Below are 111,599 nucleotides of genomic sequence, written 5' to 3'. Positions count from 1 at the left end.
TGCGCTCGGAAGTCGACGACGAGTCCGTAGCAGGTGTAGACCTCGCTGGGACCGCTGAACCAGCCGCCCTCATCCTCCTCTCCGGGGATCGGACCGGACGCGAGGAAGAGCGAGAAGCGGGCCTCGCCGTCCGTGACGTCCTCGTCGTAGAGCACCACTCCGCCGTCCTCGAGCACCGAGGGATCGACCGACTCGGCCTCTCCGTCCCAGCGGGGGACGTCGATTCCCGAGAGATAGGCGGACGGGTCCTCGAGAGGCGGTGGATAAGCCTCCGGATTCAGGCCGTGGAGTATGCCGATCGTCTCGTCGAGCGACCGGTAGACACTCGTGCTGAGAGGATCCTCGACCGCGGCCATCTGCCGCCACAGCCTGCCGTCGATCCCGCTGTCGTGGCCGTGGTACTCCGTCGCGCACGCCGAGAGCGACGTGATCGACGCCATCACCGCCGCTGCTCTCCACGTTCTGCTGATCGACACCCGGCTCATCCTGCCCGACGCTCCTCGTCAGCGGGCGCGGAGGACCCGCGGGGTCCGGAGGAGGGCGACCGCCGAGAGGCCGAGGGCCAGGAGCTGAGCCAGAGCGACGGGCGCCGAGAGGAGGAGGGCCACGGCCGGGGCGGGCACGTTCCCTCCGCCGAGGGTGACCACGGCCGAGACAGCGAGGTAGCAGGCGTGGAGGACCGCGCAGGCGAGGGAGACGCGCCACCACGTCGTCCAGCGGACGAGGAGCGGCGGCAGCGCGATGAGTGCCCAGAGCGCGAGCCTCGGCAGGCCGAGGGCGGTGCCGTTCAGGAGGAGGTCGAGGAGCGCGATCGCGGCGAACGGGCCGGTGAGGACCGCCGCGCCCAGCTGCAGGAGCTTCGAGGGCAGCAGAAGGCTGGGGCGCATCGGACGGCCTGTGCGGGCGTCGTGCTGATCGAGTGCGGCGCGGGCGATCTCGACGGGATCGCCGAAGGAGCGCGCGAGCTCCGACTCGTCGCCCGCGGCGTGCTCCGAGGCGTCCTCGAGCAGCTCGCGTCGCGACCGCCGCGGGAGGACCGCCAGTTCGCGGCGCAGCCGGGCGGTGTAGCCGCGGCCGGTCGTTTCCGTGGTGTGCGTCGTCATCAGTGCGTCTCCAGGAGGTCGTCGACGGTGGATCGGAACGGCACCCAGGCCGCCCGGAACTCCTCGAGCCGGGCGCGGCCTGCGGGAGCGAGGGTGTAGTAGCGCCGCTGTCGTCCGAGGCTCGGGTCGGTGAGCTCCGTCGAGACGAGTCCGCTGTCGCGCAGGCGTGAGAGCAGGGGGTAGAGCGTGCCCTCGCCGGCGAGCAGGCCCTTCTCGCTCAGGGTGAGCGCGAGGTCGCGTCCGTACTTCGGCTCGCCCGAGATCGCGGCCAGGACGCAGAACTCGACGACCCCCTTCCGGAGGTTCGTGAGGATCTTCTCCGCGTCCGTCGCCATGCGGACCACTATGCCTTGCGTTGCAAGGCCTGGCAATACCTAGTGTGCGGGAAGCGCGTCCTGCGGGGCGAGACGACCGCAGGGCGATCACAGGCGCCGCCCTGCGGTCCGGGGTACTTTCCTCCGTGTGAACGACAGCGACGAGAAGTCCGGGAGAGGCTGGCGCATCGATCTCGGCGAGCCGCCGGAGAGCGTGTCCGGTGATGTCGTCGACGCTCTCGATCGGGTGTCCGCGGAATTCGCGGCGTTCCGGAGCGGGACTTCCGGCGAGGGCGGAGAAAGGGCCGCGGCACTCCGCGGAGCCGCCCGACTCGGGGCCGGAGAGCACCGGCTCGCCGTCGCCTCGGGGCTGACGCGGGAAGGCGTCCGCGCCTTTCTCGCGGGGGGATGACAAGCCGTCGGAGAGGCGGTTCCCCCGTGCCTCGACAAGCCGGCGCCGAAGGAAGAGAAAGGCCTCGAGAAGGCGCGGCATCCGGAGAGATCGGAGACGACGAATGGACGACGAGGAGTGGGCTCGGTACCTTCTCGCGATGGAGCGCCGAGCACCGACGAACCAGGACGGCGCGACCGCGGAACGCCGGGACGCGATGCTGGCGGCCGTCCTGCGGGAGCTCGACGCGGTCGATCCGTACGGACTCGAGCCGGGTCGCGAGGACGGCGCTCCCCGCGAGGAGTACGCGTCTGAGGCGGCCCCGATCGCGAGCATCCTTCTGCGCCGAGGACGGATCACCGGCGAGGAGCTCGACGCCGTCTGGCGGTTCTGGTTCGGCGAGCCGCTGAGCGCCCTGCTCGGCGACGGCTTCGCCCCGCTCCTGGCGCGGCTCGACCGGCTCGCTCCTCCCTCGGCGGAGGAGTGACGGGCGTCGACTCCCGGCGGCGGACCGGCCGCGATCCCGGCGTCCCGTATCGCTCCGCCCAGCTCCGCCTAGCTCCGCCTAGCTCCGCCTAGCTCCGCTCGCGGAAGAAGCGGATGAGCTCGCGCAGCGCCGGGAGCGTCGCGCTCTCGGCCTCGGTGTCGTCGAGGTCGTCGAAGGAGGTGCGCAGCCCGGCGGCCTCGGCGTCGGCGGCGGACTCGAACGCCATCGACCACTCCGGGAAGAGCCGCTCCCGGATCGGCTCCTCGAGGAGGGTGCGCAGCTGCGCGTGGCGCTCGTCGGCGGCGATGACGGCCATCCGCTCGCGCAGGACCTCGTCCGGCCCCTCGAGCACCTGGAGGAACCGGCCGTCGCGGTGCAGGAGCATGCCGGTCAGGCCGAGACGCTCGTTGTTCGCGCGACACTGGGCGAGCAGCGCGGGGAGGTCGGCGTCCGTGAAGCCGGCGGAGGTGCGGCTGGAGTAGACGAGGGAGAGCATGGCGTCCGTTCCTGGTGGGGGAGGCGGGCGCCTCCGCTCCCAGTGGACCACCGACAGCGCCTCCCGCACGGCCACTTCCGCCGGCGGCGGCGGGCTGCTAGAGCTAGCCGACCGTGATCGGAGCGGCGGACGGACGGGTGCCCTGCCGCATCCAGACGAAGAAGCCGACCAGGGTGAACGCGCCGTAGAAGACGTACATCAGCCCCGACGCGTAGTAGCCGGCCGAGAACAGCAGCGGCACGCCGACCAGGTCGACGGCCACCCAGATGAGCCAGAACTCGGTCCAGCCCTTCGCCATGCCGTAGGTGGCGAGGACGGAGCCGACGAAGATCCACGCGTCGCTCCAGACCGGCTCGTAGGAGCCGAGCGCGCGGAACACGGGCGTCAGCACCGCGGTGCCGCCGACCATCCCGAGCACCAGCAGGCCGCGGGTGCGCCACGACGCCCAGCGCGGCTCGATCAAGGTGGTCGAGTCGTCGGGGCGGTGGGTCCACCGGTACCAGCCGTAGACGCTGACCAGGATGAACATCACCTGCCGCCCGGCCTGGCCGAGCAGGTTGACGGGGTTCGGAGTGCCGAACAGGGCGCCCATGAAGACCGTGAACAGCAGCACGTTGCCGATGAGGCCGACGGGCCAGGCCCAGACCTTCCGCCGCATCCCGCCGAGGGCGCTGAGGAGCCCGAAGACGTTGCCGATGACCTCCCGCCAGAGGACGGTCTGCTCGCCGATGACGATCTGCGCGTCGAACAGCCAGTGCACGAGGTCCACGAGGCCTTCTTCCTGAGTCGGGATGCCGGGTGGTGCAACCCTGCCCCATCCCGGGCCATTCCCGTCGCGGGCGGATGCGGGCGCCGCGCTCGGACCACGCTGGATCGCGCTCCGGGCGGGGATCGCGACCGGCGCCCGCTGTGCCGCCGCGACCGTAGGCTGGCGGGATGACGTCCCGGGTGCGACTCCTGCTGGCCTCGTCGCACCCCGGGCCGACCGTGACGGTCACCGTGCTGGCGACCGTGATCGCGGCGGCGTCCGGGCATCCGCTCGGGCAGGTCGTGCTGGTGGCGCTCGCCGTGCTGCTCGGGCAGCTCTCGATCGGGCTCGCGAACGACTGGATCGACGCCGATCGCGACCGCGCGGTGGGGCGCACCGACAAGCCGGTCGCGCAGGGGCTGATCGGCGTGGGCGCCGTCCGCGCCGCCGCTCTGGGGACGGCCGCGGCCGCCGTGGTGCTCTCGCTGCTGCTCGGACCGGTCGCCGCGGTCGCGCACCTGGTGCTGGTCGCCGCGGGCTGGGCCTACGACGCGGGGCTCAAGCGCACGGTCTGGTCGGTCGCTCCGTTCGTGGTCGCCTTCGGGCTGCTGCCGGTGGTGGCGGTGGCGGCGGGCGACGGCCGGCTCCCCGCCTGGTGGGCGATCGCGACCGGCGCCGTGTTCGGCATCGCGATCCACTGCACGAACGTGCTCCCCGACCTGGTCGACGACGAGGCCACCGGGGTCCGCGGCTTCCCGCACCGCCTCGGCCTGCGGCTCTCCGGAGTCGTCGCCTTCGGGTCGCTGGTGGTCGCCGCGCTGCTCGTGCTCGTCGGACAGCTCGTCGGCGACCAGCCGGTGCGCGGGACAGGCGTGGTGCTCGCGGTGATCGGGACCCTCGCGGTGGTCGTGCTCGCCGCGGCGGGCATCCGCCTGGTGCTGACCGGCCCGCCCACGCGCACCCTGTTCCGGCTGGTGATCGCGGCCTCGCTCGTGCTGGTGGTCGAGCTCGGGCTGGCGGGCGCGCGGCTGGTCGGCTGACCGGCCGCCCTCAGGACCAGCGCATCGCGTAGACGCGGGCGAGCAGGTCCGAGGTCGGCAGGGCGAGGGCGGTGCGGAGGAACGTCTCGCGCCCGCGGTGCGCGAGCGAGCCGAGCGGGCGTCCGAGCGCCATGTTCGCCTCCGCCTGCCGCGCCGCGCGCCGGGCCGCGGTGGTGCGCCGCCGGGCGAAGCCGGGCCAGGGGCCGGCCTCGCCGCGGCGCACGGCACCGGCCAGGAGCGGGGCGAGCTCGGCGGCGTCGAGCCAGCCGAGGTTCATGCCCTGCCCGCCGATCGGACTGATCTCGTGCGCGGCGTCGCCGATGAGCACGACGCGGCCGACGCCCATCCGCTCGGCCTCGCGGCGCCGCACCTGGAAGCCGCTGAGCATCGTGCAGGTCTCCGGGTCGGCGTCGGCGCCCGTCCGGTCGCGGACAGCGGCGGCCAGGGCGCGCGCGGCCTCCTGGTCGGGGGCCTCCTCGGGCCGCCAGGCGGGGGCGCCGAGGGAGCGGTCCGGGCCGCTCAGGGCGACGTACCGGCGCCGACCGCCCGGCAGCGGGAAGGACTCCACCACTCCGGCCGGACCGACGTCGACCAGCGCGGTGCCGGTGAGACCGCCGGGCTCGGGGTCGGCGAAGTCGCCCATCACGTAGCGGTCCGGGTAGTCGCGGCCGGTGGTGCGGATCCCGAGCAGGTCGCGGACGGTGCTGCGGGCGCCGTCGGCTCCCACGACGAAGGCGGCGCGGACGGAGACCGGCTCGCCGCCCGGTCCGGTGCCGGTCGCCTCGACGGTCGAGCCCCGACGGAGCAGGCCGGTCAGCGCGACCCCGGGGCGCAGCGCGTCCGGGGCCGCCGCCTCGAGGCGCTCGCGGAGGATCGCCTCGGTGCGGTGCTGGTCGAGGGTGACGACGTAGGGGTGCGTCGCGGAGGCGCGCGCGAACGAGAGCGTGCCGAGGGTGCGGCCCCGGCTGCGCGCGACGCCCTCGCGGACCCGGGTGGCCTCGGCCAGCACGGGAGCATCGGCGCCGACCGCGGCGAACGCGTCGAGCGACGGCGGATGGATGCCGATCGCCCGCGAGCCCCGCGGCACCGAGGAGCGCCGCTCCCACACCTGCACGTCCACTCCGGCCCGCGCCAGGAGCGCGCCGAGCAGGAGTCCGACCGGACCGCCGCCGACCACGAGCACGTCCGTCTCCGCTGTCACGGGTCGAGCCTAGGGAGCGGCGGCGCGGCGGGCGAGGGGGTGCGCTCGACCGCCGCGCGTGCTCAGGGTGCGAGCGGAGGTGTCAGAGCGCGTCGACGGCGGCGAGGATCTCCTCGGTCTCCGTGCGCGTCGTGTAGTCGACGTGCACGTCCGCCGTGCGGACGATCCGGTCGGCGTCGACGACCAGGACGGTCGGGTACGGGACGGCCGGGGTGTCGTCGGCGTTGCTGTCCTTCACGGCGAAGCCGAGCGCGGTGTGCGCCTCCTGCGCGTCGCCGCTGGGGGCGGTGACGATGCCGAGAGCGCTCGCGAGCGTGTTGCCGGGGTCGGAGACGACGGTGAAGCCCAGGTCGCCGCCCGCGACCGCCGCGCGCGACCCGTCGGGAGTCTGCGGGCTGATCGCGACGAGGGCGACTCCGCGCGACGCGAGCTCGGGGGCGAGGGTCTCGTTGTAGTGCTTGAGCGTGATGTTGCAGTACGGGCACCAGGCTCCGCGGTAGAAGACGAGGACGGCCGGGCCCGCGCCGAGGACGTCCGCGAGGTCGACGGTGTCGCCGTCGACGGTCACGACGGAGGCGGCGGGAAGCGCGTCGCCGGCGGTGACGGCTCCGCTCGGGGCGCCGGCGGCGACGAGGTCGTCGCGCTCGCCGGAGAAGACGGCGGCGAGCTCGGGGCCGACCGTCTCGTCGAAGCCGACGGTGAACTCGTCGAGCTGGGTGCGGACGGAGGTGCTGGTCATCGGAAGTCCTTCGGTCGTGACGGTCGTGGTCCCCCGTCCGGGAGCCTAGGCATGCGGGGGACCGGGCGCCGGGCGCCCGTCACGCGGCGTCACACGACGGCCGACGCGTGTCGGCCGGCGTGCGTGGGGACGGGCCCCGCCGCTCCGTCACTCCGGGGCGACGACCAGCTCGCCGCCGGCGGAGCGCGAGACGCACGGCATGATCCAGCGGTCCTGCTCCTCGGGGGTCAGCACCAGGTCGCGGTGCTCCGCCGTCCCGCCGACGAGGCGCAGGCGGCAGGTGCCGCACGTGCCCGACTCGCAGGAGGAGTCGACGTCGATCCCGGAGGAGCGGAGCGCGGTGAGGAGCGAGCGGTCGGCCGGGACCTCCACAACGGCTCCGGTCGGCTCCCAGACGGCGGCGAAGGGGACGGCTCGGTCGCCGACGGCGTCGACGCCCGCGAAGTCCTCGACGTGGATCCGGCTCGGGCGCCAGTGCATCGTGAGGGCGAGGACCTCGTCGATCAGCGCGGACGGACCGCAGCAGTAGATCCGGGTGTCGTCGTCGGGCTCGGCGACGAGCGGCCAGAGGTCGAGCCGGCCGTGGATCGCACTGTGGTGCACGAGGGAGCCGTCGGCGGAGAACTCGTCGAGCCACGCGGTGTCCTCGGGGGTGCGGCTGAGGTAGACGACCTGCACGGCCGATCCCTGCGCCCGGAGCTCGGCGGCCATGGCGCGGATCGGGGTGACACCGATCCCGCCGGCGATCAGGAGGTAGCGGGCGGCGGGCCGGAGGACGAAGGTGTTCGCGGGCGGCGCGGAGGAGAGGACGTCGCCGACGCGGACGTCGTCGTGGAGGCTCCGCGATCCGCCCCGACCCCCGGGCTCCCGGCGCACCGCGATCGCGTAGTGCGACGGCTCCGAGGATCCCGGCTCGACGAGGCTGTAGCTGCGGCGCTCGCCGGAGGGGGTCGTGAGCGTGAGGTGCGCGCCGGCCGAGTAGCCGGGCAGCGGGGCGCCGTCCTCGCTCCGCAGCACGAAGCGGGTGACGGCCGGGGTGAGCGCCTCGCGCTCGGCCACCACGAGCCGCAGCTCAGCCACGGAGCACCAGCTCGTCGCCCACGCCGAGCGTGCCGCCGTCGAGGACCTCCGCGTAGACGCCGAGGAGCTCGTGGCCGTAGGTCTCGTGCAGCAGCCGGGGGACCGGCAGATCGCGCCGCCCGGTGCCCGGCTCGACCTCGGTCGCAGCGCACCGCTCGGTGGCCTTCGTGATCCGCAGCCGCAGCCCGCCCGCGGTGAGCTCGCGGCCGAGCAGCTCGAGCTCGCTCCACGCCGGCAGCCCCTCGAGGTGGATGTTCCCGCGGAACCGCAGCGGATCGACGCTCCGGCCGGTGCGCTCGGCGAGGTCGCGGACGCTCGCCAGGTTGATCAGCGAGACGTACTCCATCTCGACATCGGAGTTGTGGGCCGTGTCGGTGTAGCGGCGCCCCGCGTCCTGGGCGATCACGGGCTCGACGCCGGGCGGCAGGTCGAGCACACGGGCGGCGAAGGAGCGCAGTGCGGCCCGTCCGTCCTCCGCGCCCAGGTCGGCGGAGAGGACCCGGTGGCCGCGGACGTCGACGGTGAGCACTCCGCTGCCGGGGTCGAGGTGCGTGGTCAGGCCGGCGAGGCGCGCCTCGGCGACGAGCACGAAGTACTCGCGCTTGGAGATGCCGTGCCGCATGCCGGGCCGGTAGGCGCCGCCGGGGCGGGCGAGGGCGATCGTGCGGTCGAAGGGGACGCCGCGGCCGGCGGTGAGCTCGACGCGGGGGAGCGGCTGCGGGGTCAGGCCCTTCACCGGGTAGACGAAGAGGCCGTCCACGCGTGTCGTCATGCCCCCATCCTGGCGCATCGCCGGGGAGCCGCCAGGGCCGTCGCGGCGCAGGGGAGCGCGAGGAGCGGACGCGGCGCCGTGCGGATCCTGCGAGGCCGCGGGGCGGATGCGCTCCGGCAGGCCTCGTCTAGTACTGGAGCGAGAGGCCGACCAGGGGCGGGACGACGAGCGCGCCCAGCTCGACGATCGCGACGCTCGCGCCGACGCCGAGCGCGACGGCCGAGAGCAGCCGGGCGCGGTCCTTCCGCGCGACGCCGATGACGCCGACGATCGCGGTCGCCGTCGCGAGCACGAGCATCGTGACCCCGAGGGCGGCGAAGAGCGCCCCGATCTGCGTGGTGTCGAAGCCGCCCTGGAACGCGAGGACCGGGATGGCCGTGGTGAGCGCGGTCCGCCCGATCTGCGCGAGGACGAGGACGATCGCGAGGACGAGGCCGACGATGCCGACGACGTCGCGGGGCCGGGGCTGGGGGGCGGGGACGGAGGCGGTCACGCCGTCGAGCCTAGGGGCGGGCGCGGCGGCGGGGCGAACGGGCGGGGGCGTTCCGGCGGGGACGGACGGAGCGGGCTCGCACCGCGGACCGCCTCGGACGAGCTCCGCGATCCGCAGCACCCGGTCGACCGACGTCCGGGCGGACGGGTCGTGTGCTGGGACCCGCGCGGACCTCCGCGGTCGGCGGGACGTCGTGTCCTGTTCGCCTGCCGCCCCTTGCCCGCGCGCCGCTCCGCGCGCACCCTGGAGTCATGACCGCCTGGAGCCCTCTCGAGATCGTCGGCGCCGTGGTGCTCGCCCTCGCGCTGATCGGGCTCGCCGCCGCGGCCGTGGCGGTCGGAGCGGGCGACGAGATCGCGTTCATCGGCGTGCTGGTCGCCTTCGCAGTCGCGGTCACCGGGCTCGGCCTCCACATCGCCGGCCGCGAGGCGCGGTACCGCCGCGACAACCGGTGACTCCGTCGCGCTACCGCCGCGACGACGGCTGAGGAGGCGCGCTCCCGCCGCGGCGGCCGCTCAGCGGGACGCGCCCCGCCGCGACGGCCGCTGATCGGGGGGCGCCCCGCCGCGACGGCACTCGGCCGGTCAGTGCCCGAGCTCCACCAGCAGCACGCCGGCGATGATCAGGCCGATCCCGCCGAGCATCGTCCAGGTCAGCGGGTCCTGGAACAGCCAGCGGCCGAGCACCGCGGTCAGCGCGACTCCGACCGCCGCCCAGATCCCGTAGGCCACCCCGATCGGCATGCCCTGCGCGAGCGCCCCGGCCAGCAGCGAGAACGCGACGACGTAGCCGACTCCGACCACGACGTACCAGCGCTTCCGGCCGTCCGTCGCGGGTTTGAGGCTCATCGTCGCGGCGACCTCGGTGAGGATCGCGCCCGAGAGCAGCAGCCAGGCCATCAGCGCACCGCCCGGCGCGCGGCCTGCGCTCGCTGGGAGCCGATCTCGACCATCAGCACGCCCGCGATGATCAGCACCAGCCCGATCGTCATCACGCCCGTCAGCGGCTGCCCGAAGAGCACGGTCGCGAGGACCGCCGTCAGCGCGACTCCGCACGCGCCCCACACGCCGTAGGCGACTCCGATCGGCATGCCGGCCTTGAGCACCCGGCTGAGGAGGACGAACGCCGCCAGGTAGCCCGCCACCACGAGGGCGTACCAGCCCGGCGACTCGATGGCGGCCTGGAGGGCGAGCGACGCCGTCACCTCGGTGAGGATCGCGCCGGCGAGGAGCACCCAGCTCATCGCGTGCCGTCGGATCGGGTCATCCGGCCAGCGTAGGGCGGGCGCGGAGGCGTGCGCCCGCAGAACCAGAGCGCAGTGCCCGGAGACGGGGTGGGGATGATCGTTCTCCGGGCAGTGGCGCGCTCACCGCGCGAAGTGCTCGCGCACCTCCGCCTGCCAGCGCTCGCGGTCCTCCTCCGTGATGAACGCCGCGTCGAAGGAGTTGAGCGCCAGCTGCTCGAGCTGCGCGTCGTCCATCCCCAGCTCCTCGACCAGGGCGCGGTAGTTCTCGTCCACGTAGCCGCCGAAGTAGGGCGGGTCGTCGCTCGAGACCGTCACGACGACTCCCTCGCGGAGCATCGCGGGCAGCGGGTGGTCGGCCATCGTGTCCACCGCGCGCAGGGCCACGTTCGACAGCGGGCACACCGTCACCGCGATGCGGCGCTCCCGGAGCATCGCGACCACCTCCGGGTCCTCCATCGCGCGGATCCCGTGGTCGATCCGCTCGACCTTCAGCAGCTCGACGGTGGCCGCGACCGTCTCGGGCCCGCCCTCCTCGCCGGCGTGCGCGACCAGGCGCAGTCCCTCCGCCGCGGCGCGCGCGTAGACGTCGACGAACAGCTCCGGGCCGAAGCCCACCTCGTTCGAGTCGAGCCCGACGCCGATGACGTGCTCGCGCCAGGGGAGGATCGCCGTCAGCATCTCGTCGGCCGCGTCGGCGCCCAGGTCGCGGAGGAAGCACATGATCAGGTCCGTCGAGATCCCGTGGGTCTCCTCGCTCCGACCGAGCGCACGGGTGATCCCGCTCATCACGGTGTCGAGCGCGACGCCGTTGCCGAGGTGCGTCTGCGGGTCGAAGAAGATCTCGGCGCGGCGGACGTTCGCCTTCTGCGCCCGGTCGAGGTAGCCGGTCGCGAGCTCGAAGAAGTCCCGCTCCGTCTTCAGCACGGTGAGGTTCGAGTAGTGCAGCTCCAGGAACGACGCGAGGTCGGTGAAGGAGTACCGCGCGCGGAGGGCGTCGAGATCCTCGGTGGGCAGGGCGACTCCGTTGCGGCGCGCCATCTCGACGATGTGCTCGGGCTCGATCGTGCCCTCGAGGTGGATGTGCAGCTCGGCGCTGGGCGGGGCGGGGAAGGCGGGGCGGGGCATGCGGATCCTCCAGGGAGCGGCCGGGGCGGCGGGGTCGCTCCCGACCGTAGGCCTCCGCTGTTTCGCGCGCGTTTCCGGCGGGAGGCGCGCGATCCGGATCCGGAGCGGCCCCGCCCCCGGGTGCTAGAGCTCGCCCTGCTGCGAGGTGCCGGCCGGGATCGGGACGAGCCGCGTCACGACGGGCGGGTGGGCGACGAGCCCGCGGATCGCCGCGTTGAGGCGGACGACCGGCTCGCCGGCGCCGTGCGCGTCGAGCAGGTCGCCGCTCGTCCACTTCTCCAGCATCACGATGGTGCCGTCGGGCGAGTCGTGGATCGCGTAGAGCTCGCAGCCCTCCTCCTCGTGCACCTCCGCGATGGCGGTGGAGAGGGCGGCGACGAGCGCGTCGCGCTGCCCCTCGGCGGGAGCGAAGATCGCGGTGACGACGACGGGATCGGACATGGCGTGCCTTTCGGAGGGGGAGAGGATCAGCGCCGCGGGGGTGCGGCGCAGCTGGAGCGGATGACGAGGTCGGCCTGCACCTCGATGTGCTGCGGCGCCTCGGGGAGGCGGCCCTGCATGCGGGCGAGGACGAGCTCGACGCTGTGACGGGCGAGCATGTCGATCGGCTGGCGGACGACGCTGAGCGGCGGGGTGACCAGCTCGCTCCACGGGTTGTCGTCGAACACGACGACCGAGAGGGCCTCCGGGATTCGGATCCCGAGCTGGAAGAGCCGGTGCACGGCGCTGCGCACCTGCGCGGTGTTGGCGACGACGAGCGCGGTCGGCGGCTCCGGCAGCGCGAGGAGGGCGGCGACCGCCTCGCCGCCGACGTCGCCGCGGAAGGGCACGTCGCGCACCAGCGTGGAGTCCAGCGGCAGGTCGGCCGCGGTGAGGGAGGCGCGGTACCCGGCGACGCGGGCCTGGCCGGTGGAGGTGTGCGCGGGTCCGGAGAGGATCGCGATCCGGGTGTGGCCGAGCGCGATCAGGTGGTCGGTGGCCCGGGCGGCGGAGGCGGAGTTGCCGATGCTGACGACGTCGACGTCGTCGAGCCCGGGCGTGGTGCGGTCGACGAAGACCACGTCGACCCCGGCGCGGCGCAGGCGCGACCACTTCTCGAGGTTGTCGCCGGAGGGGGTGGCGATCACGCCCCCGACGGAGCGGTCGAGCAGGCTCGTGAGCGACTCGCCCTCGACGTGGGAGTCCTCCTGCGTGGTGACCAGGAGCACCTGGGCCCCGCGGGCGCGCGCCTCCCACACCACCTTGTCGGCGAGGCGGGCGAAGAACGGGTTGGTGAGGTCGGGCAGGACCAGGCCGATCGCGAGGGCCTGACCCTGGCTGAGCTCGCGGGCGGCGGCGCGGGGGCGGAAGCCGAGCTCGTCGATCGCCTCGACCACACGGCGCCGGGTGTCCACCGCGACCGGGCCGGTGCCGTCGTTGAGCACGCGGGAGACGACCGAGACCGAGACGCCCGCGGTGCGGGCGACGTCGCGGATCGTCGGAGCTTTCTGCACGGGTCCTCCCGGGGGCCGGCGGGGTCCTCGTCGAACGCCGCGATGCGAACTGCTGTTGACACAGCCTAACGGGCGCTGGTACAAAACTGGTACCGGTTCCACCCCGACCGGTCAGCAGAATTCCTCCGAAGAAGACTGCGCACGACGACGACGTCCACCGCCCTCACCGGCGGCTCTCCGCGTCCGTGCGCCACCGGACCAGAGAGGTCAACGTGAACCTGTACAAACTCCTCGGCGATCGCGAACGCGAGGGCCGCCCCATCCGCGTCGGGCTGATCGGCGCCGGCCGCTACGGCACCATGTACCTCTCGCAGGCGCGCAACATCCCCGGCGTCCACGTGGTCGCCATCGCCGACGTGAACGTGGCCCGGGCCCGCGGCGCCTTCGAGCTGGTCGACTGGCCCGCCGAGGCGATGGCCGCCGACATCCCCGAGGCGCTCGCCAACCGCACCACCACCATCGTCGACAACGCGGCCGTCCTCTTCGAGCACGACATCGACGTCATCGTCGAGGCGACCGGCAACCCCATCGTCGGCGTGCACCACGCCCTCCGCGCGATCGAGACCGGCAAGCACATCATCATGGTCACCGTCGAGGCCGACGCCCTCGCCGGACCGGCGCTCGCCAAGCGGGCGGAGAAGGCGGGCATCGTCTACTCGATGGCCTACGGCGACCAGCCGGCCCTCATCATGGAGCTCGTCGACTGGGCCCGCACCAGCGGCTTCGACGTCGTCTGCGCCGGCAAGGGCGCCAAGTACCTCGAGCACTACCACCAGATGAACCCCGACAACGTCTGGGAGAACTGGGAGTTCAGCAAGGAGCTCACCGACTCCGGCCAGCTCAACCCCTACATGCACACCTCGTTCCGCGACGGCACGAAGGCCGCCATCGAGATGGCCGCCGTCGCCAACGCGGCCGGGCTCGTCCCCTCCGACGCCGGCCTCACTTTCACCCCGGGCGACGTCGAGGAGATCGCCACGATCAGCCGCCCCCGCTCGATCGGCGGAGCGCTCGACCACGAGGGCACCGTCGACGTGATGTCGAGCGTCACCCGCGACGGCGCGCTCATCCCGCACAACACCCAGGAGGGCGTCTACGTCGTCGTCAAGGCGACCAACCCCTACGTGTCGACCTGCTTCGACGAGTACCCGTGGCACCCGGACCCGACCAAGCAGTACGCGGCGCTCTACCGCCCGTACCACTACGTCGGCCTCGAGCTGAACATGTCGATCGCCAACGCCGCCCTGCGCGGCATCTCGACCGGCCACCCCGAGGGCTTCTACGGCGACGTGGTCGCGACGGCCAAGAAGGACCTCAAGGCCGGCGAGTTCCTCGACGGCGAGGGCGGCTTCACCGTCTACGGCAAGCTCGTCTCCGCGAAGCACTCGGTCGCCACCGGCGCCCTCCCCGTCGCGCTCGCCCACCACGTCGAGCTGCGCAACGACATCGCGCAGGGCGCGACGGTCGGCTGGGACGACGTCATCATCGACGAGTCCCTCGCCGAGGCGCTCGAGCTGCGCCGCGAGACCGAGGCGCTGCTCGCCTCCTGATCCGACCCCGGGCCGGGCGGCCCCCTCCGCCCGGCCCGGACCACCCCCCCGATTCCCCTCGATCCCCCTACCTTCCAATGACGAAAGGCCCCCTCCCCATGTCGTTCCCCACCCGCGCCGCCGGCGTCGCCCTCGCCGGCCTCGCCTCCCTGACGCTCCTCGCCGGATGCTCGGCCTCGCCCGACGGAGACGGCGGCGGATCCGCCGGCGGCTCCGGCTCCGGCGCCGACATCGTGTCGCTCGTCGACGCCTCCGCGCAGACCCCCGCCGACGAGGTCGCCTCCTCGCTCGGCACCCCCACCGTGCCGGACGGCGCGAAGCTCTGCTACATCACCCGCACCCTCTCCAACGAGTTCTGGGGCTACGAGCGCGACGGCTTCGAGAACCGCGCGAAGGAGCTCGGCGTCGACTACCAGACCTTCGACGTCACCGACGAGTCCTCGATCACCGAGCAGCTCGACAAGGCCAAGAGCGCCATGAACCAGGGCTGCTCCGCCATCCTCGCCTCGCCGATCTCGGCCACCGGCCTCGACTCGATCTTCGAGTCGGCGCTCGCCGACGGCATCCCCGCGATCGTCCTCAACGACGCCAAGAGCGGCGTCGCCGGCACCGTCTACGTCGGACCCGACGCGACCACCATCGGCGCGACCGCCGCCGACTACATCGCCGACAAGCTGCCCGACGGCGGCAAGGTCGCGATGATCGAGGGCGACCCGGGCTCCTCCAACGCGATCAACCGCGGGGACGGCTTCACCGCCGCCCTCGCGAAGCACGAGAACCTCGAGCTCGTCGCCTCCCAGACCGCCTCGTGGGACCAGACCAAGGCGCAGGAGATCGCGACCACGATGCTGACCGCGAACCCCGACATCGCGGCCTTCTACTCGCAGAACGACGGCATGGCGCTCGGCGTCCAGGCCGCGATCGACGCGAAGGGCCTCACCGGCGAGGTGATCCTGGTCGGCACCGACGGCATCCCGCAGGCCAAGAAGCAGATCCTGGCCGGCGACTACACCGCCACCGTCAGCGAGCTGCCCACCACCGAGGGCGCGACCGGCGTCGACGCCGCGCTGTACCTGCTCGCCGGGAAGAAGGTCCCTGCGTGGATCGACGTCCCCGCGTTCATCATCGACAGCACCAACGTCGCGCAGTACGAGACCGGGATGCCGTAACCCGTCACCTCCTCCCTCCCCACGACCTCCTCGACAAGGAAGTAGACGGAACATGGCCGAGCATCTGCTCGAGGTCCGCGGCATCGCGAAATCGTTCCCGGGCGTCCGCGCCCTGGACGGCGTGAGCTTCACGCTCGACCGCGGCGAGATCCGCACCCTCGCCGGCGAGAACGGCGCGGGCAAGAGCACCCTGCTGAACATCCTCGGCGGGGCCCTGCGCCCGGACCGCGGCTCGATCACGATCGACGGCGTCCGGCGGATGGAGTACACCTCCCGCCAGGCGCTCGCCGAGGGGGTCCGCATCGCGCACCAGGAGCCGGCCATCGTGCCCCAGCTCACGGTGATGCAGAACCTGCTCCTCGGGCGGACGCGCAAGCAGCGCGCGTCCGCCCAGGACGACATCGACCGGGCCCTCAAGGACGTCCACCTGATGGGCTTCCCGATGGAGGCGAGGACCCCGGTCGGCCGGCTCAGCCCGGCGCAGCGGCACGCGCTCACCATCGCCCGGGCGTTCGCGTTCGGCGCGAAGATCGTCGCGCTCGACGAGCCGACGACGAGCATGCTCGAGCACAACGTCGAGGGGGTCCTCACCCGGGTCCGCGAGATCGCCCACGGGCGGGGCGTCGGCGTCATCTACGTCTCGCACAAGATGCCGGAGGTGATGAGCGTGTCGGACACGGTCGTCGTGCTCCGCGACGGCCGGCCCGCCTACGACGCTCCGATCGGCGAGACCTCGTCCGAGGACATCGTGCGGCGGATGGTCGGCCGGGAGCTGCTCTCGTTCGAGCGGCGCCACCCGGTCGCCCCGGACGCCGAGGTGCACTTCGAGGCCACGGGCGTCGTCCACCCGAGCGGAGTCGGACCGGAGTCGATCAGCGTCCGCCGCGGCGAGGTCGTCGGCATCGCCGGCCTCGTCGGCTCCGGCCGCACCGAGTTCCTCCGCGCGCTCATCCGCGCCGACGACGGCACCGAGGGGACCGTCCGCCTGGGCGGCCGTCCGCTGCGCATCCGCTCGCCGCGCGACAGCCGCGACGCCGGCATCGCGTTCATCCCCGAGGACCGCAAGCACCAGGGCCTCGTCCTCCAGACCCCGGCCTACGCGAACGTCGCCCTCACCTCCGACCGGCAGCTGAACGGCTTCGGCCCCTTCATCAGCACGAAGCGGCAGATCGAGACGGCGGAGGAGATGGGCCGGCGCATGTCGCTGCGTCCCGCCGACGTCCGCCTCAACGCCCGCCAGTTCTCGGGCGGCAACCAGCAGAAGATCGTGATCGCGAAGTGGATCTGGCTCGGGGCGAGCGTCTTCCTCTTCGACGAGCCGACCAAGGGCGTCGACGTCGGCGGCAAGGTCGAGATCTACGAGCTCATCGATCAGCTGGCCTCCGAGGGGCACGCCGTGATCGTCGTCTCGAGCGACCTGCCCGAGATCATCTCCATCAGCGACCGGGTCCTCGTGATGAGGTCCGGGCGCTTCGTCTCCGAGCACGTCGGCGACGACATCACCGAGCACAGCATCGTGGCCAACGCCATGGGCGTGGCGAAAGGAACCTCATGACCTCCCCCGAGACCGGGAGCGTCGCCACCCCGCGCCGGCGCTCCTTCAACCTGCAGGCCTTCGGCATCTACATCGCCGCCGTCGTCCTCTTCGTCATCCTGGGCGTGCTGAACCCCAACTTCCTCACCATCGGCAACCTCCGCGACGTCGCGGTGTCGGCCAGCGTGAACGCCATCATCGGCATCGGCCTGACCTTCGTCATCATCACCGGCGGCATCGACCTGGCCGTGGGCGCCATGGCCAGCTTCGTCGGGATCGTCAGCGCCTCGCTGATGGTCAACGGCGGCGTGCCCCCGCTGCTCGGTCTCGCGGCCGGCATCGTCCTCGGCCTGATCTGCGGAGGGATCAACGGCCTGCTGGTCACCAAGCTGAACCTGCCGCCCTTCATCGCCACGCTCGGCACGATGAGCGTGTTCCAGGGAGGCGCCTACGTCGCCACCAACGGCAAGCCGGTCTACGACGTGCCGAAGGAGTTCATCCTCCTGCTCAACAGCTACATCGGAGGCGTGCCCGTCGTGGTCGTCATCGTGGCGGTCGTCGGAGTCGCGGCCTGGCTGCTCCTGCGCAAGACCGTGTTCGGCCAGAACGTGATCGCGGTCGGCGGCAGCGAGGAGACCGCCTGGCTCTCGGGGGTCCGGGTCCACCGCGTCAAGATCGCCGTCTACTGCATCTCCGGCGGGCTCTCGGCCCTGGCCGGCCTGGTCATCGTCGCCCGCATCAACGCCGCGCAGCCGGACGCGGGCAGCCCGTACCAGCTCACCGCGATCGCCGCGGCGGTCATCGGAGGAGCGAACCTGATGGGCGGCGAGGGCCGCATCGCGGGCACCCTGGTCGGCGCGCTCATCCTGGGCGCGCTCACCAACGGCCTGGTGCTTCTGAACGTGCCGAGCTTCTACGAGCAGATCGTCACCGGCCTCGTCGTCCTGATCGCCGTCACGCTCGACCAGGGCAGCAAGGGCTGGCCGATGTTCTCGAGAGGCCGCAGGAAGAAGCAGGAGGACGTCGCCGCTCCTCCGACCGAGTCGACGCCGTCGGTGAACGCGTGACGGCGCTGACCGCCCTCGACGGCGCGCGGGTCCTCGTGACGGGCGGCTGGGGCCTCATCGGGCGGCCCACCGTCGCGGCGCTCCTGGCGGAGGGAGCGGTCGTCACCGTCCTCGACCGCAGCGACGCGGGGGCGGACCCGGCCGTCCGGACCGTCGTCGGCGACGTGACCGACGAGGCCGTCCTCGCCGAGGCGCTGGCCGGCCAGCACGCGGTCGTCCACCTCGGCGGCTACGCCGGACTCGGAATGGCCGACGCGGTCGAGACCTACCGCGTGAACGCCGTGGGCACCTTCGCGGTGCTCGCGGCGTCCGCGGCGGCCGGAGTCGCCAAGGTCGTCTACGCCTCCAGCATCAACGCGAACGGCTACCCCCTCGGGGCCGAGCAGGCGCTCCCGCCCGTGTTCCCCTACTCCGAGGACGCGGCGCCCCGGATCTCGGACGAGTACTCGCTCTCGAAGCTCGCGAGCGAGGACGCGGCCCGGATGGCGCACGCGACCTGGGGCCTCGAGCTCACCGGCCTCCGCTTCCCGCTGGTGCGCGACATCACCCTCGACGGCGGGCGGCGGTTCGGCGAGCACCTGCGCACCGCGATCGCCGCCGACCCGCGCCGCCAGGCGGCGGAGGGCTTCAGCTACCTCGACGCGGCCGATGCCGCCCGCTCGGTGCTCGCGGCGCTGCTGCACGACACGCCTCCCGCTCCCGGGATCCTCGTCGCCGCTCCGCTCACCTACCTCCGCGGCGACACCGCGGCCGCCCTCGACGCGATCGCCCCCGGCATACCGCGTGGCGAGCTCCCGGGCCGCTCCGTCGGGCTCGACCTCACCCGCTCCCGCGAGCTGCTCGGCTTCGAGGCCGCGGTGCTGCTCGACGACGTGGCGCCGGACCAGCTCGCCGAGGTCGCCCCGTGACGCTCTCGCTGCTCGGCCTCGGACCGATGGGCGCCCCGATGGCGCGGAACCTCGTCGACGACGGCGGCCTCGTGGTCTGGAACCGCACCCGCGCGAAGGCCGGCCCCTTCGCCGCGCTCGGGGCCCGCGTGGCGGCGACTCCGCGCGAGGCGGCGGCCGACATCACCCTGACGGTGCTGCCGGACCTCGCGCAGGTCGAGTCGCTGCTGGACGGAGAGGACGGCCTGCTCGCCGGCTGGCGCGAGCAGGGCATCGCGGATCCGGTGCTCGTCGTGCACGGGACCGTCTCGCCCTCGGCGGTGGCCGCGCTCGCCGCCCGTCTCGCCGAGGAGCACGGCGTCCGCGTCGTCGACGCCCCGCTCAGCGGCGGCACGGTCGGCGCCCGGGACGCGACCCTCAGCATCATGGTGGGCGGAGAGGAGGAGGCGGTCGCCCGCGTCCTCCCCGTGCTCGCGCGGCTCGGCCGCACGGTCCGCCACCTCGGCCCGAGCGGCGCCGGAGCGACCGCCAAGCTCTGCAACCAGATCGTGGTCGCCGGGACGGTCGCCGTCGTCTCCGAAGCCCTGCTGCTCGCCCGCACCGCCGGACTCGACCCGGAGGTGATGGTGGAACTGCTGCAGGGCGGCCTCGCCCGCACGACCGTGCTCGAGCAGAAGCGCGCCAAGTGGCTGGAGGACGACTTCGCCGAGGGCGGCAGCGCCCGTAACCAGCTGAAGGACCTCCGCTACGTCCGCGACGCTGCGGACGCCGAGGGCGTCGTCCTGCCCGCGATCACCGCCGTGACCGGCCTGTTCGAGAGGATGGTCGCCGACGGCGACGGCGATCTGGACCACACCGGCGTCGTCCGCACGATCGCGCGCCTCGGCGCTCCGACCCCGGGGAGGCACGCATGAGCGGATTCGTCGTCATCGACGCCCACCACCACCTGACGGATCTCCGCCGCTCCTACCCGTGGCTGGAGGGGCCGGCCGAGCCCTTCCGCTACCACGGCGACGACCGGCCGATCCGCCGCTCCTACAGCGTCGACGACTACCTCGCCGACGCCCGGGACGTGACCCTCGTCGCCTCCGTGCACGTCGAGAACGGCGCGGCCGACGCGCTCGCCGAGACGGCCTGGATCGACGCCCTCTCCCGCGAGCGCCCGGTGCCGACGGTGCACGTCGCGCATGTGTCGCTCCTGGACGCCGACGCGCCCCGGCAGCTGGAGGAGCACGCCGGGTACTCCGTGACGCGCGGCGTCCGCGACATCCTGAACTGGCACCCGGATCCGGTCTTCACGCACCGCGATCGGCCGGGGATCTCGGCCGATCCGGTCTGGCGCGCGCACTTCGCGCGGCTCGAGCCGCTGGGCCTGTCGTTCGACCTGCAGGTGTTCCCCTCGCAGCTGCAGGAGGCGGCAGAGCTCGCCGGCGCCTTTCCCGGCACCGCGATCGTGCTCGACCACCTCGGCATGCCGATCGGCCGCGACTCCGACTCGGTGGACGAGTGGCGCAGGGGGCTGCGCGCCGTCGCGGAGCGCGAGAACACGGTCGTGAAGATCTCGGCGATGGGCACGAACGACCACTCCTGGACCCGCGCGTCGATCGCGCCGTTCGTGCACGAGACGCTCGAGGCGTTCGGGCCGGCGCGGACGATGCTCGGCAGCAACTTCCCGGTCGACAGCCTCTACTCGAGCTTCTCCGAGCTGTACACCGCGTTCGACGAGCTCACCGCGGCACTCTCCCCGGCGGAGCGCCGCGACGTCTTCGCGGCGACCGCCGACCGCTTCTACCGGATCGGAGCGCCGCTGCCCGCGGTCTGAGGAGGCCGCGGCTGCCGCGGCACCTCCGGCCGCCGCAGCAGCCGCAGGCCGGTCGCGAGCTGCCAGGCCGTGACGGCGTAGACGGAGGCGCGCTCCCAGACGCCGTCGGGCAGCAGGTCGACGCCGGGCACGCGGGTGTCGACCTGCAGCATCAGCAGCGCGAGCAGGCCGGCCGCACCGAGCACGATCCCGACCGTCCCGAGCGCCCACGGAGCGCGGCCGCGCCGGGCCGCGGCACCGGCGACGATCGAGGCCGCGTTGCCGCCGACGATCGCCATCGCGGCGCCGACCACGTGCAGGCCGCCGATCCCGTTCTGCGCACTGGCGCTGCTCCCGTGCACGAGGCCCACCACGGCGATGCCCACGGCGTAGACCACGGCGAGGGGGAGGAACAGCCCCCGCGATCCGCCCCGCGCCGCCCGCACGGTCGTGACGGCGGCGGCGAGGTAGAGCGCCCCCTGCAGGAGGAATCCGGCGTTCATCACCGCGTGCAGCGGCGAGTCGATCGCGCGCCCCTGGAACACGCCCACCTCGGGCACGCCGAGATCGCTGATGTAGTTCCGTGCGTAGCTGTAGCCCGGGAACGCGGACGCGGCGACCGCCTCCGCTCCCACGTAGGCGAGCGCGCTCACCACCCACAGCACTCCGGCCCCACGAGTTCCCATGCGCCCATCATCCCCGGGCCCGGCCGCGCCGGTCGTCGGCGCCGGACGGCTCCCCGGCTAGGCTCGCCGGATGCTGCAGGTGCGGGGTGAGTCCGGGCAGGCCGTGCTCCTCCTGCCGGGCGGGGGCGAGGCCGTCGACGGGTTCTTCCCCGGGCTGGTCGAGGGCCTGATCGTCGATCCGGGCTGCCGGGTGGTCCTCTACGACAGACCGGGCACAGCGGGGTCGGAGGTCGCCGGTGGACTGACCGACGCCGCAGACGCCGTCCACGCCGTGCTGGCCGGCCTCGGGACAGGTCCGGTCGTCGTGATCGGCCAGAGCCTCGGCGGTGCCGTCGCGATGCTGCTCGCTCGCGATCATCCCGAGGACGTCGCGGGACTGGTGCTCCTCGACCCGACGCCCGTCAACGACACGGCACTGGCGCGTCAGGTGGAGCGGACGGCCCGGGCGACGGCGACGCTCGCGAGACTGCCGGGGCTCGGCCGAGCGCTGTCCGCGCTGCTGCGCACGAGCGCCGCCCGGTCGGCGAGGCGCCACGCGATGAGCCCGGCCGCGCGCGCGGCCGCTCTCGCGATGGCGGACGTCGACCTGCCGGGGCTCGCCTCCGCCGCCGCCGGTCTGGAGCAGGTGGCGCGTGGCTTCGACGAGTCTCAGCTGCCCGCCGTCCCCGCGGCTGTGGTGACTGCGGACCGCCGGCCCGGGTCCTCCCTGCATCGCGCGCATCGGCGCGTGGCCGCCGCACTGGACGCGCCGCTGCTGTCCTGGCCGGGAGCCGTGCACGAGGTGCATCTGAGCCACGAGCGCGAGGTGCTCGAGGTCGCCCGCGCGATCGTGCGGGCCGTCGCCTCCGACTAGGTCCGGAGCCGCTGCGCCGCCGCTCCGGTCACAGGCTGAACCCGCCGTCGGTCGTGAGCACCTGCCCGACGACCCAGCTGCCCGCCGACGTGGCCAGCCACGCGATCAGCTCCGCGGGGTCCGCCGGCGTGCCGACCCGGCCGAAGGGCGTGCTCGCGACGTACTCCTCGAGGTCCTCGAGTGACCGGTCGGTGGTCTCCGGGTCCAGGTATCCCGTGTTCACCGGACCGGGATCGATCGTGTTGAGCACGATCCCGAGCTCCAGCAGCTCGGCGGCGACCGTGGCGGTGACGCCGGCGAGTGCGGCCTTGCTCGCGGCGTAGGCGACCTCTCCGCGCATCGCGCCGTGGATCTGGCCGGACGTCATCCAGAACACGTGCCCCTGCGCCCGGGCGTAGGGTCCGGCCCCGACGACCCGGTCGCCGGGCCGGCGGGGTCCGTCGGTGCGCGGTGCCCGGAGCCGCGCGAACTCCGCGGTGAGCAGGAGGGTGGAGCGGGTGTTGACGTCCCAGAACGCGGTGAGCCGCTCGGGCGTCATGTCGAGGATGCTGCCGTCATCGCCGCTCTTCGCGTGGTTGCAGACGAGGACGTCCAGGCTCCCGGTGAGGTCGGCTGCGGTGGCGATCAGACCGGGGATCGTGGAGGGATCGGCCAGGTCCGCGGCGACGTCGACGAACCGCGCGCCCTCCGCGAGGTGCGCGCGGAGCTCGGACCGGACCGCATCGAGGTCGTCGCCTCCCCAGGGGAGGTCGAGATCGTGAGGGCGGTGGTGGTGGACGACGAGGTGCGCGCCGAGGGAGGCGAGCTTCGCGGCGACGGCGAATCCGATGCCGCGCCGCCGCGAGACACCGGTGACGAGAGCGGTCCTGCCCTGCAGGGGGAGGAGTGCGGACACGGGGAGCCTTTCGATCGCGCCCGAGCGGGCCGGAGGGTGCGGGCCGGAGGGAGCGGGCCGGAGCGACGGGGATCGGGAAGGCCTCAGCCGCACTGCACGATCCCCACCGTATCGAGCCGCCGGTGGCTTCCGTCCGGTGATCCGGGATGAAGCCCCTCAGACCTGCTGGAAGACCCGCAGGCCCCGTCCCCGGGAGAAGCCGAGGCGCGAGTAGCTGTCCGCCAGCCGCTCGTCGGCGGCGACCGCCACGACGACTCCTCCCGCGGGGACCGTGGCCAGCAGCTCCCTCGTCGCGAGCAGCGCCGACAGGCGGGTCCCGGGTCGCTGCGAGAGCGCCATCACCGTCCACCGCCGCCCGGGGGGCGTCTCCGCGCCGACGGCCGCGGTGAGGGGGGTCCCGACCAGCAGGGCCCCCGCCCCCACGGCTCCGCCGAGGAGCGCCGCGAGGACCAGGACCGCGCCGAGCAGCCCCGAGAGCGCGACCCACACGGCCGCCACCATGGCCAGCAGGACGACCGGGACGGTGACGGCGATGCTCACCAGGGCGTCGGCGACCGGCCGGTAGCGCCCGAACACGACCAGTCCGTTCCGGTCGGCCGTCTCGTGGGCGGCGCGGTGGATCACGGAGGGCGTGAGCGAGAGCAGCGCCGTCGGGAAGGCCAGGACGGCGAGGACGCGGTGCCGCGTGAAGGCGCGCACCATCAGCCACGACACGGCGGGCAGACGTCCCCATCCGACCGGTGCCGACGCCGCTGCCATCGATCCAGTCTGCGCGATCGGGGAGGCGCGCGGCCACCTCGTCGGTCACCGCCGACGCGACAGGGGGACGGGGCGGGGAGCGTGGATCGGTGCGCGTCGAAGGGTCCGCTGCTCGGCACCGCTCCTGCGGGGCCGAGTGACGCGGTCGCGACGATCACCGCACGGTCGCGATGACGACCGCGGTGATCGACAGGAGGGCGCGGCAGTGGTTCCATCGCGTCCACGAACACTGGTAGCGGTCCCACTCCCCGGCTCCGCCGCGATCGAGGCCGCGGTTGAGCGGCACGTTGCGCAGCACGGTGAGGGCCGTGCCGGAGAGGGACGCTCCGGCGATCAGCACGTCGACCGCTGAGCCGCGCACGAGACCCGAGACGCCGAGGGCGGCCACGGCGACGGCCGTCCCGCCGAAGAGCACGAGGAACGGACCGCGCTCCGCTCGCCTGTTGATCCGGGCCATCGTCGCCGCGGCGTCCGGAGCGCTCGCCTGCCGCAGCGCCGGCATCACCATGACCGAGAACGCCGTGTAGACCCCGGCCAGCAGCCCGGTCCCGACGACGGCGATCGTGGCGATCATCGCCGGGCCGCCGTCGCCGCGATCCTCCGGGCGCGGTCGCGGACCAGCGCTCGGCCGGTGCCCGCGCCGTCGTCATCGGCACCCGTGCAGCGGGATGCGGGGCGGACGGTGTGCTCGCGTGGCTCGAGGCGGGCGAGGATGCGGGAGCCGGTGCGCTCGGCGCCGCCGGAGTGGAGAAAGGTCATGCCTCGATTCCACCGGTCGCTCGCCGGACGGTGAATGGGCGGGGCTCGGCTCCTCCTTCGTCAGCGTCTAGCGTGGGGCCGTGGATCCGCTCGAGCACTTCCTCTCCGGACCGCGGGCGTCGCGGGCCTTCGCTCTGCTCGTGGACATGGACGGGGCATGGGCCCTGGACGTCCGCGACGGCGCACCGCTCACCGTCGTCGCCGTGCTCGCCGGGTCGGTGCTCCTCGACGGGACCCCGCTCGGTGCGGGCGATGCGGCGCTGGTGCGCGGCCCGGAGCCGTACACCGTGTCCGATCCGGCGGGGAGCCCGCCGACGATCCGGATCGATCCCGGGCACCGGTGCGTCAGCCTCGACGGACGCGACCTCTCCGACGAGCTGCGCAACGGCGTCCGCCACTGGGGCACCGCCTCCGGCGGCGGGACGGGTCTGCTCGTGGCGTCCTACGACCGTTCCGACGAGGTGGGCGGTCTCGTGCTGCGCTCGCTCCCGCGTGTGGCGATCGTGCCGGGACACGGGACCGTCGATCCCGTCGTCGGCCTCCTCGCCGGCGAGCTGGCCCGGGAGGGCACCGCGGGCCGGGTCGTGATCGACCGGCTCCTCGACGTGCTCACGGTCTCGACGGTGCGGCGCTGGGCCGAGCTCGCTGCTCACCGGGGGGAGACGTGGCTCACCTGCGACGACGCGGTCGTGCTCGCAGCGCTCAACCGCCTCCACTCGCGGCCCGCCGAGGCGTGGACGGTCGAGTCCCTCGCGCGGAGCGTGAACGTCTCCCGGGCCACGCTCGCCGAGCGGTTCCGGGCGGGCGTCGGCCGGCCGCCGATGGAGTACCTCGCCCGCTGGCGTCTCACCGTCGCCGCGGATCTCCTCCTCGATCCCGGCAGGACCGTCGCGTCCGTCGCCCGGGAGGTCGGCTACGAGAACGCCTTCGCCTTCAGCACCGCCTTCAAGCGGCAGGCAGGCGCGACGCCCAGCGAGTTCCGCCGGCAGCGGGCGCCGGTCCTCTGAGGAGGCGGCGCGCGGGTCGAGGCTTCAATCCGCTGACGCCTCCTCGTCGAGCTCCTCGGCGAGCTCGTCCGCGGTCAGCCGGTCCCCGGGAACGGGCGTGCGGAAGGCCGGCGCGTCCTCGTCCTCGTCCACCGCGGGCTCCGCCTCGGCGGGAGCGGTGTCGGGCTCGAGGAGGACGTCGTCGTCGTCGACGGTGTCTCGGGCGCGATCGGCGTCGCGCGGCTCGTGTGCGGGCAGGAACGGTTCGGCCATGGACATGCTCGGAGCATGCCACCGTCGAGTAGCGAGCGGGTGAACGGATGTCCGGAGCCGCCGCTGACCGTTCCGCTCGGCGGGTCGGGCTCCGCCCGGTGCGACTCGCCGCGGGCTCGGAGGCCGGCGCGGACTACTCCTCGTCCGCCCGGTAGACCTTCCGGAACGCGTCCTTGCGGGCGATCCTCCCGCCGCGGAACTCGTAGATGTCGCAGCCCCGCGTGACCTGGGGTCGGCCGTCGGGGCCGGTCCCGGTGAAGGACCAGATGGCCGCGCCGCGCGTCCCGGCGATGAGGGGAGCCCCCTCCTCGTGCCGCTCCTGTCCGGTGTCGAAGGCGAGCATGAGCGCGAATCCCTCGCGGACCTGCTCCTTGCCCGTCCAGGTGCGGCCGGGCTCGGGGCCGACGGACGCGCCGTAGACGCAGTCGTCGGTCATGTGGCTCATCAGCGCTTCGAGGTCGTGGCGGGTCCAGGCGTCGCTGAACGCGGCCAGCACCTCGGGCGTCATCTCGCTCGTGCTGGTCTCGGTCGAAGAGGAGTCGTCCATGAGCGGGCCTCGGTCCTTCTGATCGGTGGACCGTCGTCGGTCGCTCTGCGACCGTGGCAGGTGAGCGGCCGCAGTGGCAACGCCCTCTAGCGGTCATGTCCGGAAGCGGACGGCCGGCGGATCAGTGGTCCGTCGACCCGCCGACCAGCGGGTGAGCGCGAGGGTCGAGGGCGGTGCACTGCGGGCGGCGAGAGCGGCCGCCGAGGCGACCCGCTTCACCGGGCACTGCCGAGTCCCGATGCTGAGCCCCTTCGTGAAGGCCGTGCCGAAGTCGGACGCGGGCCGGCCCTCCTCCGCCTCCTCGGTCGCGGCTCTCGGGTCGCCGGCGGCGGCCGGATGCTAGGCGCTCGCCGCCTCCTCCGCCACCTCCTCCCCGCCGACCGGCGCCGGCGCGCAGGATGAGGAGCACCGGTCGCGGCGGGCACCGACCCCGCACCCGACCGGCACCGAGACCGCCACGAGCCCGCAGCGGCGGGAGGACAGCGAGAGCACCATGGGATTCTGGGGACCGACCGACGAGACCCGCGGCACGCGCCCGGTCGACGAGCCGCTCGGCGAGCTGGAGCTCGTGCACGCCTTCACCAGCGGGCCGATGCCCACCGGCGTCAGCGTCTCGCACACCGGGCGGATCTTCGTGAACTTCCCCAAGTGGGGGGACGAGGTCCCGGCCACGGTCGTGGAGCTGGTCGACGGAGCGGCGGTGCCCTACCCGGACGAGGCCTGGAACACGCCGGCGGGAGTCGACGACGCCGGCGCCCTCGTCTCGGTGCAGAGCATCGTCGTCGATCCGGCCGACCGGCTCTGGATCCTCGACACCGGCAGCCCGATGTTCGAGCCGACGAAGAAGGGCGGCCCCAAGCTCGTCCGCGTCGACCTGGCGACCGACACCGTCGAGCAGGTGATCGTCCTCGAGCCGGACGTCGCCCTGCCGACCACCTACCTCAACGACGTGCGCTTCGATCTGCGGCGCGGCATCGCCTACATCACCGACTCGGCCGACTCCGGCCCGAACGGGATCATCGTCGTCGACCTCGAGGCGGGGACCGCCTGGCGCCGCCTGCACGACCACCCGAGCACGAAGGCGCTCACTCCTCCGGAGCTCGTGCCGATGGCCGAGGGCCGCGTGCTGATGAAGCGCCCGGCCGACGGCGACCCGCAGCCGGTGACGATGGGCGCCGACGGCATCGCGATCTCGGCCGACGGCGAGCGCCTCTGGTACTGCCCGCTCGCCTCCCGTCGCTGGTTCAGCGTGGCGACGTCGGCCCTGGTCGACCGGTCGGTGCCGGACGAGGACGTCGCGGCGACCGTCGTCGACGAGGGCGACAAGGGCGGGGGAGCGGACGGCCTCGAGACGGATGCGCTGGGCCGCTTCTACGCCACGAGCTACGAGAACAACGCGATCGTCCGCCGTCGCACCGACGGCACGATGGAGACGATCGTGCACGACGAGCGGCTGCTCTGGCCCGACACCATGTCGATCGCGACGGACGAGCACCTGTACGTCACCGCGAACCAGCTGCACCGCCAGGCCGACTACCAGGGCGGCACGGATCTGCGGACGTACCCGTACTCGCTGTTCCGGGTGCGGATCGGCGCGGGGCCGGTTCTCCTGCGCTGAAGGCCCCCGCCCGGTCTCCTGCGCCGAGATCGGCAGCGCGGATCAGCGCCAGTGGGCGAGCTCCGTGCGGAGGGTCGCGCGGGCGCGGGCGAGCAGCCCGCGGACGGTCGAGGTCGAGAGGCCCAGCTCGTGCGCGATCGCGTCGTAGCTGCACTGCTCCAGCTGGCGCAGCTCCCAGCAGCGGCGCTGGGCCGGGGGCATCGCGGCGAGCACCCGGTTGGCGTCGGCGGCGAGGGACCCGCAGTGCGCGGCGTGCTCCGGGTCGTCGGCGGCGGAGGCGGGGAACTCGTCGTCCAGCTCGGCTCGCAGCCGCGAGACGCTGGAGCGGAGCCGGTCGACGCTGCGGCGACGGGCGGTCGTGACGAGCCAGCCGGCGATGGTCTCGCCGTCGATCACGCTGTCCACGTGGGTCCACGCCGCGAGGAACGTCTCCTGCACCACGTCGTCGACGTCGGCGCTGCTGCGGAGGGTGCGGGCGGCCGTCGCGCGGAGCAGCCCGGTGTAGCGGCGGACGATGGTGGCGAACGCGCGGTCGTCGCCCTCCGCGGCGCGGATGACGAGCATCCGGTCCGAGTCGGGTTCGAGCAGTGCAAGCGGCGGCGCGGCGAGGGTCGAGGGGCGGGCCCTCGGGAGGCGTGCGGGGGTGGTGGCGGTGAGCATGCGGACTCCGGTCGACTTGATGTGTACGCATGATTCGGAGGCGCGCTCCCGCCCGGTTTCCCGGGGCGGGACCCCAGTGGGAGGGGCAGGTCTGTCCGGTTTCCGGGGACGTCAGCGCCGCCGCGACCACCAGCGGCGGGACCGCTCCGGCTCGGCGGCCGCCCGGGCCTCGGCCGCGGCGGCGCGATCGGCGCGCCGCTGCGACCAGGCGGCGACCTCCTCGTCGACGTCCCGGAGCGGTGTGACGACGGGCGGCCCGCCCAGCAGCTGGCGGCGTGCCTCGATCACCCGCGTGTTGAAGTCGGCGAGCTCGGCACGCACCTCCTCCTCGCGGTGCAGGCGGTCGAGGCGCTCGTCGAGCGCGCGGTCCTCGGCGCGGAGGAGGAAGGCGGCCGGGCCGATACCGGTGAGGTTCTCGCGCTCGATCTTGCGGCGGATCCACCAGTCCGGATCGTGGGCCGCGCCCAGGTCCGGGAGCGGCTTCCCCGATCCCGGCAGGTCGTCGAAGTCGCCGCGGCGGATCGCGAGCTGGATCGCCGTCTCGACGAACGCGGCCCGCTCGAGCGGATCCTCGGGCAGGGCGGGCTGCTCCGCCTCGTCCTCGCCCGCGGCGCCGGCTCGGTACCGGGCGGCGCGCTCCCTCGCATCCGACATCCCTCCACGCTAGATCGGGCTCCTCGCCCCGGGCAACCACCCCTCCCGCCGTCTCCGTGGTCGGCGGGGCGCCGCGGGTCGACATCGCCGGACCGGCGTGCGTAGTATCGATACTCGATAACATTGACGATCGATAAGGAGCACGCCATGACGAGTGTCATCCCCAGCGGACCGGTCCGGGAGCGTCCGCGCGTGTTCCGGGTGGCGAGAGCGGTCCTGCTCATCGTCGCGGTCTTCTCCGTGCTCACCGCACTCCTGCAGACCTGGACCGTCACCACTGGGCGCACCCTGCTGGTCTTCGGGGGAGCGGACGGCCGCCTCCCGCTCCGGAGCCTCCCGCAGCTGCTGCAGGCCGAGCCGCGCGAGGGCACCGCGCCCACGCTCGCCGACGCCGCCCTCTCCCTCCGCCTGCTCGGTGCGCTGCCGAGCCTCCTCCAGGCGGTCACGATCGTCCTCGCCACGGTCTTCCTCCTGCGGGTCCTCCGCGGCATCGCGGCCGGACGCCCGTTCGACCCCTTCGTCCTCGCGAACTGGCGCCGTCTGAGCCTCGCCCTGCTGATCGGAGGAGTGGCGCAGGGCCTCGCCGACACCGCGGCCGGCCTGTACCTCAGCTCCGGCATCGGCCTGCTCTTCGCCGCCGGCCGGGTGACCGACGAGCAGCGCGACGCCTTCCTCGGCGGCGACTACCAGGCCATCGGGACGAACCTGCCGCAGTGGCCCGTCCCCGTCCTGCTCGCCGGAGTGGTGGCCCTCGCCCTGACAGCGGCGTTTCGCGCCGGCGCGAAGCTCGAACGGGACGTCGACGGCGTTGTCTGAGCCCGCCGACGAAGAGAGGCACCGGATCGACTGCCACCTCGGAGCAGTGCTGGCCGAGCGCGGCGTGACCCTCACCGCCCTCTCGGCCCGCACCGGCATCACCATGGCGAACCTCTCCATCCTCAAGAACAACCGCGCCCGCGCGATCCGCTTCACGACGCTGACGCTCATCTGCGACGCACTCGACTGCACCCCGCAGGAGCTGTTCTCGATCCGGGCCGTCGACGAGCGGGGGTAGCGGCGGCGGATCGGCCAGGGGATCTCTGCGGGGCCGATGGTAGGGACGCCGTCCGATCCGACCGTCGATCGAGCAGGCCTCAGTCGCGCTCCACGTCCGCCCCTCCAGGGATCGGCCGGAGCTCCCCGGAGCTCGCTCTCGTCCCGACCCATGGATGAGCCTCACCAGCGCGGTTGGCGGCCTCGGCCATCGACCGTCCACAGGGGAGCGAGCTCGTCAGCGGGACCGTCGAATGCGCCTCCGGTGGATGCCGGCGGCTGCTCGCGGTCGTCCCTCCCGACGCGAATCACTCCCGAGCAGTTGTCGAGCGAGCTCGAAAGGACCCCGCAGACACGCATCGCGGGAACCCTCCGGGACCCTCGCTCCATCACGGTGACTTCCACTGTCGAAGGGCCCCTCCTGAAGATCCGGGCCGACTACTGGTCTCAGGAGTACATCCCCTAGGGACGTGTGCGAAGCGTCCTCGTGCGTGCTTCCGCGAAGCGGTCCCGTCGCGCTGAGCGGCGGTCAGCGGTCGAGGACTCGACGAATGACGAAGGCGAAGGCCGTCGTCCCCGAGCAGAGTGGGACCCTCGACTTCTCGGAGGTAGGAAATGCCCGAAACCCACTCCGTGCCGTCGACCGCTAGCACGGTCCGCTCCGGTTACCTCGACCCGACCGCGCCGCCGGTCGCATCCATCGACTCCGGCGATCGGGTGTCCTTCCCCGCGACCTGGACGCACTGGGGCAACGAAGCAGTCTTCGGGATGACGTTCGCCGAACGGGAGCCGCTTCGCCACAAGTACCCGCAGGGCCCTTACTCGATGCTCGGACCTGTCGAGGTCACCGGTGCCGCCCCTGGCGATGTCATCGAGTGCACCATCGAGACGCTGCGCACACTCGACTGGGGGTGGAACAGCTTCCCTCTCGGAGTCGGCGCGCTGCCTCACGACTTCTCTGAGCCGTACCTGCACTACTTCCGATTCGACGACGACCGCCGGCGCGCGGAATTCGTCCCCGGTGTGGAGTTCGACCTCGATCCGTTCATCGGGGTCATCGGCACCGAGCCGGCGGGCGAGGAACCCACCAGCGCCATCCTCTCGGGCCCCTACGGCGGCAACCTCGTCGTCAACGCGCTGACAGCCGGCAGCTCGGTCTTCCTCCCGGTCTTCACTCCCGGTGGTCGGGTCTGGTTCGGCGACATCCACGCCGTTCAGGGCGACGGAGTCGTCGATCAGACAGCCATCGAGACGGCCGCCGAGGAACTCGTCATCCGCTACGACCTCCACAGGGCAGTGCCGCTGGCCGGACCACTGGTCGAGACGGCGACGGAGTGGATCGGCTTCGGGTTCAGCGACAACCTCGACGATGCCCTGGTGGAATGCCTCCGCGGTCTCATCACCTGGCTGCACGCGGCATCGGGCCTCAGCGAGAGCGAGGCCTACGCGCTGTGCAGCCTCGCCGTGAGCTTCCGGGTGGCGCAGTACGCCGACCAGACCGGCTCGGCCTACTCCTCCGTCCCCGCGAAGGCTGTCCAGGGCCGAGTCCCGAAGCGGGTCTTCTCGCCCGACAGAGTCGCGCAGATCAGCGGATGGCTGCGCCCCGGCGGGCCCTCAGCGTGACCGACCTGTCCGACGACGACCGGCGGCAGCTCGCTGCGGTCGTCCGCCGAGCCGATGAGCTCGCGACGGCTCGCGACGTCGACGGCTACCTGGCGCTGACCACCGAGGACATGGTCCTCGACGGAGGCCAGGGAGAGGCGTCCGGCCACGACGCGGTCCGGGCGGCCGTCACGAGGATCTGGGCGGCCGAACCGTCCGGGACTCTGCACCTGACCAGCGACATCACGGTGACGCCGGGCACCGTCGAGGGCGCGTCCGCGCACTCGACCCTCTCTCTCGCCCGCGGCACTCCGGCGCACCCGGAGGTGTGGGCGGTGGCCTCGATCACGCAACTGCTGCGCCCCACCAGCCAGGGATGGCTGATCGCCCGGCGCACGGTCGGCGAGGGACCCGCCGGCGCTGGCCAGTAGGGTCAGCGCCTTCTCCTCCAGGACCCGTCGCGACCCGCCGTGTCACGGACCGCGACGGTCTGGTCGACGCCGCGTCGTCGGGCGGCCCTTGCATCACCGAGAAGAGGCTGCCGAAGGGATCCAGCGACCGGCAGAGCCGCTCCCCGAGGAGGTCCTGTCTGCTGCGGGAGTGCCGACGGCTCGGTCCTCCGTCGACTCCCGCCCCACCGGGTCGAACCCGCTCGCCGTCGTCACTGAGACCCTGCTCGAGCTGGTCGGCGTGCTCGTGCGCGCCGCGCTGCGGCCGCGTCCCGCCGCTCAGTCCAGCGGGTAGCCCGGCAGCCCGTCGATGCTGACCGCGTTGCGCGTGGCTCGGTACTCGGCCATGCCGTCGGGGCCCTTCTTCTCGGCCTGGAGGAGGAGCAGGTCGCGCTCGCCGACCGGCTCCATCACCGGCACGCCCCAGCCGCACGCGTCGCTGATGCGGGTGAGCTCGACGGTGACGACCGCGCGGGTGCTCGGGTGCTCGGGGTGCTGCTCCGCGACCTCGGCGAACGCCTCCGAACCGGGCAGGTGCACGGAGCCGGTGCCGTGCAGGCGGACGATGCGCGGACGCGATCCGAACGACGCGAACATCAAGCACACGCGCCCGTTCTCGCGCAGGTGCGCGATCGTCTCGACTCCGCTGCCCGTGTAGTCGACCCAGCCGACCCGCCGCGGGCCGAGGATCGAGAACGAGTCGTGGCCGCGCGGCGACATGTTGACGTGCCCGTCCGCGGCGAGGGGCGCGGTGGCGACGAACCACATCGGCTGCTCGTGGATCCAGGAGGAGAGGCTCTCGTCGATCTCGTCGTAGACGTGCGCCACGGGATCAGGCCCCGGCCGCGCGGCGGACCAGCTCGGTGACGGCGGCGCGCGTCTCGGCGTCGGCAGAGACGAGCGCGTAGGCGGTCGGCCAGATCGTGCCGTCGTCGAGCTGCGCGCCGTCCTGGAAGCCGAGGGTCGAGTAGCGCGTGCCGAACTTCGCGCCGGGCTGGAAGAAGACGATCGCCTTGCCGTCGGAGCGCGCGTAGGCGGGGAAGCCGTACCAGGTCTTCGGGAGGAGGTCGGGAGCGGTCTCGCCGACGACGTCGTGCAGCATCTGGGCGATCGGCCGCTCCTCGTCGGTCATCGCGGCGATCGCGGCCTCCGCGTCCCTGCGGTCGGCGTCGGCCTTGTCGGCGCTCTTCTGCCGCTTCGCCTCCGCCCGCAGCTCGGCCGCGCGCTGCTTCATCGCCGCGCGCTCGTCCTTCGAGAAACCGTCTTCGGAGGCCATGTCCGCCCGTCCCGTCCGTCTGCGGCTCCCGGTCCGGGAGCGTCCCCGCACATGGTGACAGCGCCGCACTCGTCGCACAACGGCGGGACCGGGCGCGACCGCGCCCCCCCCCCCCGGAAGCCCAGCCTCCGCGGTTAGCGTGGGCGGATGCGCCTCCTCCTGATCCGCCACGGCCAGACCCCCTCCAACGTCGCCGGGCTCCTCGACACCCGCATCCCCGGACCCGGGCTCACCGACCTCGGCCGCACCCAGGCCGCTGCGCTGCCCGGTCGGCTCGCCGGCGAGGGGATCGGCGCGCTGCTCGTCTCGACGATGGTCCGCACCCACGAGACGGCCGCCCCTCTCGCCGCGGCGCTCGGGCTCGAGCCGATCGAGCGCGACGGCATCCGCGAGGTCGCGGCCGCGGGGCTCGAGATGCGCGGCGACGACGCGGCGGTCGAGGAGTACATGGGCACGGTCTTCCGCTGGGCCGGCGGCGAGACGTCGATCCGGCTGGCGGGCGGCGAGACGGGCGACGAGTTCGCGGCGCGCTACGACGCGGTGGTGGCGGAGGCGGAGGCGCTCGGGCACGAGGTCGTCGCGCTGGTCAGCCACGGCGCGGCCATCCGCTGCTGGGCGGGTCTGCGCTCCCTCGACCTCGATGCGCGCTTCATCGCCGACCACCTGCTCGACAACACCGGCGTCGTCGTCCTCGAGGGCTCGGGCGACGCGTGGACGCTCGTGTCCTGGCAGGGCGAGCCCGTCAGTGGAGTCGGCGCGGCGGCCCCCTCGGGCCCGGCGGGCGAGACCACCGTCTGAGCTGCGGGGCCTCCTCGCCGGTCGAGCAGCGGCGGATGGAGACCGGCCGGAACGAGCGCCGCCGGCCGCGCCATCACGGTAACGATCGCGCAACACTCCGGAAACCACCTCCGACCAGCACATTCGCTCGCGCCGATCGGTTCATCACCACCCCTGGACCCGCCCCCGCAATTGTCCGACGTTTGCCCCTCGGCGGCTCCGCGGCTACCGTGGTCGGCGGTCCTCACGGGCCCCGATGAACCGGTCCGCGCTCGCACGGCGTCCCCCAGGACGCGCCGCGATCGTACGGTCAACGGGAGTGGAGGCGGCCCCGAGGCCGCCTCGGACGCTCTCGCCTCCACCCCCTGCCGCGCTGAGCGGCGGGACGCACGCGGAGGCTCGACGCACGGCTGTCCCACGCTCCCGACCCGGCACCACGAGATGAGCGCAGGGCGTCGTCCCTGCGCGCCGACGGAGTGTACGTGCACCAGAACCAGCAGACCATCAGCGAGCCCCGGAGCGAGGCGGGCGCCGATCCCGCGACCCCCGCTCTCGAGGCCCGCCACCTCTTCAAGGTGTTCGGCCGGAAGCCCGACGAGGTCGTCCGCCGACTGGGCGAGGGCACCGACCGCGGCGAGCTCGCCGGACTCGGCACGGCCGCGGTGATCGACGCGTCCTTCACCGTGCGCCGCGGCGAGATCTTCGTCGTGATGGGCCTCTCCGGCTCCGGGAAGTCCACCCTCATCCGCATGCTGAACGGGCTCCAGGAGCCCTCCGCGGGCGAGGTCCTGATCGAGGGCTCCACCATCACCGGCGTCTCCGAGGCGGAGCTGCGCCGCGTGCGCCGCTCGTCGGTGTCGATGGTGTTCCAGCACTTCGCGCTCCTCCCGCACCGCACCGTGCTCGACAACGTCGCGTACCCGCTCGAGATCCAGGGCGTCCCCGCGGCCGAGCGCCGCGAGCGGGCCCTGCTCGCGGTCGAGCGCGCCGGTCTCGCCGGCTGGCACGAGAAGATGCCCGACGAGCTCTCCGGCGGCATGCGCCAGCGCGTCGGCCTCGCCCGGGCGCTCGCCGCCGACACCGACATCGTGCTGATGGACGAGGCGTTCTCGGCACTCGACCCGCTGATCCGCCGCGAGATGCAGGAGCAGCTGATCGAGCTGCAGCACGAGCTCGGCAAGACCATCGTCTTCATCACGCACGACCTCAACGAGGCCATGTTCCTCGGCGACCGCATCGCGGTGATGCGCGACGGCCGCATCGTCCAGATCGGCACCCCGGAGGAGATCCTCACCGACCCGGCGAACGACTACGTCGCCCAGTTCGTGCAGGACGTCGACCGCGCCCGCGTGCTCACCGCCTCCGCCGTGATGGAGCCCGCCCGCTCCGTGGTCACCCTGGCGGCCGGTCCCCGCGCCGCGCTCCGGAGCATGCGCGACCTGCAGACCTCGGCCGCGTTCGTGGTCGGCGGCGGACGCCGCCTGCTGGGCACGGTCCGCGACCGCGACGTGATCGAGCAGGTGCGCCGGAGCACCGGCGACCTCTCGGCGGTCCTCACCTCCGACGTCGTCACCGTCGGTCCGGACACCGCCCTCAGCGAGGTCATCGAGCCCGCCGTCGAGTCGGCGCTGCCGGTCGCCGTGGTCGACGCCGACGGGCGTCTGCTCGGAGCGATCCCGCGGGTGACCCTGCTCGCGGCGCTCGGCAACGTGCCCGCCCGCACCGGCGAGCACCCGGTGATCGAGCCGCCCGCCACCGTCTCGACCGAGGTCGTCACCGCGACCCTGCACGCGACCGGAGGCCCCGTCGAGGACGCCGTCCTCGCGGCGGACGGAGGTGCATGATGACCGATCTCGGCTTCCGCCTCCCGCTCGGCGCCCTCGCCGAGGGTGCCGTCGACGTCCTCACGCAGACCTTCCAGCCGGTCTTCGACCTGCTGCGCACCGTCTTCGGCGCCCTCTACTCCGGCGTCGACCTCGTCCTCGCGACACCGCCCTTCTGGGTGATCATCGCCTTCCTCGCCGTACTGGCCTACGCCGTCCGCGGCTGGGTCTTCGCGGCCGGCACCGCCGTGGGGCTCCTGCTGATCGTGGGGGTCGACCAGTGGGAGAACGCGATCGACTCCCTCGCGCTGGTGCTCGTCGCCTCCGTGATCGCCATCGCGCTGAGCGTGCCGCTGGGCGTGCTCGCCGCGCGCAACCGCACGGCCTCCGCGGTCATCCGGCCCGTGCTCGACCTGATGCAGACGATGCCGGCCTTCGTCTACCTGATCCCCGCGCTGATCCTGTTCCGGGTCGGAGTGGTGCCGGGCATCGTCGCGACCATCGTGTTCGCCATGGCGCCGGGCGTCCGGCTCACCGAGCTGGGCATCCGCGGCGTCGACCCGGAGCTCGTCGAGGCGGGGGAGTCGTTCGGCTCCTCGAAGTGGCGGATCCTCCGCCAGATCCAGCTGCCGCTCGCGCTGCCCTCGATCCTGGCGGGCCTCAACCAGGTCATCATGCTCTCGCTCTCGATGGTCGTCATCGCGGGCATGGTCGGCGCCGGAGGGTTGGGCGGCGACGTCGTCGCGAGCCTCAACCGGATCGATGTCGCGCTCGGCTTCGAGGCGGGCATCTCCGTCGTGATGCTCGCGGTCGTCCTCGACCGGATGACCGGCGCGCTGGGCTCGCCCTCGCCGGCGAGGGTCGCCCGGGCGAAGAACCGCCGCGCCGTCGTGGCGACCCGCTCGGCCGTCGGCGTCGTCTCGATCGGCCTGGTCGCGTCCCTCGGGGCCGCGACCCTCGCCGCTCCCGCCACCGCCGCCTCCGTCGACAACGGCGACCGCACCGACGTGACCGTCGCCGTGTTCCAGGGCTGGGACGAGGGGATCGCCGTCTCCGCTCTGTGGGAGGCGGTGCTCGAGGAGCAGGGCTACGACGTGACCCTGCAGAACGCCGACGTCGCCCCCGGCTTCCAGGGCCTCTCGACCGGCGACTACGACCTCGCCCTCGACACCTGGCTGCCGCTCACCCACGCCCGGTACGTCGAGCAGTACGGCGACTCGATCGTCGACCTGGGCGCGTGGAACGATGAGGCGAAGCTGGCCATCGCGGTCAACGAGGACGCCCCGATCGACTCCCTCGAGGAGCTCGCCGCCGATCCGGGCGTCGTCGGGAACCGCCTGATCGGCATCGAGCCCGGCTCCGGTCTCAACAAGACGACGACCGAGGACGTCATCCCCGGCTACGGCCTGGAGGGAATGGACTACCTCACCTCGTCGACGCCGGCCATGCTCCAGGAGCTCTCGAGCGCGACCGCCGCGGGCGAGAACATCGCCGTCACGCTCTGGCGCCCGCACTGGGCCTACGACGCCTTCCCGGTCAAGGACCTCGAGGACCCGAAGGGCCTGCTCGGGCAGGCGGAGGGGATCCACTCCTTCGGCTCGGCCGCGTTCGACGCGGACTACCCGACGATGAGCCGCTGGATCCGCGACTTCCGGATGGACTCCAAGACGCTCTACTCGCTCGAGAACGCGCTGTTCAACGACGGAGCCGACGACCGCTCCGCCGCCCTCGCCGCGTGGATGGACGAGAACCGGGAGTACGTCGACACGCTGATCACCTGATCCGCCGCCACGACGAAGGCCGAGAGGCCGGGCGGCCCCGGACCAGGGCTGTCCCGGCCTCTCGGCCTTCGTCGCGCAGGGGTCAGGCGGCGCTGACCCGGCGTCCCGCGGTGGCGCGGACGAGGAGGGTGACCACCAGCACCACGGCGGCGGCGACCAGCGCGGCGATCCCGGCGGGGACCGAGACGAGCTCGCCGGCGAAGCGGCCGACGGCGACCCAGGAGAGTCCCCAGACGAGCGAGAGCATCGGGGCGATGCGGCCGCGGCCGGTGACCGCGATCAGGAGTCCGACGAGCGCGGCGACGGCGAGGACGACGACCGCCCAGACCGCGGCGCCCGGACCGTCCGCGCTGCCGACTCCCGCGCCGACGAGCCCGGCGGTGACGTTCGCGGCCGTGGCCACGCACACCCAGCCGAGGTAGAGCCCGAAGGTGCCGTCCGTCACGATCGCGTCGACCACTCCGGCCGACCGTGTGGTCCGCAGGATCACGAAGATGCGCGCGAGCACGGCGAGCAGCAGGGCGATCACGACGACGCTGAGCGTCAGGAAGCCGGCCTGGACGACCAGGATCCACGCGGCGTTCAGGAGGAGGCTGGCGGCGGCCCAGTAGCCCAGCCGGCGGTGGCGGGTGCGGGCGGTCTGCGAGGGCAGGAACTGCCAGATCGCGTAGGCGATGAGGCCGGTGTAGATGACGCTCCAGATCGCGAAGGCGGGGCCGTCGGGAGCGATGGGGGTCGAGGACGCGGTCAGGGCGCCGCCGGCCGCGTTCTGGATCTGGGTGCCGCCCGCGGCGCCTGAGCCGATGAAGGAGCTGATCAGGGCGAGCACCGCGCTCACGGCGACGACGACCTGGCGGATCCGGTCGGCGCGGTCGGGGGTTCGTGTGGCGGTCATGTCGCTCCTCCATTAGTCAGCTGGCTGAGTAATGAGAGTAGCGCGATTCCGCTCCCCGTCCACTGGGGCTTGCGGAGCGGCCCCGGCCCGGGATGAGGGCCGAGGCCGGATTCTCAGGCGCGGGCGGCCGCGTACTGCTCGCGGATGACGGGGCGGTGGTCCGGCGCGGGCTCGGCCACCGAGGTGACGGTCCACGTCGGACGCGATCCTGTCAGCGCCCAGGCGGCCTGCACGGCGGCACCGTCGGCCACGTACTCGCCGGGCGTCGGCACCTGCACGGGCACGTCGAACACCTGCGATGCAGCGAGCTGCACGGCGCGGTTCTGCGCGGCTCCGCCGATGAGGAGGATGCGCCGCGCCTCCACTCCCTGCGCGCGAACGGCGTCGAGCCCGTCGGCCAGTCCGCAGAGCATGCCCTCGATCGCCGCGCGGGCGAGGTTCGGTCGCGTGGTCGAGGCGATGGTCATCCCGTGCAGGCTCGCGGTCGCGTCCGGCAGGTTCGGCGTGCGCTCGCCCTCGAAGTAGGGGACCAGCACGAGGCCGTCGGCACCCGGCTCCGCCTCGAGCGCCAGTGCGGCGAACTCGTCGAAGTCGCTGCCGAGCAGGGTCGCGGTCGAGGCCAGCACGCGCGCGGCGTTGAGCGTCGCGACCAGAGGCAGGAAGCGCCCGCTCGCATCGGCGAAGCCGGCGACGGTCCCGGAGGCGTCGCGCACCGGGTCGTCCGTGACGGCGAAGACGGTGCCGCTCGTGCCGATGCTGACGACCACGTCGCCGGGGCCGGCGCCGAGGCCGAGCGCGGCGCCCGCGTTGTCGCCCGCGCCGGGGCCGACGACGAGTCCGCTCTCGGTGCGGCCCGCCTCCTCCGAGGGGCCGAGCACGCGGGGGAGCAGCGGGCGGTGGCCGAGGGCGCGCTCGAGCAGGTCGAGGTCGTAGCCGTCCGCTCCCCAGTACGAGGTGCCGGACGCGTCGGACCGGTCGGTCGTGAGCGCGTCGAGCTGCGGACCACGGGCGGAGTCGGGGCCGTAGCCGAGCAGGCGCCAGGTCAGCCAGTCGTGGGGGAGCGCGACGGCGGCGACACGGGCGGCGTTCTCGGGCTCGGCGTCGCGCAGCCAGCGGAGCTTGGTGGCGGTGAAGGAGGCGACCGGCACCGATCCGGTCCGCTCCGCCCAGGCCCCGGCTCCGAGCTCCTCGATGAGCGCAGCGGCGGCGGGCGCGCTGCGGGTGTCGTTCCAGAGCAGAGCGGGGCGGATGACGGCGCCGCTCTCGTCGAGGACGACCATGCCGTGCTGCTGGCCGCCGACCGAGATCGCGGCGACGTCGTCGAGCCCGCCGGCGTCGGCGAGGGCGAGCTGCAGCGCCTCCCACCAGGCGGCCGGATCGACCTCGGTGCCGTCCGGGTGGCTCGCCCGGCCGGTGCGCACCACGGCGCCGGTGTCGAGGTCGCGGACGACCACCTTGCAGCTCTGGGTCGACGAGTCGATCCCTGCGACGAGCGTCATCGCTGTCCTCTTTCGTTGGGGGTACGGGTTCGGGCGTCCGGTGCGGAACCGGGCCGGATGCAGGAGAACGGACGAGATCCCGTGCGGTGCAGGGGATCTCGTCCGTCTCAGGTCGTCCCGCGGCGGACCGCGGGCTCAGGGGGTGCGGGTCAGCCGCGGGCGCCGAGCAGGTGCTCGGTCGCCAGCTGCTGCAGGCGCACGAAGCCGAAGCCCTTGCCGCCGAGGTAGGCGCCGGCGTCGAACGACTCGTACGAGGCGGTGTCCGCGAGCAGGTCGTCGTACGACTCGCCCTCGTTCAGCGTCGGGGTGGAGAGCTCGGCGACCTTCGCGGCGGCCAGCGCCTCCTGCACCTCGGGGTCGGCGCGGAAGGCCGCGGCGCGCTCCTTGAGCAGCAGGTAGGTGCGCATGTTCGCGGCGGCCGAGTCCCAGACTCCGGTCTCGTCCTCGGTGCGCGAGGGCTTGTAGTCGAAGTGGCGCGGGCCGTCGTAGGCCGGGACGCCGCCGGGGCCGCCGTTCTCGAGGAGGTCGACGAGCGAGAACGCGTTGTGCAGGTCGCCGTGGCCGAAGACCAGGTCCTGGTCGTACTTGATGCCGCGCTGGCCGTTGAGGTCGATGTGGAAGAGCTTGCCGTGGTACAGCGCCTGGGCGATGCCGGCGGTGAAGTTCAGGCCCGCCATCTGCTCGTGGCCGACCTCGGGGTTCACGCCGACGAGCTCGGGGCGCTCGAGGGAGTCGATGAACGCGATCGCGTGGCCGAGCGTCGGCAGCAGGATGTCGCCGCGGGGCTCGTTCGGCTTGGGCTCGATGGCGAAGCGGATGTCGTAGCCCTTGTCGGTGACGTAGTCGCCGAGCAGGTTGACGGCCTCGCGGTAGCGCTCGAGCGCCGCGCGGATGTCCTTGGCGGAGTCGTACTCGGCGCCTTCGCGGCCGCCCCACATGACGAAGGTCTTCGCGCCCAGCTCGGCGGCGAGGTCGATGTTGCGGAGGACCTTGCGCAGCGCGAAGCGGCGGACGTCGCGGTCGTTCGAGGTGAAGCCGCCGTCCTTGAAGACCGGGGCGCTGAAGAGGTTGGTGGTGACCATCGGCACGATGAGGCCGGTGGACTCCAGCGCGCCCTTGAGGCGGTCGATCTGGGTCTGGCGCTCGGCGTCGGTGGAGCCGAAGGCGAACAGGTCGTCGTCGTGGAAGGTGAGGCCGTAGGCGCCGAGCTCGTCGAGCTTCTCGACCGCGTGGACGACGTCGAGCGGCTCGCGGGTCGGGCCGCCGAACGGGTCCGTCCCGTTGTAGCCGATGGTCCAGAGGCCGAACGAGAACTTGTCGGCGCGGGTGGGGGTCAGGGACATGGGATCCGAATCCTTTCCGGCGACGTCGCCGAATTGTTGTTGAGCCCAACATATCCCCTGAGGGTCGGGAGGCGCAACGAGCGGAAGGCCCGGCGCGTCGCCCTCCGGCCGATCGCGGGTGCCGCCCGTTCGTGCCGCGGAACCGCTCGCGGAGCGGGCCGGCGCCCGGGGAGGTCGTCGCGAGGATCGCTTGCGCAAGCGCTTCGACTGTGCGTACAGTCGCTCCAGCACGACCGGTCGAAGCGCTTCGAAGCTCGACCGCGACCGACGACGACGTCCGGCAGGAGGAGCCATGGCGACCATCCACGACGTGGCCCGCGCTGCCGGAGTCTCGATCAGCACCGTCTCCTACGCCCTCTCCGGCAAGCGCTCGATCGCCGCCTCCACCCGGCAGCGCGTCGACGACGCGGTGCGCCAGCTCGGCTACCGGCCCCACGCGGGAGCCCGGATGCTCGCCGGGGCGCGGACCCACATCCTCGCCCTCTCCGCCCCGATGCGCGGCGAGCTGCACCTGCCGACCCACATGCGCTTCGTCACCGAGGTGCTCGAGCGCGCCCGGGAGTCGGACTACGACGTCCTGCTGCTCGTCACCGACGAGGCCTCCAGCGGCATCGGGCGCGTCTCCTCCTCCTCGCTCGTCGACGGCATCGTCCTGATGGGCGTCGACGACGACGACGACCGCGCCGAGCTGATCCGCGCGGCGGGGGTCCCCGCCACCTTCATCGGCGTGCCCGCCGACTCCCACGATCTCGCCTGCGTCGACCTCGACTTCGCCGAGGCCGCCCGCCAGAGCGTCCGCCGGCTCGCCGAGCTGGGCCACCGCTCGCTCGGCCTGCTCGAGCACCCGCAGTCCTACACCGACCGCAACGCCGGCTTCGTCCGCCGCTTCGACGAGGCGTTCCGCGCCGAGGCTGCGGCGCTCGGAGTCGAGATCGCGGTCGAGCGCCCGCACATCGGCCGCCCGAGCGCACAGGCCGCGATCGACGCGATCCTCGCCGCACCCGTCCCGCCCACCGCGCTCGTGCTGCACTGCAACGAGCCCGTGGCGGAGGCGGCGATCGAGCGCGTCCTCGAGCGCGGCCTCTCCGTCCCCGACGACCTGTCGATCCTGGCGGCCTGCGCCAGCTATGACGGCGGCGCCCTCCCGGTCCCCACCAGCAGTCTTCCCCTCCCGTTCGACGCGATGTGCCGAGCGGCCGTCGCGCGGACCCTCCAGCAGATCGACTCCGGCCGCACCGTCGGCGTCGAGCTGCTCCCGCCCTCCTACGTCGACCGCGGATCCCTCGCGGTCGCTCCGACCGGCGCTCCGGTGCCGGCGGTCCCGTCCGGCACTCCCGCGCCGGCCTCCCTCTAGTCCTCCACCCTCTTCCCGCCCGCTCCGGCTCTGCGCACTGTCGAAACGCTTCGACACCACGCCCCCGCGAGAGAGCGCTCCCTGCACCACCTCCGCAGCACCACCGCACCGTTCGAAGGAGAACCACCGCAATGTCGCTCCGATCCCGCTCCGCCTTCCACCGCCCGACCGCCGGTCTCAGCCGGCGCAACCTCCTCGCCGGCGGAGTCGGCCTCAGCGCGATGTTCGCGCTGGCCGCCTGCTCCGGTGGCGGCTCCGACGCCGGCTCCGACGCGCTCTCGACCACGGTCGACGGCGCCGGCCGCACCCTCACGCTCTGGGACTTCGAGACGCCCGACAGCGACCGCGGCATCGCCTGGCTCGCCGCCCGCGACATCTTCACCCAGGAGACGGGGGCCGAGATCGCGTACGAGTTCAAGGCCTTCGAGCAGCTGCGCACCGGCGCCAGCCAGATCTTCAACTCCAACTCGGCGCCCGACGTCGTCGAGTACAACAAGGGCAACGCGACCAGCGGACTCCTCTCGAGCCAGGGCCTGCTCACCAACCTCGACGAGGCGGTCGAGTTCTACGGCTGGGACTCGCTGATCCCCGGCGCGCTGCAGACCACCGCGAAGTACGACGAGAACGGGATCATGGGCTCCGGCTCCTGGTACGGCATCCCCAACTACGGCGAGTTCACCTTCGTCTACTACAACAAGGACGCCTTCGCCGCGAACGGCCTCGAGGTCCCCACCACCTACGAGGAGTTCACGGCCGTCCTCGACGCCTTCGTGGCCAAGGGGATCACCCCGCTGGCCGAGGCCGGCGCCGAGTACCCGCTGCAGCAGCTCTTCTACCAGCTCGCGCTGCTGAAGGCCGACCGCTCCTGGATCACCGACTACCAGACCTACACGGGCGAGGTCGACTTCGAGGACGCGGCCTGGAGCTACGCGGCCGACCAGCTGAAGACCTACGTCGACAAGGGCTACTTCTCGGCCGACGCCTCCGGGCTGAAGGCGGAGGACGCGGGCACGGCGTTCATCTCGGGCGAGTACCCGATCTTCTTCTCGGGCTCCTGGTGGTTCGGCCGCTTCAAGACCGAGATCACCGGATTCGAGTGGGACACGTTCCTCTTCCCGGGCGCCGAGTTCACGATGGGCTCCGCCGGCAACCACTGGGTGATCCCGGAGACGGCGAAGAACAAGGACCTCGCCTACAAGTGGATCGACATCACGATGCGACCCGAGATCCAGAACCTCATCGGCAACAACGGAGGCATCCCGCTGGTCGTCGACGAGAGCGCCATCACCGACGAGAAGAGCAAGGCGCTGCTCTCGCAGTGGAAGACGGTCGTCGACGGCGACCAGCTCTCCTTCTACCCCGACTGGCCCACCGCGACCTTCTACGACGACCTGGTCGCCGCCACGCAGGAGCTCATCAACGGCTCCTCCGACGAGTCCGCCATGCTCTCCGACCTCCAGGCCAAGTACGACGACGGAGTCGCCGACATCAAGTGACTCGGAAGCGTCACGTGATGTCGGCCGAGGCGGCCGACCCCGCGCCTGCAGGCGCGGAACGGCAGCGGAAGACCTGAGGACGTGACGGCGACCCCTCGAGGGGGTCGCACGAACACCGCCGAGCCTCCACCCCACCGCGGTATGCCGCTCCGGTCCGCGACACGCCGTCGCCTCCGTACCGGAGCGGCATCCCGCGGCAGCACCCAACTACCCCGTCCGACCTAGGAGTACCCATGACGACGACAGCACCTCGTCGCGCGGAGAGCGCGCCGCCTCCCACGACGCCGCCCCGCGAGAAGCGCTCCGGCGGCTACTGGCTCTACCTGATCCCCGGGTTCGTGCTCTTCACGTTCATCGTGCTGATCCCGCTGATCTGGAACGTCTACATCAGCTTCACGTCCTGGCGCGGCATCAAGCCGCCGATCTTCATCGGCCTCGACAACTGGATCGAGCTGATGGGCGACGACCAGTTCTGGACCTCGTTCCTCAACTCGGTCTACATGATCATCGCGATGGTAATCGTCCCCACGATCCTCGGGCTCCTGCTCGCGGCGATCCTCTTCGATCTCGTCGGCAAGAAGTTCGGCGGGCGCCTGGCGAGCTTCCTCCGCGCCACCTACTACCTCCCGCAGATCCTGCCGACCGTCATCGCCGCGATCGTCATCGGCTGGATCCTCCGCCCCGACAACGGCGCGCTGAACTCGATCCTCGAGGCCGTCGGGCTCGGCTCCCTCTCGCACGACTGGCTCGGCAAGCCGGACACCGCGATGCTCTCGATCATGGTCGTGATGATCTGGGTGCAGCTGGGCTACCCGGTCGTCATCTTCATGGCGGCGCTGCAGCGCGTGGACCCCGAGCTCTACGAGGCGGCGGAGCTCGACGGGGCGAACTGGTTCCAGCGCTTCCGCTGGATCACGGTCTCGATCATCCGGCCCGAGATCTTCGTGGTCACCCTCACCTGCACCATCGCCGCGCTGAAGGTCTTCGGCCCGATCTACGCCCTGACCCGCGGCGGCCCCGGCGACTCCACGATCGTCCCCTCCTACTACTCGTACACCGAGTTCTTCCAGAAGCAGCAGGTGGGCTACGGCGCCACCATCGCGACCGCGCTCACGATCGTCATCGTGATCCTCGCCGTGCTGTTCATCCGCGCCCAGGAGCGCGTCGAGCGCAGCGAAGGAGCCCGCTGATGTCGGCCATCGAGACCCTGCCCCTCACCCAGGCCGGCACGGAGGACGCGGACCTCTCGTCCTCCCGTCCCGCCAAGCCCGCGAAGGGCACGACGAAGCGCACCCTCGGCGACTGGGTGATCCTCGCCGTCGCCGTGGTGATCGGGCTCGTGATCATCAGCCCGGTGCTGCTGATCCTGCTCAACTCCTTCAAGACCCCCGCGGAGTACTCGGCGAACGGCCCGCTCGCCTTCCCGACCGGCCTCTCCTTCGACGGCCTCTCGACCTTCTGGAGCCGCGTCGACTTCCCCGAGAAGCTCGGCAACTCGATCCTCATCTCGGGGTCGGTCGCGATCCTCGCCGTCGCCCTCTCGGTGCTGAACGCCTACGCGATCGGCATCGGCCGGGTCCGCGGCCGGAGCTGGATCATCGTCCTGTTCCTGCTGGCGAACATGCTCCCGCAGGAGGCCCTGCTCTACCCGCTGTACTACATGTTCAAAGCGGTCGGGATCTACGACACCCAGCTGTCGGTCATCGTCATCTTCACCGTCATCCAGTCGGCGTTCGGCACCTATCTGCTCTCGAGCGTCTACGGCACCTTCCCGAAGGAGATCCTCGAGGCCGCGGCTCTCGACGGCGCCTCGAAGTGGCAGGTCCTCACCCGGGTGATCGTCCCGATCTCGCGGCCCACCCTCTCGGTGCTGATGATCTTCTTCTTCATCTGGACCTGGAACGAGTTCCTCATCCCGCTGGTCTTCCTGGTGAGCGACGCGACGCAGACCGTCCCGATCGCGATCTCGAGCCTCCAGGGCGACAAGATCATGGACGTCACCACGACCAGCGCGAGCGCCCTCCTGGGCCTTCTCCCGACGCTGATCTTCTTCCTGATCTTCCAGCGCACCCTCACCCGCGGCATCACCGCCGGCGCGGTCAAGTAGCCCTCTCTCCCTCCGTCGGCGCCTCCCTCGCGGGATCCGCCGGCGCGCCATCGAAAGGCACCCCATGAAGTTCACCGACGGGTTCTGGCAGACGCGGGCCGGATTCACGCCCCTGTTCGCGCAGGAGGCGTACGACATCCGCACCGACGGCACCTCGCTCGAGGTGATCGCCCCGACCCGGGTCATCCAGGGCCGCGGCGACGTCCTCAACCGGCCGGCGCTCACGGTCACGGTGTCCTCGCCGGCCGAGGGGGTCGCGCGGGTGCGGATCGAGCACTGGCGCGGGACGGCGGTGCGGCCCGGCTTCGAGCTGGCCGGGGGCGACGTCGGAGCGGCGGAGGTGACGGAGTCCGGCGGCGTGCTGCGCACCGGCGACCTCGAGGTCCGGATCAGGCAGGGCGCTCCGTGGTCGCTGGAGTTCTGGGACACCTCGACCGGCACGCGCCTCACCGGCTCCGGGCACAAGGCGCAGGGCTACCTGACCGGACCGGACGGAGCCGCCTACCTGCACGAGCAGCTCGACCTCGGCGTCGGAGAGCTGGTCTACGGGCTCGGCGAGCGCTTCGGCCCCTTCGTGAAGAACGGCCAGACGGTGGACGTGTGGAACGCCGACGGCGGCACCTCCTCCGAGCAGGCCTACAAGAACGTCCCGTTCTACCTCTCCAGCCGCGGCTACGGCGTGCTCGTGAACGATCCCGGCCTCGTCTCGTTCGAGATCGGCTCCGAGGCGGTCGAGCGCGTGCAGTTCTCGGTCGGCGGCGAGGCGCTGGAGTACCTGGTGATCCAGGGCCCGACGAAGAAGGACGTGCTGCGGCGCTACACCGGCCTCGCGGGCCGCCCCTCCGTCGTGCCCGCCTGGAGCTACGGGCTCTGGCTGACGACCAGCTTCACCACGAGCTACGACGAGGAGACGGTGAACTCCTTCATCGACGGCTTCGCGGAGCGGGAGCTGCCGCTGTCGGCGTTCCACTTCGACTGCTTCTGGATGCGCGAGTTCCAGTGGACCGACCTCGAGTGGGACCCGCGCACCTTCCCGGACCCGGAGGGGATCCTCGCCCGCCTGCACGAGCGCGGGCTGCACACCTGCGTCTGGATCAATCCGTACATCGCGCAGGCGTCGCCGCTGTTCGCCGAGGGGCGCGAGAAGGGGTACCTGCTCAGAACGGCGTCCGGCGACGTCTGGCAGTGGGACATGTGGGTCGCCGGCATGGCGCTGATCGACTTCACGAATCCGGAGGCGACCTCCTGGTTCCAGGAGAAGCTCCGCGTCCTCGTGCGCCAGGGCGTCGACTCCTTCAAGACCGATTTCGGCGAGCGGATCCCGTCGGAGGGCGTCGTCTGGGCCGACGGGACCGACCCCGAGGCCATGCACAACTGGTACACCCAGCTCTACAACCGCGCGGTGCACGAGGTGCTCGAGCAGGAGCTCGGCGAGGGCCGCGCGGTCCTCTTCGCCCGCAGCGCCACGGTCGGCGGGCAGTCGCTGCCGGTGCACTGGGGCGGGGACAACACCTCCTCCTACGTGTCGATGGCCGAGACCCTGCGCGGAGGCCTCTCGCTCGCCCTGGGCGGGTTCGGCTTCTGGGCGCACGACATCGGCGGGTTCGAGGGCACGCCCGATCCCGGAGTGTTCAAGCGCTGGCTCGCGTTCGGCCTGCTCTCCTCGCACTCGCGGCTGCACGGATCCTCCTCGGTGCGCGTGCCGTGGGCGTTCGACGAGGAGGCCGTGGAGGTCACCCGGCTCTTCACCCGGCTGAAGCTCTCGCTGATGCCCTACCTCTTCGCGGCGGGGGCGGAGGCGGCGAGCACCGGCGTCCCGATCATGCGCCCGATGGCGCTCGAGTTCGAGGACGACCGCAGCGCCGCCCACCTCGACACGCAGTACCTGCTCGGGCACGACCTGCTCGTCGCTCCGGTGTTCACCGAGGACGGCACGGTCGAGTTCTACCTCCCGCGCGGGACGTGGACGAGCTGGTGGACGGGCGAGCGGATCGTCTCGACGGGGGAGTGGTGCCGTGAGGTCCACGGCTTCGACTCGCTGCCGCTGTACGTGCGCGAGGGGGCGGTGATCCCGGTGGGGGCCCGCCAGGACTCGGCCGAGTACGACTACCTCGACGGGCTCGAGCTGAGGGTGTTCCCGGGGCCGGACGGAGCGACGCCGGTCCGGGTCGTCGCGCACGACACGGGGGAGGAGACGGTCTTCACCGTGACGCGCTCCGGCGGCGACGTCTCGGTCGACGGCCCGGCCGGCACCTGGACCTGGGTCGAGGCCTGAGCGGCGCCCTCCTGCTGATCGAGCAGCGGGCGCAGCCCTCCCCTCGAGACCCCGGCCCCGCCCCCGGCTAGGCTGACCCCCGCAAGCAGAGGAGACCGCGGATGCCCGACCACGCGACGCGCGGCAACAACCTCGACCGCGTCAGGCGGCACAACCTCTCGGCGATCCTCCGCCTCGTGCACCGCGGCGGCCCCCGCTCCCGCTCGCAGCTGACCCGCCTGACCGGCCTCAACCGCTCCACGATCGCGGCGCTGGTCGGCGAGCTGGTGGAGCTCGGCATCGTGCGCGAGCGCGAGCCCGCCACGCCGAACCAGGTCGGCCGGCCGAGCCCCGTCGTCGAGGCCGATCCCGGAGTCGTCGCGCTCGCCGTGAACCCCGAGATCGACGCCGTCACGGTCGCCGTGGTCGGGGTCGACGCCGTCGTCCGCCGCCGCATCCGCCGCTCCGCCTCCGTCCCCACCGCCGAGGCCGCGGCCCGTCTGGCGGCCGAGGCGGTCGCCGAGCTGCTCGCCGAGCTGCCCGAGGAGACGCGGACCGTCGGCATCGGCGTCGCCGTGCCCGGCCTCGTCCGCGACGCCGACGGCCTCGTCCGGGTCGGCCCGCACCTCGGCTGGGACGACGAGCCCTTCTCCCGCATGCTCGCGGACGCGACCGGCCTACCCGTCCTCTCGGCGAACGACGCCAACCTCGGTGCGCTCGCCGAGAGCGTCCTCGGCGCCGGCCGCGACGTCTCGCACCTCGTCTACCTCAACGGCGGCGCGAGCGGAGTGGGCGCCGGCGTCATCGTCGGCGGCGCGCCTCTGCACGGCATCGACGGCTACGCGGGGGAGATCGGCCACACCCTCGTCAACAGCGCGGGCATCGACTGCCACTGCGGTGCCGTCGGCTGCCTCGAGACCGAGGTCGGCCGCGCCGAGCTGCTCACCGTGCTCGGCCTCGACGAGAGCGAGCGGCTGGAGGAGGCGCTCGCCGCCTCCGAGGACCCGGCCGTCCGCGCCGAGGTCGAGCGCCAGCTCGGGCACCTCGCGGTCGCCCTGCGCAACGTGATCAACGTGTTCAACCCGCAGCTCGTGGTGCTGGGCGGCTTCCTCGGGGCGCTGATCGGAGTCGCGCCGGGGTTCCTGGAGGAGCGCCTGGGCCGCGGCGGCCCCTTCCGGGTCGCGCTCGACTCCGTGCGCATCGTGCGGACCGAGCTCGGCGCCGATCTGCTCATGCTGGGCGCCGCCGAGCTCGCCTTCGAGCGCCTGCTCGCCGACCCGCTCGGCACTCCGCTCCACCCGGTCTGACCCGACGGCGGGCCGAGGGGTGGCGCCGCTGTCCGACGCATGATCGAATTGATTCGACCGAGCGGCGTGGAGCCGACGAGGTCCGCTCCCGCGCCGAGGACGACACCGGCCGCACCCCTCCCTCCCACCCCGCTGCGCCCTGCGCAGGAAGGCACTCCGTGTCCACTCCCGCCTCGACTCCGACCGCCTCCCTCCCGGTGCACCGTCACCCGGGCGACGCCCTGACGGCCCGCCAGCGCCTCGTCTACGTGATCGTCCTCGGCTCGCTGACCGCCCTCGGGCCGTTCACGATCGACCTCTACCTGCCGGCGTTCCCCGCGCTGCAGAGCGAGCTGAACGTGTCGGAGGCGGCGGTCCAGCTGACCCTCACCGGCACGACCCTCGGCTTCGCGCTCGGCCAGCTGGTCGTGGGCCCCTGGAGCGACGCGGTCGGCCGGCGCCTGCCGATCCTCCTGGCCACCTCGCTGCACGTCCTGGCCTGCGTCGGCGCGGCGCTCGCCCCCGAGATCGTCACGCTCGGCGTCTTCCGCTTCCTGATGGGAGCCGGTGCGGCGGCGGGCGGCGTGGTCGCGATGGCGATGGTCCGCGACCTCTTCGGCGGACGCCCGCTGGTGCGGATGCTGTCCCGGCTCGCCCTGGTGTCGGGCCTCGCGCCCGTGCTCGCGCCGGTCATCGGCTCGCAGCTGCTGCTGATCATGGACTGGCGCGGGATCTTCGTCTTCCTCGCCGCCTACGGCGTGCTGGTCGTCGCGGCCGTCGGCCTGCTCGTCGTCGAGACCCGGCCCCGCGCCGCCCGACACGAGCGCGAGCACCGCTCGCTCGTGCAGCGCTACCGGGCCGTCCTCAGCGACCGCGTGTTCCTCGGAGTGGCGGTGATCGGGGGCATGACCTTCGCCGGCCTGTTCACCTACCTCTCCAGCTCCTCGTTCCTGTTCCAGGGCCTCTACGGATTCGACGCGCAGCAGTACGGGCTGCTCTTCGCCGTGAACTCGCTCGGCGTCGTCCTCGGCGTGCAGGCGTCCTCCTACCTCAGCCGGAGGATCGGGCCGCAGTGGATCCTCGCGATCACGACGCTGACGCTGTTCACCTCCGCCGGCCTGATCGCCCTCTTCGACGTGCTCGGGCTGGGGCTCTGGGGCACGCTCGTCCCGCTGTGGTTCTTCATCGCGTCCTGCGGCTTCAGCTTCCCGTGCGTGCAGGTCCTCGGCCTGGTCAACCACGGCCGGGAGGCGGGGACGGCCGCGTCGCTGCTCGGAGCGGTGAACTTCGGCACCGCCGGACTGCTGTCGCCGATCTCGGGGGTCTTCGGCGCCGGCTCGGCCGTGCCGATGGCCGTGGTGATGATGGCGACGGCGACCGTGTCGATCCTGGCGCTCTGGCTGATCGTCCGGCCGAGGAGCGTCCCGGCGCTGCAGGACTGAGCGCTCGGCTCCGGGTCCCGGCGGTCCGGCACGCCCCGCTCCTGCGGCTCCTCCCGGGCGCTCCGGCCCTCGCTGGATCCGCTCCCGAGCGCCGCTGCTACAGTCCCCTCCCATGTCCTCCCGCGACTCCTCCGCCCTGCTCGCCGAGCTCTCCGACCCCGACCGCGACGTCCGCCTCCGCGCGGCGATGACCCTGGGCGAGCTCGCCGAGCCCGCCACCGCCGAGCCCCTCGCCGCGCACCTGTGGGAGGAGCCGGACTTCTTCGTCCGCGACGTGCTCACCTGGTCGCTCGGCCGCCTCGGCTCCGCCGCCGTCCCCGTCGCGCGCGAGGCGCTCGGCCGCGAGCCCCGGGTGCGCACGCAGGCGCTGCACGTGCTCAGCAAGATCCTCGACCCGGCGACGCTCGACGACATCGCCCCGCTGGCCGCCGACTCCGAGCCCGCCGTCGCCGCGAAGGCCCGCTTCGCGCTGGGCCGCCTCGGCGACGAGCGCGCGCTGCCGGTCCTGCTGGGCCTGCTCGGCGACGACGACGCGGAGGCGCAGAACGTGCTCACCGACGTCCTCGCCTCCTTCGGCGCCGCGGCCGTCCCCGGTCTGGAGCAGGCCCTCCGCGAGGGGTCCGCGCCGGTCCGGCGTCACGCCGCTGCCGCACTCGGCTACCTGGGCGACGACGCGCGTCCTGCCGTCGACGCGCTGGACGGGGCCGCAGGCAGCGACGACTCCGCGCTCGCGGTCTCGGCCGTGATGGCGCTCGGCTCGATCACCGGTCCCGACGCGGCCGCCGCCCTCGAACGGGCCTCCGCCTCGGACGACTCCCGCGTGAGCGCCGTCGCCGCGCGGCTCCTCGCCCGCTCCTCCGAGCCGACCCGGCTCGACGCCCTCCGCGCCGCCCGCCTGGCCCGCGCGGCCGGCTGAGCCGCGCCGCGAGACCCCCGCGGGGGAAGGCCGGGGATCCGCAAGGCCGCTCGAACCCTGACATGAACCCCGCCGCGCGGACGCCGGTCTTCCGAACGGTCGGCCGAGCCGCCCCGCAACCCCCAGCGGGGGAACGCCGGGTGACGGCATCATGTCCGGATGGATCACCGCGACGACCGCCTGTCGACCGAGCCCGGAATCGCGCGCCCCGACGCCGTCCAGCGTGCGCGGATGCGCGAGCAGGTGCCGTCCGACGACGTCGCCGCCCGGCTGCTGACGAAGGAGGCGGCCCACCGGGTCTCCCGCCGCTGGCCGCTGATCTCCGCGTCGCTCGCGATCCTGCTCACGGTGCTCCTCGCCGTGCTGATCGCCTTCCGCCCCACCTCGGCCTTCCGCTTCGACGTGGAGTGGATGGACGAGATCGTCGAGCACCGCTCGCCGGTCTGGGACATCCCGGCCCTCGTCATGAACACGGTCGGAGCGGGGCTCGTCGGCACGACGCTCATCCCGCTCGGCATCGTCGCCGTGCTGCTGGTGTTCCGCAGGCGGTGGGCCGCGCTCTACTACGCGATCGCCGCGCTGGTCAGCGTGGGCGCCACCCAGCTCGTCAAGGAGCTGGTGGGACGCGCCCGCCCGGCCGACATGCTCGTCACCAGCGACTACGGCTCCTTCCCGTCCGGCCATACCGCCAACGCGGCGACGACGGCGATGGTGCTGGCCCTGGTGTTCCCGCTGCTGTGGGTCTGGATCGCGGGCTTCCTCTACACCGTGGCGATGATGGCGAGCCGCACCTACCTCGGCGCCCACTGGCTGAGCGACACCGTCGGCGGCCTGCTGCTCGGGATCGGCGTGGCGCTCGTGGTCTGGGCCCCGCTCGCCGGCCGCCTGCGCACCGAGGCCGAGCTCCCGCACCCGCCGATCTGGATCCGCCGCACCACCTGACCGGCGCAGTTCTCTCCGCGCGAGGGCTTCGAGGCCCCGAGGATCGGCGCCCGAGGAGCGCGGAGGCTCGCCTATCAGCCGAAGGCGGCGAGGGAGTCGAGCTCGTTGAAGGTGTAGACGTGCAGGCCCGCGAGGCGGTCGCCCGCCGCCGCTTCCAGGCGCGCGACGAACGCGGACGGGTCGAAGCGGCGTCCGCGGAGGAGCCCGCCGGCCACCGAGGTGCTCCGCTTCAGGAAGCCGAGCGAGGAGCCCACTCCGATCCGCGCGCCCAGCGTCAGCAGCCGCGAGCGCTCGACCGGCCCCGGCACGCCCGCCCACAGATCGGACGTGATCCCCGTCTCGCGGAGCCGATCGGCGTAGCGGACCACCGCGTCCACGTCGAAGCACATCTGCGTGACGATCGAGCGGATGAACGGAGCGCGCTCGCGCAGGTGCCGCTCGATGCTCTCGTCGGAGAGGTGCGGGTGGCCCTCGGGATAGCCTGCGATGTCCAGGGCCAGCCCGGGTGAGATCTCGCGGGCGTCGCGGATGAGCTCGAGGCTCGTGGAGTAGGTGCCGGCCGCCGAGGACGCGTCGCCCGAGATCACGAACGCCTCGTCGATCCCCGCCTCGCCCATCCGCCCGAGGACCCGCTCGAGTGCGGCGCGGCCCTCGACGTTCCGCGCCGCCAGGTGGGGCACCACGCGGAACCCGCGCCCGGCCAGCGCGACCGCGCAGTCCACGGTCCGCTCGGTCCCGTGCTTCGGCAGGCTCGTCACGGTCAGCGTCACCGCGGAGGGGTCCGGGAACGCCCGCGCGGCGCGCTCGCCGATGTCGTCGGCCGGGATGATCTCGAAGCGCGCGCGGGTCATCGGCCCAGCCTGCCACGCGGAGCCGGAGCGGTGCGGGTGGTGGCCGCAGCCGCACGAGTGTCGGAGGGGCGCCCTAGCCTGGAGCCGATCGCCGCCCGGTGGTCGCGGAAGGAGTCGCGTGTACCTGGAGTCCGGCCGCGTGGTCACGAGCCCCACCGACCTGTCCAATTGGGCGGCCTGCGAGTGGGCGGTCCTCCGCCGGTTCGACGCCCTGCTCGGCCGCGCCCCGCGCCTCGAGGCCGAGAGGGACGGGATGCTCGAGCGCACCGCGGTGCTCGGCGACGAGCACGAGCACCGCTTCCTCGCCGAGCTGAAGCGCACGCACGAGGTGCTCGAGTTCGAGCGCCCCGAGCCCGCCGGCTACCCCGCGGCGGCCGAGGCGGCCGTCGAGGCGATGCGCGCCGGGGTCGACGTGCTCTACCAGGCCACCTTCTTCGACGGCGAGTTCCTGGGCTTCTCGGACTTCCTCCTCCGCACCGCCGACGGCGCCTACGAGGTCTACGACACCAAGCTCGCCCGGCACGCGAAGATCCCGGCGCTGCTGCAGCTCGCCGCCTACGCCGAGCAGATGCAGGCGCGCGGCATCCGCGTGGGGGAGCAGGTGCACCTCGTGCTCGGCGACGGCTCCGTCACCAGCCACGAGCTGGCCGTCGTCGCCCCGGTCCAGCGGGTGCAGCGCGCCCGGCTCCGCGCCGTGCTCGACGAGCGCCTCGCCGCCGACGAGCCGCTGGAGTGGGGCGATCCGCGCTACCCCTCCTGCGGACGCTGCTCGGTCTGCGCGCCCGAGGTCCAGGCGCACCGCGATCCGATCCTCGTCGCCGGGATGCGGCTCGACCAGCGGGCGAAGCTCACGGCGGCCGGCGTCCTCACCCTCGACGCGCTCGCCGAGCACGACGGCCCCGTCCCCGGGCTGGGCGTGGGCACGCTCGAGGGCCTGCGCGCCCAGGCGCGGCTGCAGCTGCGGTCGGAGTCCTCGCCGGTGCCGGCCGTCGAGGTGATCGACGCCTCCGTGCTCGCCGGGCTGCCCGCGCCCGATCCGGGCGACCTCTTCTTCGACTTCGAGGGCGACCCGCTCTACACCGAGGACAACCGCGAGTGGGGCCTCGACTACCTCTTCGGCATGGTCGACGACCAGGAGCGCTTCACCGCGCTCTGGGCGCACGACCTCGCGGCCGAGCGCCGGGCGCTCCTCGACTTCCTCGCGCTCCTGCGGGCGCGCCGGGCCGAGCACCCCCGGATGCACGTCTACCACTACGCCTCCTACGAGCGCAGCCACCTGCTCTCGCTCGCGCTCCGCCACGGGGTCGGCGAGGAGGAGGTCGACGCGCTCCTGCGCGACGGCGTCCTGGTCGACCTGTACCCGGTGGTGCGGCGGGCGCTCCGCGTGGGCTCGCGCAGCTACTCGCTCAAGAAGCTGGAGCCGCTCTACATGGGCGAGGAGGAGCGGGACGCGTCCGGCGTCACGAACGCCACCGACAGCATCGAGATGTACGTGGAGGCGCGCGCCGCACAGAGGGCCGATCCTGTCGAGGGGCAGCGCGGGCTCGACCTCGTCGCCGAGTACAACGCCTACGACTGCCGCTCCACGCTCCGCCTGCGCGACTGGCTCCTGGAGCTCGCTCCGCCGCGCGAGGAGCTGCCGCCGCTGCTCGAGGTCGAGATCCCCGTGCCCCGCGAGCCGCACCCGGTCGCGGTCGCACTGCTGGCGCAGGTCGAGGGGATCGAGCCGCGCGAGCGCACGGCCGACCAGACCGCGCTCGCCCTCGCCGGCGCGGCGATCGACTACCACCGCCGCGAGGCCAAGACCTTCTGGCAGGAGCACTTCGACCGCCTCCGGCAGCCGCTGGACGAGTGGGCGGACACCCGCGACGTCGTGATGATCGACCGGGTCGAGGTCGTCCGCGACTGGGCGAAGCTCCCGCGCGCCCGCACGCAGTCGCGCGAGCTGCGGATCCTCGGCCGGCTCGCTCCCGGCAGCCGGCTCGGCACCGGCTCGTCGCCGTACCTGGTCTACGAGGCCCCGGCGCCCCCCGGTGCGCCCTCGCCCGGTCCCGGTCTGCGCGGCGCCTCCGAGCGCTCCGAGATCCTCGCGGTCGACGACGACGGGGAGCGGATCGTCCTGCTCCTCAAGGAGGGCCTGAAGGCGGGGGAGGATCCGCACGACGACGCTCCGGTCGCCCTCGCCCCCGCGCCGCCGCCGCGCGCCGCGCCCCAGCCCGAGGCGATCGCGGAGTGGGGCGGCGAGGTCCTCGACGCGCTGCCCGCGATGCTGGCCGACCCGACGCTCGACGTCCTCCGCCGCGTGCCGCCGGGAGCCGTCGCTCCGGTGCAGGGCGACGACGTGATCGGCGCGGTCGTCACCACTCTGCTCGGACTCGAGCGGGCGACCCTCGCCGTGCAGGGTCCGCCCGGCACCGGCAAGACCTACGTCGGCTCCCACGTGATCGCACGGCTGGTGAACGAGCACGGCTGGCGCATCGGCGTGGTCGGCCAATCGCACTCGGTGGTCGAGAACGTGCTGAGCGCCGTCGTCGGCCGCGGCGTCGATCCCTCCAGGGTGGCGAAGGTGCCCAAGAACGGCACGCCGCCCGAGGCGCTCGAGGCGGCGCCCTGGGCGCCGGTGAAGAACGCGGCGGCACTCACCGCGGTCCTCGAGGAGGGCGGCGGCTGCGTCATCGGCGGCACCGCCTGGACCTTCGCGAACCCGGTCACCGTGCCGCGCCGCTCGCTCGACCTCCTGGTGGTCGACGAGGCCGGGCAGTTCTCGCTCGCCCCGACGATCGCGTCGGCCGTCTCCGCCCAGCGGCTGCTCCTGCTCGGCGATCCGCAGCAGCTGCCCCAGGTGAGCCAGGGCGCGCACCCGGAGCCGGTCGACGAGTCGGCGCTCGGCTGGCTCGCCGACGGGCACGACGTCCTCCCGCCCGAATACGGCTACTTCCTCGCGCAGACCCACCGGATGCACCCGGCGCTCTCCGATGCCGTCTCCGAGCTCTCCTACGAGGGCGCGCTGCGGTCGCGGGCGCCGCAGGTGCGTCACCTCGAGGGGGTCGAGCCCGGCGTGCACTCCGTCCCGGTCGAGCACGCGGGCGACACCACCTCCTCGCCGGACGAGGCGAGGCGCGTCGTCGAGATCGCCCTCTCCCTCGTCGGCCGCGCCTGGACCGACGAGCACGGCGAGCGGACGCTGACCGCGGCCGACGTCATCGTCGTCGCGCCCTACAACGCCCAGGGCGGGCTCCTCCGCACCGCCCTCGACGCCGCGGGCCTCGAGGAGACGCCGGTCGGCACTGTCGACCTCTTCCAGGGCAGGGAGGCGGTGGTCGCCATCGTGTCGCTCGCCGCGTCCTCCGGGGCCGACGTCCCGCGCGGAATGGAGTTCCTCCTCCTGCCCAACCGCCTGAACGTCGCGGTCTCGCGGGCGAAGTGGGCGGCGTACCTGGTGCACTCGCCGGCGCTCGCCGCGTCGCTCCCGACCTCGCTGACCGGCCTCGGGCACCTCTCCGGCTTCCTCCGCCTGCTCGAGCGGGGGGAGCGGGCCGCCCTATGACGGATCCGGTGGCCGGAAGGCGCGCTCCGCTCCGATTCCGTCGGTGCTCGGCATGGTGGACGACGCGATCCGTCGCTACGGTGTCCCCATGAGAATCCTCCTGGTCGGCGCCGGCGGCGTCGGCGACGCCTTCGCGAAGATCGCCGCGCGCCGCTCCTTCTTCGAGCAGATCATCGTCTGCGACTACGACCTCGCTCGCGCCGAGCGCACGGTCGCCTGGATCGCGGAGCGGCACGGTGCAGACGACCGCTTCGTCGCCGCGCGGATCGACGCCTCCGACGCCGAGAACGTCGAGACCGTCGCCCGCGCGCACGGGGCGACCCACGTGATGAACGCCGTCGAGCCGCGCTTCGTCCCGACGATCTTCGCCGGAGCGCTCGCCGCCGAGGCCGACTACCTCGACATGGCGATGAGCCTCTCGCTCCCGCACCCCGAGCGGCCCCACGAGCTGACGGGGCTCAAGCTCGGCGACGAGCAGTTCGCCGCGGCGGAGGAGTGGTCCTCCCGCGGCCGCCTCGCCCTGGTGGGCATGGGCGTGGAGCCGGGACTCTCCGACGTCTTCGCCCGCTACGCCTCCGACCACCTCTTCGACGAGATCGACGAGCTCGGAGTGCGGGACGGAGCGAACCTCGTCGTGCACGACGCGGACGGCCGCGAGATCTTCGCTCCGTCCTTCTCCATCTGGACCACGATCGAGGAGTGCCTGAACCCGCCGGTGGTGTTCGAGCGCGACCGCGGCTGGTACACCACCGCCCCCTTCTCGGAGCCGGAGGTGTTCGAGTTCCCCGAGGGCATCGGCCCGGTCGAGTGCGTGAACGTCGAGCACGAGGAGGTGCTGCTGATGCCGCGCTGGCTCGACGCCAAGAAGGTCACCTTCAAGTACGGCCTCGGCGAGCAGTTCATCGGCGTCCTGCGCACCCTCCACCTCCTCGGCCTGGACAGCACCGAGCCCTTGCGGGTCCGCTCGGCCGGCGGTCCCGTCGAGGTCTCGCCGCGCGACGTCGTCGCCGCCGCCCTGCCCGACCCCGCCGGCATCGGCCCGCGGATGACGGGCAGGACCTGCGCCGGCCTCTTCGTCTCGGGCACGAAGGACGGCGCCCGCCGCGAGGTGTACCTCTACCACGTGAGCGACAACGAGTGGACGATGGCCGAGTACGGCACCCAGTGCGTGGTCTGGCAGACGGCGCTCAACCCGGTGGTCGCGCTCGAGCTCCTCGCGACCGGCGTGTGGACCGGCGCCGGAGTGCTCGGGCCGGAGGCGTTCAGCGCCGACCCGTTCCTCGAGCTGATGGCCCGCCCCGAGGCCGACGGCGGGTACGGACAGTCCTGGCACGTCCGCGAGGACTGACCGGCGCCGCCGACCTAGGCTGAGCCCATGAGTGACGACGACGGGCTCGCCTCGGCGAGGGACGAGGCGCGCGCGGCCCTGGAGGCCGCCCGCCGACTGCAGGCGGAGGCCGCCGAGGCCCTGATGCGAGCGGAGGCGGCGGCCGCGGCGCTGAACGCGGCGGCCGGCCCGGAGGAGGCGGAGGCCGTCGCGGACGACGTGCGGCTGGTGGCGGCGTCGGGGAGCGGAGCGGAGCAGTCCGCTGCTCCCGTCGCTCCGGACGCCGTCGCTCCGGACGCCGTCGCTTCCGGTCCGATCGCTCCGGATGCAGATGCTCCGCCCACCCCCTCGGCGCCCGCCCCGGCCCCCGGTCCGCTCCCCGAGAGCGCCGTCGACGCCGTGCGCGCCGGGTACGCGTTCACCGGCCCGGCCCTCGAGCTCGGCGCCCTCGTCAACGGCGACGCGCGGATCGACGTGCCCGTCCGCATCCCGCTCGGCATGCTCAACCGGCACGGCCTCGTCGTCGGCGCGACCGGCACCGGCAAGACGAAGACGCTGCAGGTCCTCGCCGAGCAGCTCTCGGCCCACGGCGTCCCCGTCTTCGCCGCGGACATCAAGGGCGACCTCTCCGGCCTCGCCACTCCGGGCACCGCGACCGACGCGCTGCTCGCCCGCACCCGCGGCATCGGCCAGGACTGGCGGGCGGAGGCGGCCCCCGCCGAGTACTTCGCGCTCGGCGGCATCGGCACCGGCGTCCCCGTCCGCGCCACCGTGACGGGATTCGGCGCGCTGCTGCTCGCGAAGGTGCTCGGCCTCAACCACACGCAGGAGTCGAGCCTCGGTCTCGTCTTCCACTACGCCGAGAGCGCCGGTCTCCCGCTCGTCGACCTGTCCGACCTCCGCGCCGTGCTCACCTACCTCGTCGGCGACGAGGGCAAGGCGGAGCTCGCCGAGCTCGGCGGGCTGTCCAAGGCGACCGCCGGCGTGATCCTCCGCGAGCTGATCGCGTTCGCCGACCAGGGCGCCGACGTGTTCTTCGGCGAGCCCGAGATCGACACGGCCGAGTTCCTCCGCCTCGCCGCCGACGGGCGCGGCGTCGTCAGCCTCCTCGAGGTCCCCGGAGTCGCCGACCGACCGGCTCTGTTCTCCACCTTCCTGATGTGGCTGCTCGCCGACCTCTTCAACGACCTGCCGGAGGTCGGCGACCTCGACAAGCCGAAGCTGGTGTTCTTCTTCGACGAGGCGCACCTGCTCTTCCGCGACGCGTCGAAGGACTTCCTCGCCGCGATCACCCAGACCGTGCGCCTCATCCGCTCCAAGGGCGTCGGCATCGTCTTCGTCACGCAGACCCCGAAGGACGTGCCGGGCGACGTCCTCGCCCAGCTCGGCTCCCGCGTGCAGCACCAGCTCCGCGCGCACACGCCGGACGACGCCAAGGCCCTCCGCGCCACCGTCTCGACCTACCCCGAGAGCGACTACGACCTCGGCGAGGTCCTCCAGGCGCTCCCCATCGGCGAGGCGATCGTGACGGTCATGAACGAGCGCGGCGCCCCGACCCCGGTCGCCTGGACGCGTCTCCGCGCCCCGCTCGGCTCGATGAAGCCCACCCCCGAGGCCGACCGCGAGGCGAGCGTCCAGAGGTCCCCGCTCCTCGCGCGCTACGGCACGCCCCTCGACCGCGACTCCGCCCGCGAGATCCTCACCCGCCGGCTCGACGCCGCCGCCGACGCCGAGGAGGCCCGCGCCGCCGCCGAGCAGCAGGCCGCCGACGACGCCCGCCGCGCGAAGGAGGACGCGCGTCGCGCCAAGGAGGAGACCGCGGACGCCGCCCGCCGCGCGAAGGAGCGGGCCGCCGCCGAGCGCGCCGCCGACCAGGCCGCCGAGCGCTCCCGACGGCGCACGGCACCGACCTCCCGCGGGACCCGCACCACCCGCCGCGACAAGACGGTCGTCGAGGAGGTGCTGGGCTCGAGCGCCGGCAGGACGCTGCTGCGCGAGGTGGTCCGCGGGATCTTCGGGACCGCCCGACGGCGCTGACGCGACCCGGGCCGCTCGGGGAGACGAGGCGCTAACGGAAGCGTGTTAGCGTCGGTAGCATGAGTGAGAGCGGGACGACGCGGGAGCGGATCCTCCGAGCGACGGTCGAGCTGCTGGCGGACGGCGGGCGGGACGCGGTGTCGACGCGGGCGATCAGCGCGGCGGCGGGAGTGCAGGCCCCCACGATCTACCGGACGTTCGGCGACCTGCGCGGGCTGCTCGACTCGGCCGCGGCAGCCGGATTCGCCACGGCCCTCGCCGACTTCGAGCGGAGCGAGGCGCCGGCCGACCCGGCCGACGCGCTCCGTGCCGCCTGGGATCACCACGTCGCCTTCGGACTCGCCGAACCGCACCTCTACGCGCTGATGTTCACCGCGCGGCCGGGGGAGGAGTCGGAGGCGGCGCGCCTGTCCCGCGGCGTCCTCCTCGACGCGGTCCGGGCCGTCGCCGAAGCCGGCCGCCTCACCGTCGACGTCGAGCGTGCCTCCCGCCTGCTCCAGTCGGCCGCGCTCGGCTGCACCCTCACGCTGACCGCCCTCGCCGACCCCGACGACGAGCTCTCGTCCCGCTCGCGCGAGTCCGTCCTCGCGGCGATCACCACGGCGGAGGCGGGCCCCACCGATCCCGCCGCCCGTGCGGTCGTCGCGCACGCCGTCGCCCTGCGGACGGCGCTGCCGCAGATCGAGCCCCTCAGCGCGGGGGAGCGGCTCCTGCTCGACGAATGGCTCGAGCGCATCGCCGACTGACGGTCGGCGTCGTCGGCCGGTCCGTATCGCCGCCCTGTCGTCCGCGGTGTCGTATTACGGATGGCGACGGGCACGATCCGGGACCGGCACCTACGGTCGGACCATGTCGCGATCCATAGCCGAACTCTTCTTCCGCCCCGTCTGCGCCGCCTGCTCGGCCCCGCTCGTCGCCCGCCGTGGCGCTTTCTGCTCCGACTCCTGCGCGCGGACGAACCACCTCTACGGCTGATCCCGCACGCCCGGCGCGCGCCGAACGATCGGCGGCGCCTGCTCGGCGCGACGTCGTCGGCTGCAGCCGGGTGTGCCCCGGCAGGGCGAACCCGGCGCTGCGTGAGTGGGCCGCTCCGATCGACGCCTCCACCGGTCGACCGGGCTCCGACGATCGGCCGCACCGGTTAAACAAAACGGTGCCCGTGCTGGCGAGAGCAACGGACACCGTTCGCGGAGGATGGGGGATTCGAACCCCCGAGGGCTTTCACCCAACACGCTTTCCAAGCGTGCGCCATAGGCCACTAGGCGAATCCTCCTGGCACGACCTGAGCCGCGACTCATCGATACTAGCCGGTGTCGGAGGCTCCCGCTGACCACGACCCCGACACGCCCCGCTCTCCTCGGCCGCCGTCGTCGGTTAGACTGTCACCCGGCTCCCCGCGTGGCGCCATCCAGGCCAACTCCCCCAGGGCGGAAACGCAGCAAGGGTAACCGGGCTCTGGCGGGTGCGCGGGGGGTCTCCTTCCGTTAACCGGCCCGCCTGCTCCGCCGATGGACCGCCGCACAGCCGCTACGAGGCCCTACCGACTGCGGACGCTCCTTCACAGCCGCGCGCCATGCACGCCCTCCCATCCCTGGCCTCTACTCAGCCAGGCGGAGGGACCCCCTCGGTAGGCTGGATCCGATGGTTCAGAGCATCTACATCTCGTCCGCCGAAGGTCATTCGGGCAAGTCCACGGTCGCCCTCGGCGTCCTCGATGCGCTCAGCAGCCAGGTGCAGCGGGTCGGCGTCTTCCGCCCGATCGCCCGCTCCACCTCCGAGCCGGACTACGTGCTCGAGATGCTGCTCGGCCACTCCGACTCGGGCCTCGCCTACGAGGACTGCATCGGCGTCACCTACGAGGACGTCCACGCCGACGGCGAGGCGGCGCTCTCGCGGATCGTCGAGCGGTACAAGGGCGTCGAGGCCCGGTGCGACGCCGTCGTCATCCTCGGCTCCGACTACACGGACGTCGGCAGCCCCACCGAGCTCGGCTACAACGCCCGCATCGCCGCCAACCTCGGCGCTCCGGTCCTGCTCGTCCTCACCGGCCGTGACTCGTCCCGCAGCGAGCAGCTGGGCCAGGCTCCCGCGCGCACGCCTGAGGAGATGCGCCAGATCACGGAGCTCGCCTCGGTCGAGCTCCGCACGGCCCACGCGAGCCTCATCGGAGTGATCGCGAACCGCGCCGATCCCGACACCGCCGCCGACGCCGTCGCCGCGATCCGCGAGAGCATCCCCGCCACCGTCCCGGTCTGGGCGATCCGCGAGGATCCGTTCCTCGTCGCTCCGAGCCTGTCCCGCCTGGTCGAGGCGGTCGACGGCGTCGTCGTCGCGGGCGATCCGGAGCTGCTCGGCCGCGAGGCGCTCGGCGTGGTGATCGCCGGCATGTCCATGGTGAACGTCCTGCCGCGGCTCACCGAGGGCGGCGTCGTGATCGTCCCCGGCGACCGGCCCGAGGTCGTCCTCGCCGTGATCATGGCGTACGCCTCCGGCACGTTCCCCACCGTCACCGGCATCATCCTCAACGGCGGCTTCGAGCTGCCGGAGCCGATCGTCCGGCTGATCGAGGGCGTCGACAGCCGCGTGCCGATCGTGATGACCGAGCTCGGCACCTACGACACCGCCGTCCGCGTCACCGCGGCCCGCGGCCGCCTGGCGGCCGACTCCCCGCGCAAGCGCGACACCTCCCTCGCCCTCTTCCAGGAGGCGGTCGACGCGGTCGAGCTGCTCACCCTCCTCGACGTCGGCCGGTCCGAGGTCGTCACGCCGCTGATGTTCGAGTACGGGCTGATCGAGCGCGCGCGCATCGCCGACCGCCACATCGTCCTGCCCGAGGGCGGCGACGACCGGATCCTCCGTGCCGCCGCGACCGTGCTCAAGCGCGGCATCGCCCGGCTCACGATCCTCGGCGAGGAGGCCGAGATCCGCGCCCGTGCGGCGGGCCTCGGCCTCGACCTCGACGGCGCGCGCGTGCTGAGCACCCTCGACCCCGAGCACCGCGCGCGCTTCGCCGAGGAGTACGCCCGCATCCGCGCGCACAAGGGCATCACCTACGACCACGCCTACGACACCGTCACGGACGTCTCCTACTTCGGCACGATGATGGTGCAGCTCGGCCTGGCCGACGGGATGGTCTCGGGAGCCGCGCACACGACCGCGCACACCATCCGCCCCGGCTTCGAGATCATCAAGACGAGCCCGGGCGTCTCCGTCGTCTCGAGCGTGTTCCTGATGGCGCTCGCCGACCGCGTGCTGGTCTACGGCGACTGCGCGGTGAACCCCGACCCCACCGAGGCGCAGCTCGCCGACATCGCGATCTCGTCCGCCGAGACAGCCCAGCAGTTCGGGATCGACCCCCGCATCGCGATGCTCTCCTACTCCACCGGCGAGAGCGGAGCCGGCGCCGACGTCGAGAAGGTCCGCGCGGCGACGGCTCTGGTGCGCGAGCGCCGGCCCGACCTGCTCGTCGAGGGCCCGATCCAGTACGACGCGGCGGCCGACGCGGCGGTCGCGGCCTCGAAGATGCCCGGCTCCCAGGTCGCCGGGCGCGCGACGGTGTTCATCTTCCCCGACCTCAACACGGGCAACAACACCTACAAGGCCGTGCAGCGCTCGGCCGGCGCCGTCGCCATCGGACCGGTCCTCCAGGGTCTGCGCAAGCCGGTCAACGACCTCTCGCGCGGCGCGCTCGTGCAGGACATCGTCAACACCGTCGCGATCACGGCCATCCAGGCCGCCACCCAGGCCATCGTCCCGCCCACCGCCGCCATCCCCGTGGTGCGCTAGCGGCGACCCCGCCGCTGCCACTCCCGACCCCGATCACCCCAGGAGTCCCCTCATGTCCGTCGTCCTCGTCGTCAACAGCGGATCGTCGTCGTTCAAGTACCAGCTCATCGAGATGACCACCGAGGAGACGCTCGCCAGCGGTCTCGTCGAGCGGATCGGCGAGGACACCGGCCGCACGAAGCACACCCGCGACGGGGAGTCGTTCGAGATCGAGGGGCCGATCCCCGACCACACCGCCGGCTTCGACGCGATGATCCGCGCGTTCGGCGAGCACGGCCCGAGCCTCGACGAGTTCCCTCCCGTCGCCGTGGGCCACCGCGTCGTGCACGGAGGCAAGCGCTTCTTCGAGCCCACCGTCGTCACCGACCTGGTCAAGATCAACATCGAGGACCTCGCCGACCTCGCCCCGCTGCACAACCCCGCCAACCTCGAGGGCATCGAGGCTGCGCAGAAGGCCTTCCCGGACGTCCCGCACGTCGCCGTCTTCGACACCGCCTTCCACCACACGATCCCGGCCGAGGCGTCGACGTACGCGCTTCCCGCCGAGCTCGCCGAGAAGCACCGCGTCCGCCGCTACGGCTTCCACGGCACCTCGCACAAGTTCGTCTCGGAGGCCGCCGCCGCCTACCTCGGCCGCCGCCGCTCCGACCTGAAGACGATCGTCCTGCACCTGGGCAACGGAGCGTCCGCCTGCGCCGTCGACGGCGGCGTCTCCGTCGAGACCTCGATGGGCATGACCCCGCTCGAGGGCCTGGTGATGGGCACCCGCTCCGGCGACCTCGACCCGGCCGTCGTCTTCCACCTGGCCCGCAAGGCGAGCCTCTCGATCGACGAGCTCGACACCCTCCTCAACCGCCGAAGCGGCCTCCTCGGCCTCACGGGTCGCGGCGACATGCGCGACGTCCAGGAGGCGGCCGAGGCCGGCGACGAGCAGGCCCGCGCCGGGCTCGAGGTCTACTACCACCGCCTCCGCCACTACATCGGGGCCTTCTACGCCCAGCTGGGCCGCGTCGACGCCGTGGTGTTCACGGCGGGAGTCGGCGAGAACGTCGCCGCCGTCCGCGCCGGCGCCCTCCGCGGCCTCGAGGGCCTGGGCATCGAGCTCGACCCCGAGCGCAACACGTCCTCCGACCGCGGCGCCCGCCGCATCTCCACCGACGACTCCCGCGTCGCCGTCCTCGTCATCCCCACGAACGAGGAGCTGGAGATCGCCCGGCAGTCCTTGTCGGTCGTGTAGCGGCGCAGCCGCGACACGACTCGCGGTCGGCTTCCGGGGGTGGCGGCTCCCGTGGAGCGGCTCCTGTCGGGCTGTCCTGAATCGCTGGCACGCGGCGGTGCTCGCTCGTCGTGCAGCGGTGGCCCGCTGCGCGACCGCGGTCGGCTTCTCGTGGGCCTGCATCGCGCAGAGCCGGGTACGTCGGGCTGCCCTGAATCGCTGGCACGCGGCGGTGCTCGCTCGTCGTGCAGCGGTGGCCCGCTGCACGACCGCGGTCGGCTTCTCCTGGGCCTGCGTTGCGCAGAGCGGGTCTTGTCGGGCTGCCCTGAATCGCTCGCACGCGATTCCGGGTCGCGCCCTCTGCCGAACACGCGGCGACCCTCGCTGGTCGAGTAGCCCCGGGACGCGGCGTGTCGAGAGCCACCGAGTACGAGGGGGATCTCGATGCGGCTGCTGCGCGGGCTGCTCCATCGGCAGGAGCCGGCCGAGGAGCCCCGGCTCAGGGCAGCAGGCGCGCGTCGCCCGCGTAGAGGTTGAAGCCGGAGCCGCGGCTGAAGCCGATCAGGGTGAGGCCGGAGTCGCGAGCCAGGTCCACCGCCAGCGACGACGGGGCACCGACCGCGGCGAGCAGGGGGATGCCGGCCATCACGGCCTTCTGCACCAGCTCGAACGAGGCGCGCCCCGACACCTGCAGCAGCGTCCCCCGCAACGGCAGCCGGCCCTCCCGGAGCCCCCAGCCGACCACCTTGTCCACGGCGTTGTGCCGCCCGACATCCTCCCGGAGCACCAGCAGCGAGCCGTCCGCGTCGAACAGCCCGGCCGCGTGGACGCCGCCCGTCCGCTCGAACACCGCCTGCGCCTCGCGGAGCCGATCGGGGAGCGAGACCAGCAGCTCCCGCTCGACCCGCAGGTCGTCCTCCGCGACGCTCCACGCCGAGTCGGTGGCGACCGCCTCGAGCGACGCGAGCCCGCACACTCCGCACGAGCTCGTCGTGTACACCGACCGCTCGCGCTCGAGCAGCACGGCCTCCCGCCCGCCGCGGACGCTCGCGTCGACCACGTTGTACGTGTTCTCGCCCGGCCCGGAGCCGCTCGCGCAGTAGCGCATCGCCGCGAGCTGCTCCGACTCGGTGAGCACCCCCTCGGACACCAGGAATCCCGCGACCAGGTCGAAGTCGTCGCCGGGCGTGCGCATGGTCACGCTGAAGCGCCGTCCGCCGACGCGGATCTCGAGCGGCTCCTCGACGGCCAGGACGTCCTCGCGACGGCGGGGCGGATCGTCGGCGCGGACGGCGGTCAGGCGGGTGCGGGCGACACTGCGGCTCATGGGTCTCCTCAGGCGGTGGAGGTCATCCTCCCACCGGGAACCGGGAGCGATGCCGGGGTGCGGACGTACGATGCAGGAATGGTCGATGACGCCGAGCCCCGCGAGAGTCCGATCGACGAGAGCCGCCTCTCCGTCCGGTCGCCGAAGAGACGCGCCGTCGGGATCCCCGGCGTCGCCCACGCCCTCGAGATCTCGCTCAAGCAGATGGGCCCGGTGCGCAGCGCCGAGACGCTCCTGCGGGTGAACCAGAAGACCGGATTCGACTGCCCGGGCTGCGCCTGGCCGGAGGGCGACAAGCGCCACGTCGCCGAGTTCTGCGAGAACGGAGCGAAGGCGGTCGCCGAGGAGGCCACGCTCCGCACCGTCACATCGGCGTTCTTCGCCGCGCACCCCGTCGCGGAGCTGGAGGAGTGGGACGACTTCGCGCTCGGCCAGCAGGGCCGGCTCACGGAGCCGATGCTGCTCGAGGAGGGCGCGACGCACTACCGGCCGGTGGGCTGGGATGAGGCGCTCGACCTCGTGGCCGAGGAGCTGCGCGCCTGCGCGAGCCCCGACGAGGCGATCTTCTACACGTCCGGTCGGACCTCGAACGAGTCGGCCTTCGTCTACCAGCTGATGGTCCGCGGCTTCGGCACGAACAACCTGCCCGACTGCTCGAACATGTGCCACGAGTCCAGCGGCTCCGCCCTCACCGAGACGATCGGGATCGGCAAGGGCTCGGTGAGCCTGCGCGACGTGGAGCGGGCACCGCTGATCATCGTCGCCGGCCAGAACCCCGGAACGAACCACCCGCGGATGCTGACCGCGCTGGAGCGCGCCAAGCGCGCCGGCGGCACCATCGTGGCCGTGAATCCGCTGCCGGAGGCGGGGCTGCTCCGCTTCCAGAACCCGCAGACCGTCCGCGGCACCCTGGGCGACGGCACGGCCCTCGCCGACCACTTCCTCCAGGTCCGGCTGGGCGGCGACCAGGCCCTGTTCCAGGGTCTGGGCAAGGCGCTGCTCGAGGCGGAGGAGTCGCGCGGCGACGTCTTCGACCACGCCTTCATCCGCGAGAGCACCGGCGGCCTCGCCGAGTACCTCCACAGGCTGCGGGAGGTCCAGTGGGACGAGATCGAGCGGGCGAGCGGGATCGACGAGACGCGCATCCGCACCGTCGCCGAGCTGATCGCGGCGTCCGAGGGCACCGTCGTCTGCTGGGCGATGGGCCTCACGCAGCACGCGCACTCGGTCGCGACGCTCAAGGACGTCGTCAACGTGCTCCTGCTCACCGGCAACATCGGCAAGCCCGGCGCGGGCGTCTGCCCGGTGCGCGGCCACTCGAACGTGCAGGGCGACCGCACGATGGGCATCTTCGAGCGGATGCCGGACTCCTTCCACGACGCGCTCGACCGCGAGTTCTCCTTCTCCTCCCCGCGCGTGCACGGGACGGACACGGTCGCCGCGATCCGGGCGATGCGCGACGGGAAGGCCCGCGTGTTCATGGGGCTCGGCGGCAACTTCGCCCGGGCGACGCCCGACAGCGGAGTGACGGAGGCAGCGATGCGCTCGCTCGCCCTCACCGTCCACGTCTCGACCAAGCTCAACCGCTCGCACGTGGTCACCGGCCGGCGCGCGCTGATCCTGCCCACCCTCGGCCGCACCGACTCCGACGTGCAGCGCTCGGGCGAGCAGCGGGTCACGGTCGAGGACTCGATGAGCGCCGTGCACGCCTCCCGGGGCCGCCTGCGCCCGCCGAGCCCGGGCCTGCGCTCGGAGGTGGCGATCCTCACGGGGATCGCGGAGCGGCTGCTCGAGGGCCGCGAGAACGTCCCCCGGGTCGACTGGGCGGGACTGCGCGACGACTACCGCCGCATCCGCTCGCACATCGCCAACGTCGTCCCCGGTTTCGACGGCTTCGAGGCCCGGATCGACGTGCCCGGCGGCTTCGTCCTCCCGCACCCGCCGCGCGACTCGCGCCGCTTCGACACCCCCTCCGGCCTGGCCCGCTTCACCGCGAATCCGCTCGAGTACCCGCGGGTGCCGGAGGGCAGGCTGCTGCTGCAGACGCTGCGCTCGCACGACCAGTTCAACACCACGATCTACGGCAAGGACGACCGCTACCGCGGGATCCACGACGGCCGCCGGGTGGTGTTCGTCCACGCCGCCGACGTCGCCGAGCTGGGCTTCGCGGACGGCGCGATGGTCGACCTGGTCTCGGAGTGGCCCGACGGCGTCGAGCGGCGGGCGGAGGCGTTCCGCGTCGTGGCGTACGACACGCCCCGCGGCTGCGCGGCCGCCTACTACCCCGAGACGAACGTCCTCGTGCCGCTGGACTCGACCGCGAAGATCAGCAACACGCCGACCTCGAAGTCGGTCGTGATCCGCCTCGAACCGGCGGCGTAGGCCTCACCAGGGCAGCGGCAGCAGGCGCACCGAGTCGCCCGCTGCCGCTCCCGGTGCGGGCACGACGGCCACGGCCTCCGAGGCGGCGAGACCGGTGAGCATGTGCGAGCGGATGCCGGCGGAGGCCCGCCAGCCGTCCTCGCCGGAGGAGACGGGCACGAGCACCGTGGTCCCCGCGCGCCCGAGCGGCTCGGCGAGGACGCCCCGGCCGAGGGGCGGGGCAGCGGCGCCGGACGCCGCGTCGAGGGCCGGCGGCAGGAAGGAGACCGCCGCGAGCAGGGCGGCGAGCGGGTTGCCCGGCAGCGCGATCACCAGCGTCCCTCCCGGCAGCAGCGCAGCCATGGTCGGGTGGCCGGGGCGCATTCCGACGCCGTCGACGAGGACGCGCGCGCCCACCGCATCGAGGGCGCGACGGACCGCGTCCACCCGGGAGCGCCCGGTCCCGCCCGTCGTGAGGAGGATCGGCGCCGTGCCCGCCAGCAGCGTCCGTGCGATCGCCTCCTCGTCGTCGCCGCGGCGCACGATCTCTCCCACGGCTCCGCCCGAGAGCTCGACCAGCGCGGGCAGCAGCGGCGTGAACGCGTCGCGCACCCGTCCGGCGGGCGGCATCCCCTCGGTGTCGACCTCGTCCCCCGTGAGGAGCAGGTCGACCGCGGCGGGCGGGCGGACGTCGAGCGCGTCGATCCCGGCGACCGCGAGCAGGGCGAGGTGCGCGGGAGTGAGGCGGGTCCGGGCATCGACCAGCACGGCTCCGCGGGCGGCCTCGTCGCCCGCGCGCCGGACGTGGCGGCCGGGCGGGAGGGGCGCCCGCGCCGTGAGCAGGTCGTCGCGGACCGCGCCCTGCTCGGACGGCAGCACCGCGTCGCTCCAGTCGGGCACGGCGGCTCCGGTGACGATCGGCGCGGCGGTGCCGTCCTCGAGCGGCCAGGGCCCGGGTCCGCGCACGGCCCAGCCGTCCATGGCCGAGGAGTCGTAGTGGGGGAGCGGCCGGGCGGCGGTGACGGCGCGGTCGAGGACGGCTCCGCGGGCGTCGAGGAGGGGGACGGTCGAGACGCCGGAGCGCGCCACCGCTTCGCCGACGATCCGCCTGGCCTCGTCCCAGTCGGTCGCCTCGTGCCCGTGCGCGCTCATCCCGTCCATTCTCCCGGGGCTCGGGGCGGGCCCTGGGCAGGACCCGCCCCGTCGGTCATCCCAGGTAGCCGTTCGGGTTCAGCACGAACTTCTTCGCGGCGCCCTTGTCGAAGTCGGCGTAGCCGCGGGGAGCGTCGTCCAGGCTGATCGCGGTGGCCTGGACCGCGTCGGCGATGTGGACCCGGTCGTGCAGGATCGCCATCATCAGCTGCCGGTTGTACTTCATGACAGGGCACTGGCCCGTGGTGAAGGACAGCGACTTCGCCCAGCCGAGCCCGAGGCGGATCGACAGCGAGCCCTCCTGGGCCGCCTCGTCGACTCCGCCCGGGTCACCCGTGACGTAGAGGCCCGGGATGCCGAGGGCGCCGCCCGCCGCGGTGATCGACATCAGCGAGTTCAGCACCGTCGCCGGCGCCTCCTTCCCCGAGTCGGCGCCGTTGCCGTGCGCCTCGAAGCCGACGGCGTCCACTCCGCAGTCGACCTCGGGCACGCCGAGGATCTGCTCGATCTGGCCGGCCGGATCGCCCTTCGAGACGTCGACCGTCTCGCAGCCGAAGGAGCGCGCCTGCGCCAGACGCTCCTCGTTGAGGTCAGCGACGATCACGACGGCCGCTCCGAGCAGCTGCGCTCCGACCGCCGCGGCCAGTCCGACCGGTCCCGCTCCTGCGACGTAGACCGTGGACCCGACGCCGACTCCGGCGGTCACCGCGCCGTGGAAGCCCGTCGGGAAGATGTCCGAGAGCATCGTCAGATCGAGGATCTTCTCGAGCGCCTGATCGCGGTCCGGGAACACCAGGAGGTTCCAGTCGGCGTAGGGGACCATCACGTACTCGGCCTGCCCGCCGACCCAGCCGCCCATGTCGACGTAGCCGTACGCGCTGCCCGGGCGGTCCGGATTCACGTTGAGGCAGATGCCGGTCTTGCGCTCCTTGCAGTTGCGGCAGCGGCCGCAGGCGATGTTGAACGGCACGGACACGATGTCGCCGACCTTGACGAACTCGACGTCGGGGCCGACCTCCACGACCTCGCCGGTGATCTCGTGGCCGAGCACGAGGTCCGACGGAGCGGTGGTGCGGCCGCGGACCATGTGCTGGTCCGAGCCGCAGATGTTGGTGGAGACGGTGCGGAGGATGGCGCCGTGCGGCAGCTTCCGCCCGATGTTCGCCGGATTGACGCCGGGTCCGTCCTTCAGCTCGAAGGTGGGGTAGTCGATGTCGATGACCTCGACGACTCCGGGGGACTTGTAGGCGACGGCTCTGTTGCCTGACATGCGGGGCTCCTTCAGATGGACGACCGCGGCGCAGTCGGCCGCGGGAGTCCTGCGCCGCTCTCGGTCCGAGCCGCGGCGCCGGGACTCGGGGGAACCGTACGGCGTCGGCCTGGTGCCGGATCGAGGCCGGTGGAGTAGCGTCTCAGGAGGCGTGCGGACGCTCGTCCACCGCCCGGTGCGAGGCCGTGAGCGCCGCGTCGAGCGCGTCCCGGCCACCCCCGGCCAGGCCCGCCGCGTAGCCCGCGAGGAACGTGGTCAGCGGAGCCGCCGGCCGGACCACTCCGTGCGCCGCGCGACCGGCGAGGGCGAGCAGGGCGTCCGGGTCCACCGGGACCTCGCCGAGGCCGAGCGCGGAGCACAGCTCGGCCCACCAGCCGGCGAGCACCTCCTCCGTGGGGCGGGCGCCGTCGGAGGCGGAGGGGCGGGGGCCGGTCGTGTCGTCCATCCGCTCAGTCTGCGCCGCGCGGGCCCGGCAGGTCGATCCCGTGCCGGAGCGCGTCGGCGGGCGCGTCGACGTCGTCGGTCGTTTCTCCGGGCACCGTCACGAGCCGCGGGGGAAGGTCCCGGAGGAGGGCGCGCACCGAGGCGCCGTCGGGATCGCCGAGCGCGGTGAGCGCTTCGACGAGGGCCGCTCGCCGGTGCACGCCGAGGAGCTGCTGGGCTCGGCCGCTCGCGTCGACGGCCAGGAGGGAGGCCTCGACGGCGTTCGACGCGACCTCGAGCAGCGTGTGCACGGCGGGAGCGGGGGCGACGAGATCGGCGGCGAGAACGACGACCCAGTCCGGAGCGCCCGGGCGGTCGAGCAGGGGCAGCGCGGCGGCCAGGCCCGCGACCGGGCCGCCGAACGGCGGATCCTCCTGGACGAGCTCGGCGCCGTCGACGGCCTGTGCGAGCGACGACGGTCCGGCCACGACCCTCCGCTCGGCTCCGCGCACGGCTGCGAGGGCGGTGCCGAGGAGCGTCGACTCGCGGTGCCGGAGGAGCGGCTTGACCGCGCCGCCGAGGCGGGAAGCGCGTCCGCCGGCGAGCACGACCGCGTCGAAGCGGGGGAGCGGAGGCGGCGGGAGCACGGGACCGAGGCTACGCGCGCTCCGGTCTCCGCCGTCCCGGCTCCGGTGTCGGAGGTCGCGGCTACTCTTGTCGGGTGGTAGCAGCCCTGTATCGCCGGTACCGGCCCGAGACGTTCGCCGAGATGATCGGCCAGTCCCAGGTGACGGATCCGCTCATGACGGCGCTCCGCACCAACCGCGTCAACCACGCCTACCTCTTCAGCGGCCCCCGCGGCTGCGGCAAGACCACCTCGGCGCGCATCCTCGCCCGCTGCCTCAACTGCGCGACGGGCCCGACCGACACCCCCTGCGGCGTCTGCGACAGCTGCGTCGAGCTCAGCCGCGAGGGCCAGGGCTCACTCGACGTGGTCGAGATCGACGCGGCGAGCCACAACGGAGTCGACGACGCGCGCGATCTGCGCGAGCGCGCCATCTTCGCCCCGGCGCGCGACCGCTTCAAGATCTTCATCCTCGACGAGGCGCACATGGTCACGCCGCAGGGCTTCAACGCGCTGCTCAAGATCGTGGAGGAGCCGCCGGAGCACGTGAAGTTCATCTTCGCGACCACGGAGCCGGACAAGGTCATCGGCACGATCCGCTCGCGCACGCACCACTACCCGTTCCGGCTCGTCCCGCCGGCGCAGATGCTCGACTACACGCAGGAGCTCTGCGAGCGCGAGGGCGTGCACGTGGCGGCCGGCGTGCTGCCGCTCGTGGTCCGCGCGGGCGGCGGGTCCGTCCGCGACACGCTCTCCCTGCTCGACCAGCTGATGGCCGGCTCCGAGGCCGAGACCGTCGAGTACGAGCGGGCCGTCGCCCTCCTCGGCTACACCCACGGCGCCCTGCTCGACGAGGTGGTCGACGCGCTCGCCGAGCACGACTCCGCCGAGGCGTTCGGAGCGGTCGACCGCGTCATCCAGACGGGGCAGGACCCGCGCCGCTTCGTCGAGGACCTGCTCGAGAAGCTCCGCGACCTGATCGTCGTCGCCGCGACCGGGGGAGCGGCCTCGGCCGTCCTCCGCGGCGTCTCGCAGGACGAGCTCGACCGCATGGCCGGCCAGTCGCGCGCGCTCGGCCTGGCCGAGCTCTCCCGCATCGCCGACGTGGTCAACGAGGCCCTCACCGAGATGACCGGTGCGACCTCGCCGCGCCTGCACCTCGAGCTGATGATCGCCCGCACCCTGGTGCACGGCACCGGCGCCGGCATCGCGCCCACTGCTGCCCAGGAGGAGCGCCCGCGGCACGTGGCCCCGCCGCGCGAGACCGCGGCGCCCGCTCCGCGGTCGTCCGAGGCGTCGCGCGCGTCCGAGCCGTCCCGTGCGCCCGAGCCCCACCACGCCTCGCACGCCGCCGCTCCCGGCTCGGTGCCCGAGTCCATCGCGGCCGCTCCGCGCACCGAGGCGCCGGTGACGGCGTCCGCACCGGTCGCTGCGCCGCCGGTGAAGGCGCCCGACGAGACGGCGGCCGCCCCGGAGGCGGACGAGTCCGCGCCGGCCGAGTCAGGACGCCCCCGCGCGACGACCGCCGCGGCGGCTCGTCCGGAGCCGGTCGGGCAGGAGCCGTCGGATCAGGCCGCTGCGTCCACTGAGGCGCCCGCCGCCTCCGCACCCGCTGCGGCCGCGGGCGACGCATCCGCCGACGGCGCGGTCACCCTCCAGCGGATGAAGGACACCTGGCCCGAGATCCTCGAGGTCGTGCAGAAGGCGAAGATGACCGCCTGGCTGGTGGCCTACACCGCCCAGGTGCGCGCCCTCAAGGACGACGTGCTGACCCTCTCGTTCCCGAGCCAGAACGACGTCGAGTCGTTCAAGATGCCGGGAACCGCTGGGCAGCCCGGAGTCAGCGAGTACCTGCGTCAGGCGATCCAGCAGGTCCTCGGCCTGCGGGTGAAGTACATCGCCCGCGTCGAGCCTCGCGCCGCCGCCCCGGAGGCCGAGCGCGCCGCCGTCGAGGCGACCGCCGCGCCCGCCCCGGCTGCGCCGATCCCGGCCGCGACCGGCTCCGACGGCTGGGCCACGGTGGCGATCCCCGCCGATCCGACCCCTGCGGCCGAGGCGGCTGCTCCCTCCGCTCCAGTGGAGGCCCCCGCCGCGGCCGCCGAGCCGGTGCGCGCCGCCCCCCTCGCCGCCGCTGAAGTCGCTCCCGCCGGCGACGAGCCCCCGTTCGACGAGGAGCCGCCGGAGGAGGACATGCCGCCGGTCGAGCCGCCGATGCCCGACTCCTGGGCGACCGTCGCACCTCCCGGCGAGCCCGCCGCCGCGCCCGAGCCTGCCGCCCCGCCGCGGCCCGCCCCGTCGCCGAGCGTCCGGCTCCCGCCGCGCGCCCGGTCACCCGCACGACCCGCTCGGCGACCGCCGACGGCCGTCAGCGCTACGGCGAGGCGGTCGTCCGCGAGATCCTCGGCGCCCAGTTCATCGAGGAGCAGCCCCACACGCCGCGCGGCCCCCGCGTGACCGGCGCGTGAGACCCCGCCGCCCCTCCGCCGCCCGCACCGCCACCCCCGTCCGCCCCACCCGAGAGGAGGCGACCGCATGTACGAAGGCATCGTCCAGGAGCTGATCGACGAGCTCGGCCGGCTCCCCGGCATCGGCCCGAAGTCCGCCCAGCGCATCGCGTTCCACATCCTGCAGACCGAGACGTTCGACGTCACCCGGCTCGCCGAGATCCTGCTCGAGCTGCGCGGCCGTGTGCACTTCTGCGACATCTGCGGGAACGTGGCGGAGGAGGCGACCTGCGGGATCTGCCGCGATCCGCGCCGCAGCCGCGCCGTCATCTGCGTCGTGGAGGAGGCGAAGGACGTCCCGGCGATCGAGCGCACCCGCGAGTTCCGCGGGCTCTACCACGTGCTCGGCGGCGCGATCAGCCCGATCGACGGCATCGGCCCGGATCAGCTCCGCATCCGCCAGCTGCTGCAGCGGCTCGCGGACGGCGAGGTGCAGGAGGTCATCATCGCGACCGACCCGAACCTCGAGGGCGAGGCGACGGCGACCTACCTCTCGCGCATGCTCAGCACCCTCGGCATCCGCATCACCCGCCTGGCCTCCGGGCTGCCCGTCGGCGGAGACCTCGAGTACGCCGACGAGATCACCCTCGGCCGCGCCTTCGAGGGCCGCCGGCTCGTCGAGAACTGACGCGGCCGCCGGAGTCGCATGACCGCTCCGGCATGCGGTCGACCGGTAGACTCGCCCGTCGGGTCGCGACGGCGGTCCAGCCACCGACACGGGAGCAGCACGTGAGCCTGATCGTCCAGAAGTTCGGCGGGTCCTCCGTCGCCGACGCGGAGAGCATCAAGCGGGTCGCGAAGCGGATCGTCGCCACCAAGCAGGCGGGCAACGACGTGGTCGTCGCCGTCTCGGCCATGGGCGACACCACCGACGACCTGCTCGAGCTCGCCCACCAGGTCACTCCCATCCCCGCCCCCCGCGAGCTCGACATGCTGCTCTCCTCGGGCGAGCGCATCTCGATGGCGCTGCTGGCGATGGCGATCAAGAGCATGGGCTTCGAGGCCCGCTCCTTCACCGGCAGCCAGGCCGGCATGATCACGGACGCACAGCACGGCGCCGCCCGCATCGTCGACATCACCCCGGTCCGCCTCCGCGAGGCGCTCGACGAGAACGCCGTCGTCATCGTCGCGGGCTTCCAGGGCTTCAACCGCGACACGAAGGACATCACCACCCTCGGCCGCGGCGGCTCCGACACCACCGCCGTCGCGCTCGCCGCAGGACTCGGCGCCGATACCTGCGAGATCTACACCGACGTCGACGGCGTCTTCACCGCCGACCCGAGGGTCGTCAAGAAGGCCCGCAAGCTCGACCGCATCACCAGCGAGGAGATGCTCGAGCTGGCCGCCGCGGGAGCGAAGGTGCTGCACATCCGCGCCGTCGAGTTCGCCCGCCGCCACGGAGTCACGCTCCACGTGCGCTCCTCCTTCAGCCCCAACGAGGGCACCATCGTCTACAACGCCGAGACCGCCGGCGCCGAGCAGAACGGACAAGCCGTGGAAGAGCCCATCATCGCCGGAGTCGCCGCCGACCTGAACGAGGCGAAGATCACCGTCGTCGGAGTCCCCGACATCCCGGGCAAGGCCGCGCAGATCTTCACGATCGTGGCCAAGACCGGCTCCAACATCGACATGATCGTGCAGAACGTGTCGGCTGCGGCGACCGCCCGCACGGACATCTCGTTCACCCTGCCCAAGGCCGACGGCCAGACGGTCCTCATGGCTCTCAACGCCGAGAAGGACGAGGTCGGCTTCGAGTCCCTGCAGTACGACGACCAGATCGCCAAGCTCGCGCTCGTGGGCGCCGGGATGCGCACCAACGCCGGCGTCTCCGCGAAGCTGTTCCGCTCCCTCTACGAGGCCGGGATCAACATCGAGATGATCTCCACGAGCGAGATCCGCATCTCGGTCGTCACCCGCGCCGACACCGTGAACGAGGCCCTGCGCGTCGTGCACACGGCCTTCGGGCTCGACGCCGAGGACGAGGCCGTCGTCTACGCCGGCACCGGCCGCTGACGGCCGGACACCCTCGCGATCCGGCCGTTCCTCCCGAGCGGCCGGACCGACCGGTACCCTCTCCCTCGATCCCCCCGCCACGAGCGGCCCGCGCGCCGCACGGACGAAAGAGCACAGCATGAGCAGCACTCCCCTCCACGTGGGCGTCGTCGGCGCGACCGGCCAGGTCGGGAAGGTGATGCGCCGCCTCCTCGAGGAGCGCGACTTCCCGATCGCGTCCATCCGCTTCTTCGCCACCGCCCGCTCGGCGGCCACGACGCTGCCGTTCCGCGGCGAGGACGTCGTGGTCGAGGACGTGGAGACCGCCGATCCGTCGGGGCTCGACATCGCCCTGTTCTCGGCCGGAGCCACGGGCTCGCGCGCCCAGGCGCCCCGCTTCGCCGCGGCCGGCGTCACCGTGATCGACAACTCCAGCGCCTGGCGGATGGACCCCGAGGTCCCGCTGGTCGTCAGCGAGGTGAACCCCCACGCCATCGACCAGGCGGTCAAGGGCATCATCGCCAACCCCAACTGCACCACGATGGCCGCGATGCCGATCCTCAAGGTCCTCGACCGCGAGGCGGGGCTCACGCGCCTGATCGTCAGCACCTACCAGGCCGTGTCCGGCAGCGGGCTGGCCGGAGCGAACGAGCTGGCCGGCCAGGTCCGCGCCGCCGTCGCCGACGAGCACCTGCTCGACCTGGTGCACGACGGCTCGGCGGTCGACTTCCCCGCGCCGGACAAGTACGTCGCCCCGATCGCCTTCGACGTCATCCCCTTCGCGGGGAGCCTGGTCGAGGACGGCTCGAACGAGACCGACGAGGAGAAGAAGCTCCGCAACGAGAGCCGCCGCATCCTCGAGCTCCCGGAGCTGCTGGTCTCGGGCACCTGCGTGCGCGTCCCCGTGTTCACCGGCCACTCGCTCTCCGTCAACGCCGAGTTCGCCTCCGCCCTCAGCCCCGAGCGTGCTCGCGAGCTGCTGGCCGACGCGCCCGGCGTCGTGCTGCGCGAGGTGCCGACTCCGCTGGAGGCCGCGGGCAAGGACCCGAGCTTCGTCGGCCGCATCCGCGCCGACGAGGGCGCTCCGGAGGGACGCGGCCTCGCGCTCTTCATCAGCAACGACAACCTCCGCAAGGGCGCGGCCCTGAACGCCGTGCAGATCGCCGAGCTCATCGCGGCGAAGCAGCCCGTCTCCTGACCTGCGTGGACGGGGCCGGCGCCGAGCGCTCCGGCCCCTTCCGGGTGGAAAAGCCGCGAATTTGATGGGGGAGCGGGGCCCCTCTCCGCCGCGGCGTGCTCGGGCGAGCGTAAACTCGACTCTCGTGAACTCCTCGGAACCGGTCGACGTCGCCCTCATCGGTGGGGGCATCATGAGCGCCACGCTCGGCGCACTCATCACCCAGCTGCAGCCCGACTGGACGATCGCCGCCTACGAGCGCCTCGGCGGCGTGGCGCAGGAGTCGTCGAACCCGTGGAACAACGCGGGCACCGGTCACGCGGCCCTCTGCGAGCTGAACTACATGCCCGAGGCGGCCGACGGCTCCGTCGACCCGGCCAAGGCGATCCAGATCAACGAGCAGTTCCAGATCTCGCGCCAGTTCTGGTCGAGCCTGGTGGAGTCCGGCGACATCCGCGAGCCCTCCAGCTTCATCAACCCGGCGCCGCACATGACCTTCGTGCACGGCGAGGCCAACGTCGAGTACCTCCGGAAGCGCTACGAGGCGCTCAAGGACCAGCCGCTGTTCGCCGGCATCGAGTTCACCGAGAGCGTCAAGACCATCCACGAGTGGGCGCCCCTGCTGATGGAGCAGCGTCCCGCCGGCGGCGGCCCCTACGCGGCGACGCGCATGCCGGCCGGCACCGACGTCGACTTCGGCTCGCTGACCCACCAGCTGTTCGACCACGTCGTCGCCCACGGCGGCACGCTCGACACCGGCCGCGAGGTCACCGACATCACCCGGCAGAAGGACGGCACCTGGCGCCTCGACCTCAAGCAGGTCGTCGGAGGCACGCCCCAGTCGGTGACCGCCCGCTTCGTCTTCGTCGGCGCCGGCGGCGGTGCGCTGCACCTCCTGCAGAAGTCGGGCATCCCCGAGATCAAGGGCTTCGGAGGCTTCCCGATCTCGGGGCAGTTCCTCCGCACCGACAACCCCGAGCTGGTCGCCCGGCACAAGGCGAAGGTCTACGGCAAGGCCGCGGTCGGCGCGCCCCCGATGTCGGTGCCGCACCTCGATGCGCGCGTCGTCGACGGCGAGTCGTCCCTCCTCTTCGGCCCCTACGCGGGCTTCACGCCCAAGTTCCTGAAGCGGGGCTCGTGGCTCGACCTGCCCCTGTCGATCCGGCCGCACAACATCGGCCCGATGCTCGCGGTCGCCCGCGACAACCTCGACCTGATGAAGTACCTGATCGGCGAGGTGCTCGCCGGCCGTGGCAAGAAGATGAAGGCCCTGCGCGAGTTCCTGCCCACCGCCCGCGACGAGGACTGGTACCTGATCACCGCCGGCCAGCGCGTCCAGGTGATGAAGAAGGACGAGAAGAAGGGCGGCGTGCTGCAGTTCGGCACCGAGGTCATCACCGGAGGGGACGGCACGATCGCCGGCCTGCTCGGCGCCTCGCCCGGAGCCTCGACCGCCGTGCCGATCATGCTCGACATCGTGCAGAAGTGCTTCCCCGACCGGATGAAGGCCTGGGAGCCGCGGATCCGCGCGCTGGTGCCGAGCTACGGCTCGACGCTCAACGACGCGCCCGAGAAGGCCGAGCAGACGGTCACCGCGACCGCCGAGACGCTGGAGCTGTCCGCCTCGGTCTGATCGGGTGCGACCCGTTCGAACGTATGTTCTAATGGCTCCATGAGGTGGAGCGGGCAGTCGATCGGCACGGCCGACGAGGCCGCGCTGCCCGGGCTCGTCAAGCTCACAGACCTGGTGCGGACGGTGCGCACGCCGGAGTTCGAGGGCATCACCTTCTACGAGGTGCTCGCGAAGTCGGCGCTCAACCGCGTGCACACCTCCTCGAAGATGCCGTTCGGCTGGAGCATCAACCCGATGCGCGGCTGCACCCACGCCTGCACCTACTGCTTCGCCCGGCCGACGCACGAGTACCTCGAGTTCGACGGCGGCCGCGACTTCGACTCGCAGATCGTCGTGAAGGTGAACGTCGCCGAGGTCCTCACCCGGGAGCTGGCGAAGCCGAGCTGGGAGCGGCACCCCGTGGCACTCGGCACCAACACCGATCCCTATCAGCGCGCCGAGGGCCGCTACCGGCTGATGCCGGGCATCATCGCCGCGCTCGCCGCCTCGGGCACCCCGATCTCGATCCTCACGAAGGGCTCGCTGCTGCGGCGAGACCTGCCGCTGCTCCGCGAGGCCGCCGAGCACGTCCCGGTCGACCTCGGAGTGTCGATCGCCGTCTACGACGAGGGCCTTCAGCGCTCCGTCGAGCCGGGTGCGCCGACTGCGGCGGCCAGGCTGGCGACGGTCACCGCGGCACGGGAGGCCGGCTTCGACTGCTCGGTGTTCCTGATGCCGATCCTGCCGTTCCTCACCGACACCCGGGCGCACCTCGACGAGTCGCTCCGGGCCTGCCGCGAGGCGGGCGCCAGCACGATCATGTACTCGACCCTCTACCTCAAGCCCGGGGTGAAGGAGTGGTTCCTGCAGTGGCTCGGGCAGGAGCACCCCGAGCTGGTCGACAAGTACCGAGCGCTCTACCCGGGGCGCGACGCCTACGCGCCTCTCGAGTACCGGCGCTGGCTCTCGGCGCGCATCCGCCCGCTGATGCGCGCCCACGGGCTCGAGCGCGGCGAGGAGGACCCGGCCACCGGCTCCGTCAAGTCCTCCGCCCTGAATTCGCTCGGGACGCTGCGGACCCTCGGCGGCGAGCGGCGCTCCCTCCAGCACGACGGGCTGCTGGTCGGGGAGCTCGGGCCGGAGCGCGCCGCGATCCTGCCCGGCGTCGGGCAGCCGACGCTGTTCTGAGCCGGGGGCGGGCCCGGCCGCGGCTAGGATCGTCCGCATGGTCACCCGCTCCGGCGAGCCCTCGGGCTCCTCCGCCCGGAGCGCCCGCGACGCGGCACCCCGTGCGGTCCGGCTCGGCCTGCTCGACCCGCGCGAGGACCTGCTCGCGGCGACGAGCGCGTGGATCCGCACCCACGCCCCGGACTTCGAGGTCGTCGTGGCCGCCTCCACCTGGCACGACCTGGTGACGAGCGATGTCTTCCCCACCCAGGTGGTCGTGATGGACGTCGAGCTGCGCGAGCCGATCTCGATCGAGGCGCGGATCCGGACCTGCCGGGCGGCCGGAGCCGCGGTCGTGGCGCTCTCCGCGAGCGAGGACGACGAGGTCCGCGAGCGCGCCCTGAAGGCCGGAGCGGCGCGGCACCTGGCGAAGTCGCGCCCGCTCGCCGAGGTGATGGAGCAGACCCGCGCCGCTCTCGAGATGCGCTCTGCCGACGTCTCGTCCGCGCAGTGGCGGCCCCTGCCGTCCGGAGTCGCGGCGCAGCAGCGCCCACGGCTCAGCGCCGGCGAGCTGGAGGCGCTGCGTCTCTACGCGTCCGGATCGAGCACCCCCGAGGTCGCCGCCAAGATGAACGTGCAGTTCGAGACCGCGAAGACCTACCTGCAGCGCGTGCGCCGCAAGTACGTCGCCGTCGGCAGGCCCGCGAGCCGCCGGGCCGATCTGATCCGCCGCGCCGGCGAGGACGGGTTCCTCCCGTGACCGGCCCCTGCTCACCCCGGGGGCCCCGCCTCCGGACCCGCCCCGAGGAGACCTGATGGCCAAGCTGTACTTCCGCTACGGAGCGATGAACAGCGGGAAGAGCACGTCGCTCCTGCAGGCCGCGCACAACTACGAGGAGCGCGGGCACCGGGTGCTGCTGGCCAAGCCGGCCGTCGACACGAAGGGCGAGGAGCTGATCGTGTCGCGGCTCGGCGTGACCCGTCCGGTGGACATCCTGTTCGAGCCCGACGGGGACCCGGTGGCCGTCTTCACCGCCGCCCGGGCCCGCGTGCTGGCCGAGTCGAAGCGCGACGTGAGTGCTCTGCTCGTCGACGAGGCGCAGTTCCTGCCGGAGTCGCACGTCGACGATCTGCTCCGGATCGCCATCCTCGAGAACGTGCCCGTCCTGGCGTACGGCATCCGCACGGACTTCCGCACCGCCGCGTTCCCGGGCAGCAGGCGGCTCCTGGAGATCGCCCACAGCCTCGAGGAGCTGAAGACGATCTGCCGGTGCGGGCGCAAAGCGATCTTCAACGGGCGCGTCGTGGACGGCCGCTTCGTCTTCGACGGCGATCAGGTCGCGATCGACGGAACGGCGGTCACCTACGAGTCGCTGTGCGGCGCGTGCTACCTCCAGGAGAGTCGCGGCCGGCTCCGCGGCTGACCGGTCGAGCGTTCCTCACCGGTGCGACACCCCTCCGAAACGAGGAAGTGGGTAGCCTGACGACGTGACAACACCGGAAACGGAATTACGCCTTTCGAAGCAGCAGGAAAGGTCGGGGGAAACGATGACGGCGCAAGGGGCACCGCTGAGGCGTCGGCCGTCGTGGGAGCAGGACTACCGGCGACGGCTGCTCATCACGGACGTCGTCGCGATCGTCCTCTCCGTCTTCGGCACGCAGCTCTTCTGGTTCGACCTGAACCTGAACTCGGACCTGGGGTTCAAGAACCCCGCCGACATCGCGGTCAGCTACACCTGGGTGTCCGTCGCCCTGTCGGTCGGCTGGCTCCTCGCCCTCCAGGTCTTCGACACGCGCGACCGCCGGATCGTCGGCACCGGCTACGTCGAGTACCGCCGCGTCGTCGACGCCTCCATCTGGCTCTTCGGCATCGTCGCGATCATCGCCTACCTGCTCCAGATCCTGCTCGCGCGCGGCTACATCATCACGGCGTTCCCCGCCGGGATCGTGCTGATCTGCGTCGGCCGCCTGGTCTGGCGCTCCTGGCTCACCCGGCAGCGCCGGGCGGGCCGCTTCTCGAGCCAGGTCGTGCTCCTCGGCTCCCGCGCGAGCGTCCTGCACACCGCGCGCGAGCTGCGTCGCGGCACCGAGGCCGGCTACAAGCTCGTCGGCGCCGTCTCGACCTCGGTCGGCGGTGCGGACGCGCTGCGGAGCGAGCAGGAGCTCTCGGGCCTCGCGGTCCACGGGTTCACCGGGATCGACGGCGTCCGCGCCGTGATGGACGCCACCGGTGCCGACACGGTGGTCGTCACGAGCTCCGACGAGCTGGCGCCGCAGCGGATCCGCGAGCTGAGCTGGACGCTCGAGCCCGGGCGCGAGCACCTCGTCGTGGCGCCGAGCCTCACCGACATCGGCGGTCCGCGCATCCACACCCGCCCCGTCGCGGGCCTTCCGCTGATCCACGTCGAGACCCCGCGCTTCGACGGCCGCCAGCGGTTCGCCAAGCGGCTCTTCGACATCCTCGCGTCGACCATGCTGATCATCCTCAGCGCGCCGGTGCTCGTCGTCGTCGCCGTGCTGGTCAAGGTCACCAGCCCCGGGCCCGTGCTCTTCCGGCAGGAGCGCATCGGCCTGAACGGCGCGACCTTCGAGATGCTGAAGTTCCGCTCTATGGTCGTCGACGCGGAGGCGCGACTGGCGGCTCTCGCGTCGCAGCAGCGTGCGGAGGGGAACTCGATCCTCTTCAAGATGGCGAAGGACCCGCGCGTCACCCGGGTGGGCGCGATCCTCCGGCGCTTCAGCCTCGACGAGCTGCCCCAGTTCCTGAACGTCTTCCGCGGCGACATGTCCCTGATCGGCCCCCGCCCGCCGCTGGCCCGCGAGGTCGAGCAGTACGAGGAGCACGTGCACCGCCGCTTCCTGATGAAGCCGGGCATCACCGGGCTCTGGCAAGTCAGCGGACGCTCGAACCTCTCGTGGGAGGACACCGTCCGCCTCGACCTGTACTACGTCGAGAACTGGTCGATGACCGGCGACATCGTCATCCTCTTCAAGACCGCGCGCGCCGTCCTCGCCCGCGACGGGGCGTACTGATCGCCGGGGGGAGGGGCGCCGAGCCCCGCACCCTGTCCGTCTCGGTCCTCGGGACCCCGTTCCGCGTGGTCTTCGGACGCGGCGTCGGCGACGAGGACGCGGCGCGCATCGCCGACAGCTGGGCGGCCTGCGCGTCCGAGCCCGACGCGGGAGCACGCGACGTCCTCGCCGAGGTGGGGCACGACCCCTCCGTCCCGGTCGACGGCTCGCCCCGGGTCTCGAGCGCCACGCTCGCGCAGCTCGAGGAGTCCCTGACCTCGACCCTGACCCTCGAGGCGATCGGCGCCAGGCGCGCCGACCTGCTGATGCTCCACGCCTGCGGGATCTCCGACGAGTCCGGCCGCGTGCTGGCCTTCGTCGCCGCCTCCGGGACCGGCAAGACCACCATCGCCCGGACGCTCGGGTCCCGCTTCGGCTACGTCACCGACGAGACGGTCGGCGTGACCCTGGAGGGGCGCGTCCTGCCCTATCCCAAGCCGCTGTCGGTGAAGCCGCTGACCGGATCGGCGCCGAAGGCGCAGCTGGCCCCCGGGTCGCTCGCCCTCCGACCGGTCCCGGAGGAGCCCCTGCGTCTGGCGGGCGTCCTCCTGCTCGAGCGCCGCGACGGCGTCGGGACGCCCTTCCTCGAGCACGTCGACCCGGTCGACGCGATCGAGGACCTGGTGCCGCAGACCTCGTACCTCTCGGCCCGACCGCGGCCGATCGCCGATCTCGTCCGCACCCTCTCGGCGCTGGGCGGCGTCCGGCGACTGGTCTACTCCGAGGCCGCGAGCGTGGTGCACCTGGTCGAGGAGGTCTTCGCGTCCCTCGGCGCCGAGGCCCCGTCCGCCTGGTCCGAGGTGGTCTCCGTGCAGCTCGACGCTGTGGGCGAGGCCCTGCCCGGCACCGTCCTGCGCACCCCTGCGGACGACGCGGTGGAGCTCGCCGACGGCCAGCTGCTCGTGTTCTGCGGCGGCACCCTCGTGCGCCTGTCCGGCATCGGCCCGACGATCTGGCGCCACGCCGGCCGGGGCTCCGATCTGCCCGGTCTCGTCGCCGCGGTGCTCGAGGAGGCGGGCCCGCCGCCCGCCGGCGTCGATGCGGCAGCGGTCGTCGAGTCCGCCCTGGTCGAGCTCGAGGGCCTCGGAGTGATCACGAGAGGGACTCCGCCGCAGCCCACCCCCGACGGGTGGCACGGTTGACGCGCCTGGCGCCGAGGGCGCGGAAGCGCTGTGTCAGAATTCGGAAGAACCCGTCTCCGGCGCCCGCCGCGTGATCCGTACCAGCGAAGGAAATCTGACTCTGTGGAACTTCGAGACGTCCTCCGGCTCCTGCGCGACCACTGGATCCCGATCGTCGCGGCGATCCTCCTCGGCACTCTCGTCGCCTTCGGCTGGTCGCTGACGCAGAAGCCGCGGTACGTCGCCGACTCGCAGGGCCTCGTCTCCGTCGCCACCACCGGTGCCGACGACAGCCAGGCGATCTACACGCAGCAGATCGCGCAGTCCGTCGCCAAGTCGAGCCTCGCCACCTACGTCCCGATCGCCACCTCGCGCGACGTGGCGCAGATCGCGATCGACAGCCTCGGCCTCGACGTCTCGCCCGCCACGCTGATCTCGGCGATCGCGGTGCAGGCCGACACGGTCGCCCCGGTGATGAAGGTCAGCGCCACCGCCTCCACCCCCGAGGGCGCGCAGAAGCTCGCCGATGCCTGGGTCGCGGCCATCGCCACCAAGGTGCAGCAGGTCAACCAGGAGACGGGCGTCGGCGACACGGTCTCCCTCACCGTCCTGCAGACCGCGGCGCTCCCGTCCTCGCCGGCGTTCCCGAACCTGCGCCTCGTCCTCGCGGTCGGCGCGCTCGCGGGCCTCGTCCTCGGCCTCGTCTACGCGTTCGTCCGCAACACGCTGGACCGGCGCATCCGCACCGCCGAGATGGTCGAGCGCCTGTTCGACCTCCCCGTGGTCGGCACCCTCCCCGTCGACAAGCGCCTCAGCGAGACCAACCGCATCGTCCCCGAGGCCGACACGACCGACTACATCAAGGCCGACGGCAAGCACGCACTCGCCGAGGCGCTGCGCGAGCTCCGCACGAACCTGCAGTTCATGAACATCGACAGCCCGCCGCGCATCATCGTCGTGACGAGCCCGCTGCCCTCGGACGGCAAGTCGACGGTGACCGCGAACCTCGCGGTGACGCTCGCCGCCTCCGGCCAGCGCACCGTCGTCGTCGACGGCGACCTGCGCAAGCCCACCGTCGCCAAGTCGTTCGGCCTCGTCCCCGGCGTCGGCCTGACCGACCTGTTGATCGGCAAGGCGGAGCTGCAGGACGTCCTGCAGCCGTGGGGCCCGTCCGGCAACCTCTGGGTGCTCGGAGCCGGGTCGATCCCGCCTAACCCGTCCGAGCTGCTCGGCTCCAACGGCATGGACATCCTCCTGCACGAGATCGCTCGCGAGGCCATCGTGATCGTCGATGCGCCGCCGCTCCTGCCCGTCACGGACGGCGCCATCCTCACCGCCCGCACCGACGGCGCGCTCGTGGTCATCTCCGCGGGCAGGACGACGACCGACGAGCTGGGCAAGGCGATCCAGAACCTCGAGCGGGTCAGCGGCCACACCCTCGGCGTGATCCTCAACCGCGTGCCCGCGCGCGGCCAGGTCGGCCGGGGCTACGGGTACTACTACACGAGCTACTACGGCTCCGAGCGATCGGGCGCCCGCCCGGACACGGCCGTCGAGCCCGAGCCCGCGTCGACCTCGGCCTGAGCGCCCCGCGATGATCTTCCCGGGAGACGACTCCGCCCGCCCCGCCCGCCGGAGCTGGCGACCGGACGAACCGGTCGCCGCCTCCGCCGCCCCCGTCTTCACCGTGCTCTCGGTCTGCACCGGCAACATCTGCCGGTCGCCGATAGCGGAGCAGCTGCTGCGCGCCGCACTCGCCGACGCGACATCACCCGCGGGAGGTCCGCTCTTCGCGTTCACGAGCGCCGGAGTGAGGACGCGCGACGGACTGCCGATGGACCCGGTCTCGGCCCGCTTCTCGGCTCAGCACGGGGGAGACCCGGCCGCGCACACGAGCGCGGTGCTCGGCGACGCGATCGTCGGCGACGCCGACCTCCTGCTCACGATGACGCGCGACCACCTGGTCGACGCCTCCCGGCGCTTCCCGTCGCTCCTCCTCCGCGGCTTCACGCTGCTCGAGTTCGCCCGCGTGCTGCCGTTCGTGCTGCGGGAGGTGCCGCTGCCGACGGTCGAGGACCCCGCCGCGCGGCTCCGCGCCGTCGTGCGGCTCGCCGCCGCCCACCGCGGGCGCGCCCCGCGGGGCGAGGGCGGCGACGACATCGAGGACCCGATCGGCCGCAGCGAGGCCGTGCACGAGCGCGTGGCGGCGCAGATCGCGGCGGCTGTCGCCGACGTCTCCCGTGATCTGAGAGCATTGGCGCGGCGGTAGTCGCGCGTCCGCGGGCGCGCTGACGCCTCGCCGCATCGCATCGCTCCTCCTCACCGTCGCGACCGCGACACGAACCCGCCACGATTCGGAGAACCCCTGTGAAGCTTTCTGTCATCGGCTGCGGCTACCTCGGTGCCGTCCACGCTGCCGCCATGGCCGAGCTCGGCCACGACGTCATCGGCATCGACGTCGACCAGAAGAAGATCGACGCCCTGGCCGCCGGCACCGCGCCGTTCTTCGAGCCCGGCCTCCCGGAGCTGCTGTCCTCCGGCGTCGCCTCCGGGCGTCTGCGCTTCTCGACCGACATGGCCGACGCCGCCGGTGCGGCCGTGCACTTCGTCGCCGTCGGCACCCCGCAGAAGCCGGGCGAGAACGCCGCGGACATGACCTACGTCGACTCGGCGATCGACGGTCTCCTGCCCTACCTCGAGGCGGACTCCCTCGTCGTCGGCAAGTCGACCGTCCCCGTCGGCACCGCCGCCCGCCTGGCCGACCGCATCGCCTCCTCCGGTGCGACCCTCGCCTGGAACCCCGAGTTCCTCCGCGAGGGCTTCGCCGTCAAGGACACGATCAGCCCCGACCGGCTCGTCTACGGCGTGCCCGCGGGCGAGGCCGGAGCAGCGGCGAAGGCGACCCTCGACGAGGTCTACGCGACGGCGCTCGCGGCCGAGACCCCGCTCGTGGTCACCGACTACGCCACCGCCGAGCTGGTGAAGGTCTCGGCCAACGCCTTCCTCGCCACCAAGATCTCGTTCATCAACGCGATCGCCGAGATCGCGGAGGTCACCGGCGCGGACGTCACGCAGCTCGCCGACGCGATCGGCTACGACGTGCGGATCGGCCGCCGCTTCCTGAACGCGGGCATCGGCTTCGGAGGCGGCTGCCTCCCGAAGGACATCCGAGCCTTCTCTGCCCGCGCCGACGAGCTCGGCGTCGGCGAGTCCGTCGCCTTCCTCAAGGAGGTCGACGCGATCAACCTGCGTCGCCGCCAGCGCGTCGTCGACCTCGTCACCGAGGGCCTGGGCGGCTCCGTCGAGGGCCGCCGCATCGCGGTGCTCGGTCTGGCGTTCAAGCCGGAGTCGGACGACATCCGCGACTCGCCGTCGCTCGACGTCGCCGCGCGCCTGCACGACCTCGGTGCGACCGTGGTCGCGACCGACCCCGAGGCGATCGAGAACTCGCGCCGCCGCTACCCCGAGATCACCTACACGACCGACGTCGACGAGGCGCTGGCCGGTGCCGACGCCGTGGTCGTCGTGACGGAGTGGAAGCAGTTCCGCGCCCTCGACCCCGCGGCCACGGCGGCGAAGGTGGCCAACACCTTCCTCGTCGACGGTCGCAACTGCCTCGACCCCGCCGCCTGGCGTGCGGCCGGCTGGGAGTACCGCGGCCTCGGCCGCTGACGCGGCAGAGCCGTCGTCTCAGCGGACGCGGCTCGGCTGATCCGCCACGACGCCGGAGGTGCCGCGGAGGGGGATGTGCGCGAAGGCGTCGTCCCACTCCGCCGCCCTCCGGCGTCGTCGTGCGCGGACGACCATCCGGAGCAGGACGCCGGCGACCGCGCCGACGAGGGCGCCGGAGGTGTTCATCACGACGTCGTCGACGGTGGCGAAGCGCGCCGAGAGGAAGAGCAGCTGGCCCGCCTCGATGAGCGAGCTCACGACGGCGCCGACGGCGACGGCGACCCACGCCCTCCGGAGCCGCAGGTTGAGGGCCAGGAGCAGCCCCAGGGGCACGAACAGGGCGATGTTGGCAGTCGACTCGATGAACGCGTAGTCGACCATCGGGAGGCCGTGCCGGGCGAACCAGGAGGTCACTCGGCCGAGATCCCCCCGCACTCCCGCATCGACGGGCGTCGGCCAGAAGGCGATCGCTGCGAGCGCGACCACGTAGGGCACGCTGATGGCGAGGGTGAGGCGGGTGAGCGACCGGGTCACGGTGCTCCTCTCGTCGGTCGTCGGGCGGGGGCGGCGACGACGGCGGAAGAACAGTCTCGCTCCCGGCTGCTGGGATCGGGCCGGGAGGCGCGGGGGAGTGGGCTGGAGGCACGCCCGTGCGCAGGACGCTTGGCGCGCCGACAGGGGTGCTCGAGCCGGAGAGCGCGGGGCGGTGATCGCGCCGGCTCCGTCGTCGACCAGGCTCCGGCCCGGGCGAGCATCCGCCTGTGGGCGAGCCCCGCCACAGCAGAATTCCGAGAACGCCCCGGGAACGACGAAGCCCGGCCGGATCATCGATCCTGGCCGGGCTTCTCACCGGTCGGGGTAGCGGGATTCGAACCCACGACCTCCTCGTCCCGAACGAGGCGCGCTACCAAGCTGCGCCACACCCCGGTGTGCTCATCACGGAGAACCGCTCACGAGCCTCGACAATAGTAGCCGATTTCCGGACCGCCGTCGGACACCCCTCGTCAGGCCGCCGGAGTGAGCGTGACGAGGGTCACCTCGGGCCGGCAGGCGAAGCGCACCGGTGCGTAGATCGAGGTGCCGACTCCGGCGGACACGTTGAGGTACGAGCTGCGCAGTCCGTTGTCCCACGTCGTCGAGCCGGCGACCTTGTCGCGCGGGATGTCGCAGTTGGTGACGAGGGCGCCGAAGCCCGGGACGCAGACCTGCCCGCCGTGCGTGTGCCCGGCGAGGATCACCTCGGCGCCGCGGGCGACGAAGTCGTCGAGGATGCGCTGGTAGGGCGCGTGCGCCACGCCGATGCTGACCCCGGCCGGTCCGTCCTCCGCGCCGCGCAGCTCGTCCACGGCTCCGGCGACGAGGTCGATGCGGTCGAGGCCGATGTGCGGGTCGTCGACGCCGAAGAACTCGATGCGCGTCCCCTTCACCGTGATGCTCTCGGCGCGGTTGTTGAGGTCCACCCAGCCGAGCCCGTCCGAGAAGAAGCCGGTCAGCCCGTCGGTGTCGAGATCGGCCTCGTGCTGCTTGGGGTTCTTGGAGGGGCCGACGAAGTAGCGGAGCGGGTTCTTGATCCGAGGGCCGAAGTAGTCGTTGGATCCGTTGACGAAGGCGCCGGGGATCCCGGCGAAGGGCTCCAGGGCCCGGCGGATGCCGAGCACGCCGTCGCGGTGGCCGAGGTTGTCGCCGGTGTCGACCACGACGTCGGGCGCCAGGGCGAGGAGCGAGCGGATCCACTCCTGCTTCTTCGTCTGCCACGGGGCCATGTGCAGGTCCGACACGTGCAGGACGCGGATCGGCTCGGAACCGGCGGGCAGCACCGGGAACGACGTGCGCCGGACGGTGAACAGCGTCCGCTCGACGCCGATGCCCCAGGCCGCGGCGACGGCTCCGGCCGCGGCGACGGTCGCGAGGGCGGTGGTGAGGGGGCGACGGGTGCGTCCGGTCATGGGTCCTTCTCTCGCACGTCGGCCGCGAGCGCGGCCGCGTTCATTCTGCCGGACGCTCCCTCGGGAGCAGCCGGGGGTGCAGGGGCTCAGCCCGCGCGGGGCGGGGCGCCCGGTCCGGCGCTGATCTGCAGGGTGATCTCCGCGCCCCGGGAGACGCGCGACCCGGCGGGCGGGTTCGTCTGCGCGACCGTCCCTGCCGGGCGGTCGGAGGGGACCGGAGAAGTGTCGACGCGGACCGTGAAGCCGACGGAGCGCAGGCGTGCGGCCGCCGCAGAGGGGCTCTGGCCGGTGACCTGGGGCACGGCCTCCTGCGGAGCGTCGACGAGCGAGCGGACGGGAGCCGGGAACGCCGTCCCGCCGTACTTCGCGTCGGCGACGCGCATGATGCGCGGCCAGATCTGGTGGCGCACCTGACCGGCGTTCACCCGGTTGAGACTGAATCCGCGCATGGAGGTGAAGCCGGTCACGTTGCCGACCCAGGTGGCGGTGGCGACCTCGGTGCTCGCGCCGACCATCCACGTGTGCAGCGCGTCGTCCGTGGTGCCGGTCTTGCCGATGTGCGGCACCCCGGTGCGGGGGTTGGAGGGGGCGCCGGTGCCGCCCGTCACCACCTGCTGCAGGGCGTAGCCAGCGGTCGCGGCCACCTCCTCGGACATCCCCTGGCTGCACTCGGAGGCGGGCGGCGCGACGTCGGCGCCCGTGCGGTCGACGATGCGGTCGATCGCGATGGGCGTGCAGACGGTGCCCTTGTTCGCGAAGCCGGCGAAGGCCGTGGCCATCGTGAGCGGAGCGATCTCGTTGGTGCCGAGGATGGTCGGCGCGAGCTTCTGCAGCTCGGTCCCGTCGGCACGGTGCACGCCCATCGCCAGCGCCGTGTTGCGGATGCCGCAGAGGTCCAGCTGCTGGGCCATGGCGGCGAACGAGGTGTTGATCGAGCCGGTCGTGGCCTGCAGGGCCGTGGTCACTCCTCCGTTGCCGCCCTCGTCGTTCCCGGGGTTCCAGGACTCGCCGTAGTAGACGCCGTCGGGCTCGCAGCTGTCACGGAAGGTCGTGTAGGCGCGGCGGGTGCCGTCGACGCTCTCGCCGAGCGAGTGCCCCTCCTGCAGCCACTCCGCGAGGGTGAAGACCTTGTAGGTCGAACCGACCTGGAATCCCGAGGAGCCGCCGTACCCGAAGTCGGTGTTGTAGTTGACGCTCGTGTAGTTGGGGCCCGTCAGGTCCGGATCGTTGGAGTAGTCCTTGTTCTGGGTCATCGCGAGGATGCGGCCGGTGCCGACCTCGACCGAGACGCTCGCGCTGCCGATGTTCACGTTCGCCATCGACTTGGGCACCCAGTCGTCGGTGGCCGAGACGGCGGCCTGCTGCAGGTCGGAGTCGAGGGTCGTGTAGATCCGGTAGCCGCCGCGCTTGAAGGTGGCGTCGCGCTCGTCCTGGCTCGCACCGAACGCGTCGTCGTTCTTGATGACCCAGGTGACGTAGTCGCAGAAGAAGGCCGCGACTCCGGCCGTCTGGCAGCCGGTGCTCGGCTCGGTGATGTTCGGCGTCACGGGCTCGGCGACGGCCGCCTGGGCCTGCTCGGACGTCACCTTCGACTCGAGGTCCATGCGGGTCACGATGTAGTCGCGCCGGTCCCGGGTCTGCGGGTAGCCCTCCGCGGCGGGGTTCGCCGGGTCGCCGGGCCGGTCGAAGCGGAACTTCTCGGGGTTGTTCACGATCGCGACGAGCGCGGCGGACTGCGCGAGCGAGAGGTCCTTCGCGCTCACTCCGAAGTAGTAGCGGGCGGCCGCCTCGACGCCGTAGACGGTGCCGCCGAACAGGGCGATGTTGAGGTAGCCCAGCAGGATGTCGTTCTTCGGGTACTCCTTCTCGAGCCCGATGGCGAGCCGCATCTCGGCGACCTTGCGCTCCGGAGTGGTCTCCGTGGCCTCGCGGTAGGCCGCGTCGCGCTCGATCGGATCGCTGAGCGCCTCCGCCTTCTGCACGAGCACGTTCTTGACGTACTGCTGCGTGATGGAGGAGCCGCCCTGGACGTCCCCGCCCATGGCCGTCGTCGCGGCCGCGCGGACGGTGCCGAGCAGATCGATGCCGCCGTGCTCGTAGAAGCGGGGGTCCTCGGAGGCGACCACGGCGTCCTTCACGAACGGCGAGATCTCGTCCCAGCCCACCTCGACGCGGTTCTGGGCGTAGAAGGAGGCGAGCAGCACGTCGCCGCCGGAGGAGTCCTTCGCGTACACGTCGCTCTTCTCGGCGAGCGTGCCGATCTCGAGGTACTCGGGGAGGTTGTCGAACATCTCCACCGTGTTGCCGGCGGCCATGCCGCTCAGCGCGATCGCCGGCGTCACCGAGGCGGCCACCAGGACTCCCGCGACGACGCTCATGGCGACGATGCCGATCAGACCGCCGACGGCGCCCCCGATGGTCTTCACGACTCTGGTCCCGCCCTGCCCCGACATAGAATCAGCGTAGTCGCCGCGCTCGGACGAGCCGCGGCGCTCATCCCGCCGACGCGCGGCGCTCAGCAGTCGTCCCGCACCGGCCGCACCCGAGGAGAGCCATGTCCGTCCCGCGCTGGGAGTACATCACCACCCCGCTGATGATCCACAACACCACGGCGATCCTGAACACCTGGGGATCCGAGGGCTGGGAGCTGGTCCAGATCGTGACCGGTCCCGAGGGCGGCCTCGTCGCGTACCTCAAGCGCCCCGTCGCCGAGGCCGGCGCGTGATCGCCGAGCGTCTCGCGGAGCTCGGCGTCGAGCTGCCGGCGGTCGCGGTCCCCGCCGGCGCCTACGTCCCCGCCGTCGTGCACGGCGGCCTCGTCTACACGGCCGGGCAGATCCCCTTCGTCGACGGCTCTCTGCCGATGGTCGGCAAGGTCGGCGACGAGGTGTCGCCCGAGCAGGCGAAGGACCTGGCCCGCACCTGCGCCCTCAACGCGCTCGCGGCCGTCGCCGACGCGATCGGATCGCTCGACCGGGTGACGCGGATCGTGAAGCTCACCGGCTTCGTCGCGTCCGCCTCCGGCTTCACCGGGCAGCCCGGCGTGATCAACGGCGCCTCGGAGCTGCTCGGCGACGTGTTCGGCGAGCCCGGCCGTCACGCGCGCTCGGCCGTCGGGGTGGCGGAGCTGCCCCTCGGCGCTCCCGTCGAGGTCGAGCTGATCGTCGCCTTCGACTGACGCACCGCCCCCTCCGGCCCACGCGGCGGGAGGGGGCAGCGCCCGGTCAGTCCGCGGCGATCGCGGAGGAGATCACCGCCATCACCTGCGTGTCCGCGAGCGTCGTCGTGTCGCCCACGGCGCGTCCCTCCGCCACGTCGCGCAGCAGCCGGCGCATGATCTTCCCCGAGCGGGTCTTGGGCAGCTCCTGCACCACGAAGATCCGCTTCGGGCGGGCGATCGCGCCGATGTGCTCGGCGACGTGCGCCTTCAGGGTGGCCTCGAGCTCGTCGTGCCCGTGGGCCAGCGCCTCGGCCTGGCTCGCCTTCGCGATCACGAACGCGACCACGGCCTGGCCGGTGGTCTCGTCCGCGGCTCCCACGACGGCCGCCTCGGCGACGACCGGGTGCGAGACGAGGGCCGACTCGATCTCGGCCGTCGAGAGGCGGTGGCCGGAGACGTTCATCACGTCGTCCACGCGCCCCAGGAGCCAGAGGTCGCCGTCCTGGTCGCGACGCGCTCCGTCGCCCGCGAAGTAGCGGTCGCCGAACTTCGACCAGTAGGTCTCGACGTAGCGCTCCGGGTCGCCCCAGATGCCGCGCAGCATCGCCGGCCAGGGCTCGGTGATCACGAGCAGTCCGCCCTCGTCGGCGCCGACCGGCGTCCCGGCGTCGTCGACCACGTCGATCGAGATCCCCGGCAGAGCGACCTGCGCGGACCCGGGCTTGAGAGTCGTCACCCCGGGCAGGGGGGACACCATCATCGCGCCGGTCTCGGTCTGCCACCACGTGTCGACGATGGGGGTGCGGCCGCCGCCGATGACGTCGCGGTACCAGACCCACGCCTCCGGGTTGATCGGCTCGCCGACCGATCCGAGCAGGCGCAGGCTCGAGAGGTCGAAGCGCTGCGGGATCTGCCGGCCGAGCTTCATGAAGGAGCGGATCGCCGTGGGCGCCGCGTAGAGGATCGTCACGCCGTGCTTCTCGACGATCTCCCACCAGCGGCCGGGATGCGGGCTGTCGGGAGTGCCCTCGTACATCACCTGGGTGGCGCCGTTGGCGAGCGGGCCGTAGACGACGTAGCTGTGTCCGGTGATCCAGCCCACGTCCGCGGTCGACCAGTAGACGTCCGACTCGGGGTGCAGGTCGAAGACCGCGCGGTGCGTGAAGGCGACCTGGGTGAGGTATCCGCCGCTGGTGTGGAGGATGCCCTTGGGCTTACCCGTGGTGCCGCTGGTGTAGAGGATGAAGAGGGGCTGCTCGGCGGGGAACGGCTTCGCGACGTGGTCGGCGTCGACCGCCACGATCTCCTCGTGCCACCAGAGGTCGCGCCCCTCGTGCCAGGCGACCTCGTTGCCTCCGCGGCGCACGACCAGGACGTGCTGGACGCTGGACTCGCCGCCGAGGGCGAGCGCGGCGTCGACCGCCGGCTTCAGGGGCGAGACGGCGCCCTTGCGCCAGCCGCCGTCGGCGGTGATGACGAGTGTCGCCTCCGCGTCGTCGATGCGCGCGCGCAGGCTCTCGGCGCTGAAGCCGCCGAAGACGACGGAGTGGACCGCCCCCAGCCGGGCGACGGCGAGCATCGCGATGACCGCCTCCGGGATCATGGGCAGGTAGATCGCGACGCGGTCGCCGGCGCGGACGCCGAGGCTCGTGAGCAGGTTCGCGGCGCGCTTCACCTCGGCGGTGAGCTCGGCGTAGGTGATCGAGCGGGAGTCGCCGGGCTCGCCCTCCCAGTGCAGGGCGACGCGGTCGCCGTGGCCGGCCAGGACGTGACGGTCGAGGCAGTTGTAGGCCACGTTCAGCTCACCGTCGTCGAACCACTTCGCGAACGGGGGCTCGCTCCAGTCGAGGGTGCGCGTGAACGGTCGGTGCCAGTGCAGGAGCTCGCGGCTCCGGTCGGCCCAGAAGGCGAGGCGGTCGGCCGCGGCCTCGTCGTAGAGCGCGGCGGTCGCGACCGCTCCGGCGGCGAGATCGGCCGGCGGCGGGAACCGGCGGGTCTCGTGGAGGAGGTTGTCGATGGCGTTCCGGTCGGCGGCCGGGGCGTCGGGGGGAGTGGACATCTGCGATTCGCTCCTTCGCGAGTGAGACGTTCGCCGGCCCGCGCGGTCGGCGTCGCACCACCGTAGCGCCCGCCTCCAGCGCGGATCACCGAGCGCGGCAAGCTGGGTGCGGGGCCGGTGTCGGATAAGAGTCCGCAGAGAACAGGATCCGGGCTTGGCGAATCGCGATCCGTCCCCTACAGTTGCATACGGCCGAATGAACTTCGGCCCAGCGGCGCAAGTGATTCCCCCCAATCCAGCGCCGCCGAGGCGGCACCTGTTCCCCCCAATGGGTGCCGCCCCCTTCTTCCCGCCGGATCCGGCGGAGGGACGCCCCCGCTCGAGCCCTGCTCGCGGGGGCGTTTCCGCGTTGCCGGGTCGTCTCCTCGTCGACCGGGCTTCTCTGCGCCGTGGGGCCCCTCCTCGGAGCGGCTCCCTGCCCAGAGCCCCGGGCCGCCCCTGCGCGCGCGTCCGGCCCGGGTCGTTCCTCCACAGGCGCCGACGCGGGCGTCTCTCCTCCGATCGGGCAGGGAGCGCCCCGGCGCGCGGAACGGGCTCCTAGCGTGCCGGGATGACCCGCGACTTCGTCCCCCTCGTCCCCGCCGAGCACCGCCGCGACCCGCTGCCGGTGCGGCCCGCCGCCGCCGGTCTCGGGCTGCTCGCGCCGCACGCCGCGGATCCCGCGGTGACCGACCTCTTCGTGAACGGCGGCGCGGGCCTCTGGATCGACCGGGGCGGTGGTGCGGAGCGGGTTCCGGAGTGGACGCTCGACGCCGCCGGAGCACGGCGGCTGGCCGTCGCGCTGGTCGCGGCCGGTGGACGGCACGTCGACGAGGCGAGCCCGTGCGTGGACGTCAGGCTCCGCCACGGGGTCCGCGTGCACGTCGTGCTGCCGCCGGTGGCGACCGGGGGAGCGCTCGTGTCGGTGCGGGTGCCGCGGTCGGACTCCTGGACGCTCGGGGAGCTGCAGGCGGCCGGGATGCTGGACGACGACGGAGTGCGGCTTCTGCGCCGGGCGGTCCGCGAGCGGTGGAACCTGCTGATCACGGGAGCCGGTGGATCAGGCAAGACCACCCTGCTCGGCGCCCTGCTCGGGTGCGCGGCGCCGACCGAGCGGATCGTCGCCATCGAGGACGTCGGCGAGCTCCGGCCCGCGCATCCGCACGTCGTCTCGCTCGAGGCGCGGCAGCCCAACCTCGAGGGCGCCGGTGCCGTGGGCCTGGACCGGCTCGTGCGGGAGGCGCTGCGGATGCGTCCGGACCGCCTGGTCCTCGGCGAGTGCCGCGGCGTCGAGCTGCGCGAGCTGCTGTCCGCGCTGAACACCGGGCACGACGGCGGTGCGGGGACCCTCCACGCGAACTCCCTCGAGGACGTGCCCGCGCGTCTCGAGGCGCTCGGGGTCCTCGCGGGGCTCGGGCCCGAGGCGATCGCCCGCCAGACGGTCAGCGCGATCGACCTGGTGCTCCACCTCGAGCGCCGCGACGGGCGGCGGCGGCTGGCGGCATCCGGGACGTTCGCGCTCGACGCGGCCGGCCGCCTGAGGGTCGAGGACGGGTCGCTCCCGAGCGCCTCGAGGTCGAGCGCGTGACGGGCCGCGACGGGCTGGACGAGGTCGCGGCCGTCGTGCACCGACTGGCCGTCCTCCTCGCGGCGGGAGTGGCTCCCGCGTCGGCCCTCGGGCATCTCGCGGGGGCGGAGGGGGCGGACAGCGGGGACGCGCGGCGGCGGCGACTGCTCCGGGCGGTGTCGGAGGAGGCCGGCCGCGGGGGCGACGTGACGGAGGCGCTGCTGCGCGGGACGCCGGTTTCGCGGCGGAGCGGCTCGGAGCGGAAGCGGCCGCGACGGCGAGCGCCGGACACCGGTGAGGCGACCGCGTGGGCGGCGCTGGCCGCCGCGTGGCGGGTGGCCGCCGACTCCGGCGCGCCGGTCGCCGCCGCTCTCGGCGAGCTGGCGGAGTCCCTGCGCGAGCTGGCGCGCGCCCGCCGGGACATCGAGGTGGCTCTGGCCGGTCCCTCCGCCACCGGGAGGGTCGTGAGCGCGTTGCCGCTGGCGGCGCTGGGTCTGGGGGCACTGCTGGGCTTCGACGTGGTCGGCGTGCTCCTCGGGACGGTGCCCGGTGCGGTCTGCCTGGTCGGGGGAGCCGGGTTGATGGCGGCCGCGCACGCGTGGACGCGGCGCCTCGTCCGAGGCGCGGCCCCGGCCGATCCGGCGCCCGGGCTCGCGCTCGACCTCCTCTCGGTGGCGCTGGCCGGTGGCGGCTCGATCGAGTCGTCGCGCGCCCGGGTCGTGGCGGCGCTCGCCGAGTGCGGGCTCGACTCGGGCGAGCGCGTGCTCTCCGACGCGGACCCGGTGCTCGCCCTCTCCGCGGCGGCGGGCGTGCCGGCCGGACGCCTGCTCCGGAGCGAGGCGGCTCTGGTCCGGGCACGGGCGTCCTCCGGGGCGCGGGAGCGAGCCGCTCGGCTCGGCGTGACCCTGATGCTGCCGCTCGGGATCTGCGTGCTGCCGGCGTTCCTGCTGCTCGGAGTGGCTCCGATGGTCGTCTCGGTGCTGCTCTCGACGTTCTCGGTGGCGGCGTGACGCGGTCGACCGCTCCTCCACAGGGGCGGGATCGGGAGGCGTCTCCACGGATCGGCCGGAGGGTCGATCGGTGGGATCGGGAGTCAGCGATCCTCGGAGGAGGGGCACGGAGCGGGGCGGAACGGAGCAGGACGGATGAGAAGTGACACGGCGATCAGCGGCGGGGGAGTCTCCCGGAGTCGAGGACTCGGTAGGAGCAGGGATGCGGGAAGTGGTGTGCCCGGAACGAGCCGGGGCTCGAGGAGCGGCGGAGGTGCGGCGTCCGGCGGAGGAACGGGCATCGACGTCTCCGCGGGGCGCGTCGAGTGGCGCCGACCCGGGTGGGGAGGTCTCGGCGCTCTGGGCGACGAGGAGGGGTCGGCGACGGCGGAGTACGCGATCGCGACGATGGCCGCGGTCGGTTTCGCCGGGCTGCTGGTGGTCATCCTCAAGGGCGACGAGGTGCGGAGCATCCTGACCGACCTGGTGACCCGCGCGCTCACCGCGGCGGGATGAGAGGCCTTCCGCTGCTGCGCGGGCGGCTCGTCCAGGAGGAGGGCTCGGCCACTGCCGAGCTCGCGCTCGTGCTCCCGGCGGTGGTCGCGGTGCTGGCGCTGTGCCTGGGGTCGGTGGCGGCCTCGGCGCAGTACGTCCGGCTCGTCGACGCGGCCGCCGACGCGGCCCGGTCCGCGGCCCGGGGCGACGACCCCCGCGCGCCGCTCGCCCGGGTGACGGGGGCGTCGCTCACGGCGGGGGAGCAGGACGGACTGGTCTGCGTCGACGTCGCGGCCCGGCTGCGCCCGCTCCCGGCGGTGTCGCTCCCGGTCTCGGTCCGGTCCTGCGCGCTGGGCGGGGGCGGATGATCCGCCGGCTCCCCGGGGCTGTCCGCGACCGGGAGGAGGGATCGGCCGCGGTCGTGGCGATCGGAGTCGTCGCGGGCACGATCCTGGTGACGGCCGCCGTCCTCGCCGGCTGCGCAGGAGTCGTCGGGCACCAGCGAGCGGTCGCCGCCGCGGACGCCTCGTCTCTGGCAGCGGCCGACGTCGCCTCCGGCCTGCTGGCCGGGGATCCGTGCGGACGTGCCGCCGCCGTGGCCCGCGCGAACGGCGCCGAGCTCGTCCTCTGCGACGTCGACGGCGGCGTCGCGAGAACGGAGGCGGCCGTCGCCGCGGGTCCGCTCTCCCTCACGGCGCGGTCGAGGGCCGGCCCGCCGCCCTGAGGGCGGGGGCAGGAGCGGGCGTCGTCCGGACCGAGGTCCGGACGACGCCGCGGGAGCGCGTCAGTCGGAGGAGAGTCGCTGGTACCGGTACGCGGCGGCGGTCGGCAGGGCGCCCGCGCCCTCGTCGTGCTCGAGGCCGCCGGCGAGGAGGTAGATGTAGCGGGAGCCCGCCCTCGCCCCGGGGATCTCGAGGCGTGCGGCGGGGGCCTGATCGTCGCCGTATCCCCGGCGGAGGGTCTTGCCCTCCAGCGGTCCGTCGAGGAGCTTGGCCGTGTAGGCGGAGGTCGTGGTGGTGTGCGTCGTTACCATGCCTCATCATGCGCCGATCGGCGCCGCGCGTCACCCCCACCGACGGCAGGCCGGGCAGGCGGCTCCGAGGCCGTGTCCAGCGTCCTCCCGAGGTCCCCGTGTCCTCGGGAGGGGGCAGGACGTCCGGGGTCAGTGTGTATGGTGTGCCTGTCGGGCGCCCCCGCCGATGGGGACGCGTCGCCGTTCCCCGCACCACGTCGCCGCGCACCGTCTCCCCGCAGCAGGGGACGTCGGACCACTGGTCGTCCGACCCGACAGCACCAATCGAGGAGAACTGTGTCCGGCACGAAGAAGCTGGTGATCGTCGAGTCGCCGGCGAAAGCCAAGACCATCGCCCAGTACCTGGGCGACGGCTACGAGGTGCTCGCCTCCGTCGGGCACATCCGCGACCTCATCGAGCCGAAGAACCTCCCCCCGGAGCTGAAGAAGGGCCCGCTGGGCAAGTTCTCCGTCGACGTCGACAACGGCTTCGAGCCCTACTACGTCGTCTCCGACCAGAAGAAGAAGACGGTCGCCGACCTCAAGCGCGCGCTGAAGAACGCCGACGAGCTCTACCTCGCCACTGATGAGGACCGCGAGGGCGAGGCCATCGCGTGGCACCTCCTCGAGGAGCTCAAGCCCAAGGTCCCCGTGCACCGCATGGTCTTCCACGAGATCACGAAGGACGCGATCCAGAAGGCGCGCGACAACACCCGGGACATCGACACCTCCCTGGTCGACGCCCAGGAGACCCGCCGCATCCTCGACCGCCTCTACGGCTACGAGATCTCGCCCGTGCTGTGGCGCAAGGTCGGCCCCGGGCTCTCGGCCGGTCGAGTGCAGTCGGCCGCGACCCGCCTGGTGGTCGACCGCGAGCGGGAGCGCCTGGCGTTCGTGTCGGCGAGCTACTGGGACCTCGCCACCGTGCTCGCACCCGAGTCGGACGCCGCGGCGGGCTTCGACGCCCGCCTGGCGCGGCTCGACGGCAAGCGGATCGGAAGCGGCCGCGACTTCGACGACCGCGGTCAGCTGAAGGGCGACGTCACCGTCCTCGACGAGTCCACCGCCGGTGCCCTCGCCGAGGCGCTGCGCGACCCCGCCACCACGGTCCGGGTCTCGAACCTCGAGTCCAAGCCGTACTCGCGCCGCCCCGCCGCCCCGTTCACCACGTCCACGCTCCAGCAGGAGGCGGCGCGCAAGCTCCGCTTCTCGGCGCGCCAGACGATGAGCGTCGCGCAGTCGCTCTACGAGAACGGCTTCATCACCTACATGAGGACCGACTCGCCCGGGCTCTCGCAGCAGGCGCTGAACGCCGCACGCACCCAGGCCGCGTCCCTCTACGGAGCCGAGACCGTCCCGGACAAGCCCCGCCTGTACTCCGGCAAGAACAAGAACGCGCAGGAGGCGCACGAGGCCATCCGGCCCGCGGGCGAGACCTTCCGCACCCCGGACCAGCTCTCGGGCACCCTCCGCGGCAACGACCTCCGCCTCTACGAGCTCATCTGGAAGCGCACCGTCGCCTCGCAGATGGCCGACGCCAAGGGCTCGACCGCCACCGTGACGCTGCTCGCCGAGCCGGCCGGCGACGTCGCGAAGACCGCCGAGTTCACCGCCTCCGGAACCGTCATCACCTTCCGCGGATTCCTGCTCGCCTACGAGGAGGGGCGCGACGAGGAGCGTCACGGCGCCCGCGACGAGAAGGACGCCAAGCTGCCGGTGCTCGAGGTCGGCCAGAGCCTGGTCGTCGCCGAGGTCGAGGCCAAGGGCCACGAGACCTCGCCGCCCCCGCGCTACACGGAGGCGAGCCTGGTCAAGGCGCTCGAGGAGCTCGGCATCGGCCGGCCCTCGACCTACGCGTCGATCATCTCCACCATCGTCGACCGCGGCTACGTCACTCCGCGCGGCACCGCCCTCGTGCCCAACTGGATCGCCTTCTCGGTGGTCCGGCTGCTCGAGGACTTCTTCTCCGACCTGGTGGAGTACGACTTCACCGCCGAGATGGAGGGCGACCTCGACCGCATCGCCGGCGGCGAGGAGGACCGCGTCGCCTGGCTCAACCGCTTCTACTTCGGCGGAGGCACGCACCCCGGGCTCCGACACGTCGTGGACAACCTCGGCGAGATCGATGCGAAGAGCATCAACTCCGTCCGGATCACCGACGACATCACCCTGCGCATCGGCAAGTACGGCCCCTACCTCGAGGTGGCCCAGGAGGAGGGGCAGGAGACGCCGCGTCGCGTCAACCTGCCGCTCGAGCTGGCTCCCGACGAGCTCACGCCCGCCAAGGCGCAGGAGCTCGTCGACGCCCCGGTGCAGACCGACCGCGTGCTGGGAAGCAACCCCGACTCGGGCAAGACCGTCGTCGTCAAGGACGGGCGCTTCGGCCCCTACGTGACCGAGGTCGATCCGGAGCCGGAGACCGCGGCGGATCCCGCCACCGGGGAGGTCGTGGAGCCCGCGCCCGCGAAGCGCGGCGCGAAGAAGCCCGCTGTCGTGAAGCCGCGCACCTCCTCCCTCTTCAAGTCGATGGACGTCGCGTCGATCGACCTGGCGACGGCGCTGCGCCTGCTCGACCTGCCGCGCACGGTCGGCGACGACCCCGAGAGCGGCGAGCCGATCACGGCTCAGAACGGCCGGTACGGCCCGTACATCAAGAAGGGCACCGACAGCCGGTCGCTCACCAGCGAGGACCAGATCTTCGAGGTCGACCTGCCGACGGCGCTCGAGATCTTCGCCCAGCCGAAGTACGGGGCGCGACGCGCGTCGAGCGCGCTGAAGGAGTTCGAGGCGGACCCCGTCAGCGGCAAGCCGATCCGGATCCGCGACGGACGCTTCGGCGCCTACGTGACCGACGGCGAGACCAACGTCACGATCTCCAAGGGCCTCACGATCGAGGAGATCGACTTCGAGCAGGCGGTCCAGATGCTCGCCGACAAGCGCGCGAAGGGCCCGGCCAAGAAGGCTCCGGCCAAGCGCGCGCCGGCCAGGAAGCCCGCGGCCAAGACGACGGCGGCCAAGACGACGGCGGCCAAGACGACGGCGGCCAAGACGACGGCGGCCAAGACGACGGCGGCCAAGACGACGGCGGCCAAGACGACCGCGGCGAAGACGACGGCGGCCGCCAAGAAGACGACCGCAGCGAAGAAGCCCGCCGCGCCCCGCGCCACCGCCGCGAGCCGCGCGGCCGCGGCGGCCGCCGCCGAGACGTCGGACGCGACGGAGTCGTGACCGGGCTGTTCGTCACCCTCGAGGGCGGGGACGGCGCGGGCAAGACCACGCAGGCCCGGCTGCTCGAGCAGTGGCTGGGCACGCGGGGCGAGACCGTCGTCCGCACCCGCGAGCCCGGAGGCACCGACGTGGGCCTGCAGATCCGCGAGATCGTTCTGCACCACCGCGGCGAGATCGACCCGCGGGCCGAGGCCCTGCTCTACGCGGCGGACCGCGCCCAGCACATCGGGACGCTCGTGCGACCGGCGCTCGAGCGCGGCGAGGTCGTCGTGCAGGACCGCTACATCGACTCCTCCGTCGCCTACCAGGGAGCCGGACGGGTCCTCGACGCCGTCGAGGTCCGGCGGCTCTCGGAGTGGGCCACCCACGACCTGAGGCCCGACCTCACCGTCCTGCTCGACCTCGACCCCGCCGTCGCGCGGGGCCGGCTCGACGCGGCCCGCACCCGCTTCGACCGGCTGGAGGCCGAGAAGGCGGAGTTCCACGGGCGCGTGCGCGAGGCGTTCCTGACGATCGCCGAGACGGACGCCGAGCGCTTCCTCGTCGTGGACGCCGCTCTCCCCGTCGAGGAGATCGCGGCCGCGGTGCGGGAGCGGGTCGCCGTCCTCCTCGACGGCGCGTCGGCTGTCGGTGCTCGCGGTTAGCCTGGTGGCATGACCGTCTGGAGCCAGCTCGTCGGGCAGGAGCACGCCATCGGCGCCCTGCAGGACGCCTCGACGCCCCGGGACGACCGTGGCCGGGAGTCGTCGTCGATGACGCACTCCTGGCTCATCACCGGCCCTCCCGGGTCCGGCCGCTCGAACCTCGCCTACGCGTTCGCCTCCGCACTGCTCTGCCGCCACGGCGGCTGCGGGGAGTGCCCCGACTGCCGCCAGGTCGCCGCCCGCTCCCATCCCGACCTCGCCGTGCTGACGACCGAGCGCGTGATCATCTCGATCGACGAGGTGCGGCGGCTGGTCAGCAGCTCGCAGTACTCGCCCTCGGTGTCGCGCTACCGCGTCATGGTCATCGAGGACGCCGACCGGATGAGCGAGCGCACGTCCAACGTGCTGCTGAAGGCGCTCGAGGAGCCGCCGGAGCGCACGGTCTGGATCCTGTGCGCCCCGAGCGAGGCCGATCTGCTCCCCACCATCCGCTCCCGCGTCCGCTCCGTGCGGCTCCGCGTACCGAGCGTCGAGGACGTCGCCGGTCTCCTCGAGCGCCGCGACGGGGTCGACCCCGAGACCGCCGAGCGCGCCGCCCGCCAGGCTCAGAGCCACATCGGGATGGCGCACCGCCTGGCGACCGACGCGAACGCGCGCGAGCGCCGCGAGGAGACGCTCCGCATCGCCCTGCGCCTCCGCGGCGTCTCGGACGCGGTGCTCGGCGCGGCGCGGATGATCGAGGTCGCGACCGAGGACGCCAAGGCGATCACCCTCGAGCGCGACGAGGCCGAGCGGCAGCAGGCGCTGCGCTCGCTCGGCGTCGAGCCCGGGGGCACCGTGCCCGCGCAGCTCCGCTCGCAGCTGCGGGCGCTCGAGGAGGACCAGAAGCGACGCGCGACGCGGAGCCTCCGCGACGGCCTCGACCGGATCCTCGTCGACCTGCTCTCCCTCTACCGCGACGTGGTGCGCCTCCAGCTCGGAGCGCCCGGCGGCGTCATCAACGAGGAGGTCCGGACCGAGATGACCGCGCTCGCCGACGCGACTCCGCCCGACCGCACGCTCGCCGTCCTCGACGCGATCGCGACAGCCCGGCAGCGGATCGACGCGAACGTCTCCCCGGTCCTCGCTCTCGAGGCGCTGCTCGTCGTCGCGGCGCGCCGTCCGGTGGCCGCGTGAGGCGGGGGCGCCGGACGGCCGTCGTTCTCGCGCTCGTCGCGGCCGCGTCCCTCCTGACCGGCTGCTTCGCGCCCGGCCCGAGCGTCGACCGGACCTCCACCCCCTACCCGCAGACCGTCGACGACTCCCTGGAGCGCTACTACTCGCAGGTGCTGGTCTGGGACGACTGCGGTGACGGCGCTCTCTGCACCGACGCGACAGTCCCGCTCGACTGGGACGACCCCTCGGGAAAGACGGCGTCGATCGCCCTGGTGCGCCGACCCGCGACGAAGGGCCCGGCGATCGGCTCCCTGCTCGTGAATCCGGGCGGGCCGGGGGCGTCGGGCGTCGACTTCGTCCGCGACAGCGCCGACTACGCGGTCGACTCCGCGCTCGCCGCCCGGTACGACGTCGTCGGCTTCGATCCGCGCGGAGTGGGCGCCTCCACCGCGGTCTCCTGCCTCGACGCCGCGGGGCTCGACTCCTACCTCTACGACATCACGCCGGGGGAGCGGGGCAGCGACGAGTGGATCCAGGCGCAGCGCACGACCGCTGCCGCGTTCGCCGCCGCCTGCGAGGAGCGCAGCGGGCCGCTGCTGCCCGAGGTCGGCACCCCGAGCGCCGCCCGTGATCTCGACGTGCTGCGCGCGGCGCTCGGCGACGAGACGCTGCACTACCTCGGCTACTCCTACGGCACGTTCCTCGGAGCGACCTACGCCGGGCTGTTCCCGGACCGGGTCGGCCGCCTCGTCCTCGACGGCGCGATCGACCCGGCGGCCACCTCGTTCGACGTGGTGCGCGAGCAGGCGAAGGGGTTCGAGAGCGCACTGCGCGCCTACCTCGCCGACTGCCTCCGCTCGGACGACTGCCCGTTCACCGGCACCGTCGACGCGGGGATGGCCCAGCTGAAGCGCATGCTCGAGGACGTGGACGCCTCGCCGATCCGGGCCGCCGATGGCCGTGAGCTCGGCGCGAGCGCGCTGTTCACCGCGATCGTCTACCCGCTCTACGACGCCACGGCGTGGGGAGCGCTGAGCGAGATGCTGGCCGGCGTCCGCCGGGGCGACCCCGCGGTCGCGTTCCAGTACGCGGACGCCTACAACGGGCGCGACGCGGACGGCCGGTACGCGGACAACACCACCGAGGCGTTCCTCGCGATCAACTGCGTCGACTACTCCTACGACGCCGACACCGCCTCGATGCGCGCCGACGAGGCCGCTCTCGAGCAGGCCGCGCCGACGATCGGCCGCTACATGGCCTACGGCGACATCCTCTGCAGCGAGTGGCCGGCGGCCTTCGAGGGCTCCCGCGAGCCGATCACCGCGGAGGGCTCGGCGCCCATCCTGGTCGTGGGCACCACGAACGATCCCGCGACGCCCTACGTGTGGGCGCAGGCGCTCGCGGGCGAGCTCTCCGCCGGTCACCTGGTCACCTACGACGGCGAGGGCCACACGGCCTACAACAAGTCGACGTCCTGCGTGAACGACGCGGTCGACGCGTACCTGCTCGAGGGGACCGTCCCGGAGGTGGATCCGCAGTGCTGACCGAGCAGGAGCGGCCCCGCGAGCAGCAGCCCGGGCTCCGCGAGCGCAAGCGCCTGGCCACGCGGCGGGCGATCGAGATCGCCGTCCTCCGCCTGGCGAGCGAGCGCGGGCCGGAGCGGGTGACCATCGAGGACGTCTCGCGCGCCGCCGACGTCTCCACGCGCACCTTCTTCAACTACTTCGCCTCGAAGGAGGACGCGCTGGTCGGCGGGCTCCCGGTCATCGCCGACGAGACGGCGGCGGCGTTCGTCGCGGGCCGGGGCGCCGTGCTCGAGGACCTGCAGCGGGTCTTCGTCGCCGCGATGGAGGAGCCGCTCGAGGAGGACCGGGAGCTGCACGTCCTCCGCCGCGCGCTCTTCCGCGAGCACCCGCATCTGGTCGGTCTGAAGATCGCGGGCATGCGCGAGTTCGAGCTCGCGGTCGAGGGGCTCGTCGCCGAGCGTCTCGGCCAGGAGGACGACGACGCGGAGCGGGTGCGCAGCCGGGCGCGGATGCTGACGCTCCTCGGGCTCGCCGCCGTCCGCCACGCCTGGGCGGCCTGGGTCGATCACGACGGCCGGGAGGCCCTGCCCGGACGCATCGCCCGCTCCTTCGAGGAGCTCCGCGGCGCGCTCGCCTGAGCCGAGCGCGGCGGTCGCCGCCGCTGTCGCGGAGCCTCTGCTCGACCGCGCCGTCCTGATTCACGCCCGGGGGCGCGAGCAGGCTATGCTGTGTAATCGTGTCCGGGGCTCAGGCCCCGCGTGCACGCCGCCTTAGCTCAGTCGGCAGAGCGTCTCACTCGTAATGAGAAGGTCGTGGGTTCGATTCCCACAGGCGGCTCCCTCTCCCGTCATCCTCGACGTCCCGGCCGGATCCGCGAGTTCCCGGCCTCATCCGCGGCGTCCAGGTCGCGTCGAACTCGCGTCGCTACCCTGTTGCGGATGACCGACACGCCTCCTCCCCGCCGTCGCCGCACCCTCGTGGTCGCAGCGGTGCTCGTGGCCGCCGTGCTCGGTGGCGGCGCCTTCGGCGTGGGGACGGCTCTCGGCAGCGCCGCGGAGCCCGGGGCGCTGCCCGTCGTCTCGACCCCGACCGCCACCGCGACTCCCGCACCGACGCCGACGGCCACGGCGCGGCCCACCGCCGAAGCGGCGGCCGAGGCGCTCCGCACCTGCTCGGTGGCGGGGCTCGCCGCCGACCCGCGCCTCGGCTCGATGCAGGCGCGTGTGGTCGACGCCGCGACGGGCGAGGTCCTGTTCGACCGCGGGGGCGGGACCGCGTCCCGCACCGCCTCCGCCCTCAAGATCCTCACGGCCGCGTCGGCGCTCGCGGTCCTCGGCCCGGACACGCGCATCGCCACCACCGTGGTCCGCGGGAGCGAGCCCGGAAGCGTCGTCCTCGTCGGCGGGGGAGACCTCACCCTGACCCGGCTCCCGACCGGCCGGGAGTCGACCTACGCCGGAGCGGCCCACCTCGACGATCTCGCGGCGCAGGTCGAGAGCGCCTGGGAGGCCGACCCCTCCACCGCCGGGACGCCGATCACGTCGCTGGTGCTCGACTCCTCCCTCTACTCGGGCGAGACCTGGCAGCCGACCTGGAACCGCAAGGAGCAGGTCGACGGCTACATGCCCGAGATCACGGCGCTCCAGGTGGACGGCGATCGCGAGGACCCCACGGCCTCGACCTCCGAGCGCGGCACGGATCCGGTCGGCCGGGCCGGAGAGGCGTTCGCCGACGAGCTGGACGGCTCGCCCGTGGTCTCCACCGGGACCGCTCCCGCGGGCGCCGCGGTTCTCGGCTCGGTCGAGTCGGCCCCGGTCGGCACGCTCGTGCAGCAGATGCTGCTCGTCTCCGACAATGCGATCGCCGAGATGCTCGCGCGGCTCGTCGCGATCCGCACCGGCGCGGGCAGCGACTTCGCTGCCGAGCAGGCCGGTGTGCTGCAGGGGCTCGCCGGTTACGGTGTCGACACGTCCGGGATCGCGATCGTCGACGGCTCCGGTCTGAGCGACGACAACGCGGTCGCGCCGGCGTACTTCACCGAGCTGCTCCGGAAGGTGCAGGCCCGCGAGGGGCAGCTGGGGATCCTCCTGGACGGCCTGCCGGTGTCGGGCCGGACGGGCTCGCTCTCCTACTCCGACCGCTTCGTCGGCGACAACGCCGCGGCCGACGGCGCGGTGCGGGCGAAGACGGGCTGGATCGACACCGGCTACACCCTGGCCGGCGTGGTCACCGCGGCGGACGGCGCCGAGCTGACCTTCGCGGTCTACGCTCTCGGCGACGTCTCCGACTCGGCGAAGACCGCGATCGACACCCTCGTGACGGGCGTCTACCGCTGCGGATCCTCGCTCTCCGACTCCTGACCCGGACGGGTCGACCTCCCGCTCCTCCTCGCCACCTCCTCCCGGAAGGCCCACGATGACCACCGCACTCCTGATCGTCGACGTGCAGAACGACTTCACCGAGGGCGGCGCGCTCGCCGTCACAGGCGGCGCGGCCGTCGCCCAGGGCATCACCGCGCATCTGGCGGCGCACGCCGACCGGTACTCCGCGGTGCTGGCCTCCCGCGACTGGCACGAGGGCGACTCCGACAACGGCGGCCACTTCGCGGTGGAGCCGGACTTCGTCGACAGCTGGCCCGTCCACTGCGTCGCCGGCACGGACGGCGCGCGGTTCCACCCTGCCCTGGACACCGCTCGGATCGACGTGCAGATCCTCAAGGGACAGGGCCGTCCCTCCTACTCGGCCTTCGAGGGCACGACGGAGGCGGGCGAGGAGCTCGGCGCCGTGCTCGCGGAGCGGGGCGTCACCGCGCTCGACGTCGTGGGACTCGCGACCGACCACTGCGTGCGCGCCTCGGCGCTCGACGCCCGACGGGCGGGGCTCGAGGTCCGCGTGCTCCAGGACCTGGTCGCAGGCGTCTCCGAGGAGGCGAGTGCCGCGGCGCTGCGCGAGCTGACGGAGGCGGGAGTCCGCGTCGAGCGGTCCGTCTGAGGGCTCGTCCCTCCACAGGGCTCACGGAGGCGCAGGTCCTCGCGGCTCCCGGCGACCCCGCCCCTGGAGCGATCGCCCGTCCTACACTGGGAGGACGAGAAGCTCCTCCTGGCGCGGTCTGCGCGCTCCGATCCGAAGAAGTGGTTCCCTCCTGTGACTGATTCCGTCGCGTCCCGCGCCGCCGAGACCGCTCTGCTCGCCCGCATCCCCACGCAGCTGCTGATCGGCGGTGAGTGGGTGGACGCCTCAGGTGGCGGCTCGATCGACGTCGAGGACCCGGCCACCGGAGCGGTCCTGGTCTCGATCGCCGACGCGACTCCGGAGGACGGGGTCCGGGCGCTCGACGCCGCCGTCGCCGCCGGTCCGTCGTGGGCCGCGACGGCGCCGCGGAAGCGGGGCGAGATCCTCCGGCGGGCGTTCGACCTCCTGCAGGAGCGCACCGAGGAGTTCGCGCTCCTGATGGCGCTCGAGATGGGCAAGCCGGTCGCGGAGGCGAGGGGCGAGGTCGTGTACGGCGGCGAGTTCCTCCGCTGGTTCAGCGAGGAGGCGGTGCGCATCAGCGGACGCTACGGCGTCTCGCCCGAGGGCAGCGGCCGGATGATCGTCTCGCAGCACCCGGTGGGCCCCTGCTACCTGATCACCCCCTGGAACTTCCCGCTCGCGATGGCGACGCGGAAGATCGCTCCGGCGCTGGCGGCGGGCTGCACCGTCGTCGTGAAGCCGGCCGAGCTCACTCCGCTCACCACGCTCGCCTTCGCGGCGCTGCTCGCCGAGGCGGGGCTCCCCGACGGCGTGCTCAACGTGGTCACCACGTCCTCGGCGGGAGCCGTGTCGGCTCCGATCCTGTCGGATCCCCGCCTGCGGAAGGTGTCCTTCACCGGCTCCACGCCCGTCGGGCGCACGCTGCTGC

105 protein-coding genes, 3 tRNA genes, 1 other RNA gene and 1 pseudogene (2 of these 110 running past the window's edge) are annotated in these 111,599 nt (G+C 73.0%); 68 read left to right on the top strand and 42 right to left on the bottom strand.

What is annotated here, in order from left to right; all coding sequences use genetic code 11:
• The 3 genes in view from GTU71_RS08280 to GTU71_RS08270 are tightly spaced (at most 27 nt apart) and all read right to left on the bottom strand, a layout consistent with a single transcriptional unit that may run on beyond the window.
• Positions 1-476 carry the 5' portion of a hypothetical protein gene (locus tag GTU71_RS08280; protein WP_159939655.1) on the bottom strand. 109 nt of this gene lie to the left of the window's left edge, so only the first 476 of its 585 coding nucleotides appear in the window; the start codon lies at positions 474-476; its stop codon lies off the left edge, out of view.
• Between the two features lie 27 nt (positions 477-503).
• Positions 504-1,103, bottom strand: a complete 600-nt coding sequence (locus tag GTU71_RS08275) for a hypothetical protein (RefSeq protein ID WP_159939654.1) — start codon at positions 1,101-1,103, stop codon at positions 504-506.
• Positions 1,103-1,438, bottom strand: a complete 336-nt coding sequence (locus GTU71_RS08270) for a PadR family transcriptional regulator (RefSeq protein ID WP_159939653.1) — start codon at positions 1,436-1,438, stop codon at positions 1,103-1,105. The genes GTU71_RS08275 and GTU71_RS08270 overlap by 1 nt, the downstream gene beginning before the upstream one ends.
• Before the next feature lie 127 nt (positions 1,439-1,565).
• Here GTU71_RS08270 and GTU71_RS08265 point away from each other — a divergent pair, with 127 nt between their 5' ends.
• Both GTU71_RS08265 and GTU71_RS08260 read left to right on the top strand, forming a co-directional pair.
• Positions 1,566-1,829, top strand: coding sequence for a hypothetical protein (locus tag GTU71_RS08265; protein WP_104297847.1), 264 nt, complete (start codon positions 1,566-1,568; stop codon positions 1,827-1,829).
• Between the two features lie 139 nt (positions 1,830-1,968).
• Positions 1,969-2,295, top strand: a complete 327-nt coding sequence (locus GTU71_RS08260; RefSeq protein ID WP_159939652.1) for a hypothetical protein — start codon at positions 1,969-1,971, stop codon at positions 2,293-2,295.
• Between the two features lie 88 nt (positions 2,296-2,383).
• On the opposite strand, the gene GTU71_RS08255 is transcribed toward GTU71_RS08260, so the two are convergent.
• Together GTU71_RS08255 and pnuC are read right to left on the bottom strand one after the other, a co-directional pair.
• Positions 2,384-2,791 (bottom strand): BLUF domain-containing protein, encoded by a 408-nt coding sequence (locus GTU71_RS08255; RefSeq protein ID WP_159939651.1) that lies wholly within the window; start codon positions 2,789-2,791, stop codon positions 2,384-2,386.
• A gap of 103 nt (positions 2,792-2,894) precedes the next feature.
• A complete protein-coding gene (pnuC, locus tag GTU71_RS08250; RefSeq protein WP_104227403.1) occupies positions 2,895-3,560 on the bottom strand; it encodes a nicotinamide riboside transporter PnuC in 666 nt (221 codons plus the stop codon).
• Between the two features lie 167 nt (positions 3,561-3,727).
• Here pnuC and GTU71_RS08245 point away from each other — a divergent pair, with 167 nt between their 5' ends.
• Complete coding sequence (locus GTU71_RS08245) at positions 3,728-4,579, top strand: UbiA family prenyltransferase (protein WP_104227404.1); 852 nt, start codon at positions 3,728-3,730, stop codon at positions 4,577-4,579.
• A gap of 10 nt (positions 4,580-4,589) precedes the next feature.
• Here the strand turns inward: GTU71_RS08245 and GTU71_RS08240 are convergent, their stop codons facing one another.
• The 5 genes from GTU71_RS08240 to GTU71_RS08220 all read right to left on the bottom strand — a co-directional run bounded on the left by GTU71_RS08240 (position 4,590) and on the right by GTU71_RS08220 (position 8,864).
• Positions 4,590-5,780, bottom strand: a complete 1,191-nt coding sequence (locus GTU71_RS08240) for an NAD(P)/FAD-dependent oxidoreductase (protein ID WP_159939650.1) — start codon at positions 5,778-5,780, stop codon at positions 4,590-4,592.
• An 82-nt stretch (positions 5,781-5,862) separates the two neighbouring features.
• Positions 5,863-6,519 (bottom strand): peroxiredoxin-like family protein, encoded by a 657-nt coding sequence (locus tag GTU71_RS08235; protein WP_104346536.1) that lies wholly within the window; start codon positions 6,517-6,519, stop codon positions 5,863-5,865.
• Between the two features lie 147 nt (positions 6,520-6,666).
• The gene (locus tag GTU71_RS08230; RefSeq protein WP_104315696.1) at positions 6,667-7,599 is read right to left on the bottom strand and encodes a PDR/VanB family oxidoreductase; all 933 of its coding nucleotides are present in this window, start codon (positions 7,597-7,599) and stop codon (positions 6,667-6,669) included.
• A complete protein-coding gene (locus GTU71_RS08225; RefSeq protein WP_159939649.1) occupies positions 7,592-8,371 on the bottom strand; it encodes an MOSC domain-containing protein in 780 nt (259 codons plus the stop codon). Before GTU71_RS08225 ends, GTU71_RS08230 begins: the two co-directional genes overlap by 8 nt.
• 127 nt (positions 8,372-8,498) lie before the next feature.
• On the bottom strand, positions 8,499-8,864 hold the full coding sequence (locus GTU71_RS08220; protein WP_159939648.1) for a hypothetical protein: 366 nt from the start codon (positions 8,862-8,864) through the stop codon (positions 8,499-8,501).
• A gap of 251 nt (positions 8,865-9,115) precedes the next feature.
• Here GTU71_RS08220 and GTU71_RS08215 point away from each other — a divergent pair, with 251 nt between their 5' ends.
• Positions 9,116-9,319, top strand: a complete 204-nt coding sequence (locus tag GTU71_RS08215; protein WP_159939647.1) for a hypothetical protein — start codon at positions 9,116-9,118, stop codon at positions 9,317-9,319.
• A 129-nt stretch (positions 9,320-9,448) separates the two neighbouring features.
• On the opposite strand, the gene GTU71_RS08210 is transcribed toward GTU71_RS08215, so the two are convergent.
• From GTU71_RS08210 to GTU71_RS08190, 5 genes are all read right to left on the bottom strand, one after another.
• Entirely contained in the window at positions 9,449-9,763 is a 315-nt protein-coding gene (locus GTU71_RS08210) for an SMR family transporter (RefSeq protein ID WP_104239710.1), read from the bottom strand.
• Positions 9,763-10,107: an SMR family transporter gene (locus GTU71_RS08205; protein WP_159939646.1), complete on the bottom strand. Its 345-nt coding sequence runs from the start codon at positions 10,105-10,107 to the stop codon at positions 9,763-9,765. Before GTU71_RS08205 ends, GTU71_RS08210 begins: the two co-directional genes overlap by 1 nt.
• A gap of 123 nt (positions 10,108-10,230) precedes the next feature.
• The gene (locus GTU71_RS08200) at positions 10,231-11,235 is read right to left on the bottom strand and encodes an adenosine deaminase (RefSeq protein ID WP_159939645.1); all 1,005 of its coding nucleotides are present in this window, start codon (positions 11,233-11,235) and stop codon (positions 10,231-10,233) included.
• Between the two features lie 123 nt (positions 11,236-11,358).
• Positions 11,359-11,676, bottom strand: coding sequence for a putative quinol monooxygenase (locus tag GTU71_RS08195; protein ID WP_159939644.1), 318 nt, complete (start codon positions 11,674-11,676; stop codon positions 11,359-11,361).
• Between the two features lie 26 nt (positions 11,677-11,702).
• Positions 11,703-12,728 carry a LacI family DNA-binding transcriptional regulator gene (locus GTU71_RS08190; RefSeq protein WP_159939643.1) on the bottom strand — a complete coding sequence of 342 codons (1,026 nt, stop codon included), beginning with the start codon at positions 12,726-12,728 and terminating at the stop codon, positions 11,703-11,705.
• A 212-nt stretch (positions 12,729-12,940) separates the two neighbouring features.
• On the opposite strand from GTU71_RS08190, the gene GTU71_RS08185 reads away from it, so the two are divergent.
• The 7 genes from GTU71_RS08185 (at position 12,941) to GTU71_RS08155 (ending at position 20,757) form a co-directional block, all read left to right on the top strand.
• On the top strand, positions 12,941-14,278 hold the full coding sequence (locus tag GTU71_RS08185; RefSeq protein WP_104251308.1) for a Gfo/Idh/MocA family oxidoreductase: 1,338 nt from the start codon (positions 12,941-12,943) through the stop codon (positions 14,276-14,278).
• 98 nt (positions 14,279-14,376) lie between these two features.
• Entirely contained in the window at positions 14,377-15,447 is a 1,071-nt protein-coding gene (locus GTU71_RS08180; protein WP_159939642.1) for a substrate-binding domain-containing protein, read from the top strand.
• Between the two features lie 52 nt (positions 15,448-15,499).
• A complete protein-coding gene (locus tag GTU71_RS08175; RefSeq protein WP_104239248.1) occupies positions 15,500-17,002 on the top strand; it encodes a sugar ABC transporter ATP-binding protein in 1,503 nt (500 codons plus the stop codon).
• Positions 16,999-18,048 (top strand): ABC transporter permease, encoded by a 1,050-nt coding sequence (locus tag GTU71_RS08170; protein WP_104239249.1) that lies wholly within the window; start codon positions 16,999-17,001, stop codon positions 18,046-18,048. The genes GTU71_RS08175 and GTU71_RS08170 overlap by 4 nt, the downstream gene beginning before the upstream one ends.
• On the top strand, positions 18,045-18,956 hold the full coding sequence (locus GTU71_RS08165; RefSeq protein WP_159939641.1) for an NAD(P)-dependent oxidoreductase: 912 nt from the start codon (positions 18,045-18,047) through the stop codon (positions 18,954-18,956). Before GTU71_RS08170 ends, GTU71_RS08165 begins: the two co-directional genes overlap by 4 nt.
• Positions 18,953-19,849 carry an NAD(P)-dependent oxidoreductase gene (locus tag GTU71_RS08160; protein ID WP_244230504.1) on the top strand — a complete coding sequence of 299 codons (897 nt, stop codon included), beginning with the start codon at positions 18,953-18,955 and terminating at the stop codon, positions 19,847-19,849. Before GTU71_RS08165 ends, GTU71_RS08160 begins: the two co-directional genes overlap by 4 nt.
• On the top strand, positions 19,846-20,757 hold the full coding sequence (locus GTU71_RS08155; RefSeq protein ID WP_159939640.1) for an amidohydrolase family protein: 912 nt from the start codon (positions 19,846-19,848) through the stop codon (positions 20,755-20,757). The genes GTU71_RS08160 and GTU71_RS08155 overlap by 4 nt, the downstream gene beginning before the upstream one ends.
• Here the strand turns inward: GTU71_RS08155 and GTU71_RS08150 are convergent.
• A complete protein-coding gene (locus GTU71_RS08150; protein ID WP_159939639.1) occupies positions 20,724-21,422 on the bottom strand; it encodes a DUF998 domain-containing protein in 699 nt (232 codons plus the stop codon). The genes GTU71_RS08155 and GTU71_RS08150 overlap by 34 nt on opposite strands.
• 70 nt (positions 21,423-21,492) lie before the next feature.
• Between GTU71_RS08150 and GTU71_RS08145 the strand changes: the two genes are divergently transcribed.
• Positions 21,493-22,275 (top strand): alpha/beta hydrolase, encoded by a 783-nt coding sequence (locus GTU71_RS08145; protein WP_159939638.1) that lies wholly within the window; start codon positions 21,493-21,495, stop codon positions 22,273-22,275.
• A 28-nt stretch (positions 22,276-22,303) separates the two neighbouring features.
• Here the strand turns inward: GTU71_RS08145 and GTU71_RS08140 are convergent, their stop codons facing one another.
• The 4 genes from GTU71_RS08140 to GTU71_RS08125 all read right to left on the bottom strand — a co-directional run bounded on the left by GTU71_RS08140 (position 22,304) and on the right by GTU71_RS08125 (position 24,688).
• Positions 22,304-23,170 (bottom strand): SDR family oxidoreductase, encoded by an 867-nt coding sequence (locus tag GTU71_RS08140; RefSeq protein WP_244230503.1) that lies wholly within the window; start codon positions 23,168-23,170, stop codon positions 22,304-22,306.
• 156 nt (positions 23,171-23,326) lie between these two features.
• Positions 23,327-23,929, bottom strand: coding sequence for a hypothetical protein (locus GTU71_RS08135; RefSeq protein ID WP_159939637.1), 603 nt, complete (start codon positions 23,927-23,929; stop codon positions 23,327-23,329).
• Between the two features lie 154 nt (positions 23,930-24,083).
• Complete coding sequence (locus tag GTU71_RS08130) at positions 24,084-24,503, bottom strand: anthrone oxygenase family protein (protein WP_159939636.1); 420 nt, start codon at positions 24,501-24,503, stop codon at positions 24,084-24,086.
• Complete coding sequence (locus tag GTU71_RS08125; protein ID WP_159939635.1) at positions 24,500-24,688, bottom strand: hypothetical protein; 189 nt, start codon at positions 24,686-24,688, stop codon at positions 24,500-24,502. Before GTU71_RS08125 ends, GTU71_RS08130 begins: the two co-directional genes overlap by 4 nt.
• A gap of 80 nt (positions 24,689-24,768) precedes the next feature.
• Between GTU71_RS08125 and GTU71_RS08120 the strand changes: the two genes are divergently transcribed.
• Positions 24,769-25,695: an AraC family transcriptional regulator gene (locus GTU71_RS08120; RefSeq protein ID WP_159939634.1), complete on the top strand. Its 927-nt coding sequence runs from the start codon at positions 24,769-24,771 to the stop codon at positions 25,693-25,695.
• 24 nt (positions 25,696-25,719) lie between these two features.
• On the opposite strand, the gene GTU71_RS08115 is transcribed toward GTU71_RS08120, so the two are convergent.
• Both GTU71_RS08115 and GTU71_RS08110 read right to left on the bottom strand, forming a co-directional pair.
• Positions 25,720-25,953: a hypothetical protein gene (locus GTU71_RS08115; protein WP_146086942.1), complete on the bottom strand. Its 234-nt coding sequence runs from the start codon at positions 25,951-25,953 to the stop codon at positions 25,720-25,722.
• Positions 25,954-26,080: 127 nt separating this feature from the next.
• The gene (locus GTU71_RS08110; protein WP_208543621.1) at positions 26,081-26,494 is read right to left on the bottom strand and encodes a nuclear transport factor 2 family protein; all 414 of its coding nucleotides are present in this window, start codon (positions 26,492-26,494) and stop codon (positions 26,081-26,083) included.
• A gap of 493 nt (positions 26,495-26,987) precedes the next feature.
• On the opposite strand from GTU71_RS08110, the gene GTU71_RS08105 reads away from it, so the two are divergent.
• The gene (locus tag GTU71_RS08105) at positions 26,988-28,112 is read left to right on the top strand and encodes an L-dopachrome tautomerase-related protein (RefSeq protein WP_159939633.1); all 1,125 of its coding nucleotides are present in this window, start codon (positions 26,988-26,990) and stop codon (positions 28,110-28,112) included.
• Between the two features lie 42 nt (positions 28,113-28,154).
• Here the strand turns inward: GTU71_RS08105 and GTU71_RS08100 are convergent, their stop codons facing one another.
• On the bottom strand, positions 28,155-28,772 hold the full coding sequence (locus GTU71_RS08100) for a sigma-70 family RNA polymerase sigma factor (RefSeq protein WP_159939632.1): 618 nt from the start codon (positions 28,770-28,772) through the stop codon (positions 28,155-28,157).
• A gap of 111 nt (positions 28,773-28,883) precedes the next feature.
• Positions 28,884-29,426 (bottom strand): DUF1992 domain-containing protein, encoded by a 543-nt coding sequence (locus GTU71_RS08095; RefSeq protein WP_159939631.1) that lies wholly within the window; start codon positions 29,424-29,426, stop codon positions 28,884-28,886.
• A gap of 147 nt (positions 29,427-29,573) precedes the next feature.
• Here GTU71_RS08095 and GTU71_RS08090 point away from each other — a divergent pair, with 147 nt between their 5' ends.
• From GTU71_RS08090 to GTU71_RS08070, 5 genes are all read left to right on the top strand, one after another.
• Positions 29,574-30,242, top strand: coding sequence for a hypothetical protein (locus GTU71_RS08090; protein WP_104227364.1), 669 nt, complete (start codon positions 29,574-29,576; stop codon positions 30,240-30,242).
• Positions 30,235-30,480, top strand: a complete 246-nt coding sequence (locus GTU71_RS08085) for a helix-turn-helix domain-containing protein (protein ID WP_159939630.1) — start codon at positions 30,235-30,237, stop codon at positions 30,478-30,480. The genes GTU71_RS08090 and GTU71_RS08085 overlap by 8 nt, the downstream gene beginning before the upstream one ends.
• Positions 30,481-31,073: 593 nt before the next feature.
• The gene (locus tag GTU71_RS08080) at positions 31,074-32,081 is read left to right on the top strand and encodes an acetamidase/formamidase family protein (RefSeq protein WP_159939629.1); all 1,008 of its coding nucleotides are present in this window, start codon (positions 31,074-31,076) and stop codon (positions 32,079-32,081) included.
• Complete coding sequence (locus GTU71_RS08075) at positions 32,078-32,491, top strand: nuclear transport factor 2 family protein (protein WP_159939628.1); 414 nt, start codon at positions 32,078-32,080, stop codon at positions 32,489-32,491. Before GTU71_RS08080 ends, GTU71_RS08075 begins: the two co-directional genes overlap by 4 nt.
• Positions 32,492-32,660: 169 nt before the next feature.
• On the top strand, positions 32,661-32,804 hold the full coding sequence (locus GTU71_RS08070) for a hypothetical protein (RefSeq protein WP_159939627.1): 144 nt from the start codon (positions 32,661-32,663) through the stop codon (positions 32,802-32,804).
• Here GTU71_RS08070 and GTU71_RS08065 read toward each other — a convergent pair.
• Both GTU71_RS08065 and GTU71_RS08060 read right to left on the bottom strand, forming a co-directional pair.
• On the bottom strand, positions 32,789-33,337 hold the full coding sequence (locus tag GTU71_RS08065; RefSeq protein WP_159939626.1) for a pyridoxamine 5'-phosphate oxidase family protein: 549 nt from the start codon (positions 33,335-33,337) through the stop codon (positions 32,789-32,791). The genes GTU71_RS08070 and GTU71_RS08065 overlap by 16 nt on opposite strands.
• 4 nt (positions 33,338-33,341) lie before the next feature.
• Positions 33,342-33,785 (bottom strand): hypothetical protein, encoded by a 444-nt coding sequence (locus GTU71_RS08060; RefSeq protein ID WP_104227361.1) that lies wholly within the window; start codon positions 33,783-33,785, stop codon positions 33,342-33,344.
• Positions 33,786-33,932: 147 nt separating this feature from the next.
• Here GTU71_RS08060 and GTU71_RS08055 point away from each other — a divergent pair, with 147 nt between their 5' ends.
• From GTU71_RS08055 to GTU71_RS16585, 3 genes are all read left to right on the top strand, one after another.
• Positions 33,933-34,583: a histidine phosphatase family protein gene (locus GTU71_RS08055; protein WP_104224880.1), complete on the top strand. Its 651-nt coding sequence runs from the start codon at positions 33,933-33,935 to the stop codon at positions 34,581-34,583.
• Positions 34,584-35,044: 461 nt separating this feature from the next.
• Positions 35,045-36,406, top strand: a complete 1,362-nt coding sequence (locus tag GTU71_RS08050; protein ID WP_244230669.1) for a glycine betaine/L-proline ABC transporter ATP-binding protein — start codon at positions 35,045-35,047, stop codon at positions 36,404-36,406.
• Positions 36,403-38,166 carry an ABC transporter permease/substrate binding protein gene (locus GTU71_RS16585; RefSeq protein WP_347877628.1) on the top strand — a complete coding sequence of 588 codons (1,764 nt, stop codon included), beginning with the start codon at positions 36,403-36,405 and terminating at the stop codon, positions 38,164-38,166. The genes GTU71_RS08050 and GTU71_RS16585 overlap by 4 nt, the downstream gene beginning before the upstream one ends.
• A gap of 82 nt (positions 38,167-38,248) precedes the next feature.
• Here the strand turns inward: GTU71_RS16585 and GTU71_RS08040 are convergent, their stop codons facing one another.
• The 3 genes from GTU71_RS08040 to xylA form a co-directional block, all read right to left on the bottom strand.
• Positions 38,249-39,061, bottom strand: a complete 813-nt coding sequence (locus tag GTU71_RS08040; RefSeq protein WP_159939625.1) for a tryptophan-rich sensory protein — start codon at positions 39,059-39,061, stop codon at positions 38,249-38,251.
• Positions 39,062-39,174: 113 nt separating this feature from the next.
• Positions 39,175-40,560, bottom strand: a complete 1,386-nt coding sequence (xylB, locus tag GTU71_RS08035) for a xylulokinase (RefSeq protein WP_104227358.1) — start codon at positions 40,558-40,560, stop codon at positions 39,175-39,177.
• 149 nt (positions 40,561-40,709) lie between these two features.
• On the bottom strand, positions 40,710-41,903 hold the full coding sequence (gene xylA, locus GTU71_RS08030) for a xylose isomerase (protein ID WP_159939624.1): 1,194 nt from the start codon (positions 41,901-41,903) through the stop codon (positions 40,710-40,712).
• A 292-nt stretch (positions 41,904-42,195) separates the two neighbouring features.
• Between xylA and GTU71_RS08025 the strand changes: the two genes are divergently transcribed.
• From GTU71_RS08025 to GTU71_RS07985, 9 genes are all read left to right on the top strand, one after another.
• The gene (locus GTU71_RS08025; protein WP_159939623.1) at positions 42,196-43,257 is read left to right on the top strand and encodes a LacI family DNA-binding transcriptional regulator; all 1,062 of its coding nucleotides are present in this window, start codon (positions 42,196-42,198) and stop codon (positions 43,255-43,257) included.
• A gap of 131 nt (positions 43,258-43,388) precedes the next feature.
• The gene (locus tag GTU71_RS08020) at positions 43,389-44,753 is read left to right on the top strand and encodes an extracellular solute-binding protein (protein ID WP_244229596.1); all 1,365 of its coding nucleotides are present in this window, start codon (positions 43,389-43,391) and stop codon (positions 44,751-44,753) included.
• 233 nt (positions 44,754-44,986) lie between these two features.
• Complete coding sequence (locus GTU71_RS08015) at positions 44,987-45,943, top strand: sugar ABC transporter permease (RefSeq protein ID WP_104224874.1); 957 nt, start codon at positions 44,987-44,989, stop codon at positions 45,941-45,943.
• Positions 45,943-46,860: a carbohydrate ABC transporter permease gene (locus GTU71_RS08010; RefSeq protein ID WP_104227354.1), complete on the top strand. Its 918-nt coding sequence runs from the start codon at positions 45,943-45,945 to the stop codon at positions 46,858-46,860. The genes GTU71_RS08015 and GTU71_RS08010 overlap by 1 nt, the downstream gene beginning before the upstream one ends.
• Before the next feature lie 64 nt (positions 46,861-46,924).
• Positions 46,925-49,135: an alpha-xylosidase gene (gene yicI, locus GTU71_RS08005; protein WP_159939622.1), complete on the top strand. Its 2,211-nt coding sequence runs from the start codon at positions 46,925-46,927 to the stop codon at positions 49,133-49,135.
• Positions 49,136-49,236: 101 nt separating this feature from the next.
• On the top strand, positions 49,237-50,421 hold the full coding sequence (locus GTU71_RS08000; RefSeq protein WP_104227455.1) for an ROK family transcriptional regulator: 1,185 nt from the start codon (positions 49,237-49,239) through the stop codon (positions 50,419-50,421).
• A gap of 158 nt (positions 50,422-50,579) precedes the next feature.
• Positions 50,580-51,842 (top strand): multidrug effflux MFS transporter, encoded by a 1,263-nt coding sequence (locus GTU71_RS07995; RefSeq protein ID WP_104258263.1) that lies wholly within the window; start codon positions 50,580-50,582, stop codon positions 51,840-51,842.
• 112 nt (positions 51,843-51,954) lie between these two features.
• Complete coding sequence (locus tag GTU71_RS07990) at positions 51,955-52,758, top strand: HEAT repeat domain-containing protein (RefSeq protein ID WP_104234526.1); 804 nt, start codon at positions 51,955-51,957, stop codon at positions 52,756-52,758.
• 159 nt (positions 52,759-52,917) lie between these two features.
• Complete coding sequence (locus tag GTU71_RS07985; RefSeq protein WP_244229597.1) at positions 52,918-53,700, top strand: phosphatase PAP2 family protein; 783 nt, start codon at positions 52,918-52,920, stop codon at positions 53,698-53,700.
• Between the two features lie 74 nt (positions 53,701-53,774).
• Here GTU71_RS07985 and GTU71_RS07980 read toward each other — a convergent pair whose 3' ends face one another.
• Positions 53,775-54,551: a methylenetetrahydrofolate reductase gene (locus GTU71_RS07980; RefSeq protein WP_159939621.1), complete on the bottom strand. Its 777-nt coding sequence runs from the start codon at positions 54,549-54,551 to the stop codon at positions 53,775-53,777.
• A gap of 118 nt (positions 54,552-54,669) precedes the next feature.
• Here GTU71_RS07980 and GTU71_RS07975 point away from each other — a divergent pair, with 118 nt between their 5' ends.
• From GTU71_RS07975 to GTU71_RS07960, 4 genes are all read left to right on the top strand, one after another.
• Positions 54,670-58,098 carry a bifunctional RecB family nuclease/DEAD/DEAH box helicase gene (locus GTU71_RS07975; protein ID WP_159939620.1) on the top strand — a complete coding sequence of 1,143 codons (3,429 nt, stop codon included), beginning with the start codon at positions 54,670-54,672 and terminating at the stop codon, positions 58,096-58,098.
• An 88-nt stretch (positions 58,099-58,186) separates the two neighbouring features.
• Positions 58,187-59,446, top strand: coding sequence for a saccharopine dehydrogenase C-terminal domain-containing protein (locus GTU71_RS07970; RefSeq protein WP_104251121.1), 1,260 nt, complete (start codon positions 58,187-58,189; stop codon positions 59,444-59,446).
• Between the two features lie 27 nt (positions 59,447-59,473).
• On the top strand, positions 59,474-61,462 hold the full coding sequence (locus tag GTU71_RS07965) for a helicase HerA-like domain-containing protein (RefSeq protein WP_104329700.1): 1,989 nt from the start codon (positions 59,474-59,476) through the stop codon (positions 61,460-61,462).
• Positions 61,463-61,521: 59 nt separating this feature from the next.
• The gene (locus tag GTU71_RS07960) at positions 61,522-62,208 is read left to right on the top strand and encodes a TetR/AcrR family transcriptional regulator (protein ID WP_159939619.1); all 687 of its coding nucleotides are present in this window, start codon (positions 61,522-61,524) and stop codon (positions 62,206-62,208) included.
• 442 nt (positions 62,209-62,650) lie between these two features.
• Here the strand turns inward: GTU71_RS07960 and GTU71_RS07955 are convergent.
• Positions 62,651-62,735 (bottom strand) — tRNA-Ser (locus tag GTU71_RS07955).
• A 112-nt stretch (positions 62,736-62,847) separates the two neighbouring features.
• Here GTU71_RS07955 and ffs point away from each other — a divergent pair.
• The 3 genes from ffs to GTU71_RS07940 all read left to right on the top strand — a co-directional run bounded on the left by ffs (position 62,848) and on the right by GTU71_RS07940 (position 66,485).
• An RNA gene (ffs, locus tag GTU71_RS07950) (signal recognition particle sRNA small type) lies at positions 62,848-62,944 on the top strand.
• Between the two features lie 159 nt (positions 62,945-63,103).
• The gene (gene pta / locus GTU71_RS07945) at positions 63,104-65,248 is read left to right on the top strand and encodes a phosphate acetyltransferase (RefSeq protein ID WP_104227473.1); all 2,145 of its coding nucleotides are present in this window, start codon (positions 63,104-63,106) and stop codon (positions 65,246-65,248) included.
• A 52-nt stretch (positions 65,249-65,300) separates the two neighbouring features.
• On the top strand, positions 65,301-66,485 hold the full coding sequence (locus GTU71_RS07940; RefSeq protein WP_159939618.1) for an acetate kinase: 1,185 nt from the start codon (positions 65,301-65,303) through the stop codon (positions 66,483-66,485).
• A gap of 478 nt (positions 66,486-66,963) precedes the next feature.
• Here GTU71_RS07940 and fdhD read toward each other — a convergent pair whose 3' ends face one another.
• Positions 66,964-67,791, bottom strand: coding sequence for a formate dehydrogenase accessory sulfurtransferase FdhD (fdhD, locus tag GTU71_RS07935; RefSeq protein ID WP_104225120.1), 828 nt, complete (start codon positions 67,789-67,791; stop codon positions 66,964-66,966).
• 78 nt (positions 67,792-67,869) lie between these two features.
• On the opposite strand from fdhD, the gene GTU71_RS07930 reads away from it, so the two are divergent.
• Positions 67,870-70,173, top strand: coding sequence for an FdhF/YdeP family oxidoreductase (locus tag GTU71_RS07930; protein ID WP_159939617.1), 2,304 nt, complete (start codon positions 67,870-67,872; stop codon positions 70,171-70,173).
• 3 nt (positions 70,174-70,176) lie between these two features.
• Here GTU71_RS07930 and GTU71_RS07925 read toward each other — a convergent pair whose 3' ends face one another.
• The 4 genes from GTU71_RS07925 to GTU71_RS07910 all read right to left on the bottom strand — a co-directional run bounded on the left by GTU71_RS07925 (position 70,177) and on the right by GTU71_RS07910 (position 73,644).
• Positions 70,177-71,304: a molybdopterin molybdotransferase MoeA gene (locus GTU71_RS07925; protein ID WP_159939616.1), complete on the bottom strand. Its 1,128-nt coding sequence runs from the start codon at positions 71,302-71,304 to the stop codon at positions 70,177-70,179.
• A gap of 55 nt (positions 71,305-71,359) precedes the next feature.
• The gene (gene fdhA / locus GTU71_RS07920) at positions 71,360-72,574 is read right to left on the bottom strand and encodes a formaldehyde dehydrogenase, glutathione-independent (RefSeq protein ID WP_104225123.1); all 1,215 of its coding nucleotides are present in this window, start codon (positions 72,572-72,574) and stop codon (positions 71,360-71,362) included.
• A 142-nt stretch (positions 72,575-72,716) separates the two neighbouring features.
• Entirely contained in the window at positions 72,717-73,019 is a 303-nt protein-coding gene (locus GTU71_RS07915) for a DUF6457 domain-containing protein (RefSeq protein ID WP_219814208.1), read from the bottom strand.
• Between the two features lie 4 nt (positions 73,020-73,023).
• Positions 73,024-73,644, bottom strand: a complete 621-nt coding sequence (locus GTU71_RS07910) for an NTP transferase domain-containing protein (RefSeq protein ID WP_244230668.1) — start codon at positions 73,642-73,644, stop codon at positions 73,024-73,026.
• A gap of 122 nt (positions 73,645-73,766) precedes the next feature.
• On the opposite strand from GTU71_RS07910, the pseudogene GTU71_RS07905 reads away from it, so the two are divergent.
• From GTU71_RS07905 to GTU71_RS07845, 13 genes and pseudogenes are all read left to right on the top strand, one after another.
• A pseudogene (locus GTU71_RS07905) lies at positions 73,767-76,087 on the top strand (DNA polymerase III subunit gamma and tau).
• Between the two features lie 67 nt (positions 76,088-76,154).
• Positions 76,155-76,754 carry a recombination mediator RecR gene (gene recR / locus GTU71_RS07900; RefSeq protein WP_104222157.1) on the top strand — a complete coding sequence of 200 codons (600 nt, stop codon included), beginning with the start codon at positions 76,155-76,157 and terminating at the stop codon, positions 76,752-76,754.
• A 101-nt stretch (positions 76,755-76,855) separates the two neighbouring features.
• Positions 76,856-78,139, top strand: a complete 1,284-nt coding sequence (locus GTU71_RS07895) for an aspartate kinase (protein WP_104222160.1) — start codon at positions 76,856-76,858, stop codon at positions 78,137-78,139.
• 118 nt (positions 78,140-78,257) lie between these two features.
• A complete protein-coding gene (locus GTU71_RS07890; RefSeq protein ID WP_159939615.1) occupies positions 78,258-79,316 on the top strand; it encodes an aspartate-semialdehyde dehydrogenase in 1,059 nt (352 codons plus the stop codon).
• A 124-nt stretch (positions 79,317-79,440) separates the two neighbouring features.
• On the top strand, positions 79,441-80,928 hold the full coding sequence (locus GTU71_RS07885; RefSeq protein WP_279631244.1) for a malate:quinone oxidoreductase: 1,488 nt from the start codon (positions 79,441-79,443) through the stop codon (positions 80,926-80,928).
• 39 nt (positions 80,929-80,967) lie between these two features.
• Entirely contained in the window at positions 80,968-82,095 is a 1,128-nt protein-coding gene (locus GTU71_RS07880) for an Rv2578c family radical SAM protein (RefSeq protein ID WP_104222165.1), read from the top strand.
• Positions 82,096-82,132: 37 nt separating this feature from the next.
• Entirely contained in the window at positions 82,133-82,834 is a 702-nt protein-coding gene (locus GTU71_RS07875; RefSeq protein ID WP_159939613.1) for a DNA-binding response regulator, read from the top strand.
• A 55-nt stretch (positions 82,835-82,889) separates the two neighbouring features.
• Positions 82,890-83,498: a thymidine kinase gene (locus tag GTU71_RS07870; protein ID WP_104227256.1), complete on the top strand. Its 609-nt coding sequence runs from the start codon at positions 82,890-82,892 to the stop codon at positions 83,496-83,498.
• 124 nt (positions 83,499-83,622) lie between these two features.
• Positions 83,623-85,107, top strand: a complete 1,485-nt coding sequence (locus GTU71_RS07865; protein ID WP_104222171.1) for a sugar transferase — start codon at positions 83,623-83,625, stop codon at positions 85,105-85,107.
• A 65-nt stretch (positions 85,108-85,172) separates the two neighbouring features.
• Positions 85,173-86,288, top strand: coding sequence for a hypothetical protein (locus tag GTU71_RS07860; RefSeq protein WP_159939612.1), 1,116 nt, complete (start codon positions 85,173-85,175; stop codon positions 86,286-86,288).
• Between the two features lie 102 nt (positions 86,289-86,390).
• Positions 86,391-87,851, top strand: a complete 1,461-nt coding sequence (locus tag GTU71_RS07855; RefSeq protein WP_159939611.1) for a polysaccharide biosynthesis tyrosine autokinase — start codon at positions 86,391-86,393, stop codon at positions 87,849-87,851.
• Between the two features lie 10 nt (positions 87,852-87,861).
• The gene (locus GTU71_RS07850; protein ID WP_159939610.1) at positions 87,862-88,536 is read left to right on the top strand and encodes a hypothetical protein; all 675 of its coding nucleotides are present in this window, start codon (positions 87,862-87,864) and stop codon (positions 88,534-88,536) included.
• A gap of 98 nt (positions 88,537-88,634) precedes the next feature.
• A complete protein-coding gene (locus tag GTU71_RS07845) occupies positions 88,635-89,939 on the top strand; it encodes a UDP-glucose/GDP-mannose dehydrogenase family protein (RefSeq protein WP_104222179.1) in 1,305 nt (434 codons plus the stop codon).
• Between the two features lie 18 nt (positions 89,940-89,957).
• Here GTU71_RS07845 and GTU71_RS16430 read toward each other — a convergent pair whose 3' ends face one another.
• The 4 genes from GTU71_RS16430 to GTU71_RS07825 all read right to left on the bottom strand — a co-directional run bounded on the left by GTU71_RS16430 (position 89,958) and on the right by GTU71_RS07825 (position 94,338).
• On the bottom strand, positions 89,958-90,473 hold the full coding sequence (locus tag GTU71_RS16430; protein WP_244230667.1) for a VanZ family protein: 516 nt from the start codon (positions 90,471-90,473) through the stop codon (positions 89,958-89,960).
• A 319-nt stretch (positions 90,474-90,792) separates the two neighbouring features.
• A tRNA-Pro gene (locus tag GTU71_RS07835) sits at positions 90,793-90,866 on the bottom strand.
• 77 nt (positions 90,867-90,943) lie between these two features.
• Positions 90,944-91,885: a metallophosphoesterase gene (locus tag GTU71_RS07830; RefSeq protein WP_104222183.1), complete on the bottom strand. Its 942-nt coding sequence runs from the start codon at positions 91,883-91,885 to the stop codon at positions 90,944-90,946.
• An 86-nt stretch (positions 91,886-91,971) separates the two neighbouring features.
• The gene (locus GTU71_RS07825; RefSeq protein WP_104233738.1) at positions 91,972-94,338 is read right to left on the bottom strand and encodes a transglycosylase domain-containing protein; all 2,367 of its coding nucleotides are present in this window, start codon (positions 94,336-94,338) and stop codon (positions 91,972-91,974) included.
• 101 nt (positions 94,339-94,439) lie between these two features.
• Between GTU71_RS07825 and GTU71_RS16205 the strand changes: the two genes are divergently transcribed.
• Together GTU71_RS16205 and GTU71_RS07820 are read left to right on the top strand one after the other, a co-directional pair.
• A complete protein-coding gene (locus GTU71_RS16205; protein ID WP_164861113.1) occupies positions 94,440-94,610 on the top strand; it encodes a hypothetical protein in 171 nt (56 codons plus the stop codon).
• Complete coding sequence (locus GTU71_RS07820; protein WP_208543619.1) at positions 94,607-95,062, top strand: RidA family protein; 456 nt, start codon at positions 94,607-94,609, stop codon at positions 95,060-95,062. The genes GTU71_RS16205 and GTU71_RS07820 overlap by 4 nt, the downstream gene beginning before the upstream one ends.
• A gap of 46 nt (positions 95,063-95,108) precedes the next feature.
• Here GTU71_RS07820 and acs read toward each other — a convergent pair whose 3' ends face one another.
• Positions 95,109-97,103: an acetate--CoA ligase gene (gene acs, locus GTU71_RS07815; RefSeq protein WP_104222187.1), complete on the bottom strand. Its 1,995-nt coding sequence runs from the start codon at positions 97,101-97,103 to the stop codon at positions 95,109-95,111.
• A 550-nt stretch (positions 97,104-97,653) separates the two neighbouring features.
• Between acs and GTU71_RS07810 the strand changes: the two genes are divergently transcribed.
• From GTU71_RS07810 to GTU71_RS07790, 5 genes are all read left to right on the top strand, one after another.
• Positions 97,654-98,670 (top strand): TadA family conjugal transfer-associated ATPase, encoded by a 1,017-nt coding sequence (locus GTU71_RS07810; RefSeq protein WP_104233736.1) that lies wholly within the window; start codon positions 97,654-97,656, stop codon positions 98,668-98,670.
• Complete coding sequence (locus tag GTU71_RS07805) at positions 98,667-99,659, top strand: type II secretion system F family protein (protein WP_159939608.1); 993 nt, start codon at positions 98,667-98,669, stop codon at positions 99,657-99,659. The genes GTU71_RS07810 and GTU71_RS07805 overlap by 4 nt, the downstream gene beginning before the upstream one ends.
• A 216-nt stretch (positions 99,660-99,875) precedes the next feature.
• Entirely contained in the window at positions 99,876-100,154 is a 279-nt protein-coding gene (locus GTU71_RS07800; RefSeq protein ID WP_244229600.1) for a DUF4244 domain-containing protein, read from the top strand.
• Positions 100,151-100,501 carry a TadE family type IV pilus minor pilin gene (locus GTU71_RS07795; protein ID WP_104222193.1) on the top strand — a complete coding sequence of 117 codons (351 nt, stop codon included), beginning with the start codon at positions 100,151-100,153 and terminating at the stop codon, positions 100,499-100,501. Before GTU71_RS07800 ends, GTU71_RS07795 begins: the two co-directional genes overlap by 4 nt.
• Complete coding sequence (locus GTU71_RS07790; protein WP_104222195.1) at positions 100,498-100,857, top strand: Rv3654c family TadE-like protein; 360 nt, start codon at positions 100,498-100,500, stop codon at positions 100,855-100,857. Before GTU71_RS07795 ends, GTU71_RS07790 begins: the two co-directional genes overlap by 4 nt.
• Before the next feature lie 60 nt (positions 100,858-100,917).
• Here GTU71_RS07790 and GTU71_RS07785 read toward each other — a convergent pair whose 3' ends face one another.
• Entirely contained in the window at positions 100,918-101,166 is a 249-nt protein-coding gene (locus tag GTU71_RS07785) for a hypothetical protein (RefSeq protein WP_159939607.1), read from the bottom strand.
• Positions 101,167-101,442: 276 nt separating this feature from the next.
• Between GTU71_RS07785 and topA the strand changes: the two genes are divergently transcribed.
• The 9 genes from topA to GTU71_RS07740 all read left to right on the top strand — a co-directional run.
• Positions 101,443-104,373 carry a type I DNA topoisomerase gene (topA, locus tag GTU71_RS07780; protein WP_159939606.1) on the top strand — a complete coding sequence of 977 codons (2,931 nt, stop codon included), beginning with the start codon at positions 101,443-101,445 and terminating at the stop codon, positions 104,371-104,373.
• Entirely contained in the window at positions 104,370-105,017 is a 648-nt protein-coding gene (gene tmk / locus GTU71_RS07775) for a dTMP kinase (protein WP_159939605.1), read from the top strand. The genes topA and tmk overlap by 4 nt, the downstream gene beginning before the upstream one ends.
• A gap of 9 nt (positions 105,018-105,026) precedes the next feature.
• Positions 105,027-106,193, top strand: a complete 1,167-nt coding sequence (locus GTU71_RS07770) for a DNA polymerase III subunit delta' (protein ID WP_104222203.1) — start codon at positions 105,027-105,029, stop codon at positions 106,191-106,193.
• Complete coding sequence (locus GTU71_RS07765) at positions 106,190-107,716, top strand: alpha/beta hydrolase (protein ID WP_159939604.1); 1,527 nt, start codon at positions 106,190-106,192, stop codon at positions 107,714-107,716. Before GTU71_RS07770 ends, GTU71_RS07765 begins: the two co-directional genes overlap by 4 nt.
• Positions 107,710-108,336 carry a TetR/AcrR family transcriptional regulator gene (locus tag GTU71_RS07760; protein WP_159939603.1) on the top strand — a complete coding sequence of 209 codons (627 nt, stop codon included), beginning with the start codon at positions 107,710-107,712 and terminating at the stop codon, positions 108,334-108,336. Before GTU71_RS07765 ends, GTU71_RS07760 begins: the two co-directional genes overlap by 7 nt.
• 126 nt (positions 108,337-108,462) lie before the next feature.
• Positions 108,463-108,535 (top strand) — tRNA-Thr (locus GTU71_RS07755).
• Positions 108,536-108,636: 101 nt separating this feature from the next.
• Entirely contained in the window at positions 108,637-110,058 is a 1,422-nt protein-coding gene (gene dacB / locus GTU71_RS07750) for a D-alanyl-D-alanine carboxypeptidase/D-alanyl-D-alanine-endopeptidase (protein WP_159939602.1), read from the top strand.
• A gap of 55 nt (positions 110,059-110,113) precedes the next feature.
• Complete coding sequence (locus tag GTU71_RS07745; RefSeq protein WP_159939601.1) at positions 110,114-110,689, top strand: nicotinamidase; 576 nt, start codon at positions 110,114-110,116, stop codon at positions 110,687-110,689.
• A 153-nt stretch (positions 110,690-110,842) separates the two neighbouring features.
• Positions 110,843-111,599, top strand: the 5' portion of a protein-coding gene (locus GTU71_RS07740; RefSeq protein ID WP_159939600.1) for an NAD-dependent succinate-semialdehyde dehydrogenase. Its footprint extends 731 nt past the window's final position; only the first 757 of its 1,488 coding nucleotides appear in the window; its start codon is at positions 110,843-110,845; the stop codon falls past the right edge of the window.

Origin of the sequence: Rathayibacter sp. VKM Ac-2762 (genome assembly GCF_009866585.1) — a bacterium.
Classification (GTDB): Bacteria; Actinomycetota; Actinomycetes; order Actinomycetales; family Microbacteriaceae; genus Rathayibacter.
The sequence above is the reverse complement of the archived record's forward strand: the minus strand, read 5'-3'. Positions and strand labels throughout refer to the sequence as shown.

What these genes read in the sequence shown, in the direction of transcription:
- GTU71_RS08275 (WP_159939654.1), bottom strand. Translation starts at nt 1,103, where the DNA reads ATGACGACGCACACCACGGAAACGACCGGCCGCGGCTACACCGCCCGG.
- GTU71_RS08270 (WP_159939653.1), bottom strand. Translation starts at nt 1,438, where the DNA reads ATGGCGACGGACGCGGAGAAGATCCTCACGAACCTCCGGAAGGGGGTC.
- GTU71_RS08260 (WP_159939652.1), top strand. Translation starts at nt 1,969, where the DNA reads ATGGAGCGCCGAGCACCGACGAACCAGGACGGCGCGACCGCGGAACGC.
- GTU71_RS08255 (WP_159939651.1), bottom strand. Translation starts at nt 2,791, where the DNA reads ATGCTCTCCCTCGTCTACTCCAGCCGCACCTCCGCCGGCTTCACGGAC.
- GTU71_RS08245 (WP_104227404.1), top strand. Translation starts at nt 3,728, where the DNA reads ATGACGTCCCGGGTGCGACTCCTGCTGGCCTCGTCGCACCCCGGGCCG.
- GTU71_RS08235 (WP_104346536.1), bottom strand. Translation starts at nt 6,519, where the DNA reads ATGACCAGCACCTCCGTCCGCACCCAGCTCGACGAGTTCACCGTCGGC.
- GTU71_RS08225 (WP_159939649.1), bottom strand. Translation starts at nt 8,371, where the DNA reads ATGACGACACGCGTGGACGGCCTCTTCGTCTACCCGGTGAAGGGCCTG.
- GTU71_RS08215 (WP_159939647.1), top strand. Translation starts at nt 9,116, where the DNA reads ATGACCGCCTGGAGCCCTCTCGAGATCGTCGGCGCCGTGGTGCTCGCC.
- GTU71_RS08210 (WP_104239710.1), bottom strand. Translation starts at nt 9,763, where the DNA reads ATGGCCTGGCTGCTGCTCTCGGGCGCGATCCTCACCGAGGTCGCCGCG.
- GTU71_RS08205 (WP_159939646.1), bottom strand. Translation starts at nt 10,107, where the DNA reads ATGAGCTGGGTGCTCCTCGCCGGCGCGATCCTCACCGAGGTGACGGCG.
- GTU71_RS08200 (WP_159939645.1), bottom strand. Translation starts at nt 11,235, where the DNA reads ATGCCCCGCCCCGCCTTCCCCGCCCCGCCCAGCGCCGAGCTGCACATC.
- GTU71_RS08195 (WP_159939644.1), bottom strand. Translation starts at nt 11,676, where the DNA reads ATGTCCGATCCCGTCGTCGTCACCGCGATCTTCGCTCCCGCCGAGGGG.
- GTU71_RS08180 (WP_159939642.1), top strand. Translation starts at nt 14,377, where the DNA reads ATGTCGTTCCCCACCCGCGCCGCCGGCGTCGCCCTCGCCGGCCTCGCC.
- GTU71_RS08175 (WP_104239248.1), top strand. Translation starts at nt 15,500, where the DNA reads ATGGCCGAGCATCTGCTCGAGGTCCGCGGCATCGCGAAATCGTTCCCG.
- GTU71_RS08170 (WP_104239249.1), top strand. Translation starts at nt 16,999, where the DNA reads ATGACCTCCCCCGAGACCGGGAGCGTCGCCACCCCGCGCCGGCGCTCC.
- GTU71_RS08155 (WP_159939640.1), top strand. Translation starts at nt 19,846, where the DNA reads ATGAGCGGATTCGTCGTCATCGACGCCCACCACCACCTGACGGATCTC.
- GTU71_RS08150 (WP_159939639.1), bottom strand. Translation starts at nt 21,422, where the DNA reads ATGGGAACTCGTGGGGCCGGAGTGCTGTGGGTGGTGAGCGCGCTCGCC.
- GTU71_RS08145 (WP_159939638.1), top strand. Translation starts at nt 21,493, where the DNA reads ATGCTGCAGGTGCGGGGTGAGTCCGGGCAGGCCGTGCTCCTCCTGCCG.
- GTU71_RS08135 (WP_159939637.1), bottom strand. Translation starts at nt 23,929, where the DNA reads ATGGCAGCGGCGTCGGCACCGGTCGGATGGGGACGTCTGCCCGCCGTG.
- GTU71_RS08130 (WP_159939636.1), bottom strand. Translation starts at nt 24,503, where the DNA reads ATGATCGCCACGATCGCCGTCGTCGGGACCGGGCTGCTGGCCGGGGTC.
- GTU71_RS08125 (WP_159939635.1), bottom strand. Translation starts at nt 24,688, where the DNA reads ATGACCTTTCTCCACTCCGGCGGCGCCGAGCGCACCGGCTCCCGCATC.
- GTU71_RS08115 (WP_146086942.1), bottom strand. Translation starts at nt 25,953, where the DNA reads ATGTCCATGGCCGAACCGTTCCTGCCCGCACACGAGCCGCGCGACGCC.
- GTU71_RS08110 (WP_208543621.1), bottom strand. Translation starts at nt 26,494, where the DNA reads ATGGACGACTCCTCTTCGACCGAGACCAGCACGAGCGAGATGACGCCC.
- GTU71_RS08105 (WP_159939633.1), top strand. Translation starts at nt 26,988, where the DNA reads ATGGGATTCTGGGGACCGACCGACGAGACCCGCGGCACGCGCCCGGTC.
- GTU71_RS08100 (WP_159939632.1), bottom strand. Translation starts at nt 28,772, where the DNA reads ATGCTCACCGCCACCACCCCCGCACGCCTCCCGAGGGCCCGCCCCTCG.
- GTU71_RS08095 (WP_159939631.1), bottom strand. Translation starts at nt 29,426, where the DNA reads ATGTCGGATGCGAGGGAGCGCGCCGCCCGGTACCGAGCCGGCGCCGCG.
- GTU71_RS08090 (WP_104227364.1), top strand. Translation starts at nt 29,574, where the DNA reads ATGACGAGTGTCATCCCCAGCGGACCGGTCCGGGAGCGTCCGCGCGTG.
- GTU71_RS08080 (WP_159939629.1), top strand. Translation starts at nt 31,074, where the DNA reads ATGCCCGAAACCCACTCCGTGCCGTCGACCGCTAGCACGGTCCGCTCC.
- GTU71_RS08060 (WP_104227361.1), bottom strand. Translation starts at nt 33,785, where the DNA reads ATGGCCTCCGAAGACGGTTTCTCGAAGGACGAGCGCGCGGCGATGAAG.
- GTU71_RS08055 (WP_104224880.1), top strand. Translation starts at nt 33,933, where the DNA reads ATGCGCCTCCTCCTGATCCGCCACGGCCAGACCCCCTCCAACGTCGCC.
- GTU71_RS16585 (WP_347877628.1), top strand. Translation starts at nt 36,403, where the DNA reads ATGATGACCGATCTCGGCTTCCGCCTCCCGCTCGGCGCCCTCGCCGAG.
- GTU71_RS08040 (WP_159939625.1), bottom strand. Translation starts at nt 39,061, where the DNA reads ATGACCGCCACACGAACCCCCGACCGCGCCGACCGGATCCGCCAGGTC.
- xylB (WP_104227358.1), bottom strand. Translation starts at nt 40,560, where the DNA reads ATGACGCTCGTCGCAGGGATCGACTCGTCGACCCAGAGCTGCAAGGTG.
- xylA (WP_159939624.1), bottom strand. Translation starts at nt 41,903, where the DNA reads ATGTCCCTGACCCCCACCCGCGCCGACAAGTTCTCGTTCGGCCTCTGG.
- GTU71_RS08025 (WP_159939623.1), top strand. Translation starts at nt 42,196, where the DNA reads ATGGCGACCATCCACGACGTGGCCCGCGCTGCCGGAGTCTCGATCAGC.
- GTU71_RS08020 (WP_244229596.1), top strand. Translation starts at nt 43,389, where the DNA reads ATGTCGCTCCGATCCCGCTCCGCCTTCCACCGCCCGACCGCCGGTCTC.
- GTU71_RS08015 (WP_104224874.1), top strand. Translation starts at nt 44,987, where the DNA reads ATGACGACGACAGCACCTCGTCGCGCGGAGAGCGCGCCGCCTCCCACG.
- GTU71_RS08010 (WP_104227354.1), top strand. Translation starts at nt 45,943, where the DNA reads ATGTCGGCCATCGAGACCCTGCCCCTCACCCAGGCCGGCACGGAGGAC.
- yicI (WP_159939622.1), top strand. Translation starts at nt 46,925, where the DNA reads ATGAAGTTCACCGACGGGTTCTGGCAGACGCGGGCCGGATTCACGCCC.
- GTU71_RS08000 (WP_104227455.1), top strand. Translation starts at nt 49,237, where the DNA reads ATGCCCGACCACGCGACGCGCGGCAACAACCTCGACCGCGTCAGGCGG.
- GTU71_RS07990 (WP_104234526.1), top strand. Translation starts at nt 51,955, where the DNA reads ATGTCCTCCCGCGACTCCTCCGCCCTGCTCGCCGAGCTCTCCGACCCC.
- GTU71_RS07985 (WP_244229597.1), top strand. Translation starts at nt 52,918, where the DNA reads ATGGATCACCGCGACGACCGCCTGTCGACCGAGCCCGGAATCGCGCGC.
- GTU71_RS07980 (WP_159939621.1), bottom strand. Translation starts at nt 54,551, where the DNA reads ATGACCCGCGCGCGCTTCGAGATCATCCCGGCCGACGACATCGGCGAG.
- GTU71_RS07970 (WP_104251121.1), top strand. Translation starts at nt 58,187, where the DNA reads ATGAGAATCCTCCTGGTCGGCGCCGGCGGCGTCGGCGACGCCTTCGCG.
- GTU71_RS07965 (WP_104329700.1), top strand. Translation starts at nt 59,474, where the DNA reads ATGAGTGACGACGACGGGCTCGCCTCGGCGAGGGACGAGGCGCGCGCG.
- GTU71_RS07960 (WP_159939619.1), top strand. Translation starts at nt 61,522, where the DNA reads ATGAGTGAGAGCGGGACGACGCGGGAGCGGATCCTCCGAGCGACGGTC.
- pta (WP_104227473.1), top strand. Translation starts at nt 63,104, where the DNA reads ATGGTTCAGAGCATCTACATCTCGTCCGCCGAAGGTCATTCGGGCAAG.
- GTU71_RS07940 (WP_159939618.1), top strand. Translation starts at nt 65,301, where the DNA reads ATGTCCGTCGTCCTCGTCGTCAACAGCGGATCGTCGTCGTTCAAGTAC.
- fdhD (WP_104225120.1), bottom strand. Translation starts at nt 67,791, where the DNA reads ATGAGCCGCAGTGTCGCCCGCACCCGCCTGACCGCCGTCCGCGCCGAC.
- GTU71_RS07930 (WP_159939617.1), top strand. Translation starts at nt 67,870, where the DNA reads ATGGTCGATGACGCCGAGCCCCGCGAGAGTCCGATCGACGAGAGCCGC.
- GTU71_RS07925 (WP_159939616.1), bottom strand. Translation starts at nt 71,304, where the DNA reads ATGAGCGCGCACGGGCACGAGGCGACCGACTGGGACGAGGCCAGGCGG.
- fdhA (WP_104225123.1), bottom strand. Translation starts at nt 72,574, where the DNA reads ATGTCAGGCAACAGAGCCGTCGCCTACAAGTCCCCCGGAGTCGTCGAG.
- GTU71_RS07915 (WP_219814208.1), bottom strand. Translation starts at nt 73,019, where the DNA reads ATGGACGACACGACCGGCCCCCGCCCCTCCGCCTCCGACGGCGCCCGC.
- recR (WP_104222157.1), top strand. Translation starts at nt 76,155, where the DNA reads ATGTACGAAGGCATCGTCCAGGAGCTGATCGACGAGCTCGGCCGGCTC.
- GTU71_RS07890 (WP_159939615.1), top strand. Translation starts at nt 78,258, where the DNA reads ATGAGCAGCACTCCCCTCCACGTGGGCGTCGTCGGCGCGACCGGCCAG.
- GTU71_RS07880 (WP_104222165.1), top strand. Translation starts at nt 80,968, where the DNA reads ATGAGGTGGAGCGGGCAGTCGATCGGCACGGCCGACGAGGCCGCGCTG.
- GTU71_RS07875 (WP_159939613.1), top strand. Translation starts at nt 82,133, where the DNA reads ATGGTCACCCGCTCCGGCGAGCCCTCGGGCTCCTCCGCCCGGAGCGCC.
- GTU71_RS07870 (WP_104227256.1), top strand. Translation starts at nt 82,890, where the DNA reads ATGGCCAAGCTGTACTTCCGCTACGGAGCGATGAACAGCGGGAAGAGC.
- GTU71_RS07865 (WP_104222171.1), top strand. Translation starts at nt 83,623, where the DNA reads ATGACGGCGCAAGGGGCACCGCTGAGGCGTCGGCCGTCGTGGGAGCAG.
- GTU71_RS07850 (WP_159939610.1), top strand. Translation starts at nt 87,862, where the DNA reads ATGATCTTCCCGGGAGACGACTCCGCCCGCCCCGCCCGCCGGAGCTGG.
- GTU71_RS07830 (WP_104222183.1), bottom strand. Translation starts at nt 91,885, where the DNA reads ATGACCGGACGCACCCGTCGCCCCCTCACCACCGCCCTCGCGACCGTC.
- GTU71_RS07825 (WP_104233738.1), bottom strand. Translation starts at nt 94,338, where the DNA reads ATGTCGGGGCAGGGCGGGACCAGAGTCGTGAAGACCATCGGGGGCGCC.
- GTU71_RS16205 (WP_164861113.1), top strand. Translation starts at nt 94,440, where the DNA reads ATGTCCGTCCCGCGCTGGGAGTACATCACCACCCCGCTGATGATCCAC.
- acs (WP_104222187.1), bottom strand. Translation starts at nt 97,103, where the DNA reads ATGTCCACTCCCCCCGACGCCCCGGCCGCCGACCGGAACGCCATCGAC.
- GTU71_RS07810 (WP_104233736.1), top strand. Translation starts at nt 97,654, where the DNA reads ATGACCCGCGACTTCGTCCCCCTCGTCCCCGCCGAGCACCGCCGCGAC.
- GTU71_RS07795 (WP_104222193.1), top strand. Translation starts at nt 100,151, where the DNA reads ATGAGAGGCCTTCCGCTGCTGCGCGGGCGGCTCGTCCAGGAGGAGGGC.
- GTU71_RS07790 (WP_104222195.1), top strand. Translation starts at nt 100,498, where the DNA reads ATGATCCGCCGGCTCCCCGGGGCTGTCCGCGACCGGGAGGAGGGATCG.
- GTU71_RS07785 (WP_159939607.1), bottom strand. Translation starts at nt 101,166, where the DNA reads ATGGTAACGACGCACACCACCACGACCTCCGCCTACACGGCCAAGCTC.
- GTU71_RS07770 (WP_104222203.1), top strand. Translation starts at nt 105,027, where the DNA reads ATGACCGTCTGGAGCCAGCTCGTCGGGCAGGAGCACGCCATCGGCGCC.
- dacB (WP_159939602.1), top strand. Translation starts at nt 108,637, where the DNA reads ATGACCGACACGCCTCCTCCCCGCCGTCGCCGCACCCTCGTGGTCGCA.
- GTU71_RS07745 (WP_159939601.1), top strand. Translation starts at nt 110,114, where the DNA reads ATGACCACCGCACTCCTGATCGTCGACGTGCAGAACGACTTCACCGAG.